Raw genomic sequence first — 115343 nt, forward strand, 5'->3', positions numbered from 1 at the left:
ACCCCACCCCACCCCACCCCACGCCCCGCACCACCGCACCACCGCACCTACACCCCGTACGCCCCCGCCCACCCGTCCGCCGTGTCGTACGTCGGCACTCCCACCACATCCGCCTCGTCCCGAGCCACCGCCCCCGCGAGCTCCACCGCTCGCTGAACCGCCGCGCGGAAGAGCAGCGAGCCCAGGCTGATTCTGGCCACCCCGAGCGCGCCCAAGCGGGCCACCGTCAAACCGCCCGGCGCGTACAGGACATTGAGCGGCGTCTCGTACTTCGCCGTCAGGGTCGCGATGAACAGCTCGTCCTGCAGGCCGGGGACGAACAGGCCGTCCGCGCCCGCGTCTTCGTACGCCGACAGCCGGTACGCCGTCTCGTCCGCGTGCCCGGGCAGCCAGTACGTGTCCGTGCGGGCGTTCACGAACAGCGTGGGCGCCGCCTCCTTCACCGCGCGGATCAGCTCACGCTGGTAAGTCACGGGGGCGAGGGCTCCACCGGGGCGGCCGTCTTCGATGTTCACGCCGGCCACCCCGGCCCGTACAAGATCCGCCGCCAGCTCGGCGACCTCCGCGGGCTCCCCGCCGAAGCCTCCCTCGATGTCCACGCTGACCGGGACCGCCAACCGGGCCAAGCCGCGCCCGAGTTGGAGTGTCTCCTCGCGGGCGGCGCCCGTCGCGTCCGGCTTTCCGGCGGCCGACGCGACGCCGAGGCTGGTCGTGCCGATCGCGGCGAACCCGGCCTCGGCGAGCGCGGCGGCGGACGCGTGGTCCCAGGCGTTGGGCAGGAGCAACGGGGTGCCCGGGCGGTGGTGCAGAGCGCGGAACTGCTCGTAAGGGCTCATGAAGGGGTCTCCTCAAGGAGTACGTCGAGTACGCCGCAGGCCAGCGCCACGGCGTGCAGGGATCCCGGGCACGGGCGGATGCCGTGCCCGAAGGGAGCGTCGGCGGCCGCGAGGCCCAGAGGCACCTCGGTGCCCTCGGCGACGGGCCGGCCGTGCAGAGTCGCCCCTGCGGCGGCAACCCGCTGCGTACCGCGCACCGGCGGGTCGAGGCGCAGGATCTCGGCCACCAACTCGTCGGCGCTCTGGCCTGATTGCGACGACCGTGCGGCAAGCGCGTTCGTGATCAGGGCCGCCGTCGCGTCACACGTCTGTACGAGCAGCCCGATCCGGTTCGCGAGGGCCTCGGGCTCACCGTCGGGCAGCAGGCCCACCAGCGTCTGTACGCCCTCGTCCGCCCGCGCCATCGCCTCGGGCGCCGCCCCCGGCCGGTACGCGGCGGCCACCACGCGCGTCGCCGCGACCACCTCGGCGAACGCAGCGACCTTGTCGGATCCACCGCGCGCTCCGAGCGCGGCCCCCAGCACGGCCACCGGCACATACGGCGCCGCGTCCCGCGTGACCTGCCGCGTCAGGGACCTGCCCTCGGCCCGGAGGCGGGCCGGGTCGAGCAGACGCAACTCCCCTTCCGCCAGGGCCCGTCGGCGTAGATGCACCGCACCGTTGCTGAAGCGCGGCACCGTGCGGCGCAGCCACCGCATGGTGCCCAGCGGCGCGGCCCCGTCGGCGGGGGCGGGCGGCACGATGAACCGGGGGTCGCAGAGCACGGCACGTACGTCGGGCACAGGCGTCGTCATGTCCCGAACGTAAGCCCGTAACACTTCGGCCGCGGCCGAAGAGTGCGGGGACGTGTTTTACGGCTTTCGCGTTGGTTCCGTTTCAGCCATGCACGGTGTGACGTTCTTCACCCCAATAAGGCCCGAATATCACGCAGCGTAGCGACATGTGTACATCTTCTTTACGTACTGTTACGTGTGGCAAGGCAAGTCCGCAGGACCGCACCACCGCACGCCGCACGCACTGAAGGAGACTCATGAAACCGTTCGTGTTGAACTACGCACTTCCGGCGGAGAATTCAGCAGTCACCCTCCCCTACACCTACGACTCGACACTCCAGTTGAACGTCCTGCCCGACGGACGCCCCGCCATCGCCGACCGGGCAGTGCTCCTGGCAGCGGGCACCACGACGTCAACAGCCGGTTCCCAGACGCACTTCGACGACTGACCGGCCCGGCGGCATCGATGACTGTGCTGATCCTGACCTGCCCGCAGGATGTGACGACGGACATGGTGGTGGCCAAGCTGCACGAACGGGGCGTCCCCTTGGTGCGTTTCGATCCTGCGGATCTGCCCGAGGAAGCCACCATGTCGGCGGAGTACATCAGTGGCGACTTCGACGGCTATCTGTCGTCCGAGGGGCGCATGGTGAGCATGAGTGGCCTGCGCTCCATCTGGGTACGCAGGCCGGGCGAGCCCGCGGCAAACGCCCCCGAGCCGTCTGAGTGGCTCACCGCCGAGTCGCGGCAGGCCCTGTACGGGATGCTGTATTCCACCACCGCCCGGTGGATGAACCATCCCTGCGTGGCCGCGCAGGCCCGCTGCAAGCCATGGCAACTGCGGGTCGCCCATCGCAGCGGTTTCGCCGTACCCCCCACGGTTGTGACCACGTTCCCTCGCGTGGCCCGCCAATTCGCGGCGCAGTACCGGGACATCGTGGTGAAGTCCGCTTCCGGCCCGCCGCCCGGTGATCCGCCGATCGCGCTTCCCACCACGCGCATCGGGCCGGAGGCGGACTTCGACGGCGTCGCGGCCGGGCCCACGCTCCTCCAGCAGTACGTCCCCAAGCGGGCCGACGTCCGGCTGACCTGTGTCGGCGGGCGGCTGTTCGCGGCCCGCAAGGACTCGCCCTCCGGGCAGGTGGACGGGCGATACGCCTCGACCGGTGAGGCCTGGGAGCCGGCCGACGTGCCCGACCGCGTGGCCCGGGCCGTCCATGAATACACCGAGCTTGCCGGTCTGGCTTACGGCGCTTTCGACTTCGCCGAGGACGCCGAGGGTGTGTGGTGGTTCCTGGAGTGCAATCAGGGGGGCCAGTTCGGCTTTGTCGAGCTGGAGACGGGTCAGCCCATTGCGGAGGCGGTCGCTTCCTGGCTGGCCACCGCGGCGGCGTAGGCCGCGCGTACGCGAGCGGGTGCGGTGCTGGTTGCCTGCGGCGCTGCTTGTCCTCGAACTCCCCCAGACTTCGTCCGGGGGGACCCCCAACGGGCTGGGTTTACCAGCCCGTCCGGGGGGTCTACCGCACCGTCTCCGCCGCCGCCCGCTTCGCCAGCACCCTGATCGACAGCAGGGCGATCACCGCGAGGCCCACGATGTACGCCGACACCGCCATCGACGTACCGAACACCTCGAGCAGCAGCACCATCACGAACGGCGCCAGCCCGCCCCCGAAGACCGCCGCGATCTGGTACCCGAGCGACGCCCCGGTGTACCGCATCTCCGCCGTGAACAGCTCCGCGAACAGCGCCGCCTGCGGCCCGTACATGATGCTCAGGAAGCAGCTGCACACGAACGTGCCCACCGCCAGCCACACCAGCGACCCCGTGTCGATCAGCAGGAACATCGGTACCGCCCAAACCAACAGGCCCACCGCACCCGCCGCGTAGATCCGCAGGCGCCCGATACGGTCCGAGAGCGCCGCAGACGCCGGGATCAGCGCCAGCTGGGTGAGGCTGACGCACAACGACACCGCGAGAACCGCACTGCGCTTCATGTCCAGTTCGCGCGTCGCGTAGTCCAGCACGCCGGTGATGATGATGTAGAACGTCGCGGTATTGACCGCGAACGAACCACCGGCCAGGAACACCGTGCCGAGATGCTTCGTCAGGATCGTACGCAGCGGCGACCGGACCGCGTCCGCGCCCTTCTCCTGCTCCGCCAGAGCCCGTTCGGCCTCGCGGAAGGCAGGTGTCTCCTCGACCCGCGTGTGGATGTACCAGGCGAGTACGAGCACGAGGATGCCCACGAAGAACGGCACCCGCCATCCCCACGACGCGAAGGCGCTCTCACTGGTTGTCGCACCCGCGATCAGGAAGACGGTGTTGGCGGTCACCACACCGATCGGCACGCCCAGCTGGACCAGGCTGCCGTACAGACCGCGCTTCCCCTCCGGGGCGTACTCCGTGGCCATCAGCATCGCGCCGCCCCACTGCGCACCGACCGCGATGCCCTGGGCGACGCGGAGCAGGACCAGCAGGATCGGTGCCGCGATGCCGATCGTCTCGTACGTCGGCAGGAGGCCGATTCCGGTGGTGGCGAGGCCCATCAGGGTCAGGGCCAGCACCAGCATCGGCTTGCGGCCGCGCTTGTCACCCAGCTGACCTGCGATGATGCCGCCGACGGGGCGGGCGAGGAAGCCGACGGCAAAGGTGGCGAAGGCGGCGAGCACGCCCGCCGACGAGCTGCCGGACGGGAAGTACAGGTCTCCGAGGACGAGAGCCGCTGCGATGCCGAAGACGAAGTAGTCATACCACTCGACGGCGGACGCGAGGGCGGCCGCAGTGGCCACCTTGCGGCGATTGCGGTCGGCGGGCGGGGAGTTCGTGGTGTCCGTGAGCGGGGAAGGTGCCGTGTCCATGCTGTGCACACTCCGATGGGTGCGGGGGACGTAACAGGGGACGTAACCGGGGGGCGGCGCCGAGATGTGCCGGGACCGTACCGACCGGATGGTACGGCGGTCAACGGGTCTGGCATCCGGACTTTCCGCCGCTCCATCACCCCGGCCGAAACCGCCTCCGCGCAGCACGAGCACCCCGGCCGCACAATGGCGTCCGGGGTGCCGGAATTGCTGGCCCGCTTGCTCGGGCTAGAAGACGACCAGGGCGCGGCCCCCCTTGCCCGCGAGCATGTTGTCGAACGCGGCCGGGATGCCGTCGAGGCCGATCTGTTCGGTGACCATGCTGCTCAGGTCGAGGCGTCCGGCCCGGATGTGGTCGGCGAGCACGGGCAGGTCGCGCTCCGGGTCGGAGTTTCCGTAGACGCAGCCCGAGAGCGTACGGCCGAAGTGGAAGATCTCCAGGGCGTTGAAGGTGACCTGCTGGTCCTTGCCGCCGATGCCGACGACCGTGGTCCTGCCGCCCCGCCGCGTGGAGTCCCACGCCGCACGAATGGTGACGGCCCGGCCCACGCATTCGATGGCGACGTCGACGCCCTGCGCGGCGCCGGTGAGCTTGCGGACCTCCTTGGCGGTGGTCTCGGAGGCGATCACGAAGTCGGTGGCTCCGGCCGCCCGCGCCAGCTCCTCCTTCGCCGGGGACACGTCGACGGCGACGATCTGCCCCGCGCCCGCGATACGGGCCGACTGGAGGACGGCCAGGCCGACCCCGCCGACTCCGAAGACCGCGACCGACTCGCCCGCGCGCACTTGCGCGGAGTGGTGGACCGCCCCGTAACCGGTGAGGACCGCGCAGCCGAGCAGTGCCGCGTCGGTGAGCGGGATGCCTTCGGGGACCGGCAGGACGCAGTTCGCGGCGACGACCGTCTCCTCGGCGAACGCCGCGACGTTCAGGCCGGGGTGGAGGTCCGTGCCGTCGGCGGTGCGGGCATAGACACTGGCGGCGCCCGACAGTGCGCCGGCGCACAGCCACACCTCGCCGATGCCGCAGTGGTGACACGTCCCGCAGGAGGGCGCCCAGTTGAGGACCACGCCGTCACCGGGGGCTACATGCGTGACGCCCTCGCCGACGGAGACGACCGTGCCCGCGCCTTCGTGGCCGAGTACGGCGGGGACCGGCACCCGCATGGTGCCGTTGGACAGCGAGAGGTCGGAGTGGCAGACCCCGGCGGCGGCGAGACGGACCCTCACCCGGCCGGGTCCCGGCTCGGGAAGTTCGATGTCGCGGATCTCCAGAGGGGAGCCGACGGCGGGCAGTATGGCGGCGCGGACCACAGTGGGTTTCTCCTTGCACGGAGGGCGGAAGGGGAGGCTGGCTGGGGGGAACCTCGGCGGAGGACCTGCTCGGGCGGCGGAAGCGCCCGCGCTCAGAACTGCAGCGACTTGGTCTGCAGGTACTCGGAGAGGCCGTGCGATCCCAGCTCGCGCCCGACACCCGACTGCTTGTAACCACCGAACGGGGCAAGCGGGTTGAAGCGGCCACCATTGATGTCGACCTGACCGGTGTCCATGCGGCGGGCGAAGGCCACGGCCTCCGCCTCGTCGGCCGCCCAGACCGCGCCCGCGAGGCCGTAGACCGTGCCGTTGGCGATGCGCAGCGCCTCGGCCTCGTCCTCGTACTTCAGGATCGAGACGACCGGACCGAAGATCTCCTCCTGGGCGATGGTCATGCCCGGAGTGACGTCGGCGAAGACGGTCGGGGCGACGTAGTAGCCCTTGTCGAGCGGAGCCTCGGTGCCGCCGGCGACGATCCGTGCGCCCTCCTCGACGCCCTTCTCGATGTAACCGCGTACGCGCGCCTGCTGCTTGGCGTTGACCAGCGGGCCGACCCGGTCGCCGACGGTGTACTTGGCGACAGCGGCGGCGGCGACGGCCACGGCCTCGTCGTACTGGTCCCGGTGGACCAGCATCCGCGTCCACGCGCTGCACGTCTGGCCGGAGTTGCTCATCACATTGGCGATGCCGACATTGACCGCCTTGGCCAGATCGGCGCTCGGCAGGATGACATTGGCCGACTTGCCGCCCAGCTCCAGCGCCACCCGCTTGACGGCGGCACCGGCCGTCGCGCCGATCTGCTTGCCGACGGCGGTGGATCCGGTGAACGAGACCAGGTCGACGCCGTCGTGCTCGGCGAGCGCCTGGCCCGCGACCGGCCCGAGGCCGGTGACGAGGTTGAAGACACCGGCGGGGATACCGGCCTCGTCGACCGCCTCGGCGAAGAGCTGGGCGGTCAGCGGGGTGTCCTCGGCGGGCTTGAGTACGACCGTGCAGCCCGCCGCGAGGGCGGGTGCCACCTTGGCGACGATCTGGTGCAGCGGGTAGTTCCACGGCGTGATCGCGCCGACCACACCCACCGGCTCCAGGAGCACGGTGGAGTTCCCGACCTTCTCCTCGAAGGAGTACGTCGCGGCCAGCTCGGCGTACGACCCGGCGACCAGGATCGGCACCCCCGCGTGCACCATCTGCGAGAAGCCCAGCGGTGAGCCCAGCTCGGCGGTCACCGTCTCGGCAATCTCGTCCTTGCGGGCCACGAGTACGTCGCGCAGCGCGGCGATCTTCGCGGCGCGCTCGGCGGGCGCGGTCGCGGCCCACCCCGGGAAGGCGTCGCGCGCCGCGCGCACGGCGGTGTCGACGTCCTCGGCGGTACCGGCCGGAACCTGGCCGATGACCTGCTCGTCTGCCGGGTTCACGACCGTGATCGTGTCCCGGCCTGCAGCGGGCCGCCACTGACCGCCGATGTACATCCCGTCGTGGGCCTTCATCGCATCCTCCAAGGGCTGGCGTAAGTCGTCCACGCCCCAAACTAGCGATGTTAGTTTTTGGGCGCCAGGGGCACCGGAGTGGGGAAGGCCTGTTTCGGGCCGGTCGCCTGTTGACCGCCGGACGTGGATCAGTGACTCAGAAGTCGGCCCAGGTCGGCTCGTCCAGGCGGGCCACGGACTCCTGAGCGTACGCGCGCTCATAGGCATCGCGGATCCGCTCGATCTGATCGTCGCGAACCTCGGCCTCCGACCCGGGGTACAGCAGGATCAGTTCGTACGAACGCTCGCGCTCGATCGTCCCGTTGGCGTCCCGCCACTGCCCCCACCCGTTCTGCACGGTGAGCCCGGACGGGAAGCTGCTGGTCACGTGCTGCTCCACGAAGCGCATGAACTGCTGGGCAGTGACGTCAGGCCCCCCGTCGGGGCGCTGCGTCCCGAAGAAGAGCCGCGTTTCCACGTACTCCTTGCCCCGGGCAGCGGCCGACGAGGCGGCGGAAGCCGGGGCTTCGCCGCCGAGCGTGGCGTACGCGGCGGGGGCGCCGACGGCAAGGAGGAGGCCCGCCGTGACGGCGACGAGGCGGGTGCGCGTGGTCAGGAAAGGCATGGGGACCCCTTCGGTACGGATGGAGTGGCGGCCAGGGGGCGTTGGTCGCACCCCGCGCAGCCGACGCACCTCCCCGGATCACGCCCTGCGGTTCAGATCCGCGAGACCGGTGACATCCGTGAGGTGGGCGAAGACAACGACGTTGGACGCGTACCCCGCCTTGCGGTCGAACGCGCCGCCGCAGGTGAGCACTCGGAGCTCGGGGCGGCCTGTGGAGCCGTACACCTCTTTGTCGGGGAACTTCGACTTCTCGTACGTCCGCACGGAGTCGACCGTGAACACGGCGACCCGGCCGTCCTTACGGGCCAACCGCACGGTGTTCCCGGGTTTGAGGAGTTTGAGGTTGAGGAAGATGGCGGGGCCGGTCCGCGTGTCGCGGTGACCGACGACCACGGCGGTTCCCTTCTCTCCGGGGCTGGGGCCCCGGTTGTACCAGCCGACCAGGCGCGGATTGTCCACCGGCGGGGTGATGAGGCGCCCGGACTTGTCGAGGCCCAGGCCGACGACGGGTGCCGCGACATTGAAAGCGGGGATGGCGAGGCGGGTCGCGGGCGAGGGCGCCAGCGGCGCAGGCGGCGGCTCCGCCTTGGGCTTGGGGCTCGGCTCCGCCTTCGATCGGGCTTCGGCTTCCGCCTTCGAGGGCTCCTGCGCCGCCCCGTCCGCCGCCGGCCCGGCAGCCGACGGCGGGCCGGGCGACGAGTCGCCGTCCCCGGCCCACCACATCACGCCCTGGACCAGCAACCAGGTCAGAACCAACGTCCTGGCAAGACGGAAGAGGCGCCTTTGCCTGCGCGAGTACCGGTACCTACGACGCGCCATCGGTGCGGCGACGGGACCGACGGACGAGGATCAGTCCGGCCGTCCCCGCCAGGCCCGCCGCGATCATCGCACCGACGCCGAACGAAGAGCTCTCGGCGTTGGTCTCGGCCATGCCGCCACCGCCCGCGCCGACGGGACCCTTGGGCGGGATGCCCTGCGGCGGGACGCCCTGGGGCGCGACACCCTGAGGCGCGACACCCTGAGGCGCGGCACCCTGAGGCGCGGCACCCTGAGGCGCGGCACCCTGAGGCGGGACGCCCTTCGGGGGGACGCCCTGGGGTGCGACGCCCTGAGGCGGCACGGCGCCCTTGGCGGCAGCGGCCGGTCCGTTCGCGCCGGCCGGGCAGTCGACCTTGAACACCTTCATGTTGCGGGCGTTCTTGGCGCCCTTGAAGGTCCAGGTGACCTTGTACATGCCGTTCGGCAGGTTGAGCGGGGTGGTGACACCCGTGCCGGTTTCGCCGAGGCTGATCCGGCCGTTGATGCTCGCAACGGCCGGCTTGACGGGCTGGGGATCGATCTTCCAGGCGACCTGCTGGAGCCCGTCGAACTTGAACGCTGCGAGGTAGAACGCGCAGACCTCGGGCTCGTTGCTCTGGCTGGCGAAGGCGGTACCAACGGAGTGGATCACCACGTCGCCGTTGTCACCGGGGGCGGCGAACGCCGTCGGTGCTCCCGTCAGGGCGACAGCGCCCAGGGTGAGCCCGGCGACGGTGGTGCGCAGAAGTGGTCGGACAGTCATGCGGGGTTCCTCCAAACCATGAAGATGTCGGATAGATCACCTGATAATCCGACTATCTGTCACCGCATGGGTGCGGAGGGTGGGCGAAACGCCGCGCCACCCTCCGATGTCCCCCGTCCAGCCCCATGACCCGCCCGAGCGGGCTGCTGGGTCACTTCGGGATCAGATGATGCCGAACGCGATCCCCGCCGCCAGCACCACCAGCGAAGTGAGCGCGGCCCACTTGACGGTGAACCTGGTGTGGTCGCCGAACTCGACCTTGGCCATGCCCACCAGGACGTACACGGCGGGGACGAGCGGCGACGACATGTGCAGCGCCTGGCCGACCAGGGAAGCGCGGGCGATTTCGAGCGGCGAGACTCCGTGCGCGGCTCCGGCCTCGGCGAGGACCGGCAGGACGCCGAAGTAGAAGCCGTCGTTCGACATGAAGTAGGTGAGCGGGAGGCTCAGGATGCCGGTCACGACGGCCATGTGCGGGCCCATGCCCTCGGGGATCGCACCGACGAGCCAGTCGGCCATGTGCTCGACCATGCCGGTGCCGGTGAGTACGCCGGTGAAGACCGCGGCGGCAAAGACCATCCCCGCGACGTTGAGGACGTTGTCCGCGTGGGCGGCGATACGGGCCTTCTGCTCGGCCATGTTCGGGTAGTTGACGGTGAGAGCGAGAGCCGCACCGATGAGGAACAGCACCGGGATCGGCAGCAGTTCCATGATCATCGCCGTGAGCAGGACGAGGGTGAGCCCGGCGTTGAACCAGTAGAGCTTGGGGCGCAGGGTCGCGCGGTTGGGGTCGAGCCCCTGGAAGCCCTCGCCGTCCGCAGAATCCGCGCCGGTGTCGGCGTTCGTACCCGTACCGGTACCCGTACCGCCAACACTCTTACGGGGCTCCGAGCCACTGCCGCCCGCCCCCACCAGCACCTGCTCCTCCGACTCGACCTCGACGGCCTCGTCCAGCGACAGATACCCGAGCCGCTTGCGCTCGCGCCGGCCCAGCACGTACGCCAGCACGAAGACGAAGACCAGTCCGACGGCCAGCGCCGGGATCATCGGCACGAAGATGTCGGCCGCGTCGAGCTTCAGCGCGGTGGCGGCGCGGGCGGTGGGGCCGCCCCAAGGCAGCGTGTTCATCACGCCGTTCGCGGTGGCGGCGACGCCGGTCATGACGACCAGGCTCATGCCGAGCCGCTTGTACAGCGGGTACATCGCCGAGACCGTGATCATGAAGGTGGTCGAGCCGTCGCCGTCGAGCGAGACGATCGCGGCGAGCACGGCCGTCCCCACCACGATGCGCAGCGGGTCGGCCTTGCAGAACCGCAGGATGCCTCGCACGATCGGGTCGAAGAGACCCACGTCGATCATCACGCCGAAGTAGACGATGGCGAACATCAGCATCGCGGCGGTGGGCGCGAGATTGCCGACGCCTTCGAGGACGTAGTCCCCGAGCTTCGCGCCCTGTCCGACGAACACACAGAAGAGTGCCGGGATCAGCACCAGCGCCGCGATCGGCGACATCTTCTTCATCATGATCAGGACCAGGAAGGTCGCGATCATGACGAATCCGAGGATTGTCAGCATTTGGGGTACCTAACGCTCGCCCTTGAACTCCCACCAGACCCGGCGGTTCGATGACGTTAGGTCGCGCCCCGATGCGTTAACAAGACGTTGACATGCGAGCAATAAGAGCAAAACCCCAGGTCACACCACAGGTGCGATTTCGACGGGGAAGCCGTTGAGCACAGCAGTGCCGGACAGCGGGTCGAGTCGGCTCCCGTCGAGGAGCTGGTTGACGTTGACGCCCGGGGTGGCCGCCGCGACGGACATCCGGACGCCCGGCCGGTCGTGTCCCCAGCCGTGCGGCAGGCTCACGACGCCCGCGCGCACCGCGTCCGTCACCTCCACCGGCGCCTCCACCGCCCCTCCCTCCGCGCTGATACGGGCCGACGCGCCGTCGGCGAGGCCGAGCCGCAGCGCGTCGTCCGGGTGGATCTGGAGGGTGCAGCGGTTGCTGCCGCCGTTGAGCGACGCGATGTTGTGCATCCAGCTGTTGTTGGACCGCAGATGGCGCCGGCCGACGAGGACGAGAGACGCGGGCCGCTCGTCCAGCGCGCGCCGCAGCCGGGGCAGGTCGGTGGCGATGGGGGCGGGCAGCAGCTCGATCCTTCCGCTGCGGGTCTTGAGGATCTGCCCGAGGCGCGGCTTGAGCGGGCCCAGGTCGATGCCGTGCGGGGCTGCCTTGAGCCGGTCGAGTGTGAGGTCGTACGGACCGAGGCGCAGCATCAGGTCGAGCCGCCGCTCGGGCCCCGTGCGGCCGGTGAGTTCGGCGGCGAGCTCCTTGGGGGCGCCGGCCTTGGTGAGCGTGGAGTCGATGACCATGTCGTCGACGGCCGAGGGTTCCGCTCCGTGCATGCCGCTGACAGCGAGGATCAGCCGTGCGTGGATCTCGCTCTCGTCCATCCGTCCGTCCTCCAGCGGGACGGCGGCCGGGGTGTAACGCACCTGGTTGTGCACGGCGAAGGTGTTGAACGAGAAGTCGAAGTGCGCGCTCCGGGAGGGCGGCGGCGGGGGCAGGACGACATCGGCGTGCCGCGAGGTCTCGTTGAGATACGGATCGATGCTGACCATGAAGTCGAGATCCTCGCTCAGCGCCCGGTCGAGACGGTCGCCGTCGGGCGCTGCGAGCACGGGGTTGGCGGCGATGGCGATGAGCGCGCGCACCCGCCCCTCCCCCGGCGTCCGGATCTCCTCGGCCAGCGCGGCGAGGGGCAGTTCGCCCTTGGCCTCGGGGTGGCCACTGACCCTGCTGTGCCAGCGGCCGAGGTCGAAGCCCTTGCCGGGGCCTGCGGGGCGGGGCGTGCGGGCGGTGGCGGAGAGGGGGAAGAGGGCGCCGCCGGGGCGGTCGAGGTTGCCGGTGAGGATGTTGAGTACGTCGACGAGCCAGTTGGCCAGGGTGCCGAACTCGACGGTGGAGCTGCCGACCCGTCCGTACACGGCGGCGGTCGGCGCGGCCGCGAGTCCGCGCGCCAGGCCGCGGATCTCGTCGGCGGGGACGTCGCAGGCGGCGGCGACGGCCTGGGGCGTGAAGTCCCGTACGGCTTCCCGCACTTCGGCCAGGCCCTCGATGTGCTGCTCCAGTACGCCGGGAGCGGTGAGCTTCTCCTCGAAGAGGACCTGCGCGAGGGCGGCGAGCAGCAGTGCGTCCGTGCCGGGCCTTATGGCGATGTGCCGGTCGGCGGTCTTCGCCGTACGCGTGCGGCGCGGGTCGACGACGACGAGCGTGCCGCCGCGCTTGCGCAGCGCCTTGAGCTTGCCGGGGAAGTCGGGGGCGGTGCACAGGCTGCCGTTGGAGTCGAGAGGGTTGGCGCCGAGGAGCAGCAGATGGTCCGTACGGTCCAGGTCGGGCACCGGAATCGCGTACGGGTCGCCGAAGAGCAGGCCGCTGGACACGTGCTTGGGCATCTGGTCGACCGTGCTGGCCGTGAAGAGGCTGCGGGTGCGCAGCGCGGCGAGAAGGACGGACGGGTAGAGGGCGCCGGCCATGGTGTGGACGTTGGGGTTGCCGAGGACCACGCCGACGGAGTTCGGCCCGTACTCCTCGATCAGCGGGCGTATCCGGGCGGCGACGAGATCGAAGGCCTCGCTCCAGCTCGCCTCCCGCAGCTCTCCGTCCTTGCGGACGAGGGGCCCGGTCAGGCGGTCGGGGTCGGCGTCGAGATCTCCGAAGGAGGCGCCCTTGGGGCAGATGAAGCCCCGGCTGAAGATGTCTTCACGGTCGCCGCGTGCTCCGGTGACCTTGGTCCCCTCGATGGTGAGGGTCAGGCCGCAGGTGGCTTCGCAGAGTGGACAGATACGCAGGGCGGTGCGGGAATCGGCGGTGCGGGATACGGCGGCTGGGGCTTGACCGGACATGAGCCCTCCCGGGGGCGGCGGCGACGGTGGCGCGCGAGCACGGCCGAGCATACCGACCGGTACGAACGTCGGGGAGTCATTCGCCGAGGCATTCCGGAGTCAGCGGCATTCGCGGACTCATTCGAGCGTACGGGCGAGATACGCATGGAGGACGGCCCGCGTCTCGGCGATGAGATCCGGGTCGCCCGACGGCTGCGCACGGAACGCCAGCTGAAGCAGCGCGTCGGCGGCCTCGACGGCGACCAGCATCGTCCGGCGCAGGGCAGCGTCCGGGGTGCGGCCGAGGTAGGCGGAGAGCAGGCCGGTCAGGCGGTCCGTTACGCGGTGATTGGTCCCGGCGGCCGGATCGCCCACCGGGATCTGGACGCCGAAGTCGACGAGACCGAAGCCGGGGACGGTGCGCTTCATGGCGATGTACTCGTCGAGCACGGCATCGGTGGCGCGGCGCCAGTCGGCGGCCGGGATGCCGGCAATCCGGCTGCTGATCCGCTCGGCGTACCTGTCGAGGTTGCGCTGGGCGAGGGCGTCGGCCATGGCGCGCTTGTTGCCGAAGAAGCGGTAGACCGAGCCGATGGGGACGCCCGCACGGGCGGCGACGGCGCGGGTGCTCAGGTCCTCGTAACCGGTCTCGTCGAGGAGTTCGGCGCAGGCGTCCAGTATCCGGGTCAGCCGCTCGGCGCTGCGCTGCTGCACGGGGGCTCGGCGGAGTGAGTTCGTAACAGGCACGGGCTCCATGGTGCCGATCCTCCCCTACGGGCGGCTTCAGGCGGGCCCGGCGGAAACACCGGAAAGTGATCACACGCCCCAGTAGCCGTTGACGGCCGGGCCAGGGAATCCTACTGTCATCCATAGGATTCCTTCGGCACCGGGAGCAGACGATGAACGGCATCGAGCAGGCGAGGAAGACGGCTGAGGGACTGGCCCATTCCTCGGGCTTCGGCAACGAACACAGCTCGGAGGCTGTTCCCGGCGCCCTGCCGCACGGCCGGAATTCGCCGCAGCGCGCACCGCTCGGCCTCTACGCGGAGCAGCTCAGCGGCAGCGCGTTCACCGAGCCGCGGGCCCACAACCGCCGCTCGTGGCTGTACCGGATCAGGCCGTCGGCCGCGCACCCCCCGTTCGTCCGCACCGACAACGGCGGCCTGCGCAGCGCGCCGTTCACCGAGACGGTCCCCGATCCGAACCGGCTGCGCTGGAACCCGCCGCCCGAGCCCGCACCCGGCACGGACTTCGTGGCCGGCCTGTGGACGGTGGGCGGCAACGGCGACGTGACCCAGCGCACCGGCATGGCGATTCACCTCTACCACGCCAACTCCTCCATGACCGGGCGGGTGTTCAGCGACTCCGACGGCGAGCTGCTGATCGTTCCGGAGCGCGGCGGACTGCTGCTGCGCACCGAGTTCGGGCTGCTGCGCTGCGACCCCGGCCACATCGCGCTGATTCCGCGCGGCGTGCGCTTCCGCGTCGAGCTGCTCGACGAGAGTGCCCGGGGTTACGTCTGCGAAAACTACGGGCAGCCCTTCCAGCTCCCCGACCTCGGCCCGATCGGCGCCAACGGCCTGGCCAACGCGCGGGACTTCCTCGCCCCGGTCGCGGCGTACGAGGACACCGAAGGCCCGGTCGAGGTGGTCAACAAGTTCTGCGGCAACCTCTGGTCGGCGACGTACGACCACTCACCTCTCGATGTCGTCGCCTGGCACGGCAATCACGTGCCGTACGTCTACGACCTGCACCGCTTCAATGTCATCGGCTCCATCAGCTACGACCACCCCGACCCGTCGATCTTCACCGTGCTGACGTCGCCGTCCGACACCCCCGGCCTGGCCGGTGTCGACTTCGTCGTCTTCGCGCCGCGCTGGCTGGTCGGCGAGGACACCTTCCGGCCGCCGTACTTCCACCGCAATGTGATGAGCGAGTACATGGGCCTCATCGAGGGCGCGTACGACGCGAAGACTGCCGGAAAGGGGGGCTTTGTTCCGGGCGGCGGCTCGCTGCACAACATGATGTCGGCGCACGGACCCGACCGGGAGACCTTCGACCGGGCGAGCGCCGCCGAGCTGAAGCCGCAGAAGATCGACGACGGTCTTGCCTTCATGTTCGAGACGCGCTGGCCGGTGACGGCGACCGGGCAGGCGGCGACCGCCGACCATCTTCAGGCGTCGTACGACGACGTGTGGCAGGGTCTGGAACGCCACTTCAGGTCGTAGTACTTACGGCCCACCACCGGCGTAACAACGGAGAACTGAAACCGTGACCGCATTCGCCCCCGACTCGCTGGTCCTGAACCGGAAGCTGCCGCTCTGGTACCAGGTCTCGCAGTCCCTGCGCGCTTCCATACTGGGCCGCACGCCCGACGCGTCACTGCGGCTGCCCACCGAGGAACAGCTCGCGGCGCACTACGCCGTGAGCGTGCTCACCATGCGCCAGGCCCTCAAGGAACTGGAGGCCGAGGGCCTGATCAGCAGGCACCGGCGGCGCGGCACGTTCATCGAGCCGGGGGCGAGGCGGGGTGCCCCGCGCCGGCTGCTGGGCTCGATCGACGCGATCGTGGCCCAGCAGTCGGGCGAGCTGACGACGGTCCTGGACCACGGTCCGGCGCCCGTGCCCGGCGAGCTCTTCGCGTACTTCCCGGACGTGCGCGAGGTGGTGACGTACAAGCGGCTGCGCCGCGACGGCGAGAGCGGCGAGCCGACCAACTGGGCGGAGAACGCGGTGCGTCCGGAGCTCGCGGCCGGTCTCGACATCGCCGATCTCGAACGCTGGCCGATGACGAAGGTGCTGCGTGACGTGCTCGGGGTGCGCATCAGCAAGATCACGGACACGGTGGAGGCGACGCTCGCCGATCCGGCCACGGCCGACCTGCTGAAAGTGCCGCTGCTGAGCCCGATCCTGCACTACACGGGGGTGACGTACGACGAGGAGGGGCGGGTCGTCGATGTCGCCCGCATCCGCTACCGGGGCGACCGCTTCTCGTTCTCCGTGACGGTGGACGCGCACTGACTTCCCGTCCGCGGGCGCTTGGTTACGATGCCGGGGGCTGCTGACTGACGGCTGCCGGCGCCGGGGAGAGTTACGGGGAGGATGCCCGCATGAGTGGTACGGACGCCCCGCTGCTCGACGAACTGATGCCGTGGTCGGTGGCGGCCTTGCGGCTGGGGCGTGGCTGGATTCTTGCGCCGGACAGGCGGACGCTGCGGGCCCGCTGGGATGCGCTGGTACGGGCGCGGGGCGCCGAGCGCGAGGAGCTCTTCGGGGCGACGCGGGCGCGGACGACGCGCAGTTCGGTCGCCGCGCTGCCCGGTCGCCCCACCGGGACCGGGCGCCTCGCGCGCGAGAGCGGGCCCTGTCCGGAGCCGGTGCGTGTCCTGCACGGCCCGTTCGACCAGCAGTGGCTCATCCCCGACCACCGCCTGATCGACGCCGCCCGCCCCGAGCTGTGGCGGGTCGCCGATGCGGAGCAGCTCTTCGCCGTGGAGCAGGGTTACGTGCCCGGGTCGGCGGGGCCTGCGCTGCTGGTCAGCGCGGTGCTGCCGGACGGCCGCTCCGCCGCGGGCCGGCCCGGGCGCATCCGCCCTCTCTTCCGCCGCCCCGGCGGCCGCGAGCCCAACCTCGCACCGGGGCTGCCGGCGCTGCTGAGCGGGCGTTACGGGCGCGAGGTCACGGCCGACGAGGTGCTGGCGTGGGCGGTCGCGGCGGCGGAGGGGTCGCCGTCGGGCGCCGTGGTCCCGCTGCCGGCGGACCCCGGCGTCTGGTCGACGGGGGTGGAGCTGGGCCGCCGGATGACCGCGATCCAGCTGCGCGGGGCGCGGGGCGGGGAACGCCCGAGGCTGCCGGGAGGGCGCCGCCCGTACGTACGCTCCGCGGTTCCGGCCCGGCCCGGGGAGCTGACGTACGACGCGGAGGAGGAGACGCTGCACATCGGGGCCGGCCGCATCTCGCCCGTACCGCGTGCGGCGTGGGACTTCGAGGTGGGCAGCGTACGGGTGCTGGACCTGTGGTTCGACCGCCGCACGGCGGAGCCGGAACCCGGCACGCTGGAGGCGATCCGCGCGACGGAGTGGGCGCAGGAGTGGACTTCGGAGCTGCTGGAGCTGATTACGGTGCTGGCCTTGTTGGGTGAACTGGCGCCTGGGCGGCGGGAGTTGGCGGGGGCCGAACGGATCACGCGTGATGAGCTGACGGAGGCGGGGGTGCTGCCGGTGCGGGACGCTGCGCGGCGGCCGGCGTCTGTGCTGGACCATGCGGAGGAAGGCCCCGAGGGCCAGTTCGCGCTGCTGTAAGGGGTTGCCGGGCGGATTTGTTCCCCTACCCGCCCTTCCCGAACTGGGGGGGCAAGCCTCCAGACCTCCGGACGCCCAACGGGCGTGAGGACCGGGGTCCGGGGCGGAGCCCCTGCGGCGGCAGCCGCAAATGTCACAGCCGGGGAGGGGGCGGTGAGGGAAAGCGCCGCAGGCGGCTCTACTCGCGCCCCGCCCCCGCCGCAAAGCCGTCCAGAACCCGCCCCAGCGCCCGCTCGAACGCCGCGTCCAGATCAACCGGCCCCGCGTCCTCCGCAAACGCCTTCGCCATCCGCGGATACTTCCCGCTCGCCATCTCCCGCCCCAGATAAGCGATCCGCGCCGCATTCTCCTGCTCCTGCGTCCACGGCAGGGAGCGGCTCCGCTCAGCCGTCGCGATCTCGTGGCCGACATACGTCGTGACCGTGCCGTTCACCGTCGCCACCAGCTCCAGCTTCGTACCCTGCGGCACATCGAGCCCGTCCAGGCACGTCAGGCAGTACTCCAAGTACCGAAGCGCGTTCGGGCTGAAGCCGTACACCGGGGACATCAGGCGCGGCAGCCATGGATGGCGACGCATCAGCGCCCGCGTCTGGTGCCCCAGCGCCATCATGTCGGCACGCCAGTCCCCCGACGGTTCCTCCGGCAGCTCGTACTCCGCGCTCACCGCGTCGACCATCAGCTCGTACAAGTCCTCCTTGCGCGGCACGTAGTTGTAGAGCGACATCGTGCCGCAGCCGATCTCCGCCGCCACCCGGCGCATCGACACCGCGTCGAGCCCCTCCGCGTCGGCGATACGGACGGCCGCAGCCGCGATGTCGGCGCGGCTGTACGCCGGCCTGGGTCCGCGGCCTGCCCTTTCGGGGCGGGCCCAGATCACCTCGGGTGTCGCGGAACGCCCGCCGACTGCCATGGATCATCACCTCGCCCACCATCCTAGTTACGTACAGCGTACGTAGTCATGAGGTACCGTGTGCCGCATGACAACTACGTACGCTGTACTTAGTGAGGGTCTGGAGAAGCGCTTCGGCGACGTCCGCGCCCTGCGCGGCCTCGACCTCGCCGTAGAGCAGGGCACCGTCTGCGGCGTGCTCGGCCCGAACGGCGCGGGCAAGACCACCGCCGTCCGCGTCCTCACCACGCTCACCGCTCCGGACGCCGGCTCCGCCCGCATCGCGGGCCACGACCTGAGCCGCGAACCGGACGCCGTCCGCCGAACCATCGGCGTCACCGGGCAGTACGCATCCGTCGACGGCGACCTCACCGGCGCCCAGAATCTGCGCCTCTTCGCCAAGCTGCTGCGCGCCCCGCGCACCCGCGCCGACGAACTGCTGGAACGCTTCGGGCTGACCGAGGCCGCGGGCCGCCCCGCGCGCACCTACTCCGGCGGCATGCGGCGCCGTCTCGACCTCGCCGCCAGCCTGCTCGTACGACCCCAGGTGCTCTTCCTCGACGAGCCGACGACCGGCCTCGACCCGCACAGCCGGGGCGGGATCTGGGACGCCGTCCGCGAGCTCGCCGCAGAAGGCACCACCGTGCTGCTCACCACGCAGTACCTGGAGGAGGCCGACCGGCTGGCCGACGACATCGTGCTGATCGACGAAGGCCGGGCCGCACACCGCGGCACGCCCACCGAACTCAAGGCCATGATCGGCAGTTACGCCGAAGTGGTCGTCGCCGACGTGTCCGCGCTGCCCGCCGCCGCGGCCGTACTCGACCAGCTGACCGGCTCCGAGCCCGCCCTCGACGCGGACCGGCGGACCGTGGGCGCGGTCACCGCCGACCCGACGCTCACCCTCCCCCGCATCGTCCGCGAACTGGACAAGGCCGGCGTGCACATCGTCGACGCCGGCCTGCGCCCGCCCACCCTCGACGAAGTCTTCCTCCGCCTCACCGACCGCAAGGAGCTCGCCGCATGAGCGCACTCGACGCAAGCCCGCCCGCCGCGAGCGCCCCCGCCATGAGCGCCCTCGTCCACGACGGCGCCGCCGTCTTCGGCCGCCACCTCCAGAAGATCAAGCACGCCCCGGCCGTCGTGATCATGACGCAGACACTGCCGGTCGTGTTCCTGCTCTTCTTCGGTTACGTCTTCGGCAGCGCGCTCGCGATGCCGGGCGACGACTACCGCTCGTTCCTGGTCCCGGGGCTGCTCGTCGCCACCGCCGCGAACGGCATCATGACCGGCATGTTCCAGGCCGCCCAGGACTCCCACCGCGGCGTCATGGACAGGTTCCGCACCATGCCGATGAGCCGCGCCGCGGTCCCGCTCGGCCAGGCCCTGGCGGACCTGCTGATCAGCGCCGTCGGGCTGGTCCCGCTGCTGCTCGTCGGGCTCGCGATGGGGTGGCGGATCGACGGCGGCCCTCTGGAGGCTCTCGGCGCCTTCGGCCTGCTGCTGCTCTTCCGCTTCGCGACGACGTGGGTCGGGATCCTGCTCGGGATCGCCTCGCAGAGCGAGGAGGCGGCCGGTCAGCTGGGCAGCGCGACTTTCATGCTGCCGCTGCTCTCCAATGCGTACATCCCCACGGACAACATGCCGGGTTGGGTGCGCACCATCGCCGAGTGGAACCCGATCTCGGCGGTGACGACCGCCGTGCGCGACCTCTTCGGGAACGCCCCGGTCCCGGCGGACGCCGCCTGGCCGGTGGCCCATCCCGTCGCCGGATCGCTGGCCTGGTCGCTGGTTCTGATCGCGGTCTTCGCGCCGCTCGCCGTCCGCCGGTACGCCGCCGGAGGGCGGTGAGCGGCGGCAAACTCTCCATCGCGGCAGGGTCGCTCCGTCAACCTGTGCGGATGACAGCGATGACAAAGGTGCTGCTTACACGGTAGTCAGTGCTGTTATGAGCCATCAGCCACTGCCCCTCGACGGCATCACCGTCGTCGCCGTCGAGCAAGCCGTCTCGGCGCCGTTCGCCACCCGCCAGCTCGCCGATCTCGGCGCCCGCGTCATCAAGATCGAGCGCCCGGACGGCGGCGACTTCGCGCGCGGCTACGACACCGCGGCGCGCGGCCTCGCCTCGCACTTCGTCTGGTGCAACCGGGGCAAGGAGTCCATCGCCGTCGACCTCAAGGACCCGCGCGGCCTCGACACGGTCCGCCAACTCGTCGCGGGCGCCGATGTGTTCATACAGAACCTCGCGCACGGCGCGGCCGCCAGGCTCGGTCTGGACGCGGCGACGCTGTGCGCCGCGTACCCGCGCCTGGTCGCCGTCGACATCTCCGGATACGGCGACGGCGGACCGTACGCCGACAAGCGGGCGTACGACATGCTCGTCCAGTGCGAGGCGGGCCTGGTGTCCGTGACCGGCACCGCCGCGCAGCCCGTCAAGGCCGGCATTCCGGCGGCCGACATCGCGGCGGCGATGTACGCCTTCTCGGGGGTCCTGGCGGCGCTGCTGCGGCGCGGGACGACGGGGCTCGGCGGGCCCGTGGAGGTCTCGATGCTGGAGGCGCTCGCCGAGTGGATGGGGCATCCGCTGCACCATGGGATGCATGGGGGTGAGGCCCCGGCGCGCACCGGGGTCGCGCACGCCGTCATCGCGCCGTACGACGCCTATCCAACGGCGGACGGCGGCCAGGTGCTGCTGTCCGTACAGAACGACAGGGAGTGGCGGCGGCTGGCCGAGCAGGTGCTCGGCCGGCCGGAGCTGGCCGACGATCCGGCCTTCGCGACGAACACCGCCCGTACCGGGAACCGGGAGAAGACGGATGCGGTGGTCGCCGAGGCGCTGGTCGCGATGAGTGCGCCGGAGGCGGTCGCAGCGCTGGAAGCTGCCGGTATCGCCTGCGCGCGGCTGAATACGGTGGCCGATGTGGCCGCACATCCGCAGTTGGCGGCGCGGAACCGCTGGCGTGACGTGGAGTCACCGGCGGGGCCCTTGCGGGCACTTCTGCCGCCGATCACGATGCCGGGTGGGACGGACCCTGTGATGGGTCCGGTTCCCGCACTCGGCGAACACACCGACGCGCTGCTGCACGGCCTGGGGATGACGGACGTACAGATTTCAGCGCTGCGCCGGGACGGTGTGGTCGCCTGAGCGTGTCCGTGACTCTGGTCCGCCCGAGTCAGTGGCGGCTGCCGAAGAGCGATCGACGCAGCCGTCGCAGCGGAGCGAAGAGCGAGACGCGTCCGCTCCTGCTCGCTCGCGAGTGCGCAACATCACGCGAGGTCAGCTCGCGCATCAGCAGTGTCGCCTCGGCCGACTCGCGCTGCGGGACGGCTGGGCCGCCGAGCACCGCGAGATGGCGGTCGAGACGCGAGCTGGTCGCACCGCTTCCACATGTGATCGCAGGCACTCGCGGCCTGCTGCGCACCGTTATCTGTTCCATGTCACTCCCCACCCGTACGAGGGCACCCGGCCCGGGCAGGTTAACCCTATCCCGACGGCAAGACACACGTGTATCCCGCCCACGGGATTCACCGCTGCGGTACGGGTGTTGACGGTCACTCTCCGAATACGGCTGATTCCAGGGCGAGTTGGACAGCTCGCGGCACCGGTCGCTCCGTCTGGCTCTGATTGCCGCTCAAGGGGGCTGCAGATGCCTTGAGTTGAGCTAACTTGAAGTGGTTTCTACCGTGATGCCGCTCTGCTGCGGATGGGGGGCTCGCCAGTGAGTGAAGCGCCGGGCAACGAGCAGCGGGTGATCGCGGGCCGCTATCGCCTGCTGGCCCCGCTGGGTGAGGGCGGCATGGGCGTCGTATGGCGTGCCCGCGACGACGTGCTGGGCCGTGAAGTCGCGGTCAAGGAGGTCAGAGCGCCGTCCGGACTCGGCGCCACCGACGGGCGGCGGCTGTACGCACGGCTGGAGCGCGAGGCCTGGGCCGCTGCCCGCATCTCGCACCGCAATGTGGTCACCGTGTACGACGTGGCGACCGAGGAGGGCCGGCCCTGGATCGTGATGGAGCTGGTGCGCGGGCTGACGCTCTCCGACGTACTGGACGGCGAAGGGCCGATGCCGCCGCAGCGGGCCGCGCACATCGGGGGCGACGTCCTGGCGGCCCTGCGCGCCGCGCACGAGGCGGGCGTACTCCACCGCGATGTGAAGCCCGGCAATGTCCTGATCGCCAATGACGGCCGGGTCGTACTGACGGACTTCGGCATCGCGATGGTCGAGGGCAGCTCGGCGCTCACCATGACGGGCGAGCTGATCGGGTCGCCCGAATTCCTCGCGCCGGAGCGGGCGATGGGGCGCACGCCGGGGCCCGAATCGGATCTGTGGTCGCTCGGAGTGCTGCTGTACGCCGCTGTCGAGGGCAATTCGCCGTTCCGTCAGGACACCCCGCTCTCCACACTGCGCGCGGTGGTGGACGAGGAGCTGCCGAGGCCTGTGCGGGCGGGGGCGCTGGCGCCGGTGATCGAGGGGCTGCTGCGGAAGGACCCGGCCGAGCGGCTGTCCGCCGACGAGACTTCGCGGCAGCTGCGGGTCGTGGCGGCCGGCGGAGCGCCGCGTACGGGAGAGACCCCGGTCGCCCCCGGACCGTACAGCAGCCCGACCGTCACAGCTCCGACGCCGGTCCCCGGCCCCATGCCGTCGCCGTACGGCAGCCCCACGCCGCACCCCGGCCCTCTGCCGACGCCCGGCACCGCGACGACGGCGACCACCGCGCAGGGGCGGCCCCGGCGGGCGGGCCTCGTGCTGGCGGTGGGGTTGGCCGTGCTGCTGCTCGCGATCGGCGGCATCACCTGGGCGTTGCTGAACGGCAACAAGAGGGATCCCGGGGAGAGTTCCGGCGCCTCGTCCGGCACCGCCGGCGGGGCCAACGGCAGCAGCAGCGGCGGCACCGACGGCGGCGGCTCCGCCACGGGCGGGAGCGGCACGCCGGGCAGCACGGGCGGCGACAACGGGGGCGGCGACGGGGGCAATGAGGGCGGCGGAAACGGCAACGGCGGCGGTCACGGGAACGGGGGCAATGGCGGGACCACCACACCGCCGCCCGCCCAGTCCGTGAAGGTCGCCGTCACGACCGTGCGCGGCAGTTACTCCGGCACCTGCCCGCCGCCCGAGGCGCAGGCACCGGCCTTCACCGCCACGTTCACCGTCGGCCGCACCCCGGTGGAGGTCGAATACCGCTGGGTGAGCGAGAGCGGCGAATCGTCCGACCCCCGCTGGAAAACGCTGTCCTTCGGCGCGGGCGACGGGAAGTCGAAGCAGGTGAACCACACGGAGCTGACGTACAAGCAGGGCGAGACCTTCCACGACGAGATCAGCGTGGAGGTCAGGAGTCCGGTTTCGGCCCGGTCCAACTCCGTGTCGTTCTCGGTCACCTGCGAGCAGGATGAGGAGACCCCGACGGGCGGGGCCTCCTCCTCGTACACAGCCTCCTACACAGCCGAAGCGCAGGTCAGGCGGCGGAGTTGAAGACCGGCAGGTAGCCACCCGACTGGCCGGCGGCCGTCGGGTGGTACGACTCGCCGATGTTCGTCCACTTCACACTGTGCAGCCACGGGGACGAGGAGCAGATCTCGTGTCCCGTGAAGGCCGGTGTGACCTCCGCGAAGGTGTAGCCGTGGTCGACCGCCCGCTTGGCTGTGGCGGCGTTGAGGTAGTCGGAAGCGTCGTTGATCGCGGCGCGCTCCCTCTCGCTGAGCCCGGAGACGCAGCTGCCGCTCAGCTTGTAGAAGCGGGGGTAGCCGAGTACGACGACACGCGCGGACGGGGCTTTGGCTCTGATCGCCGAGTACACCGAGTCGAGCTTGCCGGGCAGGGTCGAGTCCACGTAGCGCTTCGCCTCTTCGATCCGGGCGAGGCAGGCGGACTCGGACTGGAGGACGCAGGTCGTCATGACGTCGGCGAAGCCGGCGTCGTTGCCGCCGACGGTGAGGGAGACGAGGTCGGTCGAGGAGCTGAGCGGGCCGAGCTGACCGGCTGTCACGTCACCCGTACGGGCGCCGGAACAAGCCGTGAAGGCGAACGACGAGGGTGAATGGGACGCGGCCCACAGGGCCGGGTAGGCGCGGGTACTTCGCTTGCAGGAGCCGCTGCCACTGTCGTAGCTGCCGGCCCCGACGCCCGAGGAGTAGGAGTCGCCCAGGGCTGCGTAATCGAGGGGTTCGGCCTGTTGAACTGCCTGCGCCGCGCCCGCCCCGGTGAGGGCGAGGGCGGCGGCGAGCAGGAGCGACGATGAGAATGCCGCGATTCGGGACAGTTTCATGGAACCTCCCTTAGCAGGATTTCCGCCTCAACTGTCGTAGCAGTCCCCATACATCACCGGAAGTGTCCATGCCAAGAAGTTTCGCCAGGGATCTTCCACACACTCTCTCCGCATCCTTGACGGGGCTGAGTCGACTGCGCGACATTGAAGCCCGGCATCCGGCGCTTCAGGGGGCAAAGTCGCCAATGCAGACCATCAGTAACAAGCCATCAGCAGCCGTCACGGATTCGCTGCCCGTTCTCGCGGGCGCGGCGCTCGCCGTATCGGCGGTCGGCGCGGTCCTGGCGCTCACCGATCTGGCATCGCCGCTTCGGCCGCCGTTCACCCTCTTCTTCCTGATCGCGGCTCCGGCGTCCGCCGTGGCCGCAGGACTTCGGGGCATGGAACCGCTGGGCCGTCTGGTGGCGTCGACAGCAGGGGCAGTAGCACTGAACCTGCTGGTCGCCCAGGCGATGCTGGCCACGCACATCTGGTCGGTCCGGGGCGGCGTGGCGGCGATCGCCGGGCTCAGCGCTCTCCTCTTCCTGCTGGCACTGGTACGGCGCCCCGGCGGCCGTACGGCGAGAAGGCAGACCCTCTGACGTGGACATCCATGTGCACCGCCCCGGTGAACTCAGCGCCGCCGACCGGGCCTCCTGGACCGCGATGCAGTCCAAGGCGCATCTGCACGGTTCGCCGGAGCTGGCGAACCCTTTCCTCTCCCCCGAGTTCGCGCTCGCCATCGGCCGGTACCGGCGCGGGGTACGGATCGCCGTCGTACGCGAGGACGGCGAGCCGGCCGCGTTCTTCCCGCACCAGAGATCCGCCACCGGCGTCGGCCGGGCCATCGGTCTCGGTGTGTCCGACAGTCAGGGCCTGGTGCACAGGCCCGGCTTCGAGTGGGACGCACGGGAACTGCTGCGGGCCTGCGGGCTCGCGGTGTGGGAATTCGACCATTTGGCGCAGGGACAGGGGCCTTTCGAGGCCGGCGCCACCGGTTCGTTCGCGTCGCCGGTGATCGACACGCAGGACGGGTACGAGGCCTACCTCGCGTACCTGCGGAAGAACTCGCCGAAGTTCCTCAAGACGACCCTCGCCAAGGAGCGGAAGCTGATCCGCACCGTCGGCGAGCTGACGTACGTGCACGACGAGCGGGACCCGGAGGCGCTGCGCACGCTGATGCGCTGGAAGTCCGCGCAGTACCGGAGGACCGGGCGCAGCGACCGCTTCACACAGTCCTGGATCATCGGACTCGTCGACCACCTGTTCCACACCCGCACCGAATCCTTCAGCGGGCTGCTCTCGGTTCTTTACGCGGACGGCCGGCCGATTGCCGCGCATTTCGGTCCGCGTACGGAAAGGATCATCAGCTGCTGGTTCCCGGCCTATGATCCGGCGTTCGCGAAATTCTCGCCCGGTTTGCTGATGCACCTGCGGATCGCCGAGGCCGCCGCCGCCGACGGCACCGCGTACATCGATCTCGGCCGCGGCCAGAAACAATACAAGGACTCCCTCAAGACGCGGGAAATCATGGTGTCCGAGGGATGGGTGATGCGCCGTCACCCGGTCGCCCTGGGCCAATGGGCACGGCGTGCCCCGGTCCGGGCGCTGCGCAATACGGTGGTCGAACGGCCTGAACTGTTCGAACCCGCCGATAAGTTGCTCAAACGGATCGGAGAGATCCGATCGGGACGGTTCCGTATGTGATCGTCGATGTAAGGCCAAAGACACAAAAAAGCGAGTCGACGTTCCAGGTCTTGCCATACAGTCCCAATCATCAATACCGTCGTACATCCACCCGCATCGGTCCATCATGCAAAGCGGCTCTAGGGGAGGGCTCAAGCGTCGCGATGGGGTCCGGGGCGGGCGCGGTAGGGGGGTGCCGTACTCGGTGACCACAGCTGTGCCGAGTCGCGTGCCGCGTGGAGAGTTATGCCAGCTCACCCGACCAGTACGGAGTTCCATGCCGTCATGGGCCGGGTGAGAACCCCCCCTTTCGAACCGGAAACTCATCCGGACCGCCCGGGGGCGGGCGGTCCACCGGTGGAGAGGGAAAAGACTCATGAGCTCAGTACTCCGCCCTGCGGTATCGGGGCAAGATCCGTTAATCGCGCCGTCACAGAACGGCAATTCGCAAGGGGCGGGAGTCGGCCGAATACCCGGTCAGTACCGGCGGATCTCTTCGCACCTCGCCATTGCGCCGCCGGTGAGCGTGGTGATCCCCGCCATGAATGAGGCGGAAAACCTTCCGTACGTCTTCAAGACACTTCCCGACTGGATCCACGAAGTGATCCTGGTCGACGGGAATTCGACCGACGACACCGTGCAGGTGGCCCGCGATCTCTGGCCGGGAATCAAGGTCGTCAAGCAGCGCGGAAAAGGCAAGGGCGACGCACTGATCAGTGGATTCGCCGCCGCCACCGGCGAAATCATCGTGATGGTCGACGCGGACGGCTCGGCCGACGGCAATGAGATCGTCAGCTATGTCTCGGCGCTCGTCTCGGGGGCCGATTTCGCGAAGGGATCACGCTTCGCCAACGGCGGCGGCACGGACGACATGACGCCGGTCCGCAAGCTCGGCAACCGGGTCCTGTGCGCCGTGGTCAACGCCAAGTTCGGCGCCCGCTACACCGATCTCTGCTACGGCTACAACGCCTTCTGGCGGCACTGCCTGGACAAGATCGACCTGGACTGCACCGGCTTCGAGGTCGAGACCCTGATGAACATCCGGGTCGTCAAGGCGGGCCTGCGGGTCCAGGAGATTCCCAGCCACGAGTACGTCCGCATCCACGGCATGAGCAACCTCAGCGCCGTACGGGACGGACTGCGCGTCCTGCGGGTGATTCTCAAGGAGCGGGGGAAGCGGCACGGCCGGGGAGCGGTGTCTTGAACCAGCCGGACATCAACCAGCCGGACGCCAACCGGCCGGACCTGAACCGGCCGGACATCTCGGTGGTGATCTGCGTCTACACCGAGGACCGCTGGGACGACATTCTCGCAGCGGTCGACTCGGTGCGTCACCAGTCACGGCCCGCCGCCGAGACGCTGCTGGTCGTCGACCACAATCCGGCGCTGCTCGAACGGCTCGGCAAGGAGTACAAAGACGCAGGCGAGGAGGTGCGGGTGCTCGCCAACGCGGGCCCCCGCGGCCTCTCCGCGGGCCGCAACACCGGTATCGCCGCAGCCCGCGGCGACATTGTCGCCTTCCTCGACGACGACGCCGTGGCCGAGCGCGACTGGCTGCGGCACTTCGCCGAGGGCTACGAGGATCCCCGGGTGATGGCCGTCGGGGGAAGAACCATGCCCGCCTGGGCATCCGGCCGCAGACCGGACTGGTTCCCCGAGGAGTTCGACTGGGTCGTCGGCTGTACGTACAAGGGCCTGCCACCCGGCCGGGTGCGGGTCCGCAATGTCCTCGGCGGCAACGCCTCCTTCCGCAAGTCGGCCTTCGACGCGGCGGGGGGCTTCGCCACGGGCATCGGCAGGGACGGCGACAAGCGGCCGCTGGGCTGCGAGGAGACGGAGCTGTGCATCCGGCTCACCACGGCGCTGCCCGACGCGGTGCTGCTGATCGACGACCGTGCGGTCATCCACCACAAGGTTCCGGCCGCCCGGGAGCGCTTCGGGTACTTCCGTACGCGGGCCTACGCCGAGGGGTTGTCGAAGGCACTCGTGGCGCGAAGTGTGGGTGCGGGCAAGGGGCTCGCGTCCGAGCGCCGGTATACGACGCGGGTGCTGCCGACGGGTGTGGCCCGCGGGCTGCGTGACGCCGTGCTCGGCCGACCGGGCGGGGCGGGCCGCGCCGGGGCCATTGTGGCCGGGGTGGCGGTTGCGGCGGGCGGGTACGTACTCGGCACCGTCCGCGCGCGTCGGGGTGGGGGCGGCTTTTCGGTGCCTCGCCCGGGCCTCCAGGAACCGCATGCGCGAGGTGAGACGCGATGAGCACACCGGTGCCGATCCTGATGTACCACGCGGTGGGGCACCGCCCGGCGAAGGCCGCGTACCGCCTCTCGGTGTCTCCCGAGGCGTTCGCCGAGCAGCTGGAACTGCTGGACGAGCGCGGGTTCACGCCGCTCACCACCGCGCAGCTCGGCGCGGCCTGGCGCGGCGGCCGGGCGCTGCCCCTGCGGCCGGTGCTGATCACCTTCGACGACGGTTACGAAGGCGTGCACCGGCACGCCCTGCCGGCCCTCGCCAAGCACGGTTTCGCGTCCACCCTGTTCGTGTCCACGGGCTGGCTGCGCGGCCCGTACGACACCGGGGGCGCCCTCGACACCATGCTCGACTGGGACCAGGTGCGGGAACTCGCGGCTGCGGGCGCCGAGATCGGCGGCCACAGCCACACCCATCCGCAGATGGACCAACTCCCGGACCAGGACCTGCTGTTCGAGGCGAAGCGCTGCCGGGAGATCATCACGGAGGAGCTGGGCGACAGGCCTGTCTCCTTCGCCTATCCGTACGGCTACTCCAGCCGACGCGTGCGCCGGACCGTGCGCGAGGCCGGATTCGCGCAGTCCCTCGCCGTGGGGAACGCGCTCGCCCAGCGGTGCCAGGGGCCGTACGCCCTGGAGCGGGTGACCGTACAGCGCGGTACCGGTATCGAGGAGTTCGAGCGGCTGGTGGAGGGCCGGTCGATCGCCCGTAACTTCGCCAGGGACCGGGTCCTCACCAAGGGGTACGCCATGGTCCGCAGAGCCCGAGCGGCCGGCCGGAAGGTAAGCAGAATCCGTGTCTGACACGACCACCGCCCAGGCCGAGAGCGCCGAAAGCCCGGCGACGGCGGGGCAGCCGTCCGGGCGCCGCTTACGGCTGCCCGGAAGGGGCGGTGGGAGTCCGCTCTTCCGCAATGCCTACGCGCTGATGCTCAATACGGGTATCAGTGCGCTGCTCGGCCTGAGCTTCTGGCTGGCCGCCGCCCGGTACTACTCGGAGGCCGCGGTCGGCCAGGGTTCCGCGGCCATCGCCGCGATGAAGCTCCTCGCCGGACTGACCGCGCTCACGCTCACCGGGGCGCTGGCGCGCTTCATCCCGGTGGCGGGGCGCAGCACGGGGCGGCTGGTCCTCAGGACGTACGCGGGCAGCTCCGTGGTGGTCGCCGTGGCCGCCGTGATCTTCCTGGCCACGCTGGACCTGTGGGGTCCTTCGTACCGCTTTCTGCACGGCCCGCTGAACGGCCTCGGCTTCGTACTGGCCGTCATCGCCTGGTCGTTGCTGACGCTCCAGGACGGGGTGCTGACCGGTCTGCGCAGCGCGCTGTGGGTGCCGGTGGGCAATACCGTCTTCTCGGCGGTCAAGCTGGTGCTGCTCGTCGCGATCGCCACGTCGATCCCGACGGCGGGCGTCTTCGTCTCGTGGGTAGCCGCGATCGCCATGTCGGTGATCCCGCTGGGCTGGCTGGTCTTCCGGCGGCTGGTGCCGCGTCATGTCAAGGCCACCGAGGAGCGCGCGCAGCCGCCGACGCTGCGGCAGATGGGCCGCTTCCTGGCCGGCGACTACACCGGTTCGCTGTTTTCGCTGGCCGTGGTCTACGCGGTGCCTGTGATCGTCGCAGCGCAGGTCAGCTCCGAGGACAACGCGTACTTCTACATCACCACGACCATCGGCGGCACGGTCAATCTGCTCGCCATCAACATGGGTGCCTCCCTCACGGTGGAGGGCGCGCACGATCCGAGCACCCTGGCGCAGAACTGCCGGGCAGCCCTGCGCCGCATGGCGCGGATCATGCTGCCGGTGGCGGCCGTCCTGTTCTTCGGCGCCCCCTACATCCTGGGCGTGTTCGGCGAGGGGTACGCGAACGCGGCGACGCCGCTGCTGCGCTGGTTCGCGGTCGGCGCGCTGCTGCGCGTCGTCATCGAGGTGTACTTCGCGGTGCTGCGCGCCCAGAGCCGTACGTCCGGACTCGCCTATCTCCAGGGCGGGTTGTGCGTGCTGGTGCTCGGCCTGACGCTGTTGCTGCTCCCGCGCATGGGCCTTACGGGCGCGGGCGTCGCGGAGATCTCCAGCCTTGCCGTCGTCGCGGCGGTAGCGGGCGTCAAGCTGTACCGCGTGGTGAAGTCCGCGCCGCCGGCCGGTGCGAAGGGTGCGGACGCGGCGGCTCCGGACGGTGACCTGGCCGACCTGGCGGTCGACGGCGACCTCGGCGACGCGGACCGCGGCGACCGTGGCCGTACGGAGAAGGGGCCGGCCGGGGGCGAGTACGGGACACGCTGGGCGCTGCGCTCCGCACTCGACCCGCCCACCATGCCGCTGGGGGCGCGGCTGGACTTCGACCACCCGGAGCGCAGGCCCGATGTGCGGCCGGGGCCCGAGACTCCGGCCGCGGGTACGCCCGTAACGGAGACCGGGAGCGAGGAGACCGATCACCGGCCGACCTGGGCGCTCAGGTCGCCGCTGCCGCGGGCGATTTCTTCGCCCCGCTCCGGGTCCTCCGTACCCGAGGCCGCGGTGTCGGCCGACGCGAGCGAGAGCGGCGAGGCCCGTCCGAGAGGCAAGGGGCATTCGACGGGCGAGGAGCGTTCGGCAGGCGAGGAGCCCGAGGCGCCTGTGGCCCCTGAGGCTGCGCCCCCGCCCACGCCGCGCCGCGCACCGTTCCGCGCCCTGCACCTCCGCGTCCCCGAACTGGGCGTCGGGCTGCTGCTCCTGGCCGCGCTGGCGCTCTACTGGCTGCCGGTGCGGGGCATCGGCGAGGCCGACCTGGACCGCATGGGCGGCCTCGGGCTGATCTCCGTGCTTCCGACGGCGACACTGCTCGGCGGCGGCCTGCTCGCGCTGTCCTTCGCCTCGCTGCTGTGGCTGGACCGGCCACGGACCGTACTGCTGACGCTGGCGTTGCTGGCCACAGTGGTGTCGCTGCACGCGCTGCCCGCCGTACTGGAGACGGAGCCGCGGTTCCCGACGGCCTGGCAGCACCTCGGCTTCATGGACTACATCGACAGGACCGGCTCGGCGGTGCCCGACCTCGACGCGCGCTGGAGCTGGCCGGGCTTCTTCGCGGCGGCCACCTTTGTCGCCGAGGCGTGCGGTGTCTCCGACATGTCCTCGGTGATCCGCTGGTGGCCACTCGCCATGCAGCTCCTCTACCTCCCGCCGCTGTTCCTCCTGATGCGGTCCATGCGGGCGAGCTGGCGGGCGAAGTGGGCGGGCGTCTGGATCTTCGTACTGAGCGGCTGGGTCGGCCAGGACTACTTCTCGCCGCAGGGCTTCACGTACGGCATGTATCTCGCCTTCGTCGCGGTGCTGCTGGTGTGGTTCCGTGAGCCACGGGTGCTGTGGACCAAGCGGCGTCCCGGCGAGGCCGAGGTCACGCCCGCCGGGCGGCGCGAGAAGGCAGTGCTGCTGCTGGTTCTGGTCGGTCTCTTCGCCGGGACCGTACCCGCGCACCAGCTCACGCCGTTCGTGATGCTCGGGGTCCTGGCGGTCCTGGTGATGGCGGGCCGCTCGACGCTGCGCGGGCTGCCGATGCTGTTCGCCGTACTGGTCGCGGTGTGGATCGGCTTCTTCGCCGAGCCGTACTGGTCGGGGCACTTCGACGAGCTCTTCGGCGGGGTCGGCGGCGTGGGCGGCAATGTGACGTCGTCCGTCTCCGGCCGTATCGAAGGCGGCAGCTCGACGCACAAACTGGTGCTGTACGTCCGTGTCGCGATGGCCGGCGGTGTGATGGCCTTCGCGTGCTGGGGCTGGTGGCGGCGCCGCTTCGCCGGTTACAGCGAGCGGTCTCTGCTGGTGCTGGCCTTCGTGCCGTTCCTGGGCTTCGGCATGCAGTCGTACGGCGGCGAAATGGCGCTGCGCGTCTTCATGTTCGCGCTGCCGGGCGCCGCGCTGCTGGCCGGGCTCGCGCTCTTCCCGCGCACCGGGGCGACCGCCGCCGAGCGGGACGCGGACCGCAAGAGCCTGGCGCCGCTGGCCGCGCTGATGACGGGCCTGCTCCTCATCGGCGGCTTCCTCGTCGCGCGCTGGGGCAACGAGCCCTTCGAGCGGGTCAGGGGCGGCGAGGTCGCGGCGATGGAGTTCGTGTACGCGCACGACGACCCGTCGGTACGGCTGCTGTGGATGAGCAACGACACGCTGGACAATGTGACGCCCGCAATCCCCTGGGGCGCCAGGGACATGGAGAAGGTCAACTACGTACCGACGCTCGCGCCGGTCGATCCGGTGCTGGTGGCGAGCCTGGTGAAGTCGCTCAAGGACGCGGGCCCGAACTCGTATCTCATGATCAACCGGAGTCAGTCGGTCTATCTGCGGCTCGACGCGGGCTATTCGGCCACATGGGAGAAGCGGCTGACCGCCAATCTCGACAAACGGCCGGAGCTCAAGAAGGTCCTGTCGAACGAGGACGTGTCGTTGTACGCGCTGCGCGAGCAGCCGGACGGCGCGGTCGAGAAGCCGGATCCGGGACCGGTCGGGCCGAAGATCACCTGGACGCCGTGGTCGGTCGTGGGCGCGCTGGCCGCGCTGGCGCTGATCGTGCTGCTCGCGGCGCGCGAGGTCGTACGGGTGGCGGTGGCGCCGGGTGTGCGGCAGCTGCAGTGGCTGCAGAGCACGTTCTGGTTCTCGCTGCCGCTGCTGGCGGTGCTGCTGGCTTCGCTGGTGCAGCGGTTCCTGACGATGTCGTGAGGTGGTGTCGTACGGCGCTCAGGAACGCGCCAGCCACCGCACCTCGTAGCTCTTCATGTCGAAGGACTTCCCGTCGATCTTCGCCTTGATGGGGCGGTCGAGGGTGTTCACGACGAGGACGGTCCTGTCGTCGGCGAGGACGCGCACATTCGGTACGTCGTCGGGGGCGACCCGGACGCTCGCGTCGTACCGGGTGCCCGGCGGGAACTCCTTCGCGAACCGCGCCAGCAGCTTCATCATGGGCAACTGACCGCCACCGTCGTCGAGTTCGGTGGAGCGCCACAGGCAGCCCGCGCACTTGGCACCCCTGTTCTGCGGGTTCCAGTAGAAGCCGGTGCTCGCCCCGCCGCGGACCATCGCGATCATTGCCGAGGCGTGTACGGCGGTGCGGTGCGGCTCGCTCCAGCCGTCGCGGTCGTCATCGTCGTCGCCCGGCTCGACGTAGTACTCGGCCCACCAGAGCGGCAGCCCGCCGGATCGGTCGCGGATCCACCTGCTCACCGCGGTGAGCTTGTCGGTCGCCTTGAACTCGTCGGGCAGCAGCTCGTCGTCGCGGGTGTAGCTCGCGCCGTCGACGACGACGAAGTCCGCGCCCTTCTTGTTCTCGTCCCAGTAGCTGTAGGCGTCGAGGACCCGCTGGTCGACGCTGCCCCAGGGGCCCTTCAGGTCGGAGGCATAGGTCGTGTCGCGCGGCTCGTAACTGTCCATGACGAGGTAGGGGCCGCCGACGAGATTCGCCTTGTTGACCTTCTTCAGCTCGGCGTACACCAGGTTGTAGAGCTGGGTGTAGCCCTCGTGGTTCCAGCGCTTGCGGCCGTCGTCGAAGAAGCCCTTGAACTCGTTCCAGACGATGAAGTGGCGTACGTCCGGATAGCGCTTGGCGACGGTGGCGGCGAGCTTCGCGAAGTCCTTGTAGTGCTCGGGGCTCGGCGCGGTCTCCAGGGCCTTCTTGCTCCAGTCGGTGTTGTCCGAGCCGGCCTTGCCGCCCTTCATCCAGTCGGGCGCGCAGCACAGGGTGATGACGGGGGTGCCGCCCGTACGGCGGATCAGGTCGATGCGGCTGTCCAGTTCGTCGAACCGGTAGCGGCCGGGCGAGGGCTCCGGGTTCTCCGCGCCCCACCCCATGATGTGCTGGATCTGCGGCACCGACTGCGCGGACAGTGTGCTCTCCGCTCTGCGCAGGGCCGCCGGTGTGCCCTCGTCGGCGCTGTACTGCGTATGCGTGAAGCCCCAGCCCAGTTCGGGCCTGGGCTTCGCGGGCACGGGTGCGGGTGTGCCGTGCACCTTGTCGCCTTCGGCTGTGGTGCCGCCGTCGCTGCCCCGGCCTGTGTCGTCGGTGGGAAGAGTGGCGCACATCGTCAGTACGAGGGCGATTACGGCCAGGCCCACGCCGATCAGTGCGGTGAGCCGCCACCGCTTTGCCCCCGAGGTCCATCCATGACGTCCCATCACCCGTCAGGGTATCGGCGGGGGTTGGCATTACGGCAGGCATCGCAGAAACAGGTACGTAACGCCACGGGGGGCCGGCGTGCCGGTGAAAGTTGAAACCTGGGTGCATACGGCGCCCCCGTGCCGGATCATGGGCGCCATGTCTGCGAACCCTGAAGCCGCTCTGCCGATCCGGCTGAACGTCGACGACAGCGACTCGCCGTCGGATGTCGTCGACGCGCTGTTCCTCGGCCGTTTCGCGACGGGCGAGCAGCCGTACTCGCACTCCTCGTCGATCGACCGCGTCAAGTCGGGCGCGACGCTGCTGCCGCCGTCGGCGAAGGTGCTGCGTGCCGCCCGCGACGACGACCGCAGCGCGACGCTGGCCGAGGGCGAGGGCTGGACGCTGCTGGTGTCCCGCTGGAACCGCGGCGCGGACGTGACGGTCACCGCGGTCACCTCCGACCTGGCCGAAAAGGTCCTGAAGCAGGCCACGGACGGCGCCCAGGACGAGCCCGAACCGCAGCCCGAGAACGTCACCATGGGCTTCTGGTACGTCTCCCCGCGCCGCGGCCCGCACCGCACCACCCGGCAGATCGCGGCCGGTACGTGGGAGGAGGTGCGGTCCAACTACACGGCGCCGGTGGCCGACGCGATGGACCGCCTGATGAAGGTCACGCCGGACGACATCGCGGGCCGGCTGCTGCTGTTGCACGGCCCGCCCGGCACGGGCAAGACGTCCGCGCTGCGCACGCTGGCCCGCTCGTGGCGGGACTGGTGCCAGGTCGACTGCGTGCTCGATCCGGAGCGGCTCTTCAACGACGTCGGCTACCTGATGGACATCGCGATCGGCGAGGACGAAGGATCGGCGAAGGGCCGCTGGCGGCTGCTCCTGCTGGAGGACTGCGACGAGCTGATCCGGGGCGAGGCCAAGCACACGGCGGGCCAGGCCCTTTCACGCCTCCTGAACCTCACGGACGGGCTGCTGGGCCAGGGCCGCAATGTCCTGGTGGGAGTCACCACCAACGAAGACCTGGAGCGCCTGCACCCCGCTGTGGTGCGGCCGGGGCGCTGCATGGCCCGTATCGAGGTCGGCTCGCTGACCCGCGAGGAGTCGGTGCGCTGGCTGGGCACGGAGGAGGGCATCGGCCGAGAGGGCGCGACGCTGGCAGAGCTCTACGCGCTGCGCCGCGGCACGGGCCCGGCATCGGTCCCGCCCCAGAACGACGGCTCGGACGCGGGGCTGTACCTGTAATCGGACGCGGGCCTGTACCTGTAACCAGCACTGCACCCGCCCCCTACCCCGCATACACCGCCCGCACCGCATCCTGCACCGCGGCCAGCGCCTCCGCCCTGCTCAGCCCCAGCCGCTGCGCCCGCTCCGCGTACACCCGTGCCGCAGCCGCCGCTTCCCGGTCCGCCGCGTCCCCCACCGCGGCGATGAACGTCCCGTTGCGCCCCCGCGTCTCGATCACCCCGTCGCCCTCCAGCGCGCGGTACGCCTTGGCAACGGTGTTCGCGGCAAGACCGAGGTCCTCCGCGAGGCCGCGTACGGTCGGGAGCTTGTAGCCCACCGGCAGCGCACCGGCGCGGGCCTGCTCCGAGATCTGGGCGCGCAGTTGCTCGTACGGAGCGACACCGGCGTCCACGTCAATGGCGATCTTCAAAGTCACGGCCCGATTGTCCCTCACCGCCGGAAAATGGGAGGCACCGCAACGTGTCGCGCGCGTAACGTGCCGCTCCATGACGATGATCGTGCGTGGCCTCACGCCCTCGGACACGGACGTCTGGGTACGCGTACGCCGCGCCGCACTGCCCTTCATGGTGACCACCCCGGAGCAAGTCGCCTTCGAGCTGCGAACCGCGCACCCGGACAAGAAGATGCGTCTGCTGATAGCGGAGGAGGACGGCGAAGTCATCGGCACGGCGTACGCCGGAATCGCGTACGACAGCACCGAGCCCGGCCAGTCGTACGTCACGCCGCACGTCCACCCCGACCGCCGCGGCCGGGGCGCGGGGTCGCTGATGCTGCGCGCCGCCGAGGAGCATCTGGCGGCCGAGGGCGCCACGACGGTCTACTCCTGGGCGATGGACACCCCGGAGTCCCGGACCTTCGCCGAGAGGCGCGGCTACCGGCCGACCCGGTCCGCCCACTTCCAGCGCCTGGACCTGGCGAACGGACCGCTCCCCGAGCTCCAGGAGCTGCCCGCCGGTGTCGAACTCCGCACCGCCGCGGACTTCCTGGACGACCCGAGGCCGATGTTCGAGGCCGACGCGGAAACGACTTCCGACGAGCCCGGCGACATCAGCGTGGACTTCTCGGACTACGAGGACTGGATCAACCACACCTGGAACCATCCGCTGCTCGACCGCGGCCTCTCCACCGTCGTGATGGTGGACGGTCAGGTGGCGGCGTTCACCGCCGCCCAGACGGACGGTCTCACCCGCTACGCGTCCGGCATGACCGGCACCCTGCGCGCCTTCCGGGGCCGGGGCTTCGCCAAGCTCGCCAAGACCGACTCCCTGCACCGCGCCCGCGCCGCCGGCTACGCCGAGGCGTTCACCAGCAACGACGCGGACAACGGTCCGATGCTGGCGGTCAACAAGTGGTTCGGCTACGAAATCTGTGCAACGGAGGTACGTCATGTCCGCAAGCTCGGTTGAGGTCGCCCTCGTCAAGGCCGGCCGTACGAAGATCCGCTACCCGGCGGCCCTGGTCTCCGACGACGGCACGCACCTCGTGGTGCGCGCGCCGTGGGCGGCACCGGGGGTGCGGGACTTCGGCTTCGTACGGTTCGAGCCCGGCGACGTATTCACGGAGCACTACTGGCGGGACCGGTGGTACGCCGTGAAGGAAGTCAGGTCGGGCAACGGCACTCTCAAGGGCTGGTACTGCGACGTGACGCGCCCCGCTGTCGTCCTCGAAGGCCGGGTCGAGGTCGAGGACCTGGACCTCGACCTGTGGATGTCGGCCGACGGCTCCACCGTTCTGCGGCTGGACGAGGACGAGTTCGAGGAGAGCGGCCTGGCGGACCGCGACCCGGAGGCCGCGGCCGAGGCCCTCCAGGCACTCGACGCCCTCGAACTCCGGGCCCACAGCCAAGGCTTCGCCGAGCTGCTCAGCGGCTGAACTCAACCACTGAACTCAGTCGCTGGGCTCAGCCGCTGGCCCCCACATCGTTGTTGAGAGCCCCGTCCCCCACCGGGGGCAGGTCACCGCGCTCGGGCATCTCGTCCGCGCCGGCACCCTCACCGGCCGCGGGGAGCACCTCGTCCAGCTCCTCGTTGTCGGCGCGGTGAGCCTTCTCAGCTGCACTCCGCAAAGTCGCGCGGTCCACGAGCTTCGCATCGGCGCTGATCCGCACCACATGCCCCTCGTGTGCCCGCGCGTACTCATGCGTGGCGGCCGCGGCGCGGTACCAGAGGTCGCCGTCGCGCTCGCACTCGACAGGGTCGTCGGCCCCGGAGGACTCCACCGACCGCTTCGCGCAGTTCGCCTCGTCCAGCTTCCCGCGGTCGACCGACAGCTGCATCTGTCCGCCCGTACCGGCGGAGAAGTACGAGGCCGAGAAGCCGTCGTTGCCGATGACGCCGACAGACTGCTTGGCCAGCTCGTACCCCGGCGCTTCGGTCACATAGATCAGCTCCATCGCCGACTCCCCTGCGCGCGCCTTGAGTTCGGCCGACGGTGGGCCTGCTGTGTCCGCCTTCTCCGTACCGCAGGCACAGAGCGCGAGCGGAAGCAGCAGAACGGCGAGCACACGAGAGACACGAGTCATACGCACATTCTGCGACACCCGCACATGCATACGTACGCACGCACGTCCTCAGGCCCGTGTGCCCTTCATGCGCCCGTCACCCGAAGACTGACTCCGCGCCGCTCCCCCTGTGCGTCGTAGGCGATGCGATCTCCGTCCTCGTGCCAGTGAATGACAAAACGCTCACTGGCCCGATACGCGTCGAGGCCCGCACGGCAATAGGCGACCATGTCGGTGGGGAGGTCGGCCAAGGGGTGCCAGGCGAGCTCGGAGCACTTGTCCGGTTCCCGGTTGTACGGCTCGCCGCCCGCGCCGTACTCCGCCTCGAAGAACCAGCCCGTCCTCGGATCACCGCCGGGACCGCGGTGCTGCATGACCAGAGCCACGCGCAGGTCGTCGGGGGTCAGCGCGATGCCGATTTCCTCCGCCGCCTCGCGGATCATTGCCGCGACGACGTCCTCGCCGTCCTCGACGTGCCCCGAAGGCCCGTTCAGCAGGCCGTCCGCATAGCCCGTACCGGCCCGGCGGGCGAGCAGCGCCTCGTCGCCCCGCCGGAGGATCAGGTGCACGTCGACCACCTCGGCGTGGCGTGCGGGCAGCGCCGGCCGGGCCACCACCGCGTAACGCTCGTCGTCGACGCTGCGGCCCCACAGGGTCGGGTCGGCGGAGAGCCGTTCGTACTGGACGTACGAGGTGAGCGGGGCGAGTGATTCGGTCACCTCGCCTGCCGGGATGCCTGCGTCGCCCCAGACGCCCTCGACCAGCAGCAGCCGCCCGCCGGGCTTCAGCAGCGAACACCAGTGGCGCAGAGCGGCGGCCGTGTCGGGCAGCAGCCACAGCACGTGGCGGGCCATCACCACGTCGAACTTCCGCTCCCCGACCGGTGGTTGAAAGGCGTCCCCGACGAGAACCTCCGCATCCGCATCAGCCAGCTTGATCCTGGCCAGGTCCACCATCCGGGGCGAGCGGTCGACGCCGGTCACCCGGTGTCCCTGTTCGGCGGCGAGCAGGGAGAGGCTGCCCGTGCCGCAGCCGAGGTCGAGCACCTCGACCGCTCTGTCCTGCGGCAGCCACGTCCGCATCCTCGCCGCCCATGCGTCGCGCACGGCGGGATCGAGCAGTCCGTGGTCGGGTTCCTGGTCGAAGGAGTCCGCTGTGGCGTCCCAGTCGATCGTCGTCGGGTGTCCAGTCATGTGCCCAGTCATGTGTCCGATCGTGGCATCCGCCACTGACAATCAGGCTCCGGAGACCCGCCCCGCCGCGACGTTCGCCTCATGGCCCGCTTCCATCGGGACCGGCACGACGCCGATCCGTTCGATGTAGTGGTGGTAGGCCGTATCGGTAACGGCCTTCACCCTCGGTACGTCAGCGGCCGTGGCGTGGGGGTCCCCCCACGCCCGCAGGGCGTAGGGGGAGGATGTCGTCGCTCATGCCGTCACATTACGGCGGCGGCGCATCACCAGCCTCTTCAGCCACGGCCAGGCCAGCAGAATCACGATCACCGCGTAAACCGTCACCGAGAAGGGGGTGTTGAACAGACCTGTCGCGCTCCCGTCGCTGATCTGGAGCGCGCGCCGCAGTTGCTGTTCGGCGGCCGGGCCGAGGATCACGCCGATCACCGCGGGCAGCACCGGCAGCCCGTAGCGCCGCATACCGAACCCGATCAGGCCGATGACCAGCAGGATCACCAGGTCCAGCGCCTCGCCGCCCACCGCGTACGCGCCGACCGCGGCGAAGAAGAGGATGCCGGCGTAGAGGTACGGACGCGGGATCCGCAGCAGCTTCGCCCAGACCGGGGCCAGCGGCAGATTGAGCAGGAGCAGCAGCACCATGCCGACGAAGAGCGAAGCGATCAGGCCCCACACCAGGTCGGGTTCACGCTCGAAGAGGAGCGGGCCCGGCTGGATTCCGTACTGCTGGAAGGCGGCCAGCATGACGGCGGCGACGGCCGTCGTCGGCAGGCCCAGGGTCAGCATCGAGACGAGGGTGCCCGCAGCGGAGGCCGAGGCCGCCGATTCCGGGCCCGCCACGCCTTCGATGGCGCCCTTGCCGAACTCCTCCTTGTGCTTGGAGAGCCGCTTCTCCGTGACGTACGAGAGGAACGTCGGGATCTCCGCGCCGCCGGCCGGGATCGCGCCGAACGGGAAGCCGATGACGGGTCCGCGCAGCCAGGACTTCCAGGTGCGCTTGACGTCGGCCTTGCCGAGCCAGGGGCGGCCGACGGGAATGGGCTCGGCCACCGCACGCCGCAGGTGCGCGGCCACCCACAGCGCCTCGCCGATGGCGAAAAGCCCGACCGCGACGATCACCACGTCGATGCCGTCGGCGAGTTGGAGGGAGCCGAAGGTGAGGCGCTGCTGGCCGGTCATCTGGTCCAGGCCGACCAGGCCGATGGTGAGGCCGATGAGGAGGGAGGCGGCGCCGCGGATGCGGGACGAGCCGAGTACGGACGTCACGGCGATGAAGGCCAGCACCATGATGGCGAAGTAGTCGGGCGCGCCGATGTCCACGGCCAGGGATGCGACGGTCGGGGCGAGGGCCACCAGCAGGATCGTGCCGATCATGCCGCCCGCGAAGTGGCCGATGGCGGCGGCTGCCAGGGCTTGCGCGCCGCGGCCCGCCTTCGCCATCGGGTTGCCTTCGATGGCCGCCACGACGGCCGCGCTCTCACCCGGTGTGTTGAGCAGGATCGAGGTGGTGGAGCCGCCGAACATCGCGCCGTAGTAGATGCCCGCGAACATGATGAACGCGCCGGTCGGCTCGAGGCCGTACGTGACCGGGAGGAGCAGGGCGACGGCCATCGCCGGGCCGATGCCGGGCAGTACACCGATGGCTGTGCCGAGCAGTACGCCTATCGCGGCCCAGAGCAGGTTGATCGGGGTGAGGGCCGTACCGAAGCCGTCGACCAGGGAGTTGAGGGAGTCCATGACTCAGAGCACCTCCATCAGGGGGCCACCGGGGAGCGGGACTCCGAGCAGGTTGTTGAAGACGAAGTACGTGACGAGGGAGAGGCCGGCCGCGATGAGCGGGTCGCGGTCGTAGTGGCGGCTGCCGAGGGCGTATGCCGAGCCCCAGAAGAGCAGTGCGCCGGAGACGGGGAAGCCGAGAGGGCCGATGAGGACGGCGTTGCCGAGGAAGACGCCGGCGAGGAGCAGCACCGTACGCCAGTCGCTCGGCTCGCTCAGGTCGATGTCCTCACCGCCTTCGGCTTCGCCTCGGCCGCCGCGCAGTACGTCGACGGCGAGGAGTACGGCGACGAGCAGGAGGGCGATGCCGACGACGACGGGGACGGTCTTGGGGCCGACGGGGCCGCGCTGGGTGATGTCGACGTCCATGGTGAGGGCGTCGGTGAGGACAAGGGCGCCGAGCAGCAACAGCAGGGCGCTGACGCCGATTTCGGAGTGCTCGCGCAGCCATGAACGGGGTGCGCGCACGGGGATTTGGGTTTCGGTGGTCACAGCCCGAGCTCCTTCAGCACCGAGTCGACGCGCTTGTCCTGTGCGCCCAGGAAGTCGCCGAATTTGTCGCCCGTCAGGAACGCGTCGTCCCAGCCGTTCTTCTTCATCGACGCCTGCCACTGGGGCGATTCGTGCAGCTTCTCGATCAGCGCGACGAGCTTGTCGCGCTCGGCGTCGGTGAGACCGGGCGGGGCGACGATGCCGCGCCAGTTGGTGAAGTCCGTGTCGAGTCCCGACTCGCGCAGGGTGGGGGCGTCGAGGCCCTCGACGCGCTCGGGCCCGGTGACGGCGAGCAGTCTCAGCTCGCCCGACTTGATCTGGTCGAGGTATTCGCCGACGCCCGAGACGCCGAAGGCGACCTTGTTGCCGAGGATGGAGGCGAGCAGCTCGCCGCCGCCGTCGAAGGGGATGTAGTTGACGGATTTTGGCTCGATACCGGCGGCCTTGGCCATCAGCATCGGGGCGAGGTGGTCGGGCCCGCCGGGTGAGGAGCCGCCGCCGACGGGGAGCTTGGCGGGGTTCTTCTTCCAGGCCGCGACCAGGTCGTCCAGCGTCTTGTACGGGGAGTCCTTGGCGACGACGACGATGTCCTGCTCTTCGGTGAGCCGGGCGATCGGTGTCGTGTCGCCAAGTGTCTTGGGCGACTTGTTGGTGTGTACGGCGCCGACGACGCCGAGGCCCATCGACATGGCGAGTTTTCCGTTGCCGTGTTCGCCGACGAGCCGGGTGAGGCCGACGGTGCCGCCAGCGCCCGGCAGGTTGAAGACCTCGACGTTGTGGGTGAGTCCGGCGTCCTCGGCGTCCTTGGCCGCCGTGCGGGCCGTGATGTCGTAACCGCCGCCGGGGGTATTGGGAACCATGAAGCGCAGGCCGGGGATCTGCGTGCCGGTGTCGGCGCCGCTGCCTGTCGTGAGCAGCGGCGGCCCCACCAGTACGAGCAGTGCCGCCCCGAGCAGGGCGAGGGGAGTGCGCATGCGCACCTGGGCCACCACCTGTCCGTTTGAACTGGGAATTCACGGAAATTTGTGAAGTGGCCCACATGTTGCCTGCGCGTTAACAAGCTGTCTCTCTTCCGCAATCAACGGACGTTGTGGTCGTTGTGGTCGAGACCTAGCCTGGCGCGGTGACCAAGGTGCTGGTGGTGGACGACGACTTCATGGTCGCGAAACTGCACAGTCGCTGCGTGTCCGCGATGGACGGTTTTACGGTCGTCGGAGTGGCGCACAGCGGCGCGGAAGCGCTGCGCGCGGCGGAGCAGCTTCGTCCCGATCTGGTCCTGCTCGACGTATATCTCCCCGACATGGACGGGATCGGCGTGCTGCGCGAGCTGCGCGCGGCTGAGGAGCGAGAGGCTGCCACCGGGACCGCCCGGCACACGGTGGACGTCCTGTTCATCACGGCAGCCCGGGATGCGGAGATCATCCGGGCGGCGATGCGAGCGGGCGCCCTGCACTACCTGATCAAGCCCTTCAACCAAGCCGCCCTTCAGGATCAGTTGCGGCACGTCGCGTCGATGCGTACCCGCTTCGACCAACTGGCCGAGCTGGGCGAGGCCCGCCAGGAGGACGTCGACCACTTCTTCGGCACCCGCCCGCCGGGCTCGCGCGAGCTGCCGAAGGGCCTCGCGGCGCACACCGCGGAACTGGTGGAGCGCACTTTGCGCGAGCACCCGGCGGGCCTGTCGGCCACCGAGTGCGCGGAGGGCGGATCGCTGTCACGCGTCAGCGCGCGCCGCTATCTCGAATTCTTCGCGGATACGGGCCGTGCCGAGGTGACGCTGCGGTACGGCGGGACGGGGCGGCCGGAGCGCCGCTACCGGTGGATCGGCTAGCGAACGGCGCATCACACGCCCGTCGAGCAACACTTTCCAGCCGAAGCAGCCATTCCGCAAAAAAGGCCACGCGAACATATGCGCAGGTCAGAAGGTAGTTTTCGATTGGACCACCGAGGTGTGTCCATATGCTGGACGCCCCTTCACGCTACCTCCACACCCACCCCGAACTGCCCGAACGACCATTCGGTCCCCCTCGATCGGCCACGCGAGGCCGGAAAGAGGTGATCGATGTGCACTCACTGTCCGCTTACGCAAGACTCCCGACCGCAATCGCACCCGCGAACGAAAGGGATTCACTCATGCGTTCCACCCGCAGCCGAGTCGGCGCAGCCGCGACGGCAACCGCCCTCGCTCTGACCGGAATGGCGACCATGGGCGTCGCACACGCCCAGCCCGCCCAGCCGACCAGCCTGTACGCCCCGTCGGCCCTCGTACTCACCATGGGCGAGGGCATGGACGCCGCCACGGCCACCGTCGACCGCGCCGTCACTCTGAACTGCGCCCCCCGCCCCTCCGGCACCCACCCCTCCCCCGCGTCCGCGTGCAAGGAACTGCGCTCCGTCGAAGGTGAGTTCACCCGGCTGACGGCAGCGCCCTCACAGCAGAGCTGCACGCGCCAGTACGACCCCGTCGTGGTTACGGCCGACGGGGTGTGGCAGGGCAAGCGGGTCACCTGGTCGACCACCTTCGGCAACGCGTGCGAAATGCAGGGCGTTCTGTCCGAAGGAACGGTCTTCGCCTTCTGAGGCTTGCAGGAGCACGCCGGGTGATGGCGATCCTGAGCCCCCTCTTAGCGCCCCCTTAAGAGGACCATAAAGATCGCCATCACCCAGCCTCAGCAGGGGTTTTCGCCGATTCCTGGGGCTAGCGTGCTGATCGCCGGGGCGGGGTTTCAGTCCGACGGTGCCGCTGATTTTCGGGGGGCTGCGCCGCCGGACTTGATCCCCGCCCCGGTGACCCCCCGCATGTCCCCACTGAAGGAGAACGTCCCGATGACTTTCCCCAAGCTCTCAACCCTGTTCGAGCAGGGGATACCCCAATGGCGCACGACAGCCGGAATCGCCGCCCTCAGCATCGCTCCGCTCGCGCTGACGGCCCTGGCCGTCGGCCCGGCTTCTGCCCACGGATCGATGACGGACCCGGTGTCCCGGGTGTCAGCGTGTTACGCGGAGGGTCCGGAGAGCCCCGATTCGGCGGCGTGCAAGGCGGCGGTCGCGGCGAGCGGTGCGCAGGCGTTCTACGACTGGAACGAGGTCAACATCGCCAACGCCGCCGGGAAGCACAAGCAGTTGATCCCCGACGGCAAGCTGTGCAGCGCGGGCAACGACAAGTACAAGGGCCTGGATCTTCCGCGCGCCGACTGGCCGTCCAGCAAGCTGGCCGCGGGCAAGCACACCTTCCGTTACAAGGGCACCGCCCCGCACAAGGGCTCCTTCGAGCTGTACATCACCAAGGACGGCTACGACCCGGCCAAGCCGCTGAAGTGGTCCGACCTGGAGGAGAAGCCCTTCGCCAAGGTCACGGACCCGAGGATGGAGAACGGCGACTACGTCTTCGACGGGACGATCCCGGCGAAGTCGGGCCGTCACCTCGTCTACAGCATCTGGCAGCGCTCGGACAGCCCCGAGGCCTTCTACACCTGCTCCGACGTGGTCTTCGGCAAGGACAACGCGGGCCCGGGCACCGCCCCGGCGCCGACCGCGTCCGCCCCCACCGAGCAGGACGTCGCGGACGGCGCCGACAAGTCCACCGTCGAGCACAACGGCCATGGCGACGACGACCACAAGACCGGAGCCGACGCCACACCGACCGCCGAGGAACCCGCAGCCAACGCGCCGGCGGCGAACAGCGCCGCACAGCCGTCCGCCGCCGCCGCTGCCAATCCCGCCGACGGCGAGAACCTGGCCGAGACCGGCGGCGACAGCACCACCCCGTACATCGCGATCGGTGGTGCTGCCGCGCTCGCCGTCGGCGCCGCAGTGATGTTCGGCTCAGTCCGCCGCAAGGCCACCGCCCGCCGCTGACTCAGCCGGTGCTCAGCCGGTGACCGACGCGCACGTGGTCGGGGTGGCCCGCGCCGGGTCCAGGGCGTTGGCCACCTCGTGGAAGGCGATCCGGTCGATCAGGCCGATCGCCACATGCTCGGAGAAGTCGACCGGGCAGAGGTCCTGGAGCAGTACGTTCCGTACGCCGGGACCGTCCAGGTACTGCGTCCGGTACGGGGTGACCACCTCGTCGTACTTGGTGGCGATGACGGTGTAGCGCACCCCCGGAACCGTGTCGCCGCCCTCGTTGAGCCGGGTGAGGAAGGCCGATCCCGCGATCTGGTCGGCAAGACCGGGAGTGTTGGCGGTCAACAGTCCCTCGGCGCCCGGGAAATAGGGCAGCAGCTTGGTCAGGCCGAGAAGCGTGGTGCCGTGGTTGTCGGGGGCGATGCCGATCAGGGCGTTGACCTCGGCGGCCCCGCCCAGGAACTTGAGGTAGTGGCGCGGCATCATGCCGCCCTGGGAGTGGCCGACGAGGTCGGCCTTGGGGGCGCCGGTCGCGGCCAGCACCTTGTCCACGAAGGCGTCGAGCTGTACTGCGGACTTGTCGATCGGGCCGAGGCCGTGGAAGAACGGCACGTTGGGAAGTTGCCCGTAGTCGAGGGAAAAGACGCAGTAACCCCGCCTCACCAGGTACGGAGCCAGGCCGAGCCAGTTGTCGACGGAGTTCCCGAGGGTGCCGTGGACGAGGACGACGGGGCGGGGATGGGCGGCGGACGGCTTGCAGGAGTAGTTGTTCCATCCGCTGGTGGTTGCGGGGGTTGCGGCGCTCGCGGTGGCGGCGGGAGTGAGGGTCGCCGCGACCGCCAGGAGCAGGGTGGCGGCCGGTCTGAGTACGCGTTTCCAGGGCAGCACCGTGTGATCTCCTTGCGGCTCAAGGGGAATTGGCGATGTGGGCGATGGGGAAAGCGCCCTGTGATCCGGATCACATAGATGCTGTGCACTCGTTAAATTACGCGCGAGTAGCTGAAGAGTGAAGTGACGCGGCGGTAAAAATTGACGAAGAGTCAATAGGGTGGCTCATCGGCCGGTTGGGACGGCAGGTCCGGCCTCAGGCAGGTCCGGTCTCAAGCGGCTCCGGTCTCAAGCAGGTCCGGTCTCAAGCCGCGAGCGATCCCGGGATGACCGCCCCTGGCCCGAACCTCGCCCTGGCCCGGTCCGCCACGGCCTCGATCCTGCGGGCCCTGTCGTCCGCCGGGTCGAACGTCAGCTGGTGCGCGGCCCGTTCCGCCGGAGTCAGCCCCTCCGCGCGCAGCGCGATGCTGCGCACCCTGGCTCGCTGCAGACCCAGCGAAGCGTGCAGTCCGTACGCCGCCGCGGTGAGCGCAGCCGAGTGCGCCGTCGGCTCCACCAGGGCTTTGGTGCGGGTGGTGGTGGAGCGGTCGGCGTAGCGCACGGTGAGGGTCAGGGAGCGGCACACCTGCTCCTCACCGCGCAGCCTGACTCCCACTTCCTCCGCGAGCGAAAGCAGCGCGCGCCGGTGGCGTACGGGGTCCAGCTCGTCGCGGTCGAAGCGCCGTTCGGCGGCGAGCGACCGGGATACGGCGTTCCGTACGACCGGCGTACGGTCGATACCGCGCGCCCTCTCCTGAAGCTCGCGCCCCGCCCGCGCGCCGACGATGCGCTGGAGGGTGGCGAGTGGCGCGGCGGCGACCTTGCCGATGCTGTCGAGCCCGTACGAGGACAGGGTGCGGGCCGTCGCGGGCCCGACGCCGTACAGCGCCGCGGCCGGCTTGTCGCCGAGAAACGCCGCGACGGCGTCCGGCTCGTCCGGCACGGCGAGGGTCGTGCCCGGCGGTGCGTCCTGCGCGGCGATCCTCGCCAGCAGGGGGTTGGCGCCCACCCCGATCGTGCAGTCGGCGCCGTAGTGGGCGAGGGCGCGGACCCGCAGCAGGGCGGCGAGCCCGGCCGCGTCCTGCCCGAAGTACCGTTCGGCGCCCCGGACATCGACGAGCGCGCCGTCGGGCGGGAGGGCCTGGACGGTGGGGGTGATGTCCTCGATCAGCCCGATGAGGGCGGGGAGCGCGACCTCGGTGGTGTGGAAGCGTACGTAAAGGATCATCCTGCGCTCCCCGGGCTCGAGTGCCACAGCTTGCGGCCGGTCGGGGTGCCTTCGCCCGCGGGCTGGAGGTCCGCCCAGGGGTTCATTTCGTAGCCGGTGGGCAGATGGATACGGCGGCCGCCGTCACCTTCGGGCGCATCATGCGCGGGCTCGGCCGGAGCCGCCAGCCGCGCCGCGACCGCTTCGAGTCCGCCCGTACGCCGCAACGCCACGAGCTCCGCCAGATTCCAGGCCGCCGACCCGACCACACTGAGGCTCTGCGGGCCGCGCCGCTGCACCACTCCGCGTACGAGCAGCAGCCAGGAGTGGAAGACGGTGTACGCGCACGCCGCGTGGCTGTCGTCGAAGAAGGCGAGGTCGACCAGGCCCGTACCGTCGTCCAAGGTCGTGAAGATGACCCGGCGGCCGGAGCGTACCGGCGGGGTCTGGGTCGCGGCCTTGGCGCCCGCGACCAGGACGGTCTGCCCGTGCTCGGCCATCCTCAGCCGCTTGGCGGAGGTGGCGCCCAGCTCCTTGAGAAACGCGTAGTGGTCCCCCATCAGGTGGCGGGACGCGTCCATACCGAGGACACCCAGTTCGGCGCTGAGGCGCTCGGCGTCGCTGAGGTCCGGGAGCCCGGCGGGGATGGTCCGCTGCCCTTCGTCCAGGGCGATTTGACGGCCGGACGTCCCGGGGCCCCGCTGTCCCGAACGGAGTTCGGACAGGTGCAGCAGCAGGTCGCGGCGGTTGGCGCCGAACGCGTCGAGCGCGCCCACCTGCGCGAGCCGTTCGGCGACGGGCCGGCTCGGGCGGGCCCGCTGCCAGAGGTCGAGCAGCGAGGAGTAGGGCCGGCCTGCCACGATCCGCGCGGTCTCGGCCTCGCTGATGCCATGGACGTCCGCGAGCCCGAGACGTAGTCCCCATGTCTCCTTGACCCCGTTCATCCCCTTTCCGTCAGACACCAGTTCGATCTGATGGGCGGCCGCCGACCGGTTCACATCCAGCGGCAGCACCGGCACCCCGCGCCGCCGCGCGTCCGCGAGCAGCAGCCGCTTCGGGTACATGCCGGGGTCGTGGGTGAGCAGCCCCGCGTAGAAGGCCGCCGGGTGGTGCGTCTTGAGCCACGCCGACTGGTACGTGGGCACGGCGAAGGCGACGGCGTGCGCCTTGCAGAAGCCGTAACTGCCGAACGCCTCGACGATCTCCCAGGTGTGCGCGATCACTTCGGGCGAGTAGCCCCGCGCCCTCGTCCGGCCCATGAACCGGTCACGGATCTCCCCCTGCCGCTCGGGATCGGAGAGTCCGCGCCGCATCTGGTCCGCCTCGCCCCGGTCGCAGCCGGTCATGATCCGCAGGATCTCGATGATCTGCTCGTGGAAGACGACGACGCCGTAGGTCTCCCGCAGCGCGTCCTCCAGGTCCGGATGCGGGTAACGGGCGGGCGCGCGGCCGTGCCTGGCCTCGATGAAGGGCCGCACCATGTCGGCGGCGACGGGGCCCGGCCTGAAGAGCGAGATGTCGACGACCAGGTCGCCGAAAGTCGACGGCTGGAGCCTGCCGACCAGGTCGCGCTGGCCCGGCGACTCGATCTGGAAGCAGCCGAGGGTCTCGGCGGAGCGGATCAGTTCGTACGTCGCCGGGTCGCCCTGCGGGACCTGTGCCGGGTCGTCGATGTCGAGCGTCACGTCCGCCGCCCGCCGGAGTTCGGCGACCGCGTGCGCCATCGCCGACTGCATCCGTACGCCCAGCACGTCGAGCTTGAGCAGCCCGAGCTCCTCCACGTCGTCCTTGTCGAACTGGGACATGGGCAGGCCCTCGCCGCTGGTGGGCATGACGGGCGTACGGTGCAGCAGCGTGGCGTCGGAGAGCAGCACCCCGCACGGGTGCATGGCGACCCCGCGCGGCAGCGCGTCCAGCGCCTCGACGAGCTCCCACATCCGCCCGTGCCGGCCCTTCTCGACGGCCACCTCGCGCAGTTCGGGCAGTTCCTCCATCGCGGCGCGGGCGTCGCGGGCCCTGATGTGCGGGAATGCCTTGGCGATGCGGTCCACCTCGGCCGGGTCCATGGACAGTGCGGCGCCCACGTCCCGTATCGCATGGCGCACCCGGTACGTCTCGGGCATGGCGACGGTCGCGACCCGCTCGGCGCCGAAGCGGCCGATGATCGCGCGGTAGACCTCCAGGCGGCGGGCGGACTCGACGTCGATGTCGATGTCGGGCAGCACGGACCGCTGCTTGGACAGGAAGCGCTCCATCAGCAGGTGGTGCTCGACGGGGTCGGCGTGCGCGATGCCGATGAGGTGGTTGACGAGGGAGCCGGCGCCGGAGCCGCGCGCGGCGACCCTGATGCCCATGTTCTTCACGTCGTCGACGACTCCGGCCACGGTCAGGAAGTAGGTGGCGAAGCCATGGTGGGCGATGATGTCCAGCTCGTGGTGCATCCGCTGCCAGTACTCGCGGGCGCGCGGGCCCCGGTCGTAGCCGCGCAGCACCATGCCCGCGGCGGCCCGGGAGGCCAGCACGCGCTGCGCGGTGCGCCGGCCGGCGCCGACGAGGTGGGGCTCGGGGAAGTGGACGGTGCCGAGCCCGAGGTCGTCCTCGGGGTCGACGCGGCAGGCGGCGGCGGTCTCCTCGGTCACGGCCAGCAGCCGGTGGGCGATGTCGCGGCGGAAGCCGGCGGCCTCCGCGATCCGCTCGGCGCTGCGCGCCATTTCGTCGGCGCTCTTGAGGAAGCGCTCGCCGCTGTCGAGAGGCTTGCGCGGGTCGATGGGTACGAGCCTGCGGGCCGCGTCGAGCACGTCGGCGACCGGGCCCAGGCCCGGGTCGGCGTAGCGGACGGCGTTGGTGAGTACGGGAGGTACGCCCTGCTCGGCGGCGAGGCCGAGGGTGCGGGCGGCCAGGCGCAGCGATCCGGGGCCCGTGCCCGTACGGCCGTGGTGGACGGCTTCGAGGCGCAGGGCGTCGCCGTAGATCTCCCGCCAGGCGGCGAGCAGCCGGGCGGCCCGGTCGGGGCGGCCTGCGGCCAGCGCCCTGCCGACGTCGGAGCCGGGGCCGAGCAGGACGGTGAGTCCTTCGCCGTGGTTCTGGTCCCAGTTCAGTACGGGGTGGCGGTCGCCCTTCGTGTGGGCGGCGGTGATCAGCCGGCAGAGGTCCGCCCAGCCGGAGGCGCCGTCGCGGGCGAGGAAGGTGGCCCGGGGCGCGGACTCGTCGATGAAGGCACCGCCGCGCACCGGCGTGCGCTGCCGCTGCGTACGCCCCTCTTCTTTGGCGCGCTCCGAGACTTCTCCGGCGCGCTCCGCGATCGCCAGCTCTACCCCGAAGAGGGGACGTATGCCCGCCTTCATGCAGGCCTTGGCGAAGCGGACGGTGCCCGCGAGGGTGTCCCGGTCGGTGAGGGCGAGGGCGTCCATGTCGTGTTCGGCGGCGCGCTGGACCAGCCGCTCCGGATGCGAGGCGCCGTAGCGCACGGAGAACCCGGAAACGGTGTGCAGATGTGTGAACACGGACATCCGCACCTCCTGACTCCCAGCTGTCTCCAGTGTCCCGCCTCCCCCGGCACCACCATAGACCAAGTTTCGAATATTAGTTCGATACCCGTGTTCTCGACCATTCGGCCCCGCCCCACCTGCGCAAACACCCGGTGCCACGGAGCGTGGGGGCATGACTTTCGTCGACGAGATGAAGACCGCCGTCACACCGCGGGCCGCCCTGCTCGTCATCGGTGTCCTCGTGCTGCAGCTGCTCTTCATCGCGTCCTACGTGGGGGCGCTGCACGATCCGAAACTGAAGGACGTCCCGTTCGGCGCCGTCGCGCCCGAGCAGTCGGCGGCTCAGCTCGTCGACCGTCTCCGGAGCCTCCCCGGCGAACCGCTGGACCCCCGCACCGTCGCGGACGAGGCCGCGGCCCGGCGGGAGATCATGAACCGGGACATCGACGGCGCCCTGATCGTCGACCCCGCTTCGAAGACCGACATCCTGCTGGTCGCCTCCGGCGGAGGCACCGTACTGTCCTCCGCCCTGACCACGCTCATCACCAAGGTCGAGGCATCCCAGCAGCGCAGAGTGAAGACCGTGGACGTGGCCCCGGCCTCCGCCCAGGACTTCGACGGGCTCTCCGCGTTCTATCTGGTCGTCGGGTGGTGCGTCGGCGGCTACCTCTGCGCCTCGATCCTGGCGATCAGCGCGGGTTCCCGGCCCGCCAACCGGCAACGCGCGGTGATCAGGCTCGGCACCATGGCGCTCTACTCGATCGCGGGCGGAATCGGCGGCGCGGTCATCGTCGGCCCGATCCTCGGCGCCCTGCCCGGCAGCGTCATGGCGCTGTGGGGCCTCGGCGCCCTCGTCGTCTTCGCCGTCGGCGCGATCACGCTCGCCCTCCAGGCGCTCACCGGCATCGTGGGTATCGGCCTGGCCGTCCTGATCGTCGTGATCGCGGGCAATCCGAGCGCGGGCGGCGCGTTCCCGCTGCCGATGCTGCCGCCGTTCTGGGAGGCGATCGGTCCCGCCCTGCCGCCGGGCGCGGGCACCTGGGCGGCGCGCTCGATCGCGTACTTCGAGGGCAACGCGGTCTCCGGATCGCTTCAGGTGCTCTCCGTCTGGGCGCTCGCGGGGGCCGTGATCACATTTGTGATGGCGTCACTGCGCAGGCCGGGGGACGGGGAAGCGCCCGCATCGCCCGCACCGGCAGCCCCGTCGCCGCCCTCAGCTCCCTCCGCGCCCGCAGCCCCCTGACGCGAAGAGGCCGCCCGGTGCGGCGACGCACCGGACGGCCTCCCTCGTGAAGAGCGGGTCAGCCGATTTCCGCCCCCAGCGCCGCCAGCGCCGCCGGCACCGGCTGGAAGAACGTCTCGCCGCCCGAGGAGCAGTCGCCGCTGCCGCCCGAGGTGAGCCCGATCGCGGTGTCGCCCGCGAAGAGCGAACCGCCGCTGTCGCCCGGCTCGGCGCAGACCGTGGTCTGGATGAGCCCGTTCACGATGTCGCCGTTGCCGTAGTTCACGGTCGCGTCGAGCGCGGTGACCTCACCGTCGTGCACCTGCGTGGTGGAGCCGCTGCGCTGCACCGCCATGCCGACGGTCGCCTCGCCCGCCTTGGCGATCGGCTGCGTACTGCCGTTGTAGAGGTTGACCTCGCTCGGGTGCTCGACCCCGTCGTTGTACTTGACGAGTGCGAAGTCGTTGCCCGGGAACTTCGAGTCGGCCATCGTGCCCAGCGCGCCGCCCGTCGAGTCCGTCCACTCGCTGCCCGCCTCGCCGCAGTGGCCCGCGGTGATGAAGTGCGGGGCACCGTCCTTGACGACGTTGAAGCCGAGCGAACAGCGCCCGCCGCCGCTGAGGATGGCGTCGCCGCCCGCGATGAGCGGCTTGAACTCCCCGGCCGACTTCTTGAGTTCGGCCTTGCCGCCCAGACCCTCGACGACCTTCTCCAGCTTCGTCCACGCGGCGCCCTTGACCGTACGGTCGGCCGTCACGACGACCTTGTTGGTCACCGGGTCGGTTGCCCACGAAGTGCCCGGAATGGTCGCCTTGTCGGTGAGGGTGCTCCGGGCGCTCGTCAGCTCGGCGAGAGTGTTCTCGACGATTCTGGCCTTGCCGCCCGCCTTCCGTACGCCCTGGGCCGCCGCCTCGTCCACGACATTGACCACGAGCGACTTGGACTTGGTGTCGTAGTACGCCCCGGCCGCGTCGCCGCCCAGGCCCGAGGTCAGGTCGGAGGCGAGGCTCGCGGCGCCCGTCGCCGACAGCGTCTTGACGGTGTACTGCGGGGCGTCCTCGCTCGCGTTCGCAGTCTGGAAGGTGACTCCCGCTGCCACCAGGGCCGCGATGCCGGCCCCTGCTGCTGCCGCGCGCCGCTTGGGTATGCGTCGGTGCTTCACGTAATGACCTCCTGTGGGGGGTTCGGGCCCTGCAAGGTGGGGGGCAGGCCCGAGTGCGCCCACTATTCCGAGGTCGACAGGTCGCACACAAGGTCGACTTCAGGACGCGCACACGACAACCCCCGTGCGCCCCCTGTCCCTTTACAAAAAGGATCCTGCCCAGTCATCCTGCCCAGTCCGTCGCGTTCGCGAACACCGCGTGCGATCGCGTGATCGGCGGTGCGTGAGGACTAGTCCTGTCCGGTACTCGCCCCTGCGGGACCGGAATCCGGCAGAAGGGGTGCGGAATCCGGCACCACAGGACCGGAATTCGCCGCTGTGGCGCGGAAACTGAGGAGCCGCCGTCACTCCCCGCGCGCCGCTTCCCGTGGGATACCGTCCAACGGATGCAGATGCGGACGGTGGACGGGCGGCATCTGGCGGTGGACCGCCTCGGCGACCCGTGCGGCACTCCGGTGTTCCTGCTGCACGGCACCCCCGGCAGCAGGCTGGGTGCGGCACCACGCTCCATGGTGGAATGCAGGCCCGGGATGCAGGTGATCGTGTACGACCGCCCCGGGTACGGCGGTTCGGACCGGCGGCCGGGCCGCAGCATTGCCGACGCGGCCGAGGACGTCCGGTCGATCGCCGACGCCCTGGGCCTCGAACGGTTCGCTGTGGCAGGCCGCTCCGGTGGCGCCCCGCACGCCCTGGCCTGCGCGGCGCTGCTGCCCGGACGTGTCACGCGTACGGCGGCTCTTGTGAGCCTCGCACCCCGGGACTCGGTCGGACTCGACTGGTTCGACGGCATGACCGCCTCCAACGTCCGCGACTACACCACCGCGTCCTCCCACCCCGAGGAGATCGCGGAACGCCTGGCAGTCCGCTCCGCGACCATCAGGAAGGACCCGGCCCGGCTGCTCGACGAGCTGGAGAGGGAGCTGACGGACACCGACCGCAGGATCGTCTCGGACGCCGAGGTCAGGTCCATGCTGATCACAAACTACGTCGAGACACTGCGCAGTTCGGCGTACGGCTGGATCGACGACGTACTGGCGACCTGCCGCCCCTGGGGGTTCGACCCGGCGGACATCCCGGGCCCGGTCCTGCTGTGGCACGGCGAGAAGGACGGCTTCTCGCCCGTCGGCCACGCCCGCTGGCTGGCAGAGCGCATCCCTGGTGCGACGGCCGTTCTCGATCCCGCCGCCTCGCACTTCGACGCCATCAACGCGCTGCCGGGCGTCTTCGGCTGGCTGCTCGGCGAGAGGTGGACGTAGAGGTGGAGGTAGCGGCAGCGGCGGTCATACCGACAGCGGCTCCAGGTCCCGGGAAAAGCGCCGCCCGTCACCCGCGAACCGGGTCACGATGTGCTCCTCGCCCAGCAGTCGGCAGAGTTCCCCGAAGGCCTCCGCCCTCAGCTGCTGCGCCTCCTCCTTGCGCCCGAGCGCGTCGAGCGTGACGGACAGGTTGGCGGCGCAGGCAAGGGCCTCCGGGTGGTGCGGTCCCAGCACGTCGCGCAGTTGGCCGACGGCCCGGCGCTCCAGCTCCAGTGCTCCTTCCGCATCCCCCATGTCCGCGACGGCGTTGGCGAGGTTCACCACGCAGAAGACGGTGTGCGGGTGCGCCTCCCCGAGCACCTCACGCATGGTGCCCAGCGCGCGTTCGAGCAGCTGCCGCGCGATGTCCGGAGCGCCGCAGCCCCACTCGTGGATGCCCAGGTTGTTGACGGCCGCGAGCGTGCAGGGATGGCGCTCCCCCGACATCCTCCGATACGCGTCGACGGCCTCCCGGGCCATATCGCGCGCCTCTGCCGCCTCGCCTGCCGCGAACAGATCGGCGGCCAGGTTCACGTCGCAGGCGAGCGAATCGGGATTCGCCGCGGCCGGCTCGACGCGGTATCGGTTGCGCGTGGCCGTGGTCAGCCGGCGCGCATCCGCCGGCCGCCCGGCTCTGCGCAGCGACACGGCGAGGCTCTTCGCCGCCGCCAGGGTGCCGGGGAAGGCCCGGCCGAGCGTCTCCTTGTAGACGTCGTACGTACGCGAGAGCAGCGCCACCGAGTCCTCGTACCGGCCGGCCTCCCGCAGGTCGCGGGCGAGTGAGGTGGCCGAGGAGAGGGTGTACGGATGCTCCGGGCCGAGCACCTCGGTGCGCCGGTCGAAGACGTCCTGGTCGATCTCGCGGGCGCGGGCGTACTGGCCGACCATGCGCAGGTTCAGCGCGAGGTTGTTGGCGGCGGCCAGGGTGCGCGGGTGGGACTCGTGGAAGATCTGGCTGAAGCCTTCGTGGGCCTCGGTGGCCAGTTCCATCGCCTTGCCGTACTGGCCGAGCCCTCCGAGGTCCATCGCGAGGCCACTGGTAGTCATGTACGTGTGCGGATGGGACGGGCCGAGGACGGCCCGCTGCCGCTCCAGGGTCACCTCGTCCAGCTCCCGCGCCTCCACGTAACGCCCCTGGGAGCGGAGGATGTTGGAGAGGTGGAAGCGCAGGTACAGATACTGCAGGTCGTCGTTTCCGAGCATGTCGCGCCAGGAGTCGCGCAGTTCATCGGCGAGCACCCCCGCGGTCTGCCAGTCGCCGCGCTTCCACAGATGGCGCACGCGGTCGATGAGCAGCCGCCTGGTCTCCGGCTCCTTGCAGAAACGGGCCTCCGAGGGGCCGAGGTGCGGCCAGATGGTGTTGAACCGCGGCCAGGTCTCGGGGTTGTCGATCGGCTCGTCGTCGTCGGGGCGTGCCCCGGCGAGGATCCGGTGGACGGCGTGCCGCGCGTCCATCTGCTCCTCCTCGCTGAGCTGAGCCCGGATGACGGCCTGCACCAGCCGGTGCACCTGGATGGAGTTGGAGACCTGGTCGACCTTGGCGAGGGCGAACCGGCCGATCTCCCGGATGACCCGGCCCAGCACGAGCTTCTCCTGGAGGGAGGAGTCGTACGGCCTGAGGGCCTCGATCATCTCCTTGCTGTAGAGGAGGTTCGCGGAGATCGGCTCGGGTGCGAAGAACGCACAGAGCTGGAGCAGCCGCACGGCCGCGGGCGAGCGTTCCTTGAGCCGCTCGATGGAGACGTTCCACGTCGCGGCGACCGGCTCGGGATAGCCCGCGGGCTGGTTGAGCGCGAGGACGCTCGGGGCCTGCTGGGCCAGCTGTTCCAGATACACGGCAACGGGCGTCGCGGTCTCGGCGATCCATGCGGCGGCCTGCTCGACGGCGAGCGGCAGGTCTCCGACGGCGCCGGCGACCTGGTCGGCGTCCTCGAACGTCAGCTCGGGGGCACGGCGCTGCAGGTGCTCGACGGACTCCTCGCGCAGGAAGACGTCGACGGGCAGCGTGTCGCCGTACTGGGACCAGGTCTGGTTCCTGGAGGTGACCAGGATGTGCCCGCCGGTCGGGAAGAACCTCTTCAGCTGCTCGGGGTCGTCGGCGTTGTCGAAGACCAGCAGCCAGCGCGAGGTCCGTACGCCGCGCCGCAGCAGGTCGATGGCCTCCTGGGAGGCGGCTGCCGTGTCCTCGCCGCCCTGGGCGCCGAGCCGGGTGGCGAGTTCGGCGAGACCGGCGACGACGTCGTCGGGCTGCTCGGACGAGATCCACCACACCAGGTCGTAGTCGGCCATGAAGCGGTGCACGTACTCCAGCGCCACCTGGGTCTTTCCGACGCCGCCGAGTCCGTACAGGGTCTGGGGCTGCGGCAGGACGGCCGCCATTCCGCCGACGAGCTGGTCGCGCATCCGCTCCAGGACGACGGAGCGTCCGGTGAAGCCGGGGTTGCGGGGCGGGGCGTTCCAGATCTTGGGGACGGTGCCGGGGAAGCGGGGTCCCGGCGAGACGCCGTCGGAGAGCTGCACGGGCCGGTCGAGGGCGCGCAGCAGGGCGGCGGTGGCGTGCACCTCGTCGAGGCGGAAGAGGTCGACGGGGTTGCAGTCGATGTAGGGGGTGGTGAGGCGTACGTCGCCGACGCGCAGCGGCAGCAGATGGCTGCGCCCGCCGACCGGGTCCATGGCCCCGGCCCGCTCCAGGATCTCCGCGGCACGCGCGGACTTGAGGTACGCGCTGGAAAGCAGCACCACCGTACGGGCGGCGCTCCCGGCCGAGCCGTCCGCGTCGGCCGTTTCCCGCCCGGCCGAAACGTCCCGTGACACGACCCGGAAACCCGCCCGGGTGAGCACCGACTCGATCCAGTCGGCCCACATCCGGTTCTCCGGCGCATAGCTGAGGAAGAGATCGGCGGACACCGTGGGCCGCCGCCGGGTGAAGGCGTCCCTGATCCGAAGCCTGACTTCTTCCTGGATCACAGGCATCGCGGTGATCTGCTGGTCGGTGACGACGGCGGCGAGCCGCTCGAAGGAAGAGAGCAGCGAGTTGGTGAGACCGGCCTCGTCGCCGAAGGTGGCGAGCGTCTCTTCGTACGCGTAGTAGGGACGGTAGGGAACCTCCACCGCGCCCCAGTACGCTGCGAGTTCCGCTCCGGAGAGGCCGGTGGGAAAGCGGTCGAACTTCAGCCGGGCCACCGCCCGCCCCGCGTCGGCCTTCTCCTTCTCGCCGTCGTCGATCCGCATCGGGACGGGGAAGATCCGGATGCCACGGCCCCCGTACCGCTCTTCGATCTGGCGGGCCACCGAGGCGGCGCCGTCGATGGACTGGTCGCTGAGGGTGAAGCAGTCGACGAGGACATCGGGCAGTTGCACCGTGCAGATGTCGGCGATGTCGCTCAGTCCGGTCCGGCTGTCGATCAGGGTGTAGTCGTAGTTGGCCTTCATGTCGTCGCGCAGGGCATCGAAGAAGTGTCCGCCGCCCAGCCGGTCGTAGAAGTTGTCCCAGTCGAAGGTGGAGACCGTGGCCGAGTATTCGCGGTTGTGCCGTCCCGCGGACACGAAGTCGAGGGTGCCGCCCTCGGGGAACTCCCAGCCGAGGCTCTCCGGTGTCAGTGACACGGCGTGCGGCTGGATCCGGGCGTAGTCACGGTGCCAGTCGTCGGGCCTCGCCACGGGACTGGTCGCGGCCCAGGCGTATTCGGTGATGAGGTCGATGATCCCGGTGGTGGCGCCGAGCACGGAGGGATCAAGGAACGGGTGGAAGAAGCGGTGGAGGCCGGGAGCTTCCAGGTCCCAGTCGACCGCGAGGACGCGCTTCCCGTTCGCCGCCAGGATCCAGGCTGTGTTGGCCATGGCCATGGTGCGGCCCGTACCGCCCTTGTACGAGTAGAAGGTGACGATGCGTCCGTCACGACGCGATGTCATCCGTGCCCTCCGTATCGCTCATCGCTCAACGTCTCTCTCCCACTCTTCACGCAGCGCGGCCACCAGTCTCCCCCCGTTCAGGGTGAGTTGAGCGGTGAACCAGGGAGATTCCAAGGTCTCCAGGGCCCGTCCGGTGCCGGCGACGAGCCGCGGCAGCCGCTCCTGACCGGCTCCGCCCGCGCGCAGATACGCCGCGACTCCCACGCGCTCGTACGTGTCCGCCAGCAGCCGGAGCCGCCCGGTGTCCCGCGGTATGTCGCGGTGGAAGAGGTCGGTCACCTCGTGCAGTGCCCGCAGCTTCGCCCTGCGGAAGCCGCGCAGCAGCCCTGGGGCGGTGACGGAGGCGGGGATGCCCAGGGCGCCGTAGCCGTGACGGCCCGCACGGACCGGTCCTGCGGTGAGGGGCGTGAGGGTGGCGAGGGCGGCGGCGGCCTCCTCGGCCTGGGCGGGCACGGTCTCGCGCAGCTCAGCCCAGACGTCGGTGAGGCGGCTGCTGAGGGCGCTCGCTTCGCGGTCGGTGAGACGGGGACGGGCGGGGGTCTCGTAGCAGTCGCGGTACGGGTCGGTGTCGTCCAGCGCGAGACCGGGCAGCCCGCCGCTTCGGCGCACCGGGCGCCAGTCCGTGATCCGGCTCTCCGTACCGTCCTGCCGTACAGCGAACCCGTCCCCGGCCGCCCGCACTTCCGTACGCCCGCACCCCGGCCGTACCCGCAGCGTGCCCAGCGTGGGCAGATGAACAGTGCCGTCTGCGCCGTTCACCGGGACGGACAGCGCGAGGCCGCCCCGGACCGCTGCGGCGGCGACGTAGGAGCCGAGGTCATTGGCCAGGGCTTCGGGCCGCCCCTCGTCCAGGGCTTCGAGGCAGCGCAGCAGCCAGGTGCGTGCGTAGGGGTGGGCCAGTACGTCGTCCAGCGCGTCGGAGCGGGTCTCGACTTCGGCCGCCAGCTCCCACGCCTCGTCCCAGGCACGGCCGCCGCGCCCGTCGAGCTCGACGTTCAGGTGCGCGAGCAGAGTTCGGGTCAACTGCCGCTGCTGCACGGCCAGTTCAATGGAGTCGAGGAGGACGGCAGAGGTCGGCGTACGTTCCTCGATACCGCGCACCAGGGCCTTGAGGTCGGTGCAGTAGGCGGAAGGGTTGTCGAAGCCGGTGCCGGTCCGGTGGCGGTGGGCATACAGGCCGCCGCCGCAGGAGCGTACGACCGGGCAGCGGCGGCACGTGCCGCTGACGCCCGCGAGGCCGAGCTGCCGGGCGCGGATGCCGGGGTGGGCGGCCACCTCGTCGAGGCTGTGGGTGAAGACGTCGAAGCCGGTCGCGGCGGCGCCGTCGTACGCCGTCTTGAGCGAGTCGGCCTGCTCCAGCATGCCGTCGGTTTCGACGACGACCAGGTCCGTGGGCGTAAGGCCGAGCACTTCGGTGAGGCTCGGGCCGCCGCCGAGGGTGGATTCGACGGAGGCGAAGAGCCGTACTTCCATGGGACGCCCCAGCTCCTCCCAGCGGCCGTGTGCGGCGAGCAGCCAGTCGGCGTACGCGGTGGGCGAGCCGCCCGGCCTGTCCGGCGGGGTGTCCCATGTGGCGTGCGGCAGAAGGAAGTCGACGCGCGGCGGGTCGAGTGCGGCCAGCGCGTCGAGCACCGCGACCGGGTCGTTGGCGACGTCGACCGTGCAGAGCAGCCCGAGATACAGGTGGCGGTAGGCCGCGCTGCGCAGCAGCTCGACGGCGCGGACGACCTGCGGGTGACTGCTGCGTCCGTCGGCGTGGCGGCGGTGACGGTCGTTGGCGGCCCGGTCGCCGTCCAGCGATACGCCGACCCTGACGCCGTACTCGGCGAAGAGGTCGAGGCAACGGGCGTCCAGCCGGAGGCCGTTGGTGTGGATGCGCAGGTCGAGCGTGGTGACCGGGGTCAGGGCCTCGGTGAGCTCCGCGCAGATGCGCCGGAGCCTTTCGGGCCCTGCGAGGAGCGGTTCACCCCCGTGCAGGATCACCGAAATGGCGTCCAGCGCATGGGACTTGACATGTTCGGCGAGGCGGTGCGCGACCTGGGAGACGGTCTCGTCGGAGAGGGTTCTGGGGCGAGTGCGCCAGCTCTGGTCGGCGTGCTCGTAGACGTAGCAGTGGTCGCAGGCCAGATCGCAGCGGCTGTGGACCTTGAGGACGATCGCCCGGAACGGGATCAGCGATCCGGCCATGACGACGTCTGCGTCTAGAGGGCGGAGTTGAAGGTCGCTGCGTGGTTGCCGGGACGGCTCGGTCGTACGGTGATCACCCGTCCGAGCGTCCTGGCGGATTCGGCGTCACGCGGATCGATGGCGGCCAGTGGCGTGCGCGGCTTCTCAGTACGTGCGGTACGTACAGCGGTCTTCGCGGCCTTTGCCGACTTCATGGGCAGTCCCTCGTTTCTCGGCTTGTGAGGCTTACGCGGCACTGTGCGGCTCCCCGTCATCGTGGCACAGCACCGCTCATCAGCTGCTCTCGAGCTCCAACATGGCACCCTTGAGAAGATTCATGACCCGCTCATGGCTGTCTCCCACGGCGTCCGTGACGCGCACGCGCATGTACACCGCGTCGACCTCGCGGACGAAGCGTTCCGTGAACGCGCCGGCCCGGACGGTCTCGTAACTCCCGGACCCGATCATCGGGAATCCGGCTCCCAGGATTTCGCAGCGGTAGTCCCTGGCCAGCTTCAGTCCCGCCTCGTCCAGTGCGTCGACCAGGCCGATGTAGTCCGTCCACGGGACGCCGGGCCGCGGGGAACTGTCACGCTCCCGGTATTTCACCTGGTAAGCGACCTCCTCTATCACCGCATTGTGCTGGCCGCTGTTGAACACCCCGACGTCCCAGGCACGGACGTCCGGGGCGAATTCGCCGGTCAGCCAGCCCGCCCGCCAGCCGAGCATCGGCCGTGCGGTGCGGGCGTACTGGGCTCGGGCGAAGCCCACACCGGCGCCGACCGCGATCAGGCTGCCGAGGGTCTGGGTGTCGAGGAGCTCCAGCTGCCAGGGCCAGTCCTGCTGAGTCTCGCGCGAGACATTGCTGCGGACGACCTCCCACACGAGCATCGCGACGAAGACGGAGACCAGCACAAGCGGGGCGGTGAACAGCAGCGGACTGCGGCGGATGCGCCGCTGGGCGTCCGCCGCGGTCAGGCCGTGGTCCGGGCGTGCTTCGGGCAACGGCGGGCCCCCCTTCGGTCGAATCCTTCGTGTGAATCCTTCGTGCGACGGCGAGTCCCCGCCCGGTCGACCGGGCGGGGACTCGCGTGCTGCTGGCTGCAGTTGTCCGGCGGTGCCCGGTTCTAGTAGACGCTGACGCCGTACGCGCTGAGCGCCTCGGTGACCGGCTGGAAGAAGGTCGTACCACCGGAGGAGCAGTTGCCGCTGCCGCCCGAGGTCAGACCGACGGCGCGGGTGCCGGAGTAGAGCGGGCCGCCGCTGTCGCCGGGCTCGGCGCACACGTTGGTGCGGATCATGCCGTAGACGATGTCGCCGCCGCCGTAGTTCACCGTGGCGTTCAGGCCGGTGACGGAGCCGCTGTGGGTGCCGGTGGTGGAGCCGCGGCGGGTGACGGACATGCCGACGGTGGCGTTGACCGCGCTGGTGATGTCCTGGCCGCCGACGGTGCCCGGGTGCGAGAGCGAGGTGTTGGAGTACCTCACGAGCCCGTAGTCGTTGCCCGGGAAGCTGGATCCGGCCGTGGGGCCGATGCTCGTGGTACGCGAGGAGTTGGTGTACCAGGGCGGGTTGCCGTCGGTGCAGTGGCCTGCCGTCAGGAAGTAATAGGTCGTTCCGCTGCGGACGTTGAAGCCGAGGGAGCAGCGCCAGCTGGTGGCGTAGATGGCGTCGCCGCCGGATATCAGCTTGGAGAACTTGCCGGGGGTGCGCTCGACGCGTATGGCGCCTGCGTTCGTCCCGGCCTCGCGCTTGATCTTGGCGATTTCGGCGCGGGAGACGGTGCTGTCGGCCGTGACGACAAGGGTGTTCGTCGCCTTGTCCACGTGCCATGCGGTACCGGCGACGTCGGCCTCCAGGACGGCGTCGCTCGCGGAGGAGAGCTGGTTGGCGCTGTACGTGCGCGGCGTGTCGGCGTTCGCGTTCGGCACGGCGAGTGCGGCGGCGGCGACGAGTCCTGTCGTGACGGCCAGCAGACGGGTTCGTCTCGCGATACCGCTGCGGGGGGTGGTGCGCTTGATCCTCACTTCTCGTTCCTCCCAGGGGGAAGTAGGGGACCCGCTGTGGGTGGAGCGGGTCCGTGAGGCGCAGTCAGTGACCATGTCCGCATTTCGGACACGTTGTGCCCCTGACAAGCGCTGTTCGGGAGTATTCGCGGCGTCAACTTCCCGCGCAAGAGCGCCTTTCGGCCGCCCGCCTTCCCCGGACGACCTCCCGCGACCGGCTCAGCGGCCGGCGCCCGCGGCCCCGGGGGTGCCACCCGGCGAGAGGCGTCGCTCCCCTGCCGGGACCGGGACGCTCAGGGTGTTGCCGGGCGGCGGGAACGGGCAGATGAAGTGGTCGGCGAAGGCGCACGGCGGCAGCAGCGCCCGGTTGAAGTCGACGGTCACCGTGCCGTCCGCCGCCGGTGCGGGCGGCCGCAGGAAGCGGAAGCGGTAGGTGCTGACGCCGCTGGTCGCATCGGCGAAGACAGCCCAGAGCGAGCCGTCGTCCTCGATCGCGACCTGGAGCGTGTGCTCCTCGCCGTCGATGTCGAAGGCGATCTCGCCCGCGAGGCCGAGCCCGCGCACACGCCCGTCCGCGTTCTCGATCTGGATCGTCGTGCGCCCTTCGTCGTACGGCCGGAACCGGCCGGGCAGCACCCAGTTGGGGTCGTATGGCGTCACTTCGAGGCCCGCGAAGGCACGCCGCGCGGGCGACTCGGGATCGAAGACGCGGACGGCCCACAGCCCTTCGCGGCTCATCACGAAGAGCCGCCGCCCGTCGGTCTCGACACGGGACGCGGGGATGGGTCCGGTGTCCGCGGTGAGCCTGACCTCGCCGGTCAGGGGCTGTCCGTCGACGCTGATCCCGTCCTCGGCCGCGGCGGTCAGCAGCACCGCGTCGCCGTCGTCCTTCCATCGCCCGGGCGCATCCGGGATGCGACCGTCCGGGCAGTCGGAGAGCCAGTGGGTGCCGGTGAGCGAGAGCGGCCCGTACGCCGAGGAGACGGTCTCGATGCGCTGCTCGTGCCAGTGCTTCCAGTCCTGCTGAGAGTCTGTGCTCATGCGCCCAACCCTTCCATACGGGCGCTGCTGGGCACGGGTAGTCAGTCAGGCAGTCATCGTGGCTGAGCCTCCGTCAGCAGAGGGCCGGTCACTGCCCCGTTCACCCGTACGTCCCCTTCATCACCCGTGTGGCCCGACGGTCCTATTTTTCACTCCGTCAGCAGCCTTGTGCCGTGGGAACCTTGACGAACCGCCACAAGTTCTGCACCAGTACCGTCACGAATCCCCTGCGCGGCGACTATCCACTTGGCGCGCAATCCGCATGATGGACGACCATAGGGGAGCGGGACACAGACCGACCGCGGTGAAAGGAGGCGTCCCATGGGATCGGTGCGCAAGGCCAGTGCCTGGCTCGGACTCGTCGAGGACAGCGACGACGACCGCTACTACGACGACGAATACGCCGAAGGAAACGAGACAGCCAACCCCTGGGTCACAGACCCGCGGGTGCGCGTGGCTTCCGAGGCGGCCGAGGACCACGGCCGCAGGATCGCCACGGTCACCCCGGACGGGTTCCGGGACGCGCGGGGCATCGGGGAGCTCTTCCGGGACGGCGTCCCGGTCATCATGAACCTCACGTCCATGGAGCCCTCCGACGCCAAGCGCATCGTGGACTTCGCGGCCGGCCTGACCTTCGGTCTGCGCGGCTCGATCGAGCGCGTGGCGACCCGGGTCTTCCTGCTGTCCCCCGCGAACACGGTCGTCGTCAGCGGCGAGGCCGCGGGCCGCGACAACAACGGCTTCTTCAACCAGAGCTAGTGGGCAAGGCCGCTCACCGGAAGGCATCCAGCCCGGTGAGCGCCTTGCCCAGTACCAGCTGATGCATTTCGACGGTGCCTTCGTACGTGAGCACCGATTCGAGGTTCGTCGCGTGCCGCATGACCGGATATTCCAGTGAGATCCCGTTGGCGCCCAGGATCGTCCTGCTCGTACGGCAGATCTCGATCGCTTCCCGCACATTGTTGAGCTTGCCGAAGCTGACCTGTTCGGGCCTGAGCTTCCCGGCGTCCATGCGCTGCCCCAGGTGGTGGGCGAGCAGGATGCCCTTGTGCAGTTCGACCGCCATGTCGGCGAGCTTGGCCTGGGTCAGCTGGAAACCGCCGATCGGCTTTCCGAACTGTTCGCGCGTCTTCGCGTAGTCCACCGCCGCCTCGAAGCTGGCGCGGGCGGCGCCCATCGCGCCCCAGACGATTCCGTACCGCGCGTGACTCAGGCAGCTCAGCGGCCCCTTGAGCCCGGTGACGTCCGGGAGTACCGCGTCGGCGGGCAGCCTCACCTCGTCGAGGACGAGCTCGCTGGTGACCGAGGCGCGCAGTGACCACTTGTGCTTGATCTCGGGCGCCGAGAAGCCGGCGGCGTCGGTGGGGACGACGAAGCCGCGGATGCCGTCGTCGGTGCGCGCCCAGACGACCGCGACGCCCGCCACCGATCCGTTGGTGATCCACATCTTGCGGCCGGTCAGCACCCAGTCCGTGCCGTCGCGCTTGGCGTACGTCCGCATCCCGGCCGGGTCGGAGCCGTGGTCGGGCTCGGTCAGGCCGAAGCAGCCGATGATCTCGCCCGCCGCCATGCCCGGCAGCCAGCGCTGCTTCTGTTCCTCGGAGCCGAAGCGGTGGATCGCGTACATGGCGAGCGAGCCCTGTACCGACACGAGTGAGCGGATGCCGGAGTCGGCGGCCTCCAGCTCCAGGCAGGCGAGGCCGTACTGGACGGCGGTGGCGCCCGCGCAGCCGTAGCCCTCCAGGGACATGCCGAGCGCGCCGATCGAGCCGAGCTCGCGGGCCAGGTCACGGATGCCGGGGAGCTCGCCGCGCTCGTACCAGTCGGCGATGTGCGGCAGCACGCGGTCGGCGGCCCAGGAGCGTACGGTCTCGCGGATCGCGAGGTCCTCCGGGGCGAGCAGATCGTCGATGCCGATCGGGTCGCTGGGGTCGAACGGCGGAAGCTTCGAGGGGGAAGTTGCGGACATGGCTGGCCCTCCGGCGGCTCGCTGCGTAAAACTAGCAGTGTTAGTTACAGCTCGCCGCCGACGTTACGGGGTCAGCGCGCGGCGCGTCCAGACCCGGCCCGCTCGGCGGGCTCGCGGCGCGCCGGGATCTGCACACCCTGCGCCTCCGGAACACCCGGTGCCTCCGGACGGCGGTCCGGGAGCGGGGCCTTCGCAGCGCAGTCCATCAGGCGCGGCAGCCTCAGTGCGGCCAGCGCGCCGAGCAGCAGCAGGCCCGCGCTGACGAAGAGCGTCACATGCAGGCCGTGGACGAAGGCACTGCGCGCGGTGGAGCGCAGCGCGTCCCCGGCGGGGCCGCCGATCTGGTCCGCGACCGTGTACGCCTCGCCGAGCGAGTTCGCCGCGCCCGAGCTTTCCGCCGGCGAGACGCCGGGGATCTCGGTGACGCCCGGCCCGTAGGCGGCGTTCATGACGCTGCCGAGCAGGGCGATGCCCATGCCGGCGCCGAGCTGGTAGGAGGTCTCGCCGATGGCGGCCGCGCCGCCCGCCTGCTCGGCGGGGGCCTCGCTCAGCATCGACTCGTACGCGCCGAAGAGGGTGGTCTGGAGTCCGAAGCCGAGCAGCACGAAACCGATGGTCAGCAACGCGGGCCGGTCGTGCTGTCCCATCAGCGTCAGGACGAGAACGGCGCCGGCGGTGAGCGTGAAGCCGAGCGACACCATGGCGCGTGGGCCGAGGCGTTGCAGGGTGTACGAGCCGGTGGCGCCGGCCGCCATCGCGGCGAAGGTGAGCGGCAGCAGCCGCAGTCCGGTCTCCAGCGGGCTCAGGTCCAGCACGAGCTGGAGGTACTGGACGGCGATCAGCTCCAGGCCTACCAGCGCCAGCATCGCAAGGACGATGCAGCCGACGGAGGTGGAGAAGGCGGGCCTGGCGAACATCCGCACGTCGATGAGCGGATGGTGCCGCATCTTCTGGCGTCGTACGAAGAGGACAAGGAGCGCGGCGCCGAGCAGCAGCGGCAGGAGCGTCCTGGCGTCGGCGATGCTCTCGCCGCTGCCGGCCCGCTTCACGCCGAGGACCACGCCGAGGACACCGGCCGCCGCCATCAGCGCGCCAAGCACGTCCCACGGGCCCCGGCCGCTGCCCCTGGACTCGGGCAGGAGCCAGCGGCCGAGCGGCAGGATCAGTGCCATCAGCGGGATATTGATCAGGAAGACGGAGCCCCACCAGAAGTGCTGGATGAGGAAGCCGCCGAGCACGGGGCCCGTGGCGGCGCCGACGGCCGCGACGGCGGTCCAGACGCCGATGGCGACGGCGCGCTCGCGCCGGTCGGGGAAGACCTGACGGAGGATCGACAGCGTCGCGGGCATGATCATCGCGCCGCCGACGCCGAGCAGGGCGCGGGCCGCGATGAGGACGTTCGGGCTGTCGGCGAAGGCGGCGAGCGCGGATGCGGCGCCGAAGAGCCCGTAACCGAGTAGCAGGATGCGGCGGCGTCCGACCCGGTCGCCGAGCGTGCCGAAGAGGATCAGCAGCGAGGCGCACACCAGCGGATAGGCGTCGACGATCCAGAGCAGCGCCATCGACCCGGGACGCAGGTCCTCAGTGACGGCCGGCACCGCGATGTGCAGGATGGTCGCGTCGAGGGCGACGAGCAGGAGGCTGACGCACAGGACGAACAGAACGACCCAGCGATTGCCGGCCACGGCAGTCAGGTCCGGCCGATGCCGGGGGGCGCCCGCTGACCGCTGTGTTCCGGCCGTGGTCGTCCCTGACATGTACGTACCTCCCAGTGGAATCCCTCGCGCTCGGTGGACCCGGCGAGGACGGCGTTGTCCAACGTCCCGCGGGGCCCGGCATCGACGGGCGAGTGAGCCGTCAGAGTACGCGAGTCCACGCCCGTCTCGCGTGTCGCACCTCTCATGGGGCGGACGACACGGTGTGGCGTGCGCCACGCCGCCGGGACCCCGTCGGCGATCTTGGGCCCTCATGAGTGAGCGGGAAATTCCAAGTTGAGTTCAGGTGAACCGAATTCCCCGACGGGCAATCAGCCTTCCTTGACGGCCTCCGAATAAATAGGGAACAGGACCACAGCGCTTTCCGGATTGGCCGGTAATAAACATCGGGATGAGACACAGCCCACATCACATCGTCATCACAAAGCAGCCGGATGGGCCGGGCTTGACGCTCACTCGCTGTAACGTCGATTGAGTGCGTACCGACCAAATCTTTGCCCGGCTGGACCGGGAACCGGAGCCGCCGAAGATAGAGATCCCCGGGATGAGCCGTACCCGTACGGTTCTCTTCGGTTCGACGTTGGCGTTCTACATCGCCATCGTCTGGGCTGTGCTGATCACGTCCTGGCTGGTGACCCTCGACTGGAAGGTCATGCTGTTCCGGCCGTACGAGCAGTGGCCCGAACTCCATGCCTTCCTCGACTACTTCGTGGTGCTCGGCCAGCGCGGCCCCACCGCCGTGATGGTCGCGGCCTGGCTCGGCTGGCGCTCCTGGCGTCAGCACACCCTGCGCCCGCTGCTGGCACTGGGCGCGGCCCTGCTCCTGCTGAACGTGACGGTCGGCGCCGTCAAGCTCGGTCTCGGCCGCCTCGGTCCGCACTACGCGACCGAGATCGGCTCCGCCGAGATGTTTGCCGGCGGCGATATATTTCCTTCGGGCCACACCGCGAACGCCGTAGTGACCTGGGGCATCCTGTCCTATCTGGCGACCACTCCGCGGGCCCGGCGCTGGCTGTCGGTGCTCTCCGCCGTCGTCGCGCTCGGAGTCGGCGCGACCACCGTCTACCTGGGCACGCACTGGCTGAGCGATGTGCTGCTCGGCTGGGCGGCGGGGCTGCTGATCCTGCTGAGCCTGCCCTGGTTCGAGCCGCTGATCGGCCGCACCGAGGCGTGGGTCTTCGCGGTACGCGAGTCCTGGCGCGCGCGTCGCAGGCTCGGTGCCGCACGTCCCGCACCGGCCGGCGGCCGTCTGACGCCCGGAGTGTTCCCGCAGCGCCGGCCGTCCACCGGCGAGCCCGGCGTACGCGAGCCGGTGACCGCGGGCAGCGGCGGACGCCCCGCGGTCAACAGGACCAACGCACACCTCACCCCCCGGCCGCACGCGGTCCGTTCGGAGCGGACCCCCGTGACACCGGCGGGCAGCCGCCGTCCGCCGCACGCGGACCGTACGGGCACCACCGCCCGCCCGGCTGCGTCGCCCCGGCCGGTGGCCGGCGGCTGACGCAGCCCGAGACCGCGGGGACGGTACGCACAGCCCTCTCCCCGCTCGCGACGGCCCCGGCAGGCTCCTGATGGAGCCGCCGGGGCCTTCGTCGTTGTTTCTCCAGGCCGTCCCGGAGCTTTGGTCAGCGCCCTCCCGGGGCCTTGGTCAGCCCTTCCAGCAGCGGGTGACGATGTCGTTGTCGACCTCGAAGTTGAGCCGGCCCGCCAGGAACTCCATGGTGATGATCGAGCCCGGCGGCAGTGCCCTGACGGTGGTCCAGCCGCGCTCACGGGCCAGCAGTTCCGCGCTGGTGGAGTCGAGGCCGACGTACGCCTCGGGAGCGTCGTCGGGCTGTGCGGAGGGTGTCGGTATGGGTGCCATGTGATTCACCGTAGGCGGCCCGGGGCGGGGAAGAAAGTCGGGGGCCCGGGCTCTCGGTCAACGCCCCAGGTACCTCACCGGTCACACTTGTGTCACAGGATCACGACGATTGTTTGCCGTGAAGCCCTTCACCCGATAGGGCAGTTCCGCGCGGGGAGAGTGTGAATTCCGGGGCCCTGAAATGATCACTGAATAGTCTCTCCGTAATTCTTTCGACGCACCCGCCGGCCCGCTCTCCCGAATTCCCCCCGCCAGGAGCGGCGCAGAAAGCTGACGGGCCGTAGCGAATTCACGGACTCCGCACACAATCCGCACCGTCCGGCGAGCCGGCCGCGTACGCACCCTGTCGGATCCGGGGCCCGCGCGAGCATCATGTTCCCCAGCCCGAGTACGAGCCCGGAGTACGAGCCCGACGTACAGCTAGGGGGTACATCGATGGGGACGGACACCGCCGAGGCGCTCGCGGGGCCCGCACGGGTCCCGCAGCGGGGCCGGGTGATCGTGGACTGGCTGACGACCACCGACCACAAGAAGATCGGGCACCTCTACCTGATCACGTCGTTCGTCTTCTTCCTGATCGCCGGCCTGATGGCGCTGATGATGCGCGCCGAGCTGGCCAGGCCGGGCCTCCAGCTGATGAGCAACAACGAGTTCAACCAGGCCTTCACGATGCACGGCACGATCATGCTGCTGCTCTTCGCGACCCCGACCTTCGCCGGCTTCGCCAACGAGATCATGCCGCTCCAGATCGGCTCGCCCGACGTCGCGTTCCCCCGGCTGAACATGCTCTCGTACTGGCTGTTCCTCTTCGGCGGCCTCATCGTCCTCGGCTCGCTGCTCGTCCCCAGCGGCCCGGCGAACTTCGGCTGGTTCGCGTACGCCCCGCTCAACGGCCTGGAGCGGTCCCCCGGCATCGGCGCCGATTTATGGATCATGGGCCTGGCGCTCTCCGGCTTCGGCACGATCCTCGGCGCGGTCAACTTCCTGACCACCATCATCGGGATGCGCGCGCCCGGCATGACCATGTTCCGTATGCCGGTCTTCACCTGGAACGTCCTCTTCACCTCGATCCTGGTGCTGATGGCCTTCCCCGTACTGGCGGCGGCGCTGCTGGTCCTGGAGGCGGACCGGCGGTTCGGATCGATGGTCTTCGAGGCCGAGTCCGGCGGGGCGCTGCTCTGGCAGCACCTCTTCTGGTTCTTCGGCCATCCCGAGGTCTACATCATCGCGCTGCCGTTCTTCGGCATCATCACCGAGATCATCCCGATCTTCTCCCGGAAGCCGATCTTCGGTTACGTGATGCTGGTCGGCGCGACCATGGCCATCACCGGGCTCTCGGTGGTCGTCTGGGCGCACCACATGTTCGCGACCGGCGCGGTGCTGCTGCCGTTCTTCTCGTTCATGTCGTTCCTCATCGCGATCCCGACCGGCGTGAAGTTCTTCAACTGGACGGGGACGATGCTCAAGGGCTCGCTCTCCTTCGAGACACCGATGCTGTGGGCCGTCGGCTTCCTGGTGAGCTTCCTCTTCGGCGGCCTGACCGGCGTCATCCTTGCCTCACCGCCGCTCGACTTCCATGTCACCGACTCGTACTTCGTGGTGGCGCACTTCCACTACGTCGTCTTCGGCACGGTCGTCTTCGCGACGTTCGCGGGCTTCTTCTTCTGGTGGCCGAAGTTCACCGGCAAGATGCTCGACGAGCGGCTCGGGAAGATGCAGTTCTGGACGCTGTTCGTGGGCTTCCACACCACGTTCCTGGTCCAGCACTGGCTGGGCGCCGAGGGGATGCCGCGACGGTACGCCGACTATCTGGCGGCCGACGGCTTCACGATCCTCAACACCGTCTCCTCCATCGGCGCGTTCCTGCTCGGCCTCTCCACGCTGCCGTTCCTCTACAACCTCTGGAAGACCGCCAAGTACGGGAAGAGGGTCGAGGTCGACGACCCGTGGGGCTACGGCCGTTCGCTGGAGTGGGCGACGTCCTGCCCGCCGCCCCGCCACAACTTCGTCACGCTGCCCCGCATCCGCTCCGAGTCGCCCGCCTTCGATCTGCACCACCCCGAGTACGCGGCGATCCAGCAGGCCGCCCAGGTCAGGCCTGCGGCCCTCGATCCAGAGCGCGTGCGAGGAGATCACGGGCCGACCTGATCCGGTCCGTGAGCTCCGGCGGCTCGACCACCTCGAAGTCGAAGCCGAGCAGCAGGATGTGAATGACCATGACATCGAGACTGGACGCCCCGGTGCGCAGCAGGCAGCTGTGCTCGTCGACGGCTTCCAGTACGCCGTCGCTGGGGCTGACCGCTGGTGCCGCCTCGGCCAGCGGCACGCGCAGCCGGATCACGCCGTTCGCCGCGTACGCCGCCGTGGACACGCCCTTGGAGACGTACGCCGCGAGGTCCTCGGCCGGGGGATCGCGCGGGACGAAGCGCGGGCCGTGCGGCGGAGTCGGGGTGATCCGGTCGGCCCGGAACGTACGCCAGTCGGACCGGTCCAGGTCCCAGGCGACGAGGTACCAGCGGCGCTCGGTGCAGACCAGGCGGTGCGGCTCGACCGTCCTGCGGGACGAGCTGCCGCTGTGGTCGCTGTACTCGAAGCGCAGCCGCTCGCTGTCCCGGCAGGCGTTGGCCAGTTCGGTCAGCACCGAGGCGTCGACGGTGGACGACTGGGGGCCGCGCAGCATGGGGACGGTGAAGGCGTTGAGCGCGCCGACGCGGCGGCGCAGCCGACTGGGCAGTACCTGTTCGAGCTTGGCCAGGGCGCGTACGGAGGTCTCGCCGATGCCCTCGATGCCGTGGCCCGCGGCGGTGCGCAGGCCGACCGCGACGGCCACGGCCTCCTCGTCGTCGAGCAGCAGCGGCGGCAGCTCGGCGCCCGCGCCGAGCCGGTAGCCGCCGCCCGTACCGGGGCTGGCGTCGACGGGGTAGCCGAGCTCGCGCAGCCGGTCGACGTCGCGGCGTACGGTGCGCGGCGTGACGCCGAGACGGTCGGCGAGGGCCGGGCCCGTCCACTCGCGGTGGGCCTGGAGCAGCGAGAGCAGGCGCAGCAGACGTGCGGAGGTCTCCAACATGGAGGCGAGTCTGCCAGCGTTCGAGGACAGCTTCTGTCCTCGAACACCCAGAGTCGCCTCCAACGGCTAGTTCGCGGAGTCCAGTCGCACACTCAGGTCGTTGTCGACCGTGTAGTACGGATAGGCCGTCGTCGGACGCGCCGCTCCCTCGACGGGCAGCACCGGGTAGCGGAAGACGCCCTTCTTCTCCCATACGTCGTCCAGGATCCGCCCGATCCGTATCCCGGCGGAGTCGCCCGCGGCGCACAGCCACAGGTCCCACAGCCGCTGCTCGTCCCCGCGCCCCTCGGCCAGCGGCGCGTACGCCAGCGTGAAGCCGAACGTGCCTTCCTCGCCGCCCGTCACCGGCACCCGGTGCACGTCCTTTTTCGCGCCGCGCAGCCTGGCCTCCACCGCCGCGTCGGCGCCGAGCACGGCCCCGTACAGCCGTCCCTCCACCGTCATCGCACTCTGCCCGAAGGTGATGGCCCCCGCCTCGGCGTGCGGCGCGCGCAGCCAGGCTCGCACCGCGAGCTTGCCGTCGGCGGTCGGATACGGGATGCGTACGGCGACCTGTGCGCGGCCCGGGTCGGGGTGGCGGTCGACGAGGGAGCGCAGGTCGCGGACGCCGGGCTCGATGCGCTCCTCCCCCGCTTCGCCCCCGTGGTCGGTGAACGCGTCCCAGCGGCCCTCGCGCAGTTCGACCGTACTGGGCAGCACGGCGCGCAGTCGGCCCTCCCCCGCGGGGGTGAGCGGCAGCCGCATCTCGTCGGCGGCCGATGTGCTGCCGCGCCGCCGCAGGACGAGCACCGCGCGGGGCGAATCCTCACCCACGATGTCGAAGGTGATGCCGCCCGCGGAGTCCGCGATGCAGTCGGCGCGCGGCGGCCCGGTGCGGGTCGGGGTGGTGGTCATGCGGTCTGCCCTTTCCGGAGCACGGAGGCGGCCTTGTAGCGGAGGGAGTACGCCCCGTCGAGCACCGCTCCCCGGGAGAGGTACAGGGCGTCCTGGAGGCGGCTGCGCGAGCGGCCGTTGGCGCCGCGCGCGACCAGCTCGGTGAACAGGGCCTCGTGACGTTCGGCGATCCGCGCCGGATCGAAACGGGCCGAGCTCTTCAGTGCTGCCGCTCCCATGGTGCGCCGCAGCTCATCGTCGTTGATCAGGCCGAGGAGCGCATCGGCGACCGCGTCGGCGTCGCCGCTCGGCACCAGCCGCCCGTCGACGTTGTCGGTGATGATCTCGCCCGGGCCGTGCGGGCAGTCCGTGGAGACGACGGGCAGTCCGCAGCGCATCGCCTCGACGATGGTCATGCCGAAGGCCTCCAGGCTGGAGGTGACAGCGGCGATCGAGCCCTTGGCCCATTCGGGTTCTATGGGGTTGGTGGTGCCCATCAGGAAGACGTGGTTGAAGAGGCCGCGTTCGTTGATGAGGGCGCGCAGGGCGTTCTTCTCGTTGCCGGTCGCGTCGCCGTTGCCGTAGATCCGCAGCCGCCAGTCGGGGCGGGCGGCGACCACCTTGGCAAAGGCCTCGACCAGCAGGTCGTACCGCTTGACCTTGGTGAGGCGGCCGGCCGCGACGACCCATTTGGAGCTGGAGTCGGCCGGGGCGACGGCGGGTACGGGCACGCTGTTGGGCACGGCGTCGATGCGTACGCCCGGCAGCTTGAGGCGGGAGCGGTACGCGGCGGCGTCGGCCTCCGTCACGGTGGTGACGGCGTCGAGGAGGGCGTAACGGTGGCTCAGTTCACGGCGCAGCCGGTAGCTGTGGCTGTCGAGCGTGAGGTGCTCCTGGCCGACGCGGACGGGGCCGCGCCTGGTCTGCCGGCTGATGTGCACATTGAGTCCGGGGCGGGTTCCGACAACGATGTCCGCCTCCATGGACTTCAGGTGCGCGGCGATGCGCGTGTCGGTGAGGCGGCTGTACTGCCGGTGCCTGCTGTCACCGGCGGGGAAGACCTTGGCGGGGAGCGCGTACTGCGCGTCGTCGCCGTCGTAGCCCGGGCTCTTCTTCCGGAGATCGACCAGATGACTCAGGCGTACGTCGGCGGGGGCGCCCAGCGTCGGCTCGTCGCGATGGCGGAAGACCGAGACGATCTCCACGTCGTGCTGCTCGGCCAGCGTCTGGGCAAGGTTGAACGTCGTACGGATCGTCCCGCCGATGCCGTAAGCGTTGTGCAGAAGGAATGAAATGTGCATATGCCGACGTGACCCCCGTGATGTTCCGCGGACGGCGCGATGGTCCGCCTGCCGTCACAAATGTGACTGTACTTGGCGGTCTCGAATTGGTCTGGTCCGCGTCAAATCGTTCTTTAACGGTTGTGGCATCGATAGCACAACCAGGCAACCAATCTCCGCTTTTGTGCATCAGGGCCGGTATGGAAGTTGCGGAACGGTGAAGCAGTTGCGGGTCATGTCCCCGCCCTGCGTCACCCAGCCGTCCCCGTCCTTCCACCGGGCCACGGACAGACAGGTGCGACTGGTCTTCGGAGGCTCGGCCCTCTTCTCGTACGTCACAGGAAGCAGCAACCCCCTTGCTGTGTACGACTGTTCGCGGTTGATGTACGCCTCGACGCACCCCCGCGTGAGCTTCGCGGCGCAGGACTTCGCGGCGTCCGTGAACCACATCGCGGCCGCCCATCCCTCCAACTGCCACTGCGACAGCGACCGGCCCTTCATCGCCTCGCGGAACTCCCGTACGGCCGGGTGGCTCTCGTCCTCGTAGTTGCGGCTGGACCCGGTGACCCACAGGGCGTTGCGGCAGCGCGGCGCGTTCTTGAAATCCTCGGGGACGGTGGCGGACCAGTTCTGGACATTGGTGACCTTCGCGGTGACCTCCATGCCCACCGCGTCCATCGCCTCGCACAGCTGGGCGTTGCCGTGCGCATCCATGGCATCGAACACCAGGTCGACTCCGCGGTCCTTCAAGTCCGCTGCCACGGCACGGAAGTTCGGCAGCGCGAAGTCCACCTGCTCGGTGACCACCCGGTAGCCCTCGGCCTTCAGGCCCTGGGTGATGAGCCGGGCGTACGCCGCCGACGCCGACTGGTTGTACGCGACCACCGCGGCGGTGCGCGCGCCCTGCTCGCGCTTGAAGTAGCGGTAGACCTCGGTGCCGCCGTACAGGGTGCCGTTCCAGCCCGGCTCGGAGCCGGTGCGCGGGGCCTGGCTGCCGTAGATGCTGTACAGGTGGGGGTAGGTGTCGTACGCGGTGCCGATCGGCTGGCCGCCGATGTCGGGGACGCCGGCCTTTGCGACCAGCGGGGCGCCCGCGTAGTCCAGGGCGGTGGTCGCGACCAGCGCGAAGACCTTCCGCTCGTCGACCAGCTTGTGCACACAGTCGTTGTTGCCCACGCCGCTGCCGCCGTCGTCGCAGGTGAACACCTCGACCTTGCGGCCGTCGATGCCGCCGTCGGCGTTGAGGGCGTCGAAATAGGCCTTGGCGCCGTCCCTGGGACCGGTGAACGCCTCCCCGCCGACGGGGCTCGTCGCGCTGGTGATGATGCCGATACGTACCGTCGGCCCGGCAGTCCCGGTGGGCGGCGGCGCGCTCCCGCGATCCTCGAAGTCGCTCTCGGGCAGCCGGCTGCCGCAGGCGGCGCTCAGCAGGAACAGCGCCGCGAGCAGCAGGGATTCAGCAGCCCGGCGCGGTCGCATTGCCGCTGAGCTTGACCAGCGCGCACAGCGTCTTGGCGGAGACCTTCCACACGTTGTCCTGGAGGACGGACGTGCCCTTGCTGTCGGGCAGCGCGGGCTGTCCGCCGACAAGCAGGTCGTACGTCACATCCGCCTCGGTGGCGGAAGTGAACTTGACGTCGGTGACCTTCGCCGAGGACTTCTTGGCGTTCGGGTCACTGCCGAAAGCGGTCAGCAGGGGCCGCAGCACCTCCCCGTTCTGCAGCACCTTCACCTTTTCCTCAGTCGTCGCCGTGGCTTCGAAGAACGTCTTCCAGTTCCTCTCGACCTCGGCCCTGGCCGCTGCCGGGTCGGCGGGCGCGTTGCCCTCCGGGGTCACCGGGGCGCTGGTCGCGGGCGGCGGCGACGGCGGCGTCTCCTCACCGTCGTCGTCATCCCCGCAACCTGCCGCTGCGGGTACCAGGATCAGCACTGCGGCCACAGCCCAGGCCGCGGTACGAGTACGAGGGTGTCTGCCGAGGACCATCTGGCTCACCACCGGGTGTCCGACGAGCACATCGGGCCGTCCGGCCCGATGCTTCCAGGGTCTGTCGCTTCACGGCATAGTGCAACGTATCCGCCGCGAAGGACAGGCTCGTACAGAACCGCAAGTTCCTCCCAGGGGGTCCCCGTGCAGAGGACGCGACCGCGCGAGAGGGCGCTGCGCCCCGTGCTGTGGGCCGGTCTGGCGGCCCTGGCCGTCGGTGCGGTGCTCTGCGTGATCGGCTGGTACGGGGTGTCCGGTGAGCGTTACGCCGAACGGCAGCTCCCGTACCTCGCCTCCTGCACCGTGCCCGGCGCGGCGCTCATCGTCGCGGGTGCGGTGCTGCTGACTTCGCGCGGCGGCCAGGGGCCTGACGCGACGACGGATCAGCACACGGAAACGGAAGCGGAGCCGGTCGAAACGCCGCCGCCGTCAGCCGAAGGGCCTCTGCTCCGCGTCCCCGGCGGGACACTCCTGCACCGGCCCGACTGCCCGCTCGTCACCGGCAAACCCGGCGCCGCGCCGCCGGACGACACCTCCGGCGCTTCCGCGCTCAAGCCCTGCCCGATCTGCCGGCCCGAGGTCTGACCCGGTGGCGTCGCTGACGTACGAACTCACGCTGGCGGGGCTCGCCGTCGGCAGCGCGGCGGCCCTCACCGGTATCGGGCTGATCGTCACGTACCGCGCCACCGGCGTGCTCAATCTGGCGCACGGCGCGATCGCCATGGTCTGCGCATACGTACTGCGCCAGCTGAACGTCGAATGGGACTGGCCCCTGCCCCTCGCGGCCGCCGTCACCCTGGTGCTCGTCGCGCCCGGCGTCGGCCTGCTGCTCGACCGGGGCGTCTTCCGCCCTCTGGCGGTCCTGGAGAGCGGCCCGGCGCAGACGCTCGTCGCCTCCATCGGCGTCTTCGTCCTCCTCGTCGGGGGCGCGGCGCTGGTGTGGGGCAGCGGTGCCCGCCCGGACGCTCCCGTGCTGCTCTCCGACGACCCCTGGGGCCAGTTGGCGGCCGTACTGCTGCTCGCCGCCCTGGTGGGCGCGGTGACCCGGTGGACCCGGTTCGGCCGCGAGCTGCGGGCCGTCGTGGACAACCGGCCGCTGGCCGTGCTGGGCGGGATCGACGCGGACCGGGTGGCCGCGGCGGGCTGGGCGTTCGGCTCGTTCACGGCGGGTCTGACGGGCGTCCTGCTGGCGCCGTACGTACGCCTCGATCCGTACGGACTGCCGCTGCTCGTCGTCGAGGTGATCGCGGTGGCGGTGCTGGCCAAAATGCGCAGCCTGCCGGTGGCGGTGGGCTGCGCACTGGCGATCGGCGTGGCTCAGGCCCAGATGACGCGCCTCCACCCGTCCGGCTGGTCCGAGCCCCTGGTCCAGGCTGTCGGGGCGAACCTCTTCGTGGTGGCCCTGCTGATCGCGGCCCTGGCCGTGCCCGGCCCGGGCGTCCGGGACTCCCTCCCCCGTACGTCGACCACCGCCTTCCCCGCAGCTCCGCCCGCCGCCTGGCTGGTGGTGGCAGTGCTGTTCCTCCTCCCCCTGGGCTTCGCGGGCTCCGACCTCCACACCTCGGTCCAGGTCCCGGCGCTGGCGGTCGTCCTGCTCTCGCTGGTGGTGGTGACGGGCAGGGGCGGCCAGATCTCGCTGGGCCAGGCGGCGTACGCGGGCCTCGGCGCCCTGTTCACGGCGCTGCTGGCGGCGGGCCGCCTCCCCGGCCTGCCTGAAGTGCCCGAACTCCCCGCCCTGGCCGTGGCGGTGGCTCTGGTCGCACCGCTGGGCGTCCTCACGGGCTGGCCCGCGATCGGCCGCAGGGGCCTTGCCCTGGCGCTGGCCACGCTGGCGTTCGGCGTCGCGGTGAGCCGGTTCGTCTTCGCGCAGCCGTACGCGACGTCCGGCCTGGGCCTGGGCCGCCCGGCGGGGTTCACGGACGACCGCGTGTACTACGTCCTGGAACTCGTCCTGCTGGCCGCGTCGCTGCTGGCCGTCGCGGCACTACGCCGGGGCAGAACGGGCCGGGCCCTGGCGGCGATGCGCGACCACGAGACGGGCGCGGCGGCCGCAGGAGTCCCCGTACCCGCCCTGAAACTCCTGGCCTTCGTCACCGGCGCGGCCCTGGCGGCCCTGGGCGGCGGCATGCTGGGCATGGGCCTGCGCGCGTTCGACCCGGCGGCCTACGACCCCGTGCGCGCGCTGCTGTGGTTCGCGGCGGTCGTGGTCCTGGGCGCCGACAACCTGCTGGGGGCGTGCGCGGCGGCGGCGCTACTGGTGGGCCTGGACGCGGGGGCGAGGGGAGGCGCGGCGGCGGCGGTGATCGGCATCCTGGCGGTACTGCTGGGCCGGTATCCGGCGGCGGCGACGAAGGCGGTGAGCGCGCTGGGGTGGGCCGGGCAGCCCTCGCCAGCCCATGGGGGTCCCCCCTGGACGCAGTCCTCGGGGGAGTTCGAGGACACTCCCCCGGACTTCGTCCGGGGGGTCCCGCAAGGGCGTCCGGGGGCCTGGGGGCTTGCCCCCAGGGTCGGGAAGAATGGGGTCTCCCCTGCTCGAACGAAGTTGAGAGCTTGGGGAAGGGTAGGGGAAACATTCGCGCGCCCACCCCTCCGCGCCCGAGCCGTCCGCCTCACCTACGGCGCCTTCACCGCCCTGGACGGCGTAGACCTCACCGTCGCCCCCGGCCGCGTCACCGCGCTCGTCGGCGCCAACGGGGCGGGCAAAACGACCCTCTTCCACTGCCTCTGCGGCACGCTGCGCCCCGACGCGGGCAGCATCGAGCTGGACGGCGTGGACATCACCCGCAAGCCCGCCCACGCCCGTACCCGGCTCGGCATCGCCCGGACCTTCCAGGAGCTCGCCGTCTTCCCGTCCCTCACCGTCGAGGAGAACGTCCGGCTCGGCGCCGAACAGGGCCACCTGCGCGACGCGGACCCCGGCGCCGTGGAGGCCGTACTGCGCCTGCTGGACCTCGCAGGCGCAGTACGGCACCACCCCGCCGCCGGCCTGCCCACCGGCACCCTCCGCCGCGTCGAGCTCGGCAGGGCGCTCGCAGGCCGCCCGCACACCCTCCTGCTCGACGAACCCGCCGCGGGACTGGACACGGCGGAGGCCGAGCAACTGGCCCGCGTCATGGCCGCCCTGGCGGCGGACGGTATGGCCGTCCTTGTCGTCGAACACGACCTCGACCTGGTCGCCGGCATCGCGCACACCGTCCACACCATGGAGGCGGGGAGCATCCGACCATGACCGCCGAGCCCATGACTGTCGAGATCGAGCTGCGCGGCGCACGCGTGCGCTACGGACCGCTGGAGGCCCTGCACGGAGTGGACCTGCCCGTCCCGGCCGGCGGCCCGCTGACCGTCCTGCTGGGCCGTAATGGCTCCGGGCGTACGACCGTACTGCGTGCCCTCGCCGGCACGGTCCCCCTCACCGCGGGCCGCGTCCTCTGGCGCGGCAAGGACATCAGCCGCCTCCACGCCCACGAACGCGCCCGCCGCGGCCTGTGCTTCGTACCCGACCGGCACGCCGTATACGCCACCCTCACGGTCGCCGAGAACCTGGAACTCGCCGCCCCGGACAAGGGCTTCACGCTGGCCCTGGACGGCTACCCGGCGCTGCGCGCCCTGCTCCCCCGTCGCGCAGGCACCCTCTCCGGCGGCGAGCAACGGATGCTGGCCGTGTCCCGCGCCGTCCTGTCCCGCGCACGCGTGGTGCTCGTCGACGAGCCCACGCAGGGCATGTCCCCGTCCATGGCCGCCCGTACGTACGAACTGCTCACCGGCCTCACAGCGGAGGCGGCGGTCGTGATCGCCGAACAGCGAGTGCCGCCCGCCCTGTCGGCCCGGACGGCGTCACACCTGGTGATCGTGCACGAACTGCGGCGCGGCTCGGTCGTGTTCCGGGGCGAGGCGTCCGAGCTCACACCGCCTTCGCGCTCCTCCCCGACGGAATGAGCAGTTTGGCGCTGACCATGATGCGGTCCGGGTTGCGGCCGATCACCCGGACGTTGGCCTTGTGGAGCGACTGCCAGCCGCCCTTGACGCCGTAATGGCGAGCGATGCCGCTGAGGGTGTCGCCCGGCTTCACGACATGGGTGCGGCCTGCCAGATTCTGGCGCTGCGAACAGACGGGCCAAGCCCCCCACCCCTGCGTGGCCACCACCTTCACCGCGACCTTGATCTGCTGCTCCCGCGTGGCAAGGTCGGCGCGCGGTGCGTACTTGAGCCCACCGTGCGCCTTCCAGGTCGGCTGCCTGAACTGGAGCCCGCCGTAGTAGCCGTTGCCGGTGTTCGTGGACCAGCGGCCACCGCTCTCGCATTCGGCGAGACAGTCCCAGGGCGACTTGCCGGCAGAGCAGTCGGACGCTACGAAGCCGGCGGCGACGCGGCCGCGTTCGGCGGAGGGCGATCCAGGGGTGGAAGGCAGGGGCGCGGCCCGGGCGCTCAGCGGCACCGAGGCCAGCAGCGCGGCGGCGAGCAGGACAACAGGCAGGCGACGGGAGGACGGAAACTTCGTCAGCTTCGTCATCGGGTCACGCTAAGCAGCAGTGGCGGCAGCGCCCCGTCTGCCGCGCGGTGCGGCAGGCGGGGCCCACCCGGTCGGCCGACCGTATTTGCGCCCGGTGGTTCGATTCCGTTCGCCTCTTCGCGTGACCCAGGCGACAGATCACCCGTTGTCTTCTTGACGAGCCGGGAACCGCCCGGCGTCCGCACCGAGTCCGAGGAGCCCCCCGTGCCGCGCATGCTCGACGTAAGCGACGACGTACGCGCCGAGATCGGCAATGAAGAAGCCGACCGTCTGCTCGCCGGCGACAGCGCCCCGGGCAGCTACGACTGCACCTCCTGCCGCACCCAGGGCGACTCAGACCTGGAACGCACCAGCACCGTGCTGTTCGTCGGCGACGAGACCGCCGTGCTCGCCTTCGCCCACGCCAGCTGCATCCCGTCGCAGGTGGTCCAGGTCGCCGAGGAACAGCTTCAGGGAGCCGTACGCAGCATCACCGGCGGCGGCCCCGACAGCCGGGGCGCCGGACCCACCGGCACGTCCGACCAGGCCGTGCTGGGCATCACCAGCGGCCTCGTGCTGATCGAGGGGCAGCTGCACCCGGCGCTGGTGGTCGAGCCGACAGGGCCCATCGCCCGCCCCGGTGCCGGCGCCGGCACCGACGAGTTCCTCCCGCTCCTCGTCGAGCAGGGCTTCGAGCCGGTCGGCGACCTGAGCCGGATGCCCGCCGCGCTGCCCGGCTGGTCCGTGCTGCTCGCCATGGGCCAGCTGCACGCCGTGCTCCAGCCCGGCACCGGCGGCGGCACCCCCGTCTCCTGGTGGCAGGCCCACCAGCCGCTCCAGGTCACCGACGGCTGGCGCGCGGCCGCCAACAAGTCGAGCACCGTTCTCGTGTTCGCCGCGAGCGTCGGTTCGATCGGCCAGCAGCCGCGCGAGGACCTCCTGCGCATCGCGCTGGCGAAGGCCGCGGCCAACGGCACGCTGGTCGGCGCGGCCATGCCGCTGGCGGGCACCTGACGGTCCGTACGGGCTGCGAAATGCACCCCGTACGGCCTCGCCGAGCAGCGGATTCGCTGCTCGGCCCGCATCCGACAGGCGGTGGGGTCGTTTGCACCTACGTGCACTCATATGACCCCTCCCGCCATCAGTCGTACCAGCCCCAGATCCCTGCGATGCGCCCCTCGCGGGACGCCCAGGCCGACCACCACTCGCACTCGCACACCCCCATCTACGACGCCCTGTACTCCGAGTACCGCAGGTCCTTCCGGACCCTGCCCGGCGACCGCAGCGGCGAGGAGGATCTGGGGTTCAGGGCCTTCGGGGCGGGGACGAGCCGCAGCCAGGGCCCCGGCCAGGGAGGGCACGGCGGGCACACCGGTCACAGCGGCTTCTGGCACAGCAATGGGCGGCAGCACACCGGGAATCTCTTCCCGGCAGCGCTGCCGCCCGCCCCTCGTCGGGGGATGTGACCCGCTACTTCGTCACTTGTTGCGGCCGCGCTTCTCGCGCACCCGCACCGAGATGTGGATCGGCGTGCCCTCGAAGCCGAACTCCTCACGCAGCCGGCGCTCGACGAAGCGCCGGTAGCCGGCCTCCAGGAAGCCCGAGGCGAAGAGCACGAACCGCGGCGGCTTGGTTCCCGCCTGCGTCCCGAAGAGGATGCGGGGCTGCTTGCCGCCGCGGACCGGGTGCGGGTGGGAGGCGACGATCTCGCCCAGGAAGGCATTGAGCCTGCCGGTCGGGATGCGGGTCTCCCAGCCCTCCAGCGCGGTCTCGATCGCCGGAACCAGCTTCTCCATGTGGCGACCGGTCTGCGCCGAGACGTTCACCCGGGGCGCCCACGCGACCTGGGCCAGCTCGGTCTCGATCTCGCGCTCGAGGTAGTAGCGGCGCTCCTCGTCGAGCGTGTCCCACTTGTTGTACGCGATGACCATCGCGCGGCCCGCCTCGACGGCCATCGTGATGATCCGCTGGTCCTGGACGCTGATGGACTCGCTGGCGTCGATCAGTACGACCGCGACCTCGGCCTTCTCGACAGCGGCCGCGGTGCGCAGCGAGGCGTAGTAGTCCGCGCCCTCCTGGAGGTGGACGCGGCGGCGGATGCCGGCCGTGTCGATGAACTTCCAGGTGATGCCGCCGAGTTCGATCAGCTCGTCGACCGGGTCGCGGGTGGTGCCGGCCATCTCGTTGACGACGACGCGGTCCTCGTTCGCCACCTTGTTGAGCAGCGAGGACTTGCCGACGTTCGGGCGGCCGATGAGCGCGATGCGGCGCGGGCCGCCGATGGCCTGGCCGAAGGTCTGGGCCGGCGCCTCGGGCAGGGCCTCCAGGACGGCGTCCAGCATGTCGCCGGTGCCGCGGCCGTGCAGCGAGGAGACGGGGTGCGGCATGCCGAGGCCCAGCGACCACAGCGCGGTCGCGTCGGCCTCGCCGCTCTGGCCGTCGACCTTGTTGGCGCAGAGCACGACGGGCTTGCCGGCCCGGCGGAGCAGCTTGACGACGGCCTCGTCGGTGTCGGTCGCGCCGACCGTCGAGTCGACGACGAAGACGACCGCGTCGGCGGCCTCGATCGCGTACTCGGCCTGGGCGGCGACGGAAGCGTCGATGCCGAGGACGTCCTGCTCCCAGCCGCCGGTGTCGACGACCTTGAAGCGGCGGCCCGCCCACTCGGCCTCGTAGGTGACGCGGTCACGGGTGACGCCGGGCTTGTCCTCGACGACGGCCTCGCGGCGGCCGATGATGCGGTTCACCAGGGTCGACTTGCCGACATTGGGGCGGCCTACGACGGCGAGGACCGGCAGCGGGCCGTGACCGGCCTCGCCGATCGCGCCCTCCACTTCCTCCGCGTCGAAGCCCTCCATCGCGGCGAGCTCCATGAACTCCGCGTACTCGGCGTCGCCAAGTGCTCCGTGCTCGTCGCCGGAGTGAATCTGGTCGTTCATGAAGTCCGTTCCTCGTTCATCATCGATGGACCGCCGCGATGCGCGGGATCCACTACTCAAGTCTCGCTCAGCGCCCGGTGAAGCGCCTGGCACCTTCCAGGTGGGCGGTCAGCCGCCCCTGGATACGCACGGTGGCCTCGTCCAGCGCCTTGCGGGTGCGCCGTCCGCTGCCGTCGCCCGCCTCGAACGGGTCCCCGAACACGACGTCCACGCGGCTGCGCAGTGGCGGCAGCCCCGATATCAGCCGCCCGCGGCGGTCCGTACTTCCCAGCACCGCCACAGGCACGATCGGTGCGCCACTGCGTACGGCGAAGTACGAGAGCCCGGCCCGCAGCGAGGCGAAGTCGCCTTCGCCCCTGGTGCCCTCGGGGAAGATCCCGAGCACTCCGCCGTCCGCCAGCACACCCAGTGCGTTCGAAATCGCCGTACGGTCGGCGGTCGTACGGTCCACCTTCAGCTGCCCGATTCCCCGCAGGAACGGGTCGAGGGGGCCGACGAACGCCTCTTTCTTGATCAGGAAATGCACCGGCCGAGGGGCGGTCCCCATCAGCATGGGCCCGTCGATCATGTGCGAGTGATTCACGGCCAGGATCACCGGACCACTCGCGGGCACCCGCCACGCACCCAGCACACGGGGCTTCCAGAGCCCGTACATCAGCCCGATGCCGATGCCCCGTCCGACCGCCGCACCGCGCAAGGTCGGTGCGGTCACTTCGTGACCCGCTTCTCCTCGACAAGGGTAACGACGCACTCGATGACCTGCTGCAGCGTCAGCTCGGTGGTGTCCACCTCGACCGCGTCGTCCGCCTTGGCGAGCGGCGAGGTCTTGCGGTTGGAGTCGGCCGCGTCACGCTTGATCAGGGCTTCCCTGGTCGCGCTGACGTCGGCGCCCTTCAGCTCACCGCTGCGGCGGGCGGCGCGGGCCTCGGGCGAAGCCGTCAGGAAGATCTTGAGGTCCGCGTCCGGCAGGACGGTCGTACCGATGTCGCGCCCCTCCACGACGATGCCGGCCTCGGCGCTCTTCGCGATGGAACGCTGGAGCTCGGTGATGAGCGTACGCACCTCGGGCACGGCGCTGACGGCGCTCACCTTGGAGGTGACCTCCTGCGTACGGATCGGCCCAGAGGCGTCGACTCCGTCCACCGTTATGGTCGGAGCGGCCGGGTCGGTGCCGGAGACGATCACGGGCTTGGCGGCGGCGTTCGCGACGGCGGCGGCGTCGTTGACGTCGATGCCGTTGCTCAGCATCCACCAGGTGATCGCCCGGTACTGGGCGCCGGTGTCCAGGTAGCTCAGGCCGAGCTTGTCGGCGACGGCCTTGGACGTGCTGGACTTGCCCGTGCCGGAGGGGCCGTCGATGGCGACAATCACTGCTGCCGGGGCGGTCCGGGCGGCGGTTTCCACGGTGTAGGACACCTTCCTGGTACACGGGCTGGGGCGGATGGGGGCCCGACGGGCCCCACACAAGGTTACCGAGTCCCAGCCACCCTCCTCGACGCCCCCGTATTCCGGGGAAAAACGGCCGTCGGCTACTGGCGGATCGACCAGCCCAGCTCCCGCAGCGCCGCGCTGAGCACCGGTGCTGTCGCCGGCTCCACCATCAGCTGGACCAGGCCCGCCTGCTGCCCTGTCGCGTGCTCGATGCGTACGTCCTCGATGTTGACGCCCGCACGCCCCGCGTCCGCGAAGATCCGGGCCAGCTCGCCGGGACGGTCGCTGATGAGGACGGCCACGATCTCGTACGTCGTCGGGGCGGCCCCGTGCTTGCCCGGCACCCGTACACGCCCCGCGTTTCCGCGCCGCAGGACGTCTTCGATGCCGTCCGCGCCGCCCCGCCGCTTTTCCTCGTCTGCGGACTGGAGCGACCGCAGCGCCTGGACCGTCTCGTCCAGGTCCGCCGCAACCCCGGCGAGGACGTCCGCGACGGGGCCCGGGTTCGCGGAGAGGATCTCGACCCACATGCGGGGGTCGGAGGCGGCGATCCGGGTGACGTCCCTGATGCCCTGGCCGCACAGCCGTACCGCGGTCTCGTCGGCGTCCTCCAGCCGCGCGGCGACCATCGACGAGACGAGCTGCGGTGTGTGCGAGACAAGTGCCACAGCGCGGTCGTGTGCGTCCGCGTCCATGACGACCGGTACGGCGCCGCACAGGGCGACCAGTTCCAGGGCGAGGTTGAGGACCTCGGTGTCGGTGTCGCGGGTCGGGGTGAGGACCCAGGGGCGGCCCTCGAAGAGGTCGGCGGTCGCCGCAAGCGGGCCCGAACGCTCCTTGCCGGCCATGGGGTGCGTACCGATGTACGGCGTGAGGTCGCACCCCAGAGCCTCCAGCTCGCGGCGCGGCCCGCCCTTGACGCTGGCGACGTCGATGTACGCGCGGGCGACGCCGCGGCGCATGGCGTCGGCGAGCGTCTCGGCCACGTGCGCCGGCGGTACGGCGACGATCGCGAGATCGACGGGGCCCTCGGGCGCCTCGTCGCTGCCGGCGCCGAGCGCGGCGGCGGTGCGGGCCTGTCCCGGGTCGTTGTCGACGAGGTGAACGGTGACGCCCCGCCCGGTCAGGACAAGCGCCGCCGAGGTGCCGATCAGGCCGGTTCCGATGACGAGTGCGGTTCTCACTGGGCGATGTCCTTGCGGAGAGCGGCGGCAGCGCCGAGGTAGACGTGCGAGATCCCGGACTTGGGGAGGTCGGACTCGACGTGCGCGAGTATCCGTACGACGCGCGGCATGGCGCCCGCGATGTCCAGCTCCTGGGCGCAGATCAGCGGGACGTCGACTATTCCGAGCTTGCGGGCGGCCGCGGCCGGGAAGTCGCTGTGGAGGTCGGGGGTGGCCGTGAACCAGATGCTGATGAGGTCGTCGGGGGTGAGCCCGTTGCGCTCCAGCATGGCGGTGAGCAGCTCGCTGACCTGCTCCTCCATGTGTCCGGCCTCGTCCCGCTCCAGCTGGACGGCCCCACGGACTGCTCGTACTGCTCGTCCTGCCACGGACCTGCTCCTCGTTTACGTACCTGCTCGGCGCCTGCTTGATTCAGCGTAGTTGGGCGGGGCGGCCCGGGCCTCGGCAAGCTCCGCACCCGAGACTCCCACCGAGACACCTACCGGTGGGATGCGTGCAGCGCGACGAGCATCCGCCAGACGCGCATGGAGACCTCGGCCGGTGTTCGGGTGACCCGCCCGTGCACCCAGTCGGCGAGCACGCCGGTGACCAGTCCGGCGACCGCACTGGCCACCGCTTCGTCGGCGTCGCCGCCGCCCGGCCGTCTGCGGCGCCGTTCCGCGAGGCTGCGGCTCATGAGTTCGTCGTGCAGCAGCTCACCGAGCGGGCCGCCGCTGCCCGGCCGCAACCCGGTATACGGCAGCCCGCGTGCGCACCGAGTCCAGCAGGTCGTCGAGGCCCCGGGCGGCCGGTCGGGGCCCGGCAGCGTCTCCCACGCGTGCAGCGCCTCGACAGCATCGCGCGCCAGGCCGGCGCAGGCGTCCACCGCGAGGGTGTGCAGATCGTCGCCGCCCCATACAGACCGGCCGCGATCACGCAGATCTCTCGCGTGAAAACTCTTCCGTCGTGGCGAACACCGTCCGCCCGCGCAATGCCACACACCTTCCCCAGATCTCCTGGACATCCGTACAGAGGAAGTCCCGGGACTACTCGCACGGACTATGGACGCGGCTGCACCGGTCCGCTTGCATGGGGAAGCCCGGTTCAGCGCCTTGGGGAGGCCCGCAATGAAGCGCTCCGGTCCCCTCTACACACTCCTCGCGGGGCTGCTTCTCGCCCTCTTCATGCTGTCGCTCAACGCCACGACGGGCACCAAAGGCGCGTCCTACGGCGGCGATCAGCCCGCCGCCACGCCCTCGCCGACCGGAACACCGGACGCGACGCCATCCCCGAAGCCGAAACCCGAGCCCGAGTCGAAGCCGTCCCCGCCGCCCAATGCCGACTACGCGGGCCGTACGGACGACGACACCGCCGCCGTCTCCGTGTCCGTACGCGACGGCAAGGCGGTCGCGTACTTCTGCGACGGCCGCGACCAGGAGTCCTGGCTGCGCGGCAGCGTCGAGGACGACGGCACGATGCGGCTGACCGGCAAGGGCGGCTCCGAGCTCGACGGCACTCTGCGCGCCGGAAAGATCGACGGCACGGTCGACATCCGCAAGCGGAAGTGGACGTTCACCGCCCGCAAGGCCGTCAAGCCGTCGGGCCTCTACCGCGCGACGGCCGAGGTGCGCGGCGCCGACATCGACGGCGGCTGGATCGTCCTCCAGAACGGCAGGCAGGTCGGCATCCTCAACCGCGACGGCAAGCCGGCCGCCGCCCCCGAAATCGACCCGGCCACCGGTGCCGTGACCGTCGACGGGACCGGGCTCACCGCCCTCCCTGTCGTCCCCTGACGCCCGATTCCACCAGGGAGTGTGTCCGTCATGAACGTGGACCCCACGGCCCCGACCGCATCCTTCCCCGCCCAGCCGAACGGCCGCCACGGCCGCCCCGGCCCGGCCCGTTACCTGGTGCCCGCCCTGGTCGCGGGCGCCGTCGCGGTCGGCCTCGGCGCGTACGGGAAGGTCCACGACCCTGCCGGTACGGCGTTCAACCTGGCCGGTTTCAGCAGTACGGGCGCGGTCAAGTCCTGGCTGGCCACCGCCGCGATCGCCTTCGCGGTCGTCCAACTCCTCTCGGCCCTGGCGATGTACGGCCGCCTGCCGGGCGTAAGGGCCCCGTCCTGGACACCCGCCGTGCACCGCTGGTCGGGGCGGGCCGCCTTCCTCCTCGCTGTGCCTGTCGCCGTCCACTGCCTCTACGGATTGGGCTATCAGACGTACGACAGCCGCGTCATGTGGCATTCGCTTCTCGGGTGCTTCTTCTTCGGAGCGTTCAGCGCGAAGATGCTCCTGCTTCGCGCCGAGCGACTGCCGGGCTGGCTGCTGCCGATGGTCGGCGGGCTCGTCTTCACCATCCTCACCGTGGTCTGGCTGACCTCGGCGCTCTGGTTCTTCCGCACCTTCGGTGTGACGACGTGAGGAGCACGTGATGGGCATGGGTACGAGCCGCCGGGCGGTCCTGTCGGCAGGAGCCGCCGCTGCGGGCGCCGCCCTGGTGGCGGGGTGCAGCGAGTACGGCGACGAGAGCGGCGACGGCGCCGAGGAGCCCGCACCTTCCGCGTCGCCGCCCGCCGAGTCGCCCGACGGATCGTCACCGACGGCCGGGGAACCGCCCGCCGACGGCAAGGAACTGGCGAAGACCGCCGACATCCCGGTCGGCGGCGGCAAGATCTTCGAGGGCGAGAAGGTGGTGGTGACCCAGCCGGAGGCGGGCACCTTCAAGGCCTTCTCCGCGGTCTGCACCCACCAGGGGTGCACGGTGAGCAGCGTCGAGGACGGCACCATCAACTGCGCCTGCCACGGCAGCAAGTACCGCGTCGCCGACGCCTCGGTCGAGAACGGCCCGGCCACGAAGCCGCTCCCCGCACGGCAGATCACCGTGGAAAGTAATTCGATCCGGCTCACCTGACTGCGGCACAATCCGGCGCATGACCCAGCCCGCCGTCCTGCCGACGCCCGAAGATCTCGTACGCCACCACACCGTCTACTCCTGTGTGATGGGCTCGCGCGCCTTCGGGCTGGCGACGAACGGCAGCGACACCGACCGCCGCGGCATCTTCCTCGCGCCGACCGCGCTGTACTGGCGCTTCGACAAGCCCCCGACCCATGTCGACGGGCCTGCTGACGAGCAGTTCTCCTGGGAACTTGAGCGCTTCTGCGAGCTGGCTCTGCGCGCCAACCCCAATGCCCTGGAGTGCCTGCACTCCCCGCTGGTCGAGCACATCGACGACACCGGCCGCGAACTCCTCGCCCTGCGCGAGGCGTTCCTGTCCCGCCAGGTCCACCAGACGTTCACCGGTTACGCGACAAGCCAGCGCAGGAAGCTCGAAGCCGACATCCGGCAGTACGGCGCCCCGCGCTGGAAACACGCCATGCATCTGCTGCGGCTGCTCGGCAGCTGCCGCGATCTGTTGCGTACGGGCGAGCTGGTGACCGACGTCGGCGAGGACCGCGAGCCGCTGCTCGCCGTCAAGCGCGGCGAGGTGAAGTGGCCCGAGGTCGAGCGCAGGATGGACCGCCTCGCGGCGGAGGCCGAAGCGGCCGAGGCGAAGAGCCCCCTGCAGCCGGAGCCGGACCGGGCACGGGTGGAGGACTTCCTGACCCGTACGAGGCGCGCGTCGGTCCGCTGAGAGCCTCCTGGAGGCCTTCCGAGCGCCCCTCCAGGACGTATCAGGCACCCGAGCTCAGGCGTCCCAGAGCGCCCCGAGCGTCAGCAGCTCGCTCCGGTACTCGATGCGCTCGGCCCACTGGGCCGGCCACACTCCCGCACCCAGGTGCGCCCCCGCGAACGCCCCCGCCAGGCAGGCGATCGAGTCCGAGTCGCCCTTCGTGCAGGCGGCCCGGCGCAGCGCGGTGAGCGGCTCCTCCGGGAAGAGCAGGAAGCAGAGCAGCGCCGTGGCCAGCGCCTCTTCGGCGATCCAGCCGTCACCGGTCGCCAGGCACGGATCGGTCTCCGGCGAAGGACTGCGCAGCGCCGAGGCGAGCCGTTCCAGTACGGCCAGGCACTCGTCCCAGCCGCGCGCCATGAAGTCCTCCGGCGAAGCGTCGTGGGCGTACGTCCACAGATCGCCGAGCCAGCGCTTGTGGTAGCGCGTGCGGTTCTCGTACGCGTACGAGCGGAGCAGCCCGACCAGACCGGTCGGCTCCGCCCCCTGCGCGAGCAGATACACGGCGTGGGCCGTCAGATCGCTCGCCGCCAGCGCCGTCGGATGCCCGTGGGTGAGCCCGGCCTGCAACTGCGCGGCCCCGGCGCGCTGTTCCTCGCTCAGTCCCGGTACGAGCCCGACCGGTGCGACCCGCATATTGGCGCCGCATCCCTTAGAGCCGACCTGACTGGCCTGCTGCCAGGGCCGGTCGCTGTCCAGCAACTCGCAGGCGACGAGGCAGGTGTTTCCCGGCGCCCGGTTGTTGTCGGGCGAGTGATACCAGGCGACGAACTCCTTGCGCACCGACTGCGCGAGCCGCTGCGGCTCCACCACACCCCGGTCGGACGTCTCGCGTATCCCCCGCCCCAGGGCGAGCGTCATCTGTGTGTCGTCCGTGACGATCGCGGGCCTCGGCAGCCCCATCTCCCGCCACGGCCCGCACTTGGCGAGAATCGAAGGTACGTCGTTGAACTCGGTCGGGAAGCCCAGCGCGTCCCCGAGCGCGAGTCCCGTCAGAGAACCGGTCGCTGCCTGCTTCATACGGATCGTCCTTCCGGGCGCAGAAGTGGTGGGTGCAGAGTGGCGGCGTTTCCCGCCCGGTAGAGGGCGGCGGGTTTTCCCCGCCCTCCCGTACGCCGGGGCGCCCCTTCCACCGGCTCCACGAAGCCGGGCGAGGCGAGCACCTTGCGCCGGAAATTGGGCCGGTCGAGCTCGACGCCCCACACCGTCTCGTACACCTGCTGGAGCTCCCCGAGCGTGAATTCGGGCGGGCAGAAGGCCGTGGCCAGACAGGTGTATTCGAGCTTGGCGCCGATGCGTTCGCGCGCGTCGGCGAGAATCCGCGCATGGTCGAAAGCGAGTTCCAGCGGCGCGTCGGCGGGCATCCACTGCGCGTGCACCGCGTCGCCGCCGCCGCGCGGCTCCGGCAGGTCGGGTACGAGCGCGGCGTACGCGACGGAGACGACGCGCATGCGCGGGTCGCGGTCCGGTTCGCTGTACGTACGGAGCTGTTCCAGGTGGAGGGCGGCGGCGGACTCGTCGGACAGGCCGGTCTCCTCCGCCAGTTCGCGCCGGGCGGCCAGCTCCGCGGACTCCCGGGGCAGTACGAAGCCGCCGGGCAGCGCCCACGCCCCGGCGTAGGGGGCCTGCCCGCGCCGGATCAGCAGGACGTGCAGGCGGCCTTCCCTGACGGTGAAGACGGCGAGATCGACGGTGACGGCGAAGGGCTCGAAGGCGCTGGGGTCGTAACCATCGGGTGGCTGCGGGGCGTTCACGGGGACTCACCTCGATTCAGCTCGCAAGGCGGTCCGGGGCGCCCCCGACCGGCTCACGGATCCTGATCCACCCCCGTGGGTCCAGGTCCACCAGTCGTAGGGAGGCGCCCACCGCCCCCTTAATGGTCACCATGACTATAAATGCAGAGGCGCCCGCACCACAAGCGAGAAAGCCCCCGGCCGGTTCCTGTACGTACAGGAACCGGCCGGGGGCTTAGCAGAGGGGTGACGGCTACAGGCCGACTTCCTTCATCAGCATGCCGACCTCGGTGTTGGTGAGGCGGCGCAGCCAGCCGGACTTCTGGTCACCCAGCGGGATCGGCCCGAAGGACGTCCGCACGAGCCGCTCGACCGGGAAGCCGGCCTCGGCCAGCATGCGGCGGACGATGTGCTTGCGGCCCTCGTGGAGGGTCACCTCGACCAGGTAGTTCTTGCCGGTGTTCTCGACGACCCGGAAGTGGTCGGCGCGGGCGTACCCGTCCTCCAGCGCGATGCCGTCCTTTAGCCGCTTGCCCAGGTCGCGCGGGAGCGGTCCCTGGATGGCGGCGAGGTAGGTCTTCTTCACGCCGTACTTCGGGTGGGTGAGACGGTGGGCCAGCTCGCCGTGGTTGGTGAGCAGGATGATGCCCTCGGTCTCGGTGTCCAGCCGGCCCACGTGGAAGAGACGCGTCTCACGGTTGTTGACGTAGTCGTTGAGGTTCTGGCGGCCGTCCGGGTCGCCCATCGTGGCGACGACGCCGGCCGGCTTGTTGAGCGCGAAGAAGAGGTGCGACTGGGTGGCGACCGTCAGGCCGTCGACCTTGACCTCGTCCTTGTGCACGTCGACGCGGCGGCCCTGCTCGGTCACGATCTCGCCGTTGACCTCGACCCGGGCCTGCTCGATGAGCTCCTCGCAGGCACGCCGCGAGCCCATGCCGGCGCGGGCGAGGACCTTCTGCAGGCGCTCACCCTCCTGCTCGGCACCGGGGAACGTCTTGGGCGTCTTCACCTGCGGCTTGCTGTGCCGCTCGCGTACGCGCTCCTCGAGCTTGGCGTCGAGCTCGCGCGGCCGGGAAGGGGCGCTCTGCGGGCCACGGCGCAGACCGGGGGTCCTGAAGCCGCCCTGCGGGGCCTTGGGGCCGCCCTTGGCGCCACCGCGTGCGGACGCACCACGGCTGCCGGCGCCCGAGGCACCTCCGGCGCCGCTGCCACCACGCCCAGCGCCGCTGCCACCACGACCTGCACCGCTGCCACCACGACCTGCACCGCTGCCACCACGACCTGCACCGGCGCCGCCGCGACCGGCGCCGCTGCCACCACGACCGGCGCCGCTGCCGCCGCGTCCCGCGCCCGCGCCACTGCCGTCGCGGGCGCCGGGGGCGTCACGGCCGACGTCGTAACGGCGCTCCTCCGGACGGGGACGGTCCGGACGCTCGGAGCGCTGCTTGTCGTCGCGCCCCTTGCCCATGCCCCGCTGGTTCCGGTCGTTGCCGCTTCCGCTGTTCCTGCCGCTGTTCCTGCCGCTGCTGCTTCGCATCAAAATTCCGTCTTGTCGTCGTCTGCGTCGGTGTCCGGGGCGTCCGGATCGAACGACGGCACACCCTCTTGCGTCTCAGCCTCGATCGCGTCCGCCTCTGGGAGGAATGGCGCGAGCTCAGGGAGCTCGTCCAGGCCACGCAGGCCCATCCGCTCCAGAAAGTAGTTCGTCGTCCTGTACAGGATCGCACCTGTTTCGGGTTCCGTGCCCGCCTCCCCTACCAGACCGCGCTGGAGGAGGGTCCGCATCACGCCGTCGCAGTTCACCCCGCGCACGGCCGACACCCGCGATCGGCTCACCGGCTGGCGGTACGCGACGACCGCGAGCGTCTCCAGAGCGGCCTGGGTGAGCCGGGCCTGCTGCCCGTCGAGTACGAAGCTCTCGACGGCCGCGGCGTACTCCGCCCGCGAATAGAACCGCCACCCCCCGGCCACCAGCCGCAGCTCGAACCCTCGCCCCTGTACGGCGTACTCGTCGGCCAGCTCGCGCAGGGCATCGGCGACGGCCCTGCGGGGCCGCTCCAGCACCTTGGCGAGGTGTTCTTCGGTGGCGGGCTCGTCGACGACCATGAGGACCGCCTCCAGGGCGGGTCTGAGGCCGAGATCTGCGACCGCAAGGGGCTCGCTCACGGGCTCGCTCACGCTGTCTCCTCCACCGGTTGATCGAACTCGTCTGTGACGACGGGCTCCGCCGCCTCGCCGCCGGTCCACCGCACCATGAGCTCACCCAGGGCCTGCTCCTGGTCCAGGCTGACGACCTTCTCGCGATAGAGCTCAAGCAGTGCCAGGAACCGCGCGACAACGGTCAGGGTGTCGGCGGCATCCTCGGTGAGCACCTGGAAACTCGCCTCGCCCATCTCCCGCAGCCGCGCCACGACCACCTCTGCCTGCTCCCGTACGGACACGAGAGGCGCATGGATGTGGTCGACGTACACCTGCGGCTCGGCCCTGGGCTGCATCGCCTTCACGGCGAGCTTGGCGAAGCCGTCCGGGCCGATGCTGATGACGACCTCGGGGAGCAGGGCGGCGTGGTGCGCTTCGAGCCCTACGGTACGCGGATACCGCCGCGCTTCGGCGTCGAGCCGCCTGCTGAAGATGTCGGCGATCTGCTTGTACGCGCGGTACTGGAGCAGCCGTGCGAACAGCAGGTCCCGCGCCTCCAGCAGCGCGAGGTCCCCCTCGTCCTCCACCTCGGCGGCGGGCAGCAGCCGGGCGGCCTTGAGGTCGAGGAGGGTGGCGGCCACGACGAGGAACTCGGTGGTCTGATCAAGATCCCAGTCGGGCCCCATGGCGCGGATGTGCGCCATGAACTCGTCGGTGACCTTGGACAGGGCGACCTCGGTGACGTCGAGCTTGTGCTTCGAGATGAGCTGAAGCAGCAGATCGAAGGGCCCCTCGAAGTTCACCAGCCGAACGGTGAACCGCCCGTCACCGACTGGCGCGGCCGAAGTCGCATCCGGACGGCCCACGACCGCCGCACCGAAGGACCCGGCGAACCGGGGGGCCGGATCCGGTACAGGCGCCGCTCCGGAGGAGCCGACGGCCAGGGGGTCCAGGTCCGGTGCCGGCGCCGGCACCGCTCCGGAGGATCCGGTGTCCGAGGGGTCCGGGGGCTCGCCCCCCGCGCGGCGGGGCCGCATATCGTCAGAGCCGGGAAGGGGCGGGGTGGGGGAATGCTCGCCCGCCCCGGCCTCCACCGCCTCGGCCGACGCCGCGACAGGAACGTCCAGAGCCTCCGGGGCCACCGGGGCGTCCAGGCCCTCCGGGCCCGCCTCGTCCGGCACCTGCGGCGGCGCCGTAGCGCGACGTGCCGTGCCCGGCCCGCGCCCCAGGCGTCGGCGTGGGGCGCCGGCAGGGCGGGCGGGATCGTCAGTGGGCGGCATCGCGGTCCAGTGTGCGGGAAAGACGGGCAGGGGCAGCGCGCAGGCTACCGCCGAGCCGGTCAGCGCCCGCGCAGGCGCCGTACGAGAATGCTCGCGTCGCCGCGCGACTCCAGGTCCGCGAGGACGACCGCGACCGCTTCGCGGACGATCCGCCCGCGGTCGACGGCGAGCCCGTGCTCACCGCGCAGCACGAGCCGCGCGTGTTCGAGGTCCATCAGTTCCTCGGCCGAGACATAGACCGTGATCTTCTCGTCGTGGCGTTCGCGGCCGCTGGGCCGGCGGTTCGCCCCACGGCTGCCGCGCCGTCGCGGCTGAGCACCGGCCGGCTGTCCGGCGGGACGCTGCTGGGAGGGCTGACCCTCCTGCTGGCCACGGGCCTTGGCGGCGGCCTGGTCACCGTCGGCGGACCGGGTTCGATGCCCCCCGGCTTCCGCGTCGGCGGCGGCATGCTCCGCCGCCTGACGGGAACCGGAACCGGATCCGGAAGCAGCATCCGGACTCGCACCCCCCGAAGCCGACGCACCGTCCGACTGCCCCGCCCCCGCAGGGTCGCTCTCCCCCGCCGGACCCGGCACGCGCGCGTCGCCGTTGACGGGCGGGCGTCGCGGAGAGGAGGACTGCAGCGCCATCCCCCCGGTCGTGCGGAACAGCTCGTCGGCCCCCGGCAGACTCACTCGGCGTGACACCGGGCGAGCACCTCCCTGGCGAGCTGACGATAGGCGGCTGCGCCGACCGAGTTGGAGGCGTACGTCGTGATCGGCTCACCGGCGACCGTGGTCTCCGGGAAGCGGACGGTACGTCCGATCACCGTGTGGTAGACGTGCTCGTCGAAGGCCTCCACGACCCGCGCGAGGACCTCACGGCTGTGCACCGTACGGGAGTCGTACATCGTGGCGAGGATGCCGTCGAGCTCCAGGTCGGGGTTGAGCCGCTCCTGGACCTTCTCGATCGTCTCGGTCAGCAGCGCCACACCGCGCAGCGCGAAGAACTCGCACTCGAGCGGCACGATGACCTTGTGAGCCGCCGTCAGGGCGTTCACGGTCAGCAGACCGAGCGAAGGCTGACAGTCGATCACGATGTAGTCGTAGTCGGCCAGCAGCGGCTTGAGCGCCCGCTGAAGTGTCGACTCGCGGGCGACCTCGCTGACCAGCTGGACCTCGGCCGCCGACAAGTCGATATTGCTCGGCAGCAGGTCCATGTTGGGGACCGCGGTCTTGAGGAGCACCTCGTCGGCCGACATGCCCCGCTCCATGAGCAGGTTGTAGACCGTGAGGTCGAGCTCCATCGGGTTCACGCCGAGACCGACCGACAGGGCTCCCTGCGGGTCGAAGTCGACGAGGAGGACCCGTCGCCCGTACTCCGCGAGAGCCGCACCCAGGTTGATGGTCGACGTCGTCTTGCCGACGCCGCCCTTCTGGTTGCACATGGCGATGATCTTCGCGGGGCCGTGGTCGGTCAGCGGGCCCGGGATCGGGAAGTACGGCAGCGGCCGTCCGGTCGGGCCGATCCGCTCGCGGCGCTGGCGGGCAGCGTCGGGGGCGAGGGTGGCCGCGTACTCGGGGTCGGGCTCGTATTCGGCATCGGGATCGTAGAAGTGCCCCTCGGGCACCCCGTCGAAGTCGGCGAAGCGGGTGGTGGACTTGTCCCCACTCTTGTCGCCGGCCATGGCGTTCACGTGTAGGCCGTCCATGCTCTGGTGGGCTGTCGTCATGTGCTGATGGGTGGCGAAGGTGCGGACAGCGACGGAGCCGACAGCTTCGAGCCCCGATGGGCCCTGGCCCCGTGCAGGCATTCCTGGTTGACCACCCCCGGGAGTAAATGTCGACTCATTCACAAGTCGTCTTACCTCCTTGGACGTGACCAGGAAACTTATCGATAGGTCAGCGTGGCACCATGCCGACGGTTGGCGACTCTATGGCGTGTCACCGGTCCGCAGCAACACAATCCGCCGGACCCGGCCCGATGTGTCGGCAATGGAACACCCCGATGTCAAGGGTGCGCGGACGCAAATGAGGGGCAGACACCGCGCGTTTCGCAGGTACGCGAAACGGTTAAAGTGTTACGTTCGCGGCGAGTTGAGCGAGGCCCCGGAAGGGGCCGGACACACATCCGGCCGGACCTTGCTCGGCAAGGTCCGGCCAGTTGCGTGAGGTTGACGACGCCGGTTGACGGGTCAGCCGAGAAGCGCGCTCAGTTCGAGGTGCGCCAGACCGTGGGCCTCGGCGACCTCACGGTAAACGACCTGGCCGTCATGGGTGTTGAGGCCCTTTGCGAGCGACGCGTCGCGGCGCAGCGCCTCGACCCAGCCGCGGTTCGCGAGCTCCACGATGTAGGGCAGCGTGGCGTTCGTCAGCGCGTACGTCGAGGTGTTCGGGACGGCGCCCGGCATGTTCGCGACGCAGTAGAAGACCGAGTTGTGGACGTTGAACGTCGGCTCGGCGTGCGTCGTCGGGTGCGAGTCCTCGAAGCAGCCACCCTGATCGATTGCAATGTCGACAAGGACACTTCCGGGCTTCATCTTGGCGACGAGCTCGTTGGTGACCAGCTTCGGCGCCTTTGCGCCGGGGATCAGAACCGCGCCGATGACGAGGTCCGCCTCGACGACGGCCTTCTCCAGCTCGAAGGCGTTGGAGACGATCGTCTTCACCTTGGTGCCGAAGACCTTGTCGGCCTCGCGCAGCTTGTTGATGTCACGGTCGAGCAGGGTCACGTGGAAGCCCATGCCGACGGCGATCTGCGTGGCGTTCCAGCCGGAGACGCCGCCGCCGATGACGACGGCCTCGCCGGCCGCCGTGCCCGGGACGCCGCCCGGCAGCACACCGCGGCCGCCGACCGAGCGCATCAGGTGGTACGCGCCGACCTGCGGGGCCAGGCGGCCCGCGACCTCGGACATCGGGGCGAGCAGCGGCAGCGCGCGGTTGGCGGTCTCCACCGTCTCGTACGCGATGGCCGTGGTGCCGGACTCCAGGAGGGCGTCCGTGCACTCGCGGGACGCGGCGAGGTGCAGGTAAGTGAAAAGCGTCTGGTCCTTGCGGAGGCGGTGGTACTCCTCGGCAATGGGCTCCTTGACCTTCAGCAGCAGGTCAGCGGTGGCCCAGACCTCGTCGGCCGTGGCAAGGATCTGCGCTCCGGCGGCGACGTACTCACCGTCCGTGATCGAAGATCCGACGCCGGCGTTCTGCTCGACGAAGACCTGGTGGCCGTGGCGCACCAGCTCGTGCACGCCTGCGGGGGTGATGGCCACCCGGAACTCGTTGTTCTTGACCTCGCGGGGGATGCCGACCTTCACGTCGATCACGGTCCTTGGCTCAGGGGGAATAAATGGGTCATTGCCATACATACCCAGGTACGCACGGCACACCCGGGCAACACCGCAGCATGACGCGGCAGAGCCAGTCTAATGAAGGATTTCCAGCTGTCTAGCCTTACAAAGCATCAATCTCTCGGCGAAGTACTGCGGATTTCGTAGGCTGAACCCTCCTCTCCCAGGAGTGCTTCCGCAGCGCTCCTGTGCACCTGGGCCGCCGCCGGATCGCCCAGCCGGTCGAGCGTGTCCGCGAGCCGCAACTCCAGTGCCCCCTGCAGCCGTACGTCCTCCGCCTGCCGCGCGCATTCCACGGCTTCCTGGCAGGTGCGCAGCGATTCGTGCGGCCGTCCCGCGTACTCCTGCACACGGGCCACTTCGCTCAACGCCCTTGCGTGGCCCGCCAGATCACCGAGCCTGCGGTGTCCGGCCGCGGCGGCCCGCCAGTGGCGAAGCCCCTCGCCGTACCGGCCCGCATAGGTGTGCACGCTCCCGAGCCGCCCGTACAGCCGCGCTGCGTCCTCGCGTTCACCGCGCGCGAGCCGCTGTTCCAGGGCCCGGCCGTACCAGTCGGAGGCGCGCTGCCAGTCCCCCATCTCCTGGTAGGTCCCGCCTACGGATTCCATCGCACGACCGGTCGCATACGGGTCGGCGGCCGCCCGGCCGGCGTCCAGCGCTGCCCGGTATCGGGTCAGGGCCTCCTGCATACGTCCGGTCCGGGCGTCCAGATCGGCAAGATTGAGCAGCGCGGCGGCCTGCTCCCGGTGCAGACCGTGCCGCTCGGCCACGCCCAGTACGAGCCGGTGCAGCCCGTACAGATCGGGAGCGGCGGCCTCGGCGCCCCGGTGCGCGGCCAGTGCCCGCACCAGCGCGGCCACCAGGCGTCGGGCCAGCGTGTCCAGGTCACCGTCCTCGACCGCGATACCGGCGGAGGCGAGCAGCGCGGGCTGCCGGACCCGCAGCCACTCGGCGGCCTCCGGGGCATTGGAGAAGCGCAGCGCGCGCGGCAGTCCCGCCAGCTTCTTGCGGGCCGGGGAGCCGTCGGGGTCGGTGATCGCCCGGCAGGACTGGAGCTGGCGTACGGTCCGCTCCAGCATCCTGGCCCGGGCCAGCTGGACCTCGGTGGGCCGGTCCCGGTCCTCCATGAGCGCCTTCATCATGGGCGCGAGGCAGCCGGGCACCTCGTACTGCCGCCCGCTCTTCCTCCTCAGCAGGCCGAACGCGGCGAAGTCGTCCAGTGCCGACTGGGCCCCGGAGACCGAGCAGCCGGCCAGGGCGGACGCGGTGTGCGCGTCCACGAGACCGGCGGGCGCAAGGGAAAGCAGGCGCAGCATGCGCGCGGTGGGCTGCGAGAGGGATTCGTACACGAACCGGAAGGTGCGGGCCAGCGGCCTGGCGCCCGTGGGCTGCTCCGGTCCGGCCGGCATGTCGTGCAGCCTCTTGGTCACATCGGCGACCGATGCATTGGGCCTGGCCGCGAGCCACCCGCCGACCAGTGTCAGTGCCGCGGGCTGTCCCCCGCACTCCTCGGCGAGCGCGTGGGCCGCCGTGGGGTCGACGGTGATCCTGACCGCTCCCGTGGAACGGCCGAGCAGCGCGACGGCGGAGGCGGTGTCCAGACCCCCGATCGTGCAGGGCCGGACGTCGGGGATGCCGGTGAGCGGGCCCTGGGCCGTGGCGACGACCAGGCAGTCCGGGTTGTCGGGCAGCAGCGGGTCGACCTGCTCGGCGTCGACGGCGTCGTCGAGAACCAGCAGCTGGCGGCGTACGGCGAGTGCGTCGCGGACCATTGCGGACAGCTCGTCCTCACCGGCTCCCGGCGGGGACGCGATGCCCAGGTCGTCGAGCAGCTCGCGGGCGGTGCGGTCGGTGGGGACGCGTTCGCCGCCGGGGTCGGTGAGCCGGGCGTGCAGGATCCCGTCGGGGTAGTCACCGGCGAGGCCGGCGGCGAGTTCCCCGGCGAGGGCGGTGCGTCCCGAGCCGGGGCGGCCCGCGATCAGCAGCACGCGGGCCCTTGGCGCCTTGCGGCCGGCGAGGGTGTCGAGTCCCGCCCGTTCGATGTCGGCCCGCAGCGCCTTCAACTCGCGTTCTCTGCCGAAGAATTCACCCGTCGCCCACCCTGCCGCGGAACCCGCAGCCGTGCCGCTGGTGTCCACCGCCTGATCCGTCACGGGCCACGCTCCCGTCCGCCTGCGCACAAGCCCGCCGCGACTGCGGTCGGGAGCTTCGAGCGTAGTTCACGCTCTGCTACGAACCGGGCAGAGCAGGGCGGGCGCATCCCCCGATCGGATCAACGGATTTTCGGACGAGCGCTCCGGGGTGACGGCTACGCGTCGAAGGGCCGGGCCGGCCACGGGTCGTCGGCCGGACGCAGCGCGTCGACCCCGTCGCCCGCGAGTGCGGCGGAGAGCGCGAGGGCGCCCACGACCAGGCAGGTGTTGTGCAACTCGCCCGCCAGCACGCCCCGTACGAGCTCCGCGAGCGGCACCCGGGCGTGCTCCATGTCGGCCTCTTCCTCCTCGACGACGAAGCGCTCGCCCTCTACTGCGGAGAGATCGCGGGCGAAGAAGATCCGCACAGCCTCGTCACAGCCGCCCGGCGTCGGGTAGACGTCGGCCAGCACCCGCCAGTCCTCGGCCTTGACGTGCGCCTCTTCGTAGAGTTCGCGCTGCGCGGCGGCCAGCGGGTTCTCGCCGGGTACGTCGAGCAGACCCGCCGGGATCTCCCAGAGCTTGTGGCGCACGGGATGCCGGTACTGACGGATGACCAGGACGCGGTCGTTCTCGTCGAGGGCGAGTACGGCCACCGAGCCGGGGTGGACCTGGTAGTCGCGGCTCACCACACTGCCGTCGGGCATGACCACGTCGTCCGTACGGACACTCGTCTTGTTGCCCGTGAAGGGGGTCGCGGTCGAGGTGACCTGCCACTCCTCGGGGGTGTCCTTGATGGCCATGAAAACGTCCTCCCAAAAAGCAGAAACCGGGGTACGGCCCCCCCAAAGGGCCGTACCCCGGCAACCGTATCTCCTGCTCCTACTTACCGGCCGTGCCCACACCCTGCTGACGCTCGACGGCCGCCTTGACCAGGCCCGCGAAGAGCGGGTGGGGGCGGGTCGGGCGGGAGCGGAGCTCCGGGTGGGCCTGGGTGGCGACCAGGTAGGGGTGGACCTCGCGCGGGTACTCGACGTACTCGACGAGCTTGTTGTCCGGGGAGGTGCCGGAGAAGACCAGGCCGGCCTTCTTCTCCAGCTCCGCGCGGTAGGCGTTGTTCACCTCGTAGCGGTGGCGGTGGCGCTCGTCGACGTAGGGCTGGTCGCCGTAGACCTCACGGACGATCGAGCCCTCGGCGAGCTTCGCCGGGTAGAGGCCGAGGCGCATGGTGCCGCCCAGGTCGCCCGCGCCCTCGACGTACGCGAGCTGCTCCTCCATGGTGGAGATCACCGGGTGGGCGGTCGCGGCGTCGAACTCGGTGGAGTTGGCGTCCGGGATGTCGGCCAGGTTCCGGGCGGCCTCGATCACGATGCACTGCAGGCCCAGGCACAGGCCCAGCAGCGGGACCTTGTTCTCGCGGGCGTACTGGATCGCACCGACCTTGCCGGACACGCCGCGGTCGCCGAACCCGCCGGGGATCAGGATCGCGTCGCAGTCGGCGAGCTGGTTCTTGGCACCGGCCTGGGTCTTGCAGTCGTCGGAGGCGACCCACTTGACCTTGACCCGGGCCTTGTTCGCGAAGCCGCCGGCCCGCATCGCCTCGGTCACCGACAGGTAGGCGTCGGGCAGGTCGATGTACTTGCCGACGAGCGCGACGGTGACCTCGTGGTCCGGGTTGTGGACACGGTCCAGCAGGTCCTCCCACTGAGTCCAGTTCACGTCGCGGAACGGCAGGTCGAGCTTGCGCACGACGTAGGCGTCCAGGCCCTCGGTGTGCAGCACCTTGGGGATGTCGTAGATCGACTTGGCGTCGATCGCGGCGACCACCGCGCCCTCGTCGACGTCGCACATCAGCGAGATCTTGCGCTTGATCGAGGTCGGCACCTCACGGTCGGCGCGCAGCACGATCGCATCCGGCTGGATACCGATGCTGCGCAGCGCCGCGACCGAGTGCTGGGTCGGCTTGGTCTTCAGCTCGCCGGAGGGGCCGATGTAGGGCAGCAGCGAGATGTGCACCACGAAGACGTTGTCGCGGCCGACCTCGTGGCGGACCTGGCGGACCGTCTCCAGGAACGGCAGCGACTCGATGTCGCCGACCGTGCCGCCGACCTCGGTGATCACGACATCGACGTCGTCGGTCGCCATGCGCCGGATGCGGTGCTTGATCTCGTTGGTGATGTGCGGGATGACCTGCACCGTGTCACCGAGGTACTCGCCGCGCCGCTCCTTGGCGATCACCGAGGAGTACACCTGGCCGGTGGTGACGTTGGCCGAGCCGTCGAGGTCGACGTCGAGAAAGCGCTCGTAGTGGCCGACGTCCAGGTCGGTCTCGGCGCCGTCGTTGGTGACGAACACCTCGCCGTGCTGGAACGGGTTCATCGTCCCCGGGTCGACGTTCAGGTACGGGTCCAGCTTCTGCATCGTGACCCGCAGGCCCCGCGCCTTGAGCAGCGCACCCAGACTGGAGGCCGTCAGGCCCTTACCGAGGGAGGAGGCGACACCCCCGGTGACGAAGATGTGCTTGGTCGTCATGGATTTGGGCGGCATCGCCAAGAGGGGGCTCCCGTGGTCGCGAAGTGAGGTGCGTACCGGCGTCCTGCCCGGATTCGGGAGGAGCCGTCGCTGCGGTTCGGGGGCCGAGCTGATGCCACAGCCGCCCACCGGTCCACGGGGTACCAGGGTATCAGCGACAGGGCGAGGCCGCTTCCAGCCACGCGCCACGTGCCGCGCCCCCCTTTCACCTGCGACTCACCCTTCGTCCACCCGTTCGGCCGACCCGCGTTGCCAAGACCGTCGCGCAATCCATCGGCGTTGCGTCGTATCCTGCTCGGACACATCGCTGCGAGCCGGCCGGCGAAGGCACCATCCCAGCCCGCTCCCGGGACCAAGAGCTCGTCGAAGATCCCCTGACCGCAGCCGCCCCTTCCGGGGTGGATGTGGCCGTTCGACTGGAGATTGCACGTGGCCGGGCGCATCGAGGACTACGCACTTATCGGAGACATGCAGACAGCGGCACTGGTCTGCAGGGACGGCACGATCGACTGGCTGTGCCTTCCCCGCTTCGACTCCCACGCCGTGTTCGCCGGGCTTCTCGGCACCGAGGAACACGGCTTCTGGCGGATCGGGCCCACACACGCGGCCGACGCCGGGCCGCCGGCGGCTGCCCGCCGCCGGTATCGCGGGGACTCCCTGATCCTCGAATCGGAGTGGGACACACCGCGCGGCACGGTCAGAGTGACCGATTTCATGCCGCCGCGTGACGGCGCTCCGCAGCTGATCCGGATTGTCGAGGGTGTCAGCGGCCGGGTGCGGATGCGGTCCTCGCTGCGGATGCGCTTCAGTTATGGGCGTGTGACGCCCTGGGTCCACAAGGTCGACACGCGCACGGTCGCCGTGGCAGGGCCGGACTCCGTCTGGCTGGACGCGGACACCGAGACGTACGGCAAGGACCTGACGACGTACTCCGAGTTCACCGTCGCACCAGGTGACCGGTTCGCCTTCACGATCAGCTGGCAGCCCTCGCACAAGGAGCCCCCGCCTGCGGCCGACCCCGCCGCCGCGCTGGACGCGACCGCCACTTTCTGGCGCGAGTGGGTCGAGCAGTGCACGTACCACGGCCCCTACCGCGAGGCCGTCGTCCGCTCGCTGATCACGCTCAAGGCGCTGACGTACGCCCCGACGGGCGGCATCGTCGCCGCGCCGACCACGTCGCTGCCCGAGGAGATCGGCGGCGTACGGAACTGGGACTACCGCTACACCTGGCTGCGCGACGCCGCGATCACCCTCTCCTCGCTGCTGCGCACCGGCTACCGCGAAGAAGCCCGCGCCTGGCGCGAGTGGCTGCTGCGCGCGGTGGCCGGGGACCCCGAGAACCTGCAGATCATGTACGGGATCGCGGGCGAACGGGAGCTCGGCGAGGCCGAACTGGACTGGCTGCCGGGCTACGAGAACTCCAGCCCCGTCCGGGTCGGCAACGGCGCGGCCCATCAGCTCCAGCTCGATGTGTACGGAGAGGTCACGGAGGCACTGCACCTGGCGCACATGACAGGCCTGGCCCGCAACGACTACGCGGCCCTCCTCCAGCTGAAGCTGATCCACTACCTGAAGACGCACTGGGACCAGCCCGACGAGGGCATCTGGGAGGTCCGCGGCCCGCGCCGCCACTTCGTGCACTCCAAGGTGATGGCCTGGGTCGCGGTCGACCGCACGATCAAGCTGATCGAGATGGGCGACGCGGACGGGCCGCTGGAGGAGTGGCGCGAACTGCGCGACGAGATCCACCGCGACGTGTGCGAGAAGGGCTACGACAAGGAGCGCAACACCTTCACCCAGTCCTACGGGTCGGCGGAGCTGGACGCCTCCCTGCTGCTCATTCCGCAGATGGGCTTCCTGCCGCCCGACGACAAGCGGGTCATCGGCACCATCGAGGCGATCCAGCGCGAACTGTCCACGGAGGACGGTTTCGTACTGCGTTACCCGACCTCCGGTGAGGACGCGGGCGTGGACGGTCTGGAGGGCGACGAGGGCGCGTTCCTGGCGTGCTCCTTCTGGCTCGCCGACGACCTGGCGATGATCGGGCGGGTCGACGAGGCCCGCAAGCTCTTCGAGAAGCTGCTGGGACTGCGGAACGACCTGGGACTGCTCGCCGAGGAGTGGGACTCCAGGCTGCAGCGCCAGGTCGGCAACTTCCCGCAGGCGTTCAGCCACGTGCCCCTGATCGACACGGCACTGCGACTGACGGCGAGCGGCGCGTACGGGGGCTAGGCCGCCGCCCGGGGCGGGACCGTTCGATGCGTCGTCGGCCCCCTCCCCGGGCTACGCTGAAAATGTCCTGTCGCCCCTTGGAAGGGGGCATCATGGCTCCCCACAGCTTGAAGGACACGGCTCTGGCCGGCTTCCGGGAGGACCTGACCGGCGATGTCTTCGTCCCGGACGACCCGGGTTACGACGACGCCCGGACGGTGTTCAACGCCATGATCGACCGACGCCCGGCGGTGATCGCCCAGTGTGCGTCGGAAGAGGACGTGGCCCGCGCGATCCGCTTCGGCCGTGACCACGAGCTCGCGATCGCGGTCCGCGGCGGCGGCCACAGCGTCGCGGGCATGGCGCTCAACGACGACGGCCTGGTCGTGGACCTGCGCCGGATGAACACGGCGGAAGTGGATCGCGAGGTCCGCACGGTGTATCTCGGCGGCGGCGCCACGATCAGTGACATGGACCGGGCCACACAGCCGTACGGCCTGGCGACCACCGGCGGCCGGGCATCCACCACGGGCATCGGCGGCTTCACGCTGGGCGGCGGCTCGGGCTGGCTGGAGCGCCGGTGCGGGCTGGCCTGCGACAGCCTGGTCTCCGTCGATCTGGTGACGGCTGACGGCGATTTCGTGCACGCAAGCGGGGAGGATAACCCCGAGCTCTTCTGGGCTCTGCACGGCGGTGGCGGCAACTTCGGGGTGGCCACGGCGATGACGCTGAGGCTGTACCCGCTGCCGTCCTTCGCCATCGTTCTGCTGCTGTATCCGCCGGAAGCCGGCACCGACGTGATCCGTACGTACCGGGATCTCATGGAATCCGCACCGGACGACGCCGGAGGCGGGGCCCTCTATCTGACCGCGCCGCCCGAGGAGTACGTACCGGAACACCTGGTCGGTCAGCTCCTGTGCGGAGCGCTGGTGACGTACGCGGGCACCGAGGCACAGGCACGCGAGGTGGCCAAGCCGCTGCTCGACATCGCGCACGTGGCGGAGGTGATCACCGAGCTGCCCTACGCCGATTTCCAGTGCATGCTCGATGATCCGCCCGGGATGCGGAACTACTGGTCGGCCGAGTACCTCGACGCGTTCCCGGACGAGGCCGTGGACCTGTTCTGCAACCGCGCGGCCGACATGATCGTCCCTTCGAACAGCCAGCATGTGCTGTTCCCGCTGGGTGGCGCGGTGGCGCGGAGCGGTACGGACTATCCGGTGCCCTGGCGCGGGGCGCCGTGGGCCGTCCATCCGTTCGGCCTCTGGGAGAACGCGTCGGACGACGAACGCGGGAAGAAGTGGGTGCGTGATTTCCGCGCGGACGTCCAGCCTTGGTCCACGGGCGCCGTCTATCTGAACTTCATCGGCCAGGAGGGCGGGGAACGGGTCGTCTCCGGCTTCGGCGCCGGCAACTACCGGCGCCTCGCCGCGGTCAAGGCCCAGTACGACCCCGACAACGTCTTCCGGCTGAACCACAACATCGAACCCGCACAGAAGCCCTAACCGAGGGCGGTGATCACCTCGCGCGCGGCGCGCTCCCCCTCGGTGGCGCCGCCCTCCATGAAGCCCTGGAAGTCGTACGAGCAGTGCTCGCCGCCGATGTGGATGTTGCCCTGCGGGGTGCCCTCGTAGCCTGCGTAGCGGTGCAGATAGCCGACGGGCCAGTAGGAGTACGCGCCGAGGCTGTGCGGGTTGCGGTGCCAGGCGGAGAGCTGGGCCCTGCCGGTCCACTTGGCCTTCGTACCGGGGAAGAAGGCGTCGATTCCGGTGAGGTGGCGGCTCGCCAGGTCGCGCACGTACGGGTCGGACTCGGTCGAGAACGGTCCGGCCGGGGTGAGCGCCTCGGCGAGGCTGCCGCCGCCGTACTGGATGAGGATGCCGCCCGTACCCGGCTGGATCTTGGTGGTGTCCCAGGTCTGCTGGACGTGGCTGTCGGTGAAGCAGTCACCCGCCGAAACGCCCGGCCAGGCGCCCTCGCCGCGCCACGGCCGCGAGGTGAACTGCATGTTGAGCTTGGTGCAGTGGCCCATACGGGCATCGCGCAACAGGTTCGTCATGAGCGGGTCGAAGCCCGCGGATGAGAGGTCGAGGCGCTGGAGGACGGGCAGCGGGACGCACAGGACAGTGTGGTCGGCGGTGACGGTGGTCGTGGTGCCCGCGTCGGTGAAGGTAAGGGTCTGGGTGCCATTGGCGTTGGCCCTTACCGCCGTGAGCTGTTTGCCCATCTGGAGCGTGCCTGCGGGCAGGGATTTCGCGATGGCGCGCGGGAGCTGATCGTTGCCGCCGGTGATGTGGTAGCGCTCGTTGGACAGGCCCCAGATGTTGAAGTGGCCGGGGTTGGGCTGGTAGCCCATCAGCAGGACCAGGGCGAGGGCGGACTGTTCGGTGGTGTCCGCGCCGTACTCGACGTTGTACGCGACGTCCATGAAGCGGCCCAGCGATGAGGCGTGCCCGCCCGGCACGCGCGAGTCGATCCATTCGTGGATCGACATGTTGTCGAGGGCGGTGCCGGTCGGGGTGGTCCGGTTCCACTTCACCTCGCCGGCTTCCTGGAGGTCGCGGTGGAGCGCCTGGAAGACGGCCTTGAAGTCCTCGTCGGCCTGTTCGCGCGGGTAGTACGCACCGTTGAACCAGAGCACCTCCTCGGCGCCGGTCGGTCCTCCGCCGAGGAAGTCCTCGACCGGCAGACCGAAGCGGCGGCACAGCTCCAGCATCTTCTTGTGACTGGTGTCGATCAGCTCCCCGCCGATCTCGGAGATCTGGCCGTACGCCCAGTGGTCCCGCTGGGTCCACATCCGGCCGCCGACGCGGTCCGGACTCGCCTCGTAGAGCGTGCAGTTCAGGCCCGCGTCCTTGAGGGTGAGGGCGGCGGTGAGGCCCGCTATCCCCGCGCCGACCACGGCGATTCTGGGTGCGGCCGCTCGTACCACCGCCCGGGCGGGTGCGGCCGCCGTGCCGGCAAGGGCGGTGCCGAGGCCGAGGGCCGCGGCACGGCCCAGCAGTTCCCGGCGGGTGGACCCGCGGACCTCGGCGGCGGGCATCCGCAGCCTGCGGGCTGCGGCGTGCTCTGCGGCGAGCCGGCGCAGTGCGTGCATCGTGTTCGTACGGGACATGGGGACGCTCCTCAGACTGTGGCGGCGGGCTGGGGGTCTGCGTCGGTGCGCTCGGCCGCGTCGTCGAGGACGATCCGGCCGATGATCTCGTAGCGCTCCGGCTGCTTGGCCTTGAGGTAGAAGCCGAGGCCGAGGCCGCCGAAGAAGACCGCTCCGACGATCCACGGGATCAGCTTGAAGAAGAGGGAGTCGGCGGCGAGGCCGGCCGCGGTCTCCATGTTGAGCACGAGCAGTACGACGACGGCGATCATGCCGATGCCGCCGAGCAGGGGTGCGGTGAAGGTCCTGAACCAGTGCCGGTCCTCGGGGTGGTTCTTGCGGAAGTAGCCGATCACCGCGAACGAGCAGAGGGTCTGGACGATGAGGATCGCCATCGTGCCGAGGATCGCGAGCAGTGTGTACAGGTGGATGTACGGGTCCTCGCCGGCCAGCCAGAACGCCCCGACGAGCAGGGTGGCGATGCCGGACTGGACGTACGACGCGATGTACGGCGAGCCGTGCGAGCGGTGTGTGCGGCCGAGGGCGGGGTGCAGGAAACCCTCGCGTCCGATGGCGTAGAGGTAGCGCGACGCGCACTGGTGGAAGGCCATGCCGCAGGCGAACGAGCCGGTGAGCAGCAGCCACTGGAAGGCGTCGACGGCCCAGCCTCCGATGAACTGCTGCGTCGGGTCGAAGAAGAGGTCGAGCGGAGAGGCGGACGAGGAGACCTTGACCGCACCGTCCAGCCCGTTGCCCGCGATCGTCATCCAGGAGACGTAGATGTAGAAGAGCCCCACACCCACCACCGAGATCAGCGTCGCGCGCGGAATGACGCGCTTCGGGTCGCGGGACTCCTCGCCGTACATCGCGGTCGATTCGAAGCCGACCCACGACCAGAAGGCGAAGAAGAGGCCGAGCCCGGCCGAGCTGCCGGTGAAGGCGTTGACCGGATTGATCGGCTCGACGGGGATGCCGTCGGGACCGCCGCCCGCGAGCAGTACGGCGGTCGCGACGGCGAAGAGCACCGCGATCTCGGCGACCAGCATGACGCCGAGGGCCTTCGCGGTGATGTTGATGTCGAAGTACGCGAGAACGCCGGTCACGGCGAGCATTCCGGCGGCGTACACGATCCAGGGGATGTCGACGCCGAGCTGGTCGGCGACGGTCGTCTGGCCGAAGTAGGCGAAGATCCCGACGATCGAGGCCTCGAAGACGATGTACGCGAGGACGGCGAGCATGCCGGACGCCATGCCCGCGATGCGGCCGAGGCCATGCGAGATATAGCCGTAGAAGGCACCCGCGGCGGTGATGCGCTTCGCCATGGCGACGTATCCGACCGAGAAGACGGTCAGGACGACGGTCGCGAAGAGGTAGCCCGCCGGGGCGCCCGTGCCGTTGCCGAAGCCCACGGCGATGGGGAGATTTCCGGTCATGGCGGTGATCGGCGCCGCGGTGGCCACCGCCATGAAGACCACACCGACCAGTCCGACGGAATTTGCCTTGAGCCGCTGGATTTCACGTGCGGGTTTGTCAGACATGCCGCGCCCTCTCTTACGAACCTTCGTGTACGGGGGCGACAGTCTTTGTCCGGGTGACGTACGCCACAACAGGCACGGGGTCACTCAAAACCCTTGCCGAAGCGACGAGTTGTCGGGCCACAGGGTCGCGATATCTGTCCCGTAACCGCAGGGTGATGTTCCTGGAACTTGGGCGCAGGTAGCGTCCTCGGGATGGACACTCAGGGCGGAATCACCGTGCAGCGGGCACTGGAGCTGCCGGGGCTCCGCGGCGGGCTCCCCGAGGTGGTCGCCGGCGCCGACCGTCTGAACCGCACGGTCCGCTGGGTGCACGCCGGCGAGGTGCCGAACATCGCGTCGCTGCTCAAGGGCGGCGAGCTGCTCCTCACCACCGGCCTGGGCCTCGGTACGCGCCCCGCCGAGCAGCGTGCTTTCGTACGCCGCCTCGCCGAGCGCGGGATCGCGGCGCTGGTGGTGGAGCTGGGGCCGCGCTTCAGCAGGCTGCCCTCGACCATCGTGGAGACCGCGCGGGCGGCCGGTCTGCCGCTCGTACAGCTGCACCGCGAGGTGCCGTTCGTATCGGTCACCGAAGAGGTCCACACCGAGATCGTCAACGGCCACTACACGCTCCTGCGGCGGGCCGAAGAGGTGCACCGCCGCTGCACCGAGGCGCTGCTCGACGGGGGCGGGATTCCCCAGGTCCTCGGCATCCTGGCCGACTTCACCGCCAACCCCGTCTTCCTCGAAACGGCGGACGGACAGCTCCTCTACGCGGCCGCGCCCGGATCGGGCGAGGCCTGCGCCGACCCGCTCCAGGTGTGGGAAGGCCTGCGCGGGCAGCGGGAGGCACGCGAGGCGGGCCCGCCCGCGAACGGCGTGCTGGTGGACGTACCGGGCGGCGGCCACGGAGCAGGCGCGGTACGGGCCAGGATCGCCCTGCTCGCGGTCTCGTCGCCCCTCCTTCCCGTCCACCGGATCGCTGCCGAGCGGGCGGCCGGGATCCTCGCGGTGGTCCTGATGCAGGCACGCCAGGAGGAGGAGCTCGCCGCGCGCGGGCGCGGCGACTTCCTCACCGACCTGGCGGAGGGCCGTATCGCCGCCGAGGACGCGCCCGCGCAGGCCAGGGTGCTCGGCTTCAAGCCGGGCGAGGGCCCGCTGCTCCCCGTCGTGATGCGGCTCGCGGCCGAGCTGGCTCCTGCGGGCAACTGGGCGGTGCTGGCGCGGGCCGTCCTCGAAGAGCTGTCCTCGGTCGGCGTGCCGGTCCTGCTGGGCGTACGCCCCGTGGAGGGCCGCGTACCGCTGCTGCTCGGCCTGCGCTCCGAATCAGAACGTACGGCGGTCGCCGACCGGGTGGCAGCGGCCCTGCGCGCCGGTGTGGAGCGGGCCGGTCTGGAGCGCGCGGGCGGCCATCCGCCGGTCGTGGTGGTCGGCGTCGCGGGCAGCTGGGCGGCAGCATCGGCGGGCCTGCGGCACGCGGCGGAAACCGCAACGGCGGCCCAGGGGCTCTCCGACCGCCCCTGGTACGACGCCCGGCGCCTCGACATCGACCTGCTCCTGTGGCGCCTTCGGGACCATCCGGACCTGGCGGCCTTCGTGGACCGGGCGATCGGCCCCCTCCGCGACCACGACCGCACGTCCCGCCCGCCCCTGCTCCCGACCCTGCAGACCTATCTCGCGCACGCGGGCCGCAAGGCGGAAACAGCCCGCGAGCTCCACCTGAACCGCCAGACGCTCTACAACCGCCTGGCGCGTATCTCCGAACTCCTCGGCACGGACCTCGACGACCCCCAGACGGTCCTGGCCCTGAGCCTCGCGCTGCGGGCTCGCCGCCACACGTCCTGACCCGGCCCGACCGCCCTAGCCGGTCAACTCGTCGTACACACTCAGCACCTGTGCGACGGTGTCGTCCTCCGTGGGCCAATGGGCGGCCTGCGCCCTGCCCGCTTCAGCCAGCCACTGCCGTCGCGCAGGATCGGCCAGCAGCCGGACGACTGCTCCCGCGAGAGCGTCGGTGTCCCCGTACGGCACGAGTTCGGCAGCGTCGCCCACCAGCTCGGGCACCCCGCCGACCGCGGTGGCGACCAGCGGAACGCCCGCGCGCAGGGCCTCCTGCGCGACGACGGACCGCCCCTCCCACTTGCTGGCGAGCACCGCGACGTCGGCGACCGCCAGCAGATCGGCAATGTCGTCGCGACGGCCGAGGAGCTTGACGGGCAGCGACTCGTCCTCGATACGACGCTGAAGGTCCGCCCGCTCGCGCCCCTCACCGGCAACGATCAGCAGCGGTACGGGGTCGAGGTCGCGCCAGGCCCGGGCGGCATCCAGCAGCGTTCCGTACCCCCTGCCCCGGACCAGGCTGCCGACGGCAATGATCAACGGCCGTTCCACCGCGCCCAGTTCGGCTCGCGCTTTGCCTTCCTTGACGCGCGCGACCGGCAGCGGCGCGGGCACACTGACCGGCGCGAGCCGCGCGTCACGCGCACCCCGCCGACGGGCCCGGTCGACCAGATCGGACGACGTACCGAGCACAACCGCGGCCGCCTTGGCCGCCCTTCGTTCCAGCAGCCGTACGACATGGCCGCGCGGGCCGTCGGCATGCGCCCGGGTGTGCCAGGTGACCACCAGCGGAATCCCCCGCCCTCGCAGCGCCAACGCGCTCCGCACGGCGGCGTGCAGCCCGTGCGCGTGCACCAGGTCGGCCCCGGCACAGGCGGACCGCAGCGCGCCTACGGCGGCGGGATCGCTCCTCCTGGGTACGGACACGAACTGCGCGCCGGCACCGCCGAAGTCGTAACCGGGCTCAAGCCCCGCAGGGGCGCACACGGTTACCCGCAGACCCCGCGCGACAAGCCCGGCGGCCAGGGACCTGACGTGCGTACTGCTGCCCGCACTGCCGCCGCCCAGCACTTGGACCACGCTCAGCGGCGACTGACCGTACGGCGGGACCGGGGTGCTGCTCACGGAGCTCCTGAGTCGACGTCGGTGCGGGGTACGCACGCGGTGCAGGCCCAAGAATGCCAGCCCGCACGCGCGTTCCGGCACCGCAGAACGGCCGAACCGGCGGCCGCCCCCAAAACGACCGCACAGGGATCACCCACATGGGTGACCTCAGTACGTTTTACGGAGCCACGCTTGGTGCCGGGGCTGGGGCGGCCGGTGGTGGTAACGGGGGCGCTGCGGGGCCTGCGGTGGTGCCGGGGGCCGGGTGGACGGGGTGGGGACGGCGGCGAGGGGGCGGGTCGCGCAGGGGCGCTGTTCGGGACGTAAAGCGTGATTTGTGCGCAAATTACTGGCCTCGCAAACAAAGCCCCGCCCCGCAGCTTAATCATGCAGTCCCGAATGGCGCCCCGGAGCGGCACGCCCCCGCACGCGCAAATCTACGCCGGCCCAAACCGCCCGCCCCCGCCAAACGCGCTACGCGTCCGCGCGCGCAGCCGCCAGCAGTTCCTCCGCGTGTGCTCGCGCCGTCTCCGAGTCCTCCTGGCCCGCCAGCATCCGCGACAGCTCCCGGACCCGCGCCTCGCCCTCCAGCACCGTGACGCCACTCCTCGTCACCGACCCGTCGTTGGTCTTTTCCACCAACAACTGCCGGTCGGCGAACGCCGCGACCTGCGGCAGGTGTGTCACCACAACCACCTGCGCCGACTTGGCAAGCTTCGCCAGGCGCCGCCCGACCTCGACCGCCGCCTTGCCGCCGACGCCCGCGTCCACCTCGTCGAAGAGATACGTAGGCACGGGATCGGACCCGGCGAAGACAACCTCCACGGCGAGCATCACCCGCGAGAGCTCACCGCCCGAGGCGCCCTTGGCAATCGGCCGCGGCTGTGCACCGGGGTGCGGAGCGAGCAGCAGCTCGACCTCATCCGCCCCGGACGCCCCGTAAGCCACAAGCCGCCCGCCCACCTCGATCCCGTTCTCCCGGTCCTCGACCTGCCGGATATCGATCGAGACACGCGCATGCGGCATGGCAAGGGAGGCCAGCTCAGCGGTGACGGCGTCGGCGAACCGCTGAGCCGCTTCCGTACGGGCGTCGGTCAACGCCTGGGCGAGCCCCGCGAGTTCGCCCCGCAAAGCGTCCCGCTCGGCCGTCAGCTCACCGATCCGGTCGTCGTCGCCCTCCAGCTCGGTGAGCCGCGCCGCACTCTCCTGCGCCCACGCCAGTACGGCGCCGATGTCCTCGCCGTACTTCCGGGTGAGCTGAGTGAGGGCCGCGCGCCGTTCCTCCACCGCGGACAGCCGCAGCGGATCGGCGTCGAGATTGTCGGCGTACCCGGCGAGCTCCCCCGCCACGTCGCCCAGCAGGATCCCGATCTCACCGATCCGCTCGGCAAGCACGGCAAGCGCAGGGTCATGGGCGCGTACAGCATCCAGCGCCCGGTGGGCCCCGGCGACCAGTGTGGTGGCGTCGACGCTCTCGGGGTCCTCGGGGTTACCGGCGAGCGCGGCATGAGCCACGGACGCGGCGGATGCCAGTGCCTCGGCGTGCCCGAGGCGCTCCGCCTCGGCGGCGAGTTCGACGTCCTCGCCGGCCAGCGGTTCGACGCCCGCGATCTCTTCGAGCCCGAAGCGCAGCAGATCCGCCTCCTGCGCCCGCTCCCGCGCCCGCGTGGTCAGCTCGTCCAGCTCCACCGCGACAGTCCTGAGCCGCCGGTACGCGGCCGCGTACTTCGCATGGGGTACGGCGACGGCGTCGCCCGCGTACCGGTCGAGAGCCTGCCGCTGGCGGGC

General features: G+C 70.6%; 99 protein-coding genes and 1 pseudogene (1 of these 100 running past the window's edge). 38 read left to right on the plus strand and 62 right to left on the minus strand.

What is annotated here, in order from left to right; genetic code table 11:
* Positions 1-47: 47 nt before the first annotated feature.
* Both J7I98_RS20515 and J7I98_RS20520 read right to left on the minus strand, forming a co-directional pair.
* Complete coding sequence (locus tag J7I98_RS20515; RefSeq protein ID WP_214922331.1) at positions 48-836, minus strand: isocitrate lyase/phosphoenolpyruvate mutase family protein; 789 nt, start codon at positions 834-836, stop codon at positions 48-50.
* Positions 833-1630, minus strand: a complete 798-nt coding sequence (locus tag J7I98_RS20520) for a hypothetical protein (RefSeq protein ID WP_214922334.1) — start codon at positions 1628-1630, stop codon at positions 833-835. Before J7I98_RS20520 ends, J7I98_RS20515 begins: the two co-directional genes overlap by 4 nt.
* A gap of 236 nt (positions 1631-1866) precedes the next feature.
* On the opposite strand from J7I98_RS20520, the gene tgmA reads away from it, so the two are divergent.
* The gene (gene tgmA / locus J7I98_RS20525; protein ID WP_214922336.1) at positions 1867-2058 is read left to right on the plus strand and encodes a putative ATP-grasp-modified RiPP; all 192 of its coding nucleotides are present in this window, start codon (positions 1867-1869) and stop codon (positions 2056-2058) included.
* Between the two features lie 17 nt (positions 2059-2075).
* Positions 2076-3005 carry an ATP-grasp ribosomal peptide maturase gene (tgmB, locus tag J7I98_RS20530; RefSeq protein ID WP_214922338.1) on the plus strand — a complete coding sequence of 310 codons (930 nt, stop codon included), beginning with the start codon at positions 2076-2078 and terminating at the stop codon, positions 3003-3005.
* 121 nt (positions 3006-3126) lie between these two features.
* Here tgmB and J7I98_RS20535 read toward each other — a convergent pair whose 3' ends face one another.
* The 9 genes from J7I98_RS20535 to J7I98_RS20575 form a co-directional block, all read right to left on the minus strand.
* Positions 3127-4467, minus strand: a complete 1341-nt coding sequence (locus J7I98_RS20535; protein WP_214922340.1) for an MFS transporter — start codon at positions 4465-4467, stop codon at positions 3127-3129.
* Positions 4468-4695: 228 nt separating this feature from the next.
* Entirely contained in the window at positions 4696-5778 is a 1083-nt protein-coding gene (locus tag J7I98_RS20540; protein ID WP_214922342.1) for a Zn-dependent alcohol dehydrogenase, read from the minus strand.
* Between the two features lie 92 nt (positions 5779-5870).
* Positions 5871-7265: an aldehyde dehydrogenase family protein gene (locus J7I98_RS20545; protein WP_214922344.1), complete on the minus strand. Its 1395-nt coding sequence runs from the start codon at positions 7263-7265 to the stop codon at positions 5871-5873.
* Between the two features lie 136 nt (positions 7266-7401).
* Positions 7402-7869: a DUF3574 domain-containing protein gene (locus J7I98_RS20550; protein WP_214922346.1), complete on the minus strand. Its 468-nt coding sequence runs from the start codon at positions 7867-7869 to the stop codon at positions 7402-7404.
* A 78-nt stretch (positions 7870-7947) separates the two neighbouring features.
* Positions 7948-8688 (minus strand): class F sortase, encoded by a 741-nt coding sequence (locus J7I98_RS20555; RefSeq protein ID WP_214922349.1) that lies wholly within the window; start codon positions 8686-8688, stop codon positions 7948-7950.
* Positions 8675-9430 (minus strand): hypothetical protein, encoded by a 756-nt coding sequence (locus tag J7I98_RS20560; protein WP_214922350.1) that lies wholly within the window; start codon positions 9428-9430, stop codon positions 8675-8677. The genes J7I98_RS20555 and J7I98_RS20560 overlap by 14 nt, the downstream gene beginning before the upstream one ends.
* 162 nt (positions 9431-9592) lie before the next feature.
* Positions 9593-11005 carry a CitMHS family transporter gene (locus J7I98_RS20565; RefSeq protein WP_214922352.1) on the minus strand — a complete coding sequence of 471 codons (1413 nt, stop codon included), beginning with the start codon at positions 11003-11005 and terminating at the stop codon, positions 9593-9595.
* Between the two features lie 120 nt (positions 11006-11125).
* Positions 11126-13336 carry a molybdopterin oxidoreductase family protein gene (locus J7I98_RS20570; protein ID WP_214922354.1) on the minus strand — a complete coding sequence of 737 codons (2211 nt, stop codon included), beginning with the start codon at positions 13334-13336 and terminating at the stop codon, positions 11126-11128.
* Between the two features lie 117 nt (positions 13337-13453).
* A complete protein-coding gene (locus tag J7I98_RS20575) occupies positions 13454-14071 on the minus strand; it encodes a TetR/AcrR family transcriptional regulator (RefSeq protein ID WP_214922356.1) in 618 nt (205 codons plus the stop codon).
* A gap of 143 nt (positions 14072-14214) precedes the next feature.
* Here J7I98_RS20575 and hmgA point away from each other — a divergent pair, with 143 nt between their 5' ends.
* From hmgA to J7I98_RS20590, 3 genes are all read left to right on the plus strand, one after another.
* The gene (gene hmgA / locus J7I98_RS20580; protein WP_214922358.1) at positions 14215-15543 is read left to right on the plus strand and encodes a homogentisate 1,2-dioxygenase; all 1329 of its coding nucleotides are present in this window, start codon (positions 14215-14217) and stop codon (positions 15541-15543) included.
* A 43-nt stretch (positions 15544-15586) separates the two neighbouring features.
* Entirely contained in the window at positions 15587-16336 is a 750-nt protein-coding gene (locus J7I98_RS20585) for a GntR family transcriptional regulator (protein WP_214922360.1), read from the plus strand.
* Between the two features lie 89 nt (positions 16337-16425).
* Positions 16426-17616 carry a type ISP restriction/modification enzyme gene (locus tag J7I98_RS20590; RefSeq protein ID WP_214922362.1) on the plus strand — a complete coding sequence of 397 codons (1191 nt, stop codon included), beginning with the start codon at positions 16426-16428 and terminating at the stop codon, positions 17614-17616.
* Positions 17617-17794: 178 nt separating this feature from the next.
* On the opposite strand, the gene J7I98_RS20595 is transcribed toward J7I98_RS20590, so the two are convergent.
* Positions 17795-18526 carry a TetR/AcrR family transcriptional regulator gene (locus tag J7I98_RS20595; protein WP_214922364.1) on the minus strand — a complete coding sequence of 244 codons (732 nt, stop codon included), beginning with the start codon at positions 18524-18526 and terminating at the stop codon, positions 17795-17797.
* Between the two features lie 67 nt (positions 18527-18593).
* Here J7I98_RS20595 and J7I98_RS20600 point away from each other — a divergent pair, with 67 nt between their 5' ends.
* From J7I98_RS20600 to J7I98_RS20610, 3 genes are all read left to right on the plus strand, one after another.
* Positions 18594-19532, plus strand: coding sequence for an ATP-binding cassette domain-containing protein (locus J7I98_RS20600; RefSeq protein WP_214922366.1), 939 nt, complete (start codon positions 18594-18596; stop codon positions 19530-19532).
* A gap of 41 nt (positions 19533-19573) precedes the next feature.
* The gene (locus J7I98_RS20605; protein ID WP_214922536.1) at positions 19574-20356 is read left to right on the plus strand and encodes an ABC transporter permease; all 783 of its coding nucleotides are present in this window, start codon (positions 19574-19576) and stop codon (positions 20354-20356) included.
* 97 nt (positions 20357-20453) lie between these two features.
* Complete coding sequence (locus J7I98_RS20610) at positions 20454-21650, plus strand: CaiB/BaiF CoA-transferase family protein (protein ID WP_214922368.1); 1197 nt, start codon at positions 20454-20456, stop codon at positions 21648-21650.
* 28 nt (positions 21651-21678) lie between these two features.
* Here J7I98_RS20610 and J7I98_RS20615 read toward each other — a convergent pair whose 3' ends face one another.
* A complete protein-coding gene (locus tag J7I98_RS20615; protein ID WP_214922370.1) occupies positions 21679-21942 on the minus strand; it encodes a hypothetical protein in 264 nt (87 codons plus the stop codon).
* 267 nt (positions 21943-22209) lie between these two features.
* On the opposite strand from J7I98_RS20615, the gene J7I98_RS20620 reads away from it, so the two are divergent.
* Positions 22210-23973, plus strand: coding sequence for a serine/threonine-protein kinase (locus J7I98_RS20620; protein ID WP_214922372.1), 1764 nt, complete (start codon positions 22210-22212; stop codon positions 23971-23973).
* Here the strand turns inward: J7I98_RS20620 and J7I98_RS20625 are convergent.
* On the minus strand, positions 23957-24766 hold the full coding sequence (locus tag J7I98_RS20625) for an SGNH/GDSL hydrolase family protein (RefSeq protein WP_214922374.1): 810 nt from the start codon (positions 24764-24766) through the stop codon (positions 23957-23959). The two genes, J7I98_RS20620 and J7I98_RS20625, sit on opposite strands and share 17 nt — an antisense overlap.
* A 185-nt stretch (positions 24767-24951) precedes the next feature.
* Between J7I98_RS20625 and J7I98_RS20630 the strand changes: the two genes are divergently transcribed.
* The 6 genes from J7I98_RS20630 (at position 24952) to J7I98_RS20655 (ending at position 33358) form a co-directional block, all read left to right on the plus strand.
* A complete protein-coding gene (locus tag J7I98_RS20630; protein WP_214922376.1) occupies positions 24952-25347 on the plus strand; it encodes a hypothetical protein in 396 nt (131 codons plus the stop codon).
* 1 nt (position 25348) lies between these two features.
* Positions 25349-26452 (plus strand): GNAT family N-acetyltransferase, encoded by a 1104-nt coding sequence (locus J7I98_RS20635; RefSeq protein WP_214922378.1) that lies wholly within the window; start codon positions 25349-25351, stop codon positions 26450-26452.
* A 355-nt stretch (positions 26453-26807) separates the two neighbouring features.
* A complete protein-coding gene (locus J7I98_RS20640) occupies positions 26808-27635 on the plus strand; it encodes a glycosyltransferase family 2 protein (protein WP_214922380.1) in 828 nt (275 codons plus the stop codon).
* A 41-nt stretch (positions 27636-27676) separates the two neighbouring features.
* Positions 27677-28687 carry a glycosyltransferase family 2 protein gene (locus J7I98_RS20645; protein ID WP_214922539.1) on the plus strand — a complete coding sequence of 337 codons (1011 nt, stop codon included), beginning with the start codon at positions 27677-27679 and terminating at the stop codon, positions 28685-28687.
* Entirely contained in the window at positions 28684-29481 is a 798-nt protein-coding gene (locus J7I98_RS20650) for a polysaccharide deacetylase family protein (protein ID WP_214922383.1), read from the plus strand. Before J7I98_RS20645 ends, J7I98_RS20650 begins: the two co-directional genes overlap by 4 nt.
* Complete coding sequence (locus J7I98_RS20655; protein WP_214922385.1) at positions 29474-33358, plus strand: lipopolysaccharide biosynthesis protein; 3885 nt, start codon at positions 29474-29476, stop codon at positions 33356-33358. The genes J7I98_RS20650 and J7I98_RS20655 overlap by 8 nt, the downstream gene beginning before the upstream one ends.
* An 18-nt stretch (positions 33359-33376) precedes the next feature.
* Here the strand turns inward: J7I98_RS20655 and J7I98_RS20660 are convergent, their stop codons facing one another.
* Positions 33377-34807 carry a xylan 1,4-beta-xylosidase gene (locus J7I98_RS20660; protein WP_214922387.1) on the minus strand — a complete coding sequence of 477 codons (1431 nt, stop codon included), beginning with the start codon at positions 34805-34807 and terminating at the stop codon, positions 33377-33379.
* Between the two features lie 139 nt (positions 34808-34946).
* Between J7I98_RS20660 and J7I98_RS20665 the strand changes: the two genes are divergently transcribed.
* On the plus strand, positions 34947-36041 hold the full coding sequence (locus tag J7I98_RS20665) for a DUF5925 domain-containing protein (protein ID WP_214922389.1): 1095 nt from the start codon (positions 34947-34949) through the stop codon (positions 36039-36041).
* Positions 36042-36084: 43 nt separating this feature from the next.
* Here J7I98_RS20665 and J7I98_RS20670 read toward each other — a convergent pair whose 3' ends face one another.
* A complete protein-coding gene (locus tag J7I98_RS20670; protein ID WP_214922391.1) occupies positions 36085-36459 on the minus strand; it encodes a GntR family transcriptional regulator in 375 nt (124 codons plus the stop codon).
* Positions 36460-36529: 70 nt separating this feature from the next.
* On the opposite strand from J7I98_RS20670, the gene J7I98_RS20675 reads away from it, so the two are divergent.
* Both J7I98_RS20675 and J7I98_RS20680 read left to right on the plus strand, forming a co-directional pair.
* The gene (locus tag J7I98_RS20675) at positions 36530-37450 is read left to right on the plus strand and encodes a GNAT family N-acetyltransferase (protein ID WP_214922393.1); all 921 of its coding nucleotides are present in this window, start codon (positions 36530-36532) and stop codon (positions 37448-37450) included.
* Positions 37431-37916 (plus strand): DUF402 domain-containing protein, encoded by a 486-nt coding sequence (locus tag J7I98_RS20680; protein ID WP_214922396.1) that lies wholly within the window; start codon positions 37431-37433, stop codon positions 37914-37916. The genes J7I98_RS20675 and J7I98_RS20680 overlap by 20 nt, the downstream gene beginning before the upstream one ends.
* 28 nt (positions 37917-37944) lie before the next feature.
* Here the strand turns inward: J7I98_RS20680 and J7I98_RS20685 are convergent, their stop codons facing one another.
* The 6 genes and pseudogenes from J7I98_RS20685 to J7I98_RS20710 form a co-directional block, all read right to left on the minus strand.
* Positions 37945-38565, minus strand: a complete 621-nt coding sequence (locus J7I98_RS20685) for a hypothetical protein (RefSeq protein ID WP_214922398.1) — start codon at positions 38563-38565, stop codon at positions 37945-37947.
* Between the two features lie 65 nt (positions 38566-38630).
* Complete coding sequence (locus J7I98_RS20690) at positions 38631-39737, minus strand: methyltransferase domain-containing protein (RefSeq protein ID WP_214922541.1); 1107 nt, start codon at positions 39735-39737, stop codon at positions 38631-38633.
* A 54-nt stretch (positions 39738-39791) separates the two neighbouring features.
* Positions 39792-39947: pseudogene (locus tag J7I98_RS20695) on the minus strand (GNAT family N-acetyltransferase); the annotation flags it as partial.
* 24 nt (positions 39948-39971) lie between these two features.
* Complete coding sequence (locus J7I98_RS20700; protein WP_214922400.1) at positions 39972-41471, minus strand: tripartite tricarboxylate transporter permease; 1500 nt, start codon at positions 41469-41471, stop codon at positions 39972-39974.
* A gap of 3 nt (positions 41472-41474) precedes the next feature.
* Entirely contained in the window at positions 41475-42002 is a 528-nt protein-coding gene (locus J7I98_RS20705) for a tripartite tricarboxylate transporter TctB family protein (RefSeq protein WP_214922402.1), read from the minus strand.
* A complete protein-coding gene (locus J7I98_RS20710) occupies positions 41999-42982 on the minus strand; it encodes a tripartite tricarboxylate transporter substrate binding protein (RefSeq protein WP_214922403.1) in 984 nt (327 codons plus the stop codon). Before J7I98_RS20710 ends, J7I98_RS20705 begins: the two co-directional genes overlap by 4 nt.
* Positions 42983-43125: 143 nt before the next feature.
* Here J7I98_RS20710 and J7I98_RS20715 point away from each other — a divergent pair, with 143 nt between their 5' ends.
* From J7I98_RS20715 to J7I98_RS20725, 3 genes are all read left to right on the plus strand, one after another.
* Positions 43126-43833: a response regulator gene (locus J7I98_RS20715; RefSeq protein WP_214922405.1), complete on the plus strand. Its 708-nt coding sequence runs from the start codon at positions 43126-43128 to the stop codon at positions 43831-43833.
* A 302-nt stretch (positions 43834-44135) separates the two neighbouring features.
* Positions 44136-44582, plus strand: a complete 447-nt coding sequence (locus J7I98_RS20720) for a subtilase-type protease inhibitor (RefSeq protein ID WP_214922407.1) — start codon at positions 44136-44138, stop codon at positions 44580-44582.
* A 246-nt stretch (positions 44583-44828) separates the two neighbouring features.
* Positions 44829-45860, plus strand: coding sequence for a lytic polysaccharide monooxygenase (locus tag J7I98_RS20725; protein WP_214922409.1), 1032 nt, complete (start codon positions 44829-44831; stop codon positions 45858-45860).
* A gap of 12 nt (positions 45861-45872) precedes the next feature.
* Here J7I98_RS20725 and J7I98_RS20730 read toward each other — a convergent pair whose 3' ends face one another.
* The 3 genes from J7I98_RS20730 to J7I98_RS20740 form a co-directional block, all read right to left on the minus strand.
* Positions 45873-46736 (minus strand): triacylglycerol lipase, encoded by an 864-nt coding sequence (locus J7I98_RS20730; protein WP_214922411.1) that lies wholly within the window; start codon positions 46734-46736, stop codon positions 45873-45875.
* Positions 46737-46980: 244 nt separating this feature from the next.
* Entirely contained in the window at positions 46981-47943 is a 963-nt protein-coding gene (locus J7I98_RS20735; RefSeq protein ID WP_214922413.1) for a hypothetical protein, read from the minus strand.
* The gene (locus J7I98_RS20740; RefSeq protein ID WP_214922415.1) at positions 47940-51431 is read right to left on the minus strand and encodes a DNA polymerase III subunit alpha; all 3492 of its coding nucleotides are present in this window, start codon (positions 51429-51431) and stop codon (positions 47940-47942) included. Before J7I98_RS20740 ends, J7I98_RS20735 begins: the two co-directional genes overlap by 4 nt.
* 151 nt (positions 51432-51582) lie before the next feature.
* Here J7I98_RS20740 and J7I98_RS20745 point away from each other — a divergent pair, with 151 nt between their 5' ends.
* Positions 51583-52653: a DUF3533 domain-containing protein gene (locus J7I98_RS20745; protein ID WP_214922417.1), complete on the plus strand. Its 1071-nt coding sequence runs from the start codon at positions 51583-51585 to the stop codon at positions 52651-52653.
* A 58-nt stretch (positions 52654-52711) separates the two neighbouring features.
* Here J7I98_RS20745 and J7I98_RS20750 read toward each other — a convergent pair whose 3' ends face one another.
* Complete coding sequence (locus tag J7I98_RS20750) at positions 52712-53794, minus strand: S1 family peptidase (RefSeq protein WP_214922418.1); 1083 nt, start codon at positions 53792-53794, stop codon at positions 52712-52714.
* 392 nt (positions 53795-54186) lie between these two features.
* On the opposite strand from J7I98_RS20750, the gene J7I98_RS20755 reads away from it, so the two are divergent.
* On the plus strand, positions 54187-55050 hold the full coding sequence (locus J7I98_RS20755; RefSeq protein WP_214922543.1) for an alpha/beta fold hydrolase: 864 nt from the start codon (positions 54187-54189) through the stop codon (positions 55048-55050).
* Positions 55051-55074: 24 nt separating this feature from the next.
* On the opposite strand, the gene fxsT is transcribed toward J7I98_RS20755, so the two are convergent.
* From fxsT to J7I98_RS20785, 6 genes are all read right to left on the minus strand, one after another.
* Entirely contained in the window at positions 55075-59001 is a 3927-nt protein-coding gene (gene fxsT, locus J7I98_RS20760) for an FxSxx-COOH system tetratricopeptide repeat protein (protein WP_214922420.1), read from the minus strand.
* Positions 59002-59019: 18 nt separating this feature from the next.
* Positions 59020-61188 carry a radical SAM/SPASM protein FxsB, inactivated metallohydrolase extension form gene (gene fxsB, locus J7I98_RS20765; protein ID WP_214922422.1) on the minus strand — a complete coding sequence of 723 codons (2169 nt, stop codon included), beginning with the start codon at positions 61186-61188 and terminating at the stop codon, positions 59020-59022.
* Positions 61189-61202: 14 nt separating this feature from the next.
* Positions 61203-61382: an FXSXX-COOH protein gene (locus J7I98_RS20770; RefSeq protein ID WP_214922424.1), complete on the minus strand. Its 180-nt coding sequence runs from the start codon at positions 61380-61382 to the stop codon at positions 61203-61205.
* Positions 61383-61461: 79 nt separating this feature from the next.
* The gene (locus tag J7I98_RS20775; RefSeq protein WP_251020922.1) at positions 61462-62172 is read right to left on the minus strand and encodes a hypothetical protein; all 711 of its coding nucleotides are present in this window, start codon (positions 62170-62172) and stop codon (positions 61462-61464) included.
* 122 nt (positions 62173-62294) lie between these two features.
* Positions 62295-63194 carry a S1 family peptidase gene (locus tag J7I98_RS20780; protein WP_214922426.1) on the minus strand — a complete coding sequence of 300 codons (900 nt, stop codon included), beginning with the start codon at positions 63192-63194 and terminating at the stop codon, positions 62295-62297.
* Between the two features lie 198 nt (positions 63195-63392).
* Complete coding sequence (locus J7I98_RS20785) at positions 63393-64214, minus strand: DUF1684 domain-containing protein (protein WP_214922428.1); 822 nt, start codon at positions 64212-64214, stop codon at positions 63393-63395.
* Between the two features lie 321 nt (positions 64215-64535).
* Here J7I98_RS20785 and J7I98_RS20790 point away from each other — a divergent pair, with 321 nt between their 5' ends.
* Positions 64536-64973 carry a cell division protein SepF gene (locus J7I98_RS20790; protein ID WP_214922430.1) on the plus strand — a complete coding sequence of 146 codons (438 nt, stop codon included), beginning with the start codon at positions 64536-64538 and terminating at the stop codon, positions 64971-64973.
* 13 nt (positions 64974-64986) lie between these two features.
* Here J7I98_RS20790 and J7I98_RS20795 read toward each other — a convergent pair whose 3' ends face one another.
* Both J7I98_RS20795 and J7I98_RS20800 read right to left on the minus strand, forming a co-directional pair.
* Positions 64987-66183, minus strand: coding sequence for an acyl-CoA dehydrogenase family protein (locus tag J7I98_RS20795; RefSeq protein WP_214922432.1), 1197 nt, complete (start codon positions 66181-66183; stop codon positions 64987-64989).
* A gap of 71 nt (positions 66184-66254) precedes the next feature.
* Positions 66255-67940 (minus strand): MFS transporter, encoded by a 1686-nt coding sequence (locus J7I98_RS20800; protein ID WP_214922434.1) that lies wholly within the window; start codon positions 67938-67940, stop codon positions 66255-66257.
* A 433-nt stretch (positions 67941-68373) separates the two neighbouring features.
* Between J7I98_RS20800 and J7I98_RS20805 the strand changes: the two genes are divergently transcribed.
* Complete coding sequence (locus J7I98_RS20805; protein WP_214922436.1) at positions 68374-69399, plus strand: phosphatase PAP2 family protein; 1026 nt, start codon at positions 68374-68376, stop codon at positions 69397-69399.
* A 147-nt stretch (positions 69400-69546) separates the two neighbouring features.
* Here J7I98_RS20805 and J7I98_RS20810 read toward each other — a convergent pair whose 3' ends face one another.
* Entirely contained in the window at positions 69547-69762 is a 216-nt protein-coding gene (locus J7I98_RS20810; protein ID WP_214922438.1) for an I78 family peptidase inhibitor, read from the minus strand.
* A 435-nt stretch (positions 69763-70197) separates the two neighbouring features.
* Here J7I98_RS20810 and ctaD point away from each other — a divergent pair, with 435 nt between their 5' ends.
* Positions 70198-71910, plus strand: coding sequence for a cytochrome c oxidase subunit I (gene ctaD, locus J7I98_RS20815; protein ID WP_251020924.1), 1713 nt, complete (start codon positions 70198-70200; stop codon positions 71908-71910).
* Here ctaD and J7I98_RS20820 read toward each other — a convergent pair.
* From J7I98_RS20820 to J7I98_RS20840, 5 genes are all read right to left on the minus strand, one after another.
* Positions 71855-72829, minus strand: coding sequence for a YafY family protein (locus J7I98_RS20820; RefSeq protein WP_214922440.1), 975 nt, complete (start codon positions 72827-72829; stop codon positions 71855-71857). The genes ctaD and J7I98_RS20820 overlap by 56 nt on opposite strands.
* A 66-nt stretch (positions 72830-72895) precedes the next feature.
* On the minus strand, positions 72896-73723 hold the full coding sequence (locus J7I98_RS20825; RefSeq protein WP_214922442.1) for a hypothetical protein: 828 nt from the start codon (positions 73721-73723) through the stop codon (positions 72896-72898).
* Positions 73720-75003, minus strand: coding sequence for a glycosyltransferase family 4 protein (locus tag J7I98_RS20830; RefSeq protein WP_214922444.1), 1284 nt, complete (start codon positions 75001-75003; stop codon positions 73720-73722). Before J7I98_RS20830 ends, J7I98_RS20825 begins: the two co-directional genes overlap by 4 nt.
* 168 nt (positions 75004-75171) lie before the next feature.
* Positions 75172-76461, minus strand: coding sequence for an ABC transporter substrate-binding protein (locus J7I98_RS20835; RefSeq protein WP_214922446.1), 1290 nt, complete (start codon positions 76459-76461; stop codon positions 75172-75174).
* Positions 76439-76921, minus strand: a complete 483-nt coding sequence (locus J7I98_RS20840; protein WP_308377872.1) for a hypothetical protein — start codon at positions 76919-76921, stop codon at positions 76439-76441. The genes J7I98_RS20835 and J7I98_RS20840 overlap by 23 nt, the downstream gene beginning before the upstream one ends.
* A 189-nt stretch (positions 76922-77110) precedes the next feature.
* On the opposite strand from J7I98_RS20840, the gene J7I98_RS20845 reads away from it, so the two are divergent.
* From J7I98_RS20845 to J7I98_RS20855, 3 genes are read left to right on the plus strand one after another with little or no spacing between them, the layout of a single operon-like run.
* Positions 77111-77551 carry a hypothetical protein gene (locus tag J7I98_RS20845; protein ID WP_308377873.1) on the plus strand — a complete coding sequence of 147 codons (441 nt, stop codon included), beginning with the start codon at positions 77111-77113 and terminating at the stop codon, positions 77549-77551.
* Between the two features lie 4 nt (positions 77552-77555).
* Positions 77556-80195 (plus strand): ATP-binding cassette domain-containing protein, encoded by a 2640-nt coding sequence (locus J7I98_RS20850; RefSeq protein WP_214922449.1) that lies wholly within the window; start codon positions 77556-77558, stop codon positions 80193-80195.
* A gap of 11 nt (positions 80196-80206) precedes the next feature.
* Positions 80207-80902 (plus strand): ABC transporter ATP-binding protein, encoded by a 696-nt coding sequence (locus J7I98_RS20855; RefSeq protein WP_214922551.1) that lies wholly within the window; start codon positions 80207-80209, stop codon positions 80900-80902.
* On the opposite strand, the gene J7I98_RS20860 is transcribed toward J7I98_RS20855, so the two are convergent.
* On the minus strand, positions 80868-81476 hold the full coding sequence (locus tag J7I98_RS20860; RefSeq protein ID WP_214922451.1) for a transglycosylase family protein: 609 nt from the start codon (positions 81474-81476) through the stop codon (positions 80868-80870). The genes J7I98_RS20855 and J7I98_RS20860 overlap by 35 nt on opposite strands.
* Before the next feature lie 204 nt (positions 81477-81680).
* Between J7I98_RS20860 and J7I98_RS20865 the strand changes: the two genes are divergently transcribed.
* Positions 81681-82469, plus strand: a complete 789-nt coding sequence (locus J7I98_RS20865) for a hypothetical protein (protein ID WP_214922453.1) — start codon at positions 81681-81683, stop codon at positions 82467-82469.
* A 155-nt stretch (positions 82470-82624) separates the two neighbouring features.
* Complete coding sequence (locus J7I98_RS20870; RefSeq protein WP_251020925.1) at positions 82625-82921, plus strand: hypothetical protein; 297 nt, start codon at positions 82625-82627, stop codon at positions 82919-82921.
* Between the two features lie 12 nt (positions 82922-82933).
* Here the strand turns inward: J7I98_RS20870 and der are convergent, their stop codons facing one another.
* The 6 genes from der to J7I98_RS20900 form a co-directional block, all read right to left on the minus strand.
* Positions 82934-84394 carry a ribosome biogenesis GTPase Der gene (gene der / locus J7I98_RS20875; RefSeq protein WP_214922458.1) on the minus strand — a complete coding sequence of 487 codons (1461 nt, stop codon included), beginning with the start codon at positions 84392-84394 and terminating at the stop codon, positions 82934-82936.
* Positions 84395-84461: 67 nt separating this feature from the next.
* Entirely contained in the window at positions 84462-85049 is a 588-nt protein-coding gene (locus tag J7I98_RS20880; protein WP_251020943.1) for a 1-acyl-sn-glycerol-3-phosphate acyltransferase, read from the minus strand.
* 53 nt (positions 85050-85102) lie between these two features.
* Complete coding sequence (gene cmk, locus J7I98_RS20885) at positions 85103-85810, minus strand: (d)CMP kinase (RefSeq protein ID WP_214922462.1); 708 nt, start codon at positions 85808-85810, stop codon at positions 85103-85105.
* Positions 85811-85923: 113 nt separating this feature from the next.
* A complete protein-coding gene (locus tag J7I98_RS20890; RefSeq protein WP_214922464.1) occupies positions 85924-87009 on the minus strand; it encodes a prephenate dehydrogenase in 1086 nt (361 codons plus the stop codon).
* Positions 87006-87377, minus strand: coding sequence for a chorismate mutase (gene aroH / locus J7I98_RS20895; RefSeq protein WP_214922466.1), 372 nt, complete (start codon positions 87375-87377; stop codon positions 87006-87008). The genes J7I98_RS20890 and aroH overlap by 4 nt, the downstream gene beginning before the upstream one ends.
* A gap of 110 nt (positions 87378-87487) precedes the next feature.
* Positions 87488-87874, minus strand: a complete 387-nt coding sequence (locus J7I98_RS20900) for a hypothetical protein (RefSeq protein ID WP_214922468.1) — start codon at positions 87872-87874, stop codon at positions 87488-87490.
* 241 nt (positions 87875-88115) lie between these two features.
* On the opposite strand from J7I98_RS20900, the gene J7I98_RS20905 reads away from it, so the two are divergent.
* From J7I98_RS20905 to J7I98_RS20920, 4 genes are read left to right on the plus strand one after another with little or no spacing between them, the layout of a single operon-like run.
* Positions 88116-88781 carry a hypothetical protein gene (locus J7I98_RS20905; RefSeq protein ID WP_214922471.1) on the plus strand — a complete coding sequence of 222 codons (666 nt, stop codon included), beginning with the start codon at positions 88116-88118 and terminating at the stop codon, positions 88779-88781.
* Positions 88782-88811: 30 nt separating this feature from the next.
* A complete protein-coding gene (locus J7I98_RS20910; RefSeq protein WP_214922473.1) occupies positions 88812-89408 on the plus strand; it encodes a DUF6529 family protein in 597 nt (198 codons plus the stop codon).
* Between the two features lie 10 nt (positions 89409-89418).
* A complete protein-coding gene (locus J7I98_RS20915) occupies positions 89419-89898 on the plus strand; it encodes a Rieske (2Fe-2S) protein (RefSeq protein WP_214922475.1) in 480 nt (159 codons plus the stop codon).
* A gap of 19 nt (positions 89899-89917) precedes the next feature.
* Positions 89918-90619, plus strand: coding sequence for a DNA polymerase beta superfamily protein (locus J7I98_RS20920; protein ID WP_214922477.1), 702 nt, complete (start codon positions 89918-89920; stop codon positions 90617-90619).
* A gap of 54 nt (positions 90620-90673) precedes the next feature.
* On the opposite strand, the gene J7I98_RS20925 is transcribed toward J7I98_RS20920, so the two are convergent.
* From J7I98_RS20925 to J7I98_RS20975, 11 genes are all read right to left on the minus strand, one after another.
* Positions 90674-91675 (minus strand): ADP-ribosylglycohydrolase family protein, encoded by a 1002-nt coding sequence (locus tag J7I98_RS20925; protein ID WP_214922479.1) that lies wholly within the window; start codon positions 91673-91675, stop codon positions 90674-90676.
* The gene (locus J7I98_RS20930) at positions 91672-92409 is read right to left on the minus strand and encodes an NUDIX domain-containing protein (RefSeq protein WP_214922480.1); all 738 of its coding nucleotides are present in this window, start codon (positions 92407-92409) and stop codon (positions 91672-91674) included. The genes J7I98_RS20925 and J7I98_RS20930 overlap by 4 nt, the downstream gene beginning before the upstream one ends.
* 232 nt (positions 92410-92641) lie before the next feature.
* Positions 92642-93925 (minus strand): pseudouridine synthase, encoded by a 1284-nt coding sequence (locus tag J7I98_RS20935; protein ID WP_214922482.1) that lies wholly within the window; start codon positions 93923-93925, stop codon positions 92642-92644.
* Positions 93925-94566, minus strand: coding sequence for an SMC-Scp complex subunit ScpB (gene scpB, locus J7I98_RS20940; RefSeq protein ID WP_274556632.1), 642 nt, complete (start codon positions 94564-94566; stop codon positions 93925-93927). The genes J7I98_RS20935 and scpB overlap by 1 nt, the downstream gene beginning before the upstream one ends.
* Positions 94563-95807, minus strand: coding sequence for a ScpA family protein (locus J7I98_RS20945; RefSeq protein ID WP_214922484.1), 1245 nt, complete (start codon positions 95805-95807; stop codon positions 94563-94565). The genes scpB and J7I98_RS20945 overlap by 4 nt, the downstream gene beginning before the upstream one ends.
* Positions 95808-95866: 59 nt before the next feature.
* Positions 95867-96481: a hypothetical protein gene (locus J7I98_RS20950; RefSeq protein WP_214922555.1), complete on the minus strand. Its 615-nt coding sequence runs from the start codon at positions 96479-96481 to the stop codon at positions 95867-95869.
* Positions 96478-97599 carry a ParA family protein gene (locus J7I98_RS20955; RefSeq protein WP_214922486.1) on the minus strand — a complete coding sequence of 374 codons (1122 nt, stop codon included), beginning with the start codon at positions 97597-97599 and terminating at the stop codon, positions 96478-96480. The genes J7I98_RS20950 and J7I98_RS20955 overlap by 4 nt, the downstream gene beginning before the upstream one ends.
* A 381-nt stretch (positions 97600-97980) precedes the next feature.
* Positions 97981-99096, minus strand: coding sequence for an alanine dehydrogenase (gene ald, locus J7I98_RS20960; RefSeq protein WP_214922557.1), 1116 nt, complete (start codon positions 99094-99096; stop codon positions 97981-97983).
* Positions 99097-99242: 146 nt separating this feature from the next.
* Entirely contained in the window at positions 99243-101282 is a 2040-nt protein-coding gene (locus tag J7I98_RS20965; protein WP_214922488.1) for a tetratricopeptide repeat protein, read from the minus strand.
* Between the two features lie 155 nt (positions 101283-101437).
* Positions 101438-102064 (minus strand): NUDIX hydrolase, encoded by a 627-nt coding sequence (locus J7I98_RS20970; RefSeq protein ID WP_214922490.1) that lies wholly within the window; start codon positions 102062-102064, stop codon positions 101438-101440.
* A gap of 79 nt (positions 102065-102143) precedes the next feature.
* The gene (locus J7I98_RS20975) at positions 102144-103808 is read right to left on the minus strand and encodes a CTP synthase (protein ID WP_214922492.1); all 1665 of its coding nucleotides are present in this window, start codon (positions 103806-103808) and stop codon (positions 102144-102146) included.
* 414 nt (positions 103809-104222) lie between these two features.
* On the opposite strand from J7I98_RS20975, the gene J7I98_RS20980 reads away from it, so the two are divergent.
* Both J7I98_RS20980 and J7I98_RS20985 read left to right on the plus strand, forming a co-directional pair.
* Positions 104223-106025, plus strand: coding sequence for a glycoside hydrolase family 15 protein (locus J7I98_RS20980; protein ID WP_214922497.1), 1803 nt, complete (start codon positions 104223-104225; stop codon positions 106023-106025).
* A gap of 92 nt (positions 106026-106117) precedes the next feature.
* Positions 106118-107509, plus strand: a complete 1392-nt coding sequence (locus J7I98_RS20985; protein ID WP_214922499.1) for an FAD-binding oxidoreductase — start codon at positions 106118-106120, stop codon at positions 107507-107509.
* Here J7I98_RS20985 and J7I98_RS20990 read toward each other — a convergent pair.
* Complete coding sequence (locus J7I98_RS20990) at positions 107506-109119, minus strand: NAD(P)/FAD-dependent oxidoreductase (protein ID WP_214922502.1); 1614 nt, start codon at positions 109117-109119, stop codon at positions 107506-107508. The genes J7I98_RS20985 and J7I98_RS20990 overlap by 4 nt on opposite strands.
* Positions 109120-109130: 11 nt before the next feature.
* Complete coding sequence (locus tag J7I98_RS20995; RefSeq protein ID WP_214922504.1) at positions 109131-110636, minus strand: APC family permease; 1506 nt, start codon at positions 110634-110636, stop codon at positions 109131-109133.
* 192 nt (positions 110637-110828) lie between these two features.
* On the opposite strand from J7I98_RS20995, the gene J7I98_RS21000 reads away from it, so the two are divergent.
* On the plus strand, positions 110829-112457 hold the full coding sequence (locus J7I98_RS21000; protein WP_214922507.1) for a PucR family transcriptional regulator: 1629 nt from the start codon (positions 110829-110831) through the stop codon (positions 112455-112457).
* A gap of 15 nt (positions 112458-112472) precedes the next feature.
* On the opposite strand, the gene J7I98_RS21005 is transcribed toward J7I98_RS21000, so the two are convergent.
* Positions 112473-113576, minus strand: a complete 1104-nt coding sequence (locus tag J7I98_RS21005; RefSeq protein WP_214922509.1) for a glycosyltransferase family 4 protein — start codon at positions 113574-113576, stop codon at positions 112473-112475.
* A gap of 453 nt (positions 113577-114029) precedes the next feature.
* On the minus strand, positions 114030-115343 hold the 3' portion of the coding sequence (gene recN, locus J7I98_RS21010) for a DNA repair protein RecN (protein WP_214922559.1). It continues 408 nt past the right edge of the window; only the last 1314 of its 1722 coding nucleotides appear in the window; its start codon lies beyond the right edge, outside the window — the gene reads right to left on this strand; its stop codon occupies positions 114030-114032.

The sequence above is a fragment of the Streptomyces sp. ISL-98 genome (assembly GCF_018614055.1).
Classification (GTDB): domain Bacteria; phylum Actinomycetota; class Actinomycetes; order Streptomycetales; family Streptomycetaceae; genus Streptomyces; species Streptomyces spiramyceticus.

Bases quoted from the DNA above. Each gene is read 5' to 3' on its own strand.
- J7I98_RS20515 (WP_214922331.1), bottom strand. From the start codon at position 836: ATGAGCCCTTACGAGCAGTTCCGCGCTCTGCACCACCGCCCGGGCACC.
- J7I98_RS20520 (WP_214922334.1), bottom strand. From the start codon at position 1,630: ATGACGACGCCTGTGCCCGACGTACGTGCCGTGCTCTGCGACCCCCGG.
- tgmA (WP_214922336.1), top strand. From the start codon at position 1,867: ATGAAACCGTTCGTGTTGAACTACGCACTTCCGGCGGAGAATTCAGCA.
- tgmB (WP_214922338.1), top strand. From the start codon at position 2,076: ATGACTGTGCTGATCCTGACCTGCCCGCAGGATGTGACGACGGACATG.
- J7I98_RS20535 (WP_214922340.1), bottom strand. From the start codon at position 4,467: ATGGACACGGCACCTTCCCCGCTCACGGACACCACGAACTCCCCGCCC.
- J7I98_RS20545 (WP_214922344.1), bottom strand. From the start codon at position 7,265: ATGAAGGCCCACGACGGGATGTACATCGGCGGTCAGTGGCGGCCCGCT.
- J7I98_RS20550 (WP_214922346.1), bottom strand. From the start codon at position 7,869: ATGCCTTTCCTGACCACGCGCACCCGCCTCGTCGCCGTCACGGCGGGC.
- J7I98_RS20555 (WP_214922349.1), bottom strand. From the start codon at position 8,688: ATGGCGCGTCGTAGGTACCGGTACTCGCGCAGGCAAAGGCGCCTCTTC.
- J7I98_RS20560 (WP_214922350.1), bottom strand. From the start codon at position 9,430: ATGACTGTCCGACCACTTCTGCGCACCACCGTCGCCGGGCTCACCCTG.
- J7I98_RS20565 (WP_214922352.1), bottom strand. From the start codon at position 11,005: ATGCTGACAATCCTCGGATTCGTCATGATCGCGACCTTCCTGGTCCTG.
- J7I98_RS20570 (WP_214922354.1), bottom strand. From the start codon at position 13,336: ATGTCCGGTCAAGCCCCAGCCGCCGTATCCCGCACCGCCGATTCCCGC.
- J7I98_RS20575 (WP_214922356.1), bottom strand. From the start codon at position 14,071: ATGGAGCCCGTGCCTGTTACGAACTCACTCCGCCGAGCCCCCGTGCAG.
- hmgA (WP_214922358.1), top strand. From the start codon at position 14,215: ATGAACGGCATCGAGCAGGCGAGGAAGACGGCTGAGGGACTGGCCCAT.
- J7I98_RS20590 (WP_214922362.1), top strand. From the start codon at position 16,426: ATGAGTGGTACGGACGCCCCGCTGCTCGACGAACTGATGCCGTGGTCG.
- J7I98_RS20595 (WP_214922364.1), bottom strand. From the start codon at position 18,526: ATGGCAGTCGGCGGGCGTTCCGCGACACCCGAGGTGATCTGGGCCCGC.
- J7I98_RS20600 (WP_214922366.1), top strand. From the start codon at position 18,594: ATGACAACTACGTACGCTGTACTTAGTGAGGGTCTGGAGAAGCGCTTC.
- J7I98_RS20605 (WP_214922536.1), top strand. From the start codon at position 19,574: ATGAGCGCCCTCGTCCACGACGGCGCCGCCGTCTTCGGCCGCCACCTC.
- J7I98_RS20610 (WP_214922368.1), top strand. From the start codon at position 20,454: ATGAGCCATCAGCCACTGCCCCTCGACGGCATCACCGTCGTCGCCGTC.
- J7I98_RS20615 (WP_214922370.1), bottom strand. From the start codon at position 21,942: ATGGAACAGATAACGGTGCGCAGCAGGCCGCGAGTGCCTGCGATCACA.
- J7I98_RS20620 (WP_214922372.1), top strand. From the start codon at position 22,210: ATGGGGGGCTCGCCAGTGAGTGAAGCGCCGGGCAACGAGCAGCGGGTG.
- J7I98_RS20625 (WP_214922374.1), bottom strand. From the start codon at position 24,766: ATGAAACTGTCCCGAATCGCGGCATTCTCATCGTCGCTCCTGCTCGCC.
- J7I98_RS20630 (WP_214922376.1), top strand. From the start codon at position 24,952: ATGCAGACCATCAGTAACAAGCCATCAGCAGCCGTCACGGATTCGCTG.
- J7I98_RS20640 (WP_214922380.1), top strand. From the start codon at position 26,808: ATGAGCTCAGTACTCCGCCCTGCGGTATCGGGGCAAGATCCGTTAATC.
- J7I98_RS20650 (WP_214922383.1), top strand. From the start codon at position 28,684: ATGAGCACACCGGTGCCGATCCTGATGTACCACGCGGTGGGGCACCGC.
- J7I98_RS20660 (WP_214922387.1), bottom strand. From the start codon at position 34,807: ATGGGACGTCATGGATGGACCTCGGGGGCAAAGCGGTGGCGGCTCACC.
- J7I98_RS20665 (WP_214922389.1), top strand. From the start codon at position 34,947: ATGTCTGCGAACCCTGAAGCCGCTCTGCCGATCCGGCTGAACGTCGAC.
- J7I98_RS20675 (WP_214922393.1), top strand. From the start codon at position 36,530: ATGACGATGATCGTGCGTGGCCTCACGCCCTCGGACACGGACGTCTGG.
- J7I98_RS20680 (WP_214922396.1), top strand. From the start codon at position 37,431: ATGTCCGCAAGCTCGGTTGAGGTCGCCCTCGTCAAGGCCGGCCGTACG.
- J7I98_RS20685 (WP_214922398.1), bottom strand. From the start codon at position 38,565: ATGACTCGTGTCTCTCGTGTGCTCGCCGTTCTGCTGCTTCCGCTCGCG.
- J7I98_RS20690 (WP_214922541.1), bottom strand. From the start codon at position 39,737: ATGACTGGACACCCGACGACGATCGACTGGGACGCCACAGCGGACTCC.
- J7I98_RS20700 (WP_214922400.1), bottom strand. From the start codon at position 41,471: ATGGACTCCCTCAACTCCCTGGTCGACGGCTTCGGTACGGCCCTCACC.
- J7I98_RS20720 (WP_214922407.1), top strand. From the start codon at position 44,136: ATGCGTTCCACCCGCAGCCGAGTCGGCGCAGCCGCGACGGCAACCGCC.
- J7I98_RS20725 (WP_214922409.1), top strand. From the start codon at position 44,829: ATGACTTTCCCCAAGCTCTCAACCCTGTTCGAGCAGGGGATACCCCAA.
- J7I98_RS20735 (WP_214922413.1), bottom strand. From the start codon at position 47,943: ATGATCCTTTACGTACGCTTCCACACCACCGAGGTCGCGCTCCCCGCC.
- J7I98_RS20740 (WP_214922415.1), bottom strand. From the start codon at position 51,431: ATGTCCGTGTTCACACATCTGCACACCGTTTCCGGGTTCTCCGTGCGC.
- J7I98_RS20745 (WP_214922417.1), top strand. From the start codon at position 51,583: ATGACTTTCGTCGACGAGATGAAGACCGCCGTCACACCGCGGGCCGCC.
- J7I98_RS20755 (WP_214922543.1), top strand. From the start codon at position 54,187: ATGCGGACGGTGGACGGGCGGCATCTGGCGGTGGACCGCCTCGGCGAC.
- fxsT (WP_214922420.1), bottom strand. From the start codon at position 59,001: ATGACATCGCGTCGTGACGGACGCATCGTCACCTTCTACTCGTACAAG.
- fxsB (WP_214922422.1), bottom strand. From the start codon at position 61,188: ATGGCCGGATCGCTGATCCCGTTCCGGGCGATCGTCCTCAAGGTCCAC.
- J7I98_RS20770 (WP_214922424.1), bottom strand. From the start codon at position 61,382: ATGAAGTCGGCAAAGGCCGCGAAGACCGCTGTACGTACCGCACGTACT.
- J7I98_RS20785 (WP_214922428.1), bottom strand. From the start codon at position 64,214: ATGAGCACAGACTCTCAGCAGGACTGGAAGCACTGGCACGAGCAGCGC.
- J7I98_RS20790 (WP_214922430.1), top strand. From the start codon at position 64,536: ATGGGATCGGTGCGCAAGGCCAGTGCCTGGCTCGGACTCGTCGAGGAC.
- J7I98_RS20795 (WP_214922432.1), bottom strand. From the start codon at position 66,183: ATGTCCGCAACTTCCCCCTCGAAGCTTCCGCCGTTCGACCCCAGCGAC.
- J7I98_RS20800 (WP_214922434.1), bottom strand. From the start codon at position 67,940: ATGTCAGGGACGACCACGGCCGGAACACAGCGGTCAGCGGGCGCCCCC.
- J7I98_RS20810 (WP_214922438.1), bottom strand. From the start codon at position 69,762: ATGGCACCCATACCGACACCCTCCGCACAGCCCGACGACGCTCCCGAG.
- ctaD (WP_251020924.1), top strand. From the start codon at position 70,198: ATGGGGACGGACACCGCCGAGGCGCTCGCGGGGCCCGCACGGGTCCCG.
- J7I98_RS20820 (WP_214922440.1), bottom strand. From the start codon at position 72,829: ATGTTGGAGACCTCCGCACGTCTGCTGCGCCTGCTCTCGCTGCTCCAG.
- J7I98_RS20825 (WP_214922442.1), bottom strand. From the start codon at position 73,723: ATGACCACCACCCCGACCCGCACCGGGCCGCCGCGCGCCGACTGCATC.
- J7I98_RS20830 (WP_214922444.1), bottom strand. From the start codon at position 75,003: ATGCACATTTCATTCCTTCTGCACAACGCTTACGGCATCGGCGGGACG.
- J7I98_RS20835 (WP_214922446.1), bottom strand. From the start codon at position 76,461: ATGCGACCGCGCCGGGCTGCTGAATCCCTGCTGCTCGCGGCGCTGTTC.
- J7I98_RS20855 (WP_214922551.1), top strand. From the start codon at position 80,207: ATGACTGTCGAGATCGAGCTGCGCGGCGCACGCGTGCGCTACGGACCG.
- J7I98_RS20860 (WP_214922451.1), bottom strand. From the start codon at position 81,476: ATGACGAAGCTGACGAAGTTTCCGTCCTCCCGTCGCCTGCCTGTTGTC.
- J7I98_RS20870 (WP_251020925.1), top strand. From the start codon at position 82,625: ATGCGCCCCTCGCGGGACGCCCAGGCCGACCACCACTCGCACTCGCAC.
- der (WP_214922458.1), bottom strand. From the start codon at position 84,394: ATGAACGACCAGATTCACTCCGGCGACGAGCACGGAGCACTTGGCGAC.
- J7I98_RS20880 (WP_251020943.1), bottom strand. From the start codon at position 85,049: ATGTACGGGCTCTGGAAGCCCCGTGTGCTGGGTGCGTGGCGGGTGCCC.
- J7I98_RS20905 (WP_214922471.1), top strand. From the start codon at position 88,116: ATGAAGCGCTCCGGTCCCCTCTACACACTCCTCGCGGGGCTGCTTCTC.
- J7I98_RS20910 (WP_214922473.1), top strand. From the start codon at position 88,812: ATGAACGTGGACCCCACGGCCCCGACCGCATCCTTCCCCGCCCAGCCG.
- J7I98_RS20915 (WP_214922475.1), top strand. From the start codon at position 89,419: ATGGGCATGGGTACGAGCCGCCGGGCGGTCCTGTCGGCAGGAGCCGCC.
- J7I98_RS20920 (WP_214922477.1), top strand. From the start codon at position 89,918: ATGACCCAGCCCGCCGTCCTGCCGACGCCCGAAGATCTCGTACGCCAC.
- J7I98_RS20925 (WP_214922479.1), bottom strand. From the start codon at position 91,675: ATGAAGCAGGCAGCGACCGGTTCTCTGACGGGACTCGCGCTCGGGGAC.
- J7I98_RS20935 (WP_214922482.1), bottom strand. From the start codon at position 93,925: ATGCGAAGCAGCAGCGGCAGGAACAGCGGCAGGAACAGCGGAAGCGGC.
- J7I98_RS20945 (WP_214922484.1), bottom strand. From the start codon at position 95,807: ATGCCGCCCACTGACGATCCCGCCCGCCCTGCCGGCGCCCCACGCCGA.
- J7I98_RS20955 (WP_214922486.1), bottom strand. From the start codon at position 97,599: ATGCCTGCACGGGGCCAGGGCCCATCGGGGCTCGAAGCTGTCGGCTCC.
- J7I98_RS20970 (WP_214922490.1), bottom strand. From the start codon at position 102,064: ATGGCCATCAAGGACACCCCCGAGGAGTGGCAGGTCACCTCGACCGCG.
- J7I98_RS20975 (WP_214922492.1), bottom strand. From the start codon at position 103,808: ATGCCGCCCAAATCCATGACGACCAAGCACATCTTCGTCACCGGGGGT.
- J7I98_RS20985 (WP_214922499.1), top strand. From the start codon at position 106,118: ATGGCTCCCCACAGCTTGAAGGACACGGCTCTGGCCGGCTTCCGGGAG.
- J7I98_RS20990 (WP_214922502.1), bottom strand. From the start codon at position 109,119: ATGTCCCGTACGAACACGATGCACGCACTGCGCCGGCTCGCCGCAGAG.
- J7I98_RS20995 (WP_214922504.1), bottom strand. From the start codon at position 110,636: ATGTCTGACAAACCCGCACGTGAAATCCAGCGGCTCAAGGCAAATTCC.
- J7I98_RS21000 (WP_214922507.1), top strand. From the start codon at position 110,829: ATGGACACTCAGGGCGGAATCACCGTGCAGCGGGCACTGGAGCTGCCG.